Origin of the sequence: Nitrospirillum karajorum, from assembly GCF_036348415.1 — a bacterium.
In the GTDB taxonomy this organism is placed as follows: domain Bacteria; phylum Pseudomonadota; class Alphaproteobacteria; order Azospirillales; family Azospirillaceae; genus Nitrospirillum; species Nitrospirillum amazonense_B.
The window spans coordinates 762120-876568 of sequence record NZ_JAZBQB010000002.1 but is presented as its reverse complement, the minus strand read 5'-3'; the positions used below and the strand labels follow the sequence as shown (position 1 = coordinate 876568).

Genomic DNA, 114449 nt, shown 5'->3' with positions numbered 1-114449 from the left:
AGGCCGGCGCCGATGACGTGGACGGTCGGCCCGGGAGAAGAAACGGGGATGGTCATCAGAACAGGAAAGCCTTCAGCACGATCCACAGCAGATGCGGCTTGGCGATGCGCACCTTGGGGCGTTCACCGGCCCAACCGCGCACGAGCAGGCGGTCCAGATACACCTTGTACACGTCACGCATCAGGCGCGGGGCCCGGGCGGCCCGGCGGGGGGCGGCCGCCAGCAGGCGGTCGGCCTCGCGGAAATGCTCGGCGGCGCGCACCGCCAGGTCGCGGGCCACACCGTCGATGCGTGGGTCGGCCACCACTGTGGCGGGGTCGGTGGCGGTGATGCCGTGCTGGCGCAGCAACTCGGCCGGCAGGTACAGCCGGTTGATGCTCGCGTCCTCATCCACGTCGCGCAGCACGTTGGTCAACTGCAGGGCGCGGCCCAGGTGGTGGGACAGGGCGACGCCGCTGTCCTCCGGCATGCCGAAGACGCGCACGGACAGGCGCCCGACGGCGCTGGCCACCCGGTCGCAGTACAGGTCCAGGGTCGCCATGTCCGGCGCCTGGATGTCGGCGTCCAGGTCCATCTGCATGCCGTCGATGACCGCGATGAAATCCTCGTGCCGCAGGCCGAAGCGCAGCGTCGCGGCCTGCAGGCCGGCCAGCTTGGCGGGGCCCTGGCCCTCGCACACGGCGGCGATGTCACGCCGCCACAGGTCCAGGGCCTCGCGCCGCGCCGCCTTGGTGGCGGCTATGGTCGGGTCGTCGCCATCGGCGATGTCGTCCACCGCCCGGCAGAAGGCGTAGATGTGGAACATGGCGTCGCGTTCCGCCGGCGGCAGGACGCGCATGGCGGTGTAGAACGAGCTGCCGCTGGCGGATTTGGCGGCGGTTTCGTTCTGGCCCGGAAGGTTGGGATTGGTTTCGGGCATCTCGGCGGCCACGCTCATGGCTTTTTCCCCACCGGCACCGCGCGGGTGCCGCCGCTCAGCCGCTGCCACAAGGTGGACAGGGTGGCGCGTGCGGCGATGCACAGCGTTTCCATCTTGCTCAGATGCACCCGGTCGGACAAGGGATCGCGGATCAGCAGCAGGCGCACCAGGCGGCGGGCCAGGCGCTGGATGATCGCCACCTCGATGGCCAGGCGCAGGTCGGCCACTTGGCTGGCCAGCGGTTCCGCCTGGTCCAGCAGGGCGTCGGTGCGCTTCGCCAGGTGGCGGATGATGTCCAGCAGGGCCGGCGGCGCCTGCGGTTCCAGCAGCACGTCGGGGGTCAGGTCACCGGCGATGAGCAGGGGCAAGGGGATGTAGACGCGGTCCAGCGCCTTCTTGTCCTTGCCGCAGTCCTGCAGGTGGTTGATGACCTGCAAGGCGGCGCAGAGCGCGTCCGACGCTGGCCAAGTGTCGCGGCTCTCGCCATGCACATCCAGGACATAGCGGCCCACCGGCATGGCGGAATACCGGCAATAATCCATCAAATCGTCCCAGTCGGTATAGCGCAGCTGGGTGACGTCGCGGCGGAAGGCGATCAGCAGATCCTGGGCATGCTGGTCGGACAGGCCGCGCTGCCGCAGCACCTCGCGCAGGGCCACGGCCTCGGGCTCGTTCTCTCGCTCGCCACGCAGGCTGGCGCCCATGGCGTCCAGCAGCTTCAGCTTCATGTCCGGCGCCAGCACGGGGCTGTCCGACACATCGTCGGCCACCCGGGCGAAGGCGTAATAGGCCATGACGGGCGCGCGCGCGTCCCGGCGGATGATCAGCGAGGCGACGGGGAAGTTCTCGTCCTTGTGGCCCTTGCCGGTGCGGTGGTTGGCTGCCGTCATGGGGCGGGGTTTCCGTTCTGTCCTGCGCTCTGCCCGCCCGTACCGGGCTGGGCCGCCGCTACCGGGGCGGACTGTACATGTTGGGCTTGGGCGCGCCCCTTCCACATGCCGCCACGGCCCATCCAGTGCTGAACCGCGCTGTCCACGGTCCACACGGTATAGACGATGCCGATCAGCGGCAAGGTGACGGCCCGCATAGGCGACAGGCGATAGAACGCCTGGATGGGGGCGAAGCTGGCCAGCATCAGACCCACCGCGAGCGCGCCGAAGATGCCCGCCGCCTCGCGGTCGAACAAGGCCAACAGCACCGGCGCCACATAGGTCAGCAGCATGCCCAGCACGGTGCCCGCCAGCAGCACCGGGGAATAGTTCAACTGCGCGTAGGCGCTGCGGATGACCATGCGGCGGATGTCGTCCACCTTGTCATAGGCCCGCAGGCTGACGGCCCGGTCGCTGAGGCCCAGCCAGATGGACCCCTGGGTCTTCAGGCGACGGCCCAGGGCGCAATCGTCGATCAGGGCGTCGCGGATGCTGTCGATGCCGCCGGCGCGCGCCAACGCCTGGCGGTCCACCAGCATGCAGCCGCCGGCGGCGGCCGCGACGGTGGAGCCGCTGTCGTTCACCCGGCCAAAGGGGTACAGCATCTGGAAGAAATAGATGAAGGCCGGGATGAAGGCCCTCTCCGCCCAGCTTTGGCAGCGCAGCTTGGCCATCAGGCTGACCAGCACGCGGTTTTCCGTCTGGGCGCGCGTGACCAGGCGGGTCAGCGTGTCGGGGGCGTAGGCGATGTCGGCGTCGGTCAGCCACAGATAGTCGGGCGGGAAGTCGCCTTCCTGGGCATGGGCGATTCCTTGGCGCACCGCCCACAGCTTGCCCGTCCAGCCGGGCGCCAGCTCCGCCCCCGTCAGGACGGTGAGCGTGGCGGTGGAACCGGACGTTTCCGCCGCATGGCGGGCCAACTCCGCGGTGCCGTCGTCGCTGCCGTCATCGACCAGGATGATGCTCAGGTGACCCGGATAGTCCTGGGCTCCCAGGGAGGCGATGACCTGGGCGATGCCGTCGGCCTCGTTACGGGCCGGGATGACGGCGGTGACGGAGGGCCAGCCGCCCTCCAGCCCGCCATGGCTTGTCGTGGGGCCGCTGGGCAGCTGCCCCGGCTTGTTGGCTGGCGCCAGCGCCATGTCGTCGCGCTCCAGCCCCAGCCAGAACAGGCCCCGGGCGAAGACCAGGACCACCCAAACCGCCAGGCTGATGACGCCGATGAGGAAGATCAGGCTCATGCAAGATACCCCGCGGTCTTGAACCAGGTGAGGGCGTCGGCCAGGGCCTCGCCATAGGGACGGGCGGTATAGCCCAGCTCGGCCTCGGCCTTGGCCGAGGAAAAGAACATGCGGTACTTGGACATGCGCAGGCCGTCCACGGTCACGAACGGTTCCCGCTTGGTGATCTTGGCCACGGCCTCCGCCACCACGGCGATGGGCAGGATCAGGCCACGCGGCACCGCCACGGTGGGCGGCTTGCGGCCCACCAGGCGTGCGATGTCCGCCAGCATTTGCTGCAGGGAGACGTCCTGTCCGCCCAGGATGTAGCGCTCGCCCACCCGGCCCTTCTCAAAGGCCAGCAAATGGCCTTCCGCCACGTCGTCCACATGCACCAGGTTCAGGCCGGTGTCGACGAAGGCCGGCATCTTGCCGGTCGCGGCCTCCACGATGATGCGGCCGGTGGGGGTGGGGCGCAGGTCGCGGGGGCCGATGGGGGTGGACGGGTTGACGATGACGGCGGGCAGGCCATCCTTCGCCACCATGTCCAGCACGGCCTGTTCCGCCAGGATCTTGCTGCGCTTGTAGGCGCCGATGGCGGCGTCCGGCGCCATCACCGCGCGCTCGTCCACCGCCACGCCATCGGTGCGCGGGGCCAACACGGCGACGCTGCTGGTGTAGACGACCCGTCGCAAACGATGTTCCAGCGCAAGTTCCATGATGGCGCGGGTGCCGCGCAGGTTGTTCTGAACGATCTCTTCCGGGTTGGGGGCCCACAGGCGGTAATCGGCCGCCACATGCAGCAGCGCATCCGCCCCCGCCATCCCACGCGCCAGGCTGGCGCGGTCGTTCAGGTCGCCTTCCACCACCCGCACATCCAGCCCGGCCAGGTTGGTGGGCGGGGTGGCCGGCCGCTTAAGGACCGTGACGTCATGGCCCCGGGCCAGGGCCACACGGGCCACGGCCGCGCCGACGAATCCCGTCGCCCCGGTGATGAACAGTCGCTGCTTGTCGGCCATTGGCCTTCCGGTCCCCTATCACGCCCCGATCGGCGCCCATCGAACGGCGCGGACCATATCACTTCCGCGGTGCGGAGTGAAAAGGGTTGGGCGCAGGCGCCCTGCGGATGGCTGGCCTGCTGCGGCGCGTATGCCACAGGGGTGCCCCGCTTCCGCAAGGCCCGCCCCCGGTCAGTCTTGCAAGTATTTAATGGTATATTAACGATTGGAGAGGCCGGAGTTTGGGTCGTATTTTATGTATATGTTGCGCCGCACACAGGTTGTTGACCGTACTCTGGCCGATGATCCCGCTAAAAGGTCATCTGACCGTAGGGTTATACGGGTTCAATACTGATTGACCTCCCGATCAGGATGCTCTCTGCTCATGAGTGTAGGAGAGGCTGGCGGTGTCACTCGGATGCCGTTGGTTGAATTTCCAGCAAGCGAGGTGGGTTGTCCCGGGGCGTTAGGCCCTGCGGGGCGTGAACGATCCGGGGGATTTGAGAAATGCGCCTGAAGGTCCAGTTGTTGTTGCCCGTCATTGGTATCGCCGCGCTGGGCGGTGTCCTTGTGTCCGCCGGCCAGATGAGTCAAGACCGGACAGCGCGGGTAGCCCTTTCCTTGGACCAGGCGCGCACCGCGCTGGTACAGGCCGCCGACGTGCGGGCCCTCAGCCGCGCGGTTCAGCGCGACGCCCTGAACACCCTGCTGGAGCCGGGGGCGGATCGCGGCGCCTTTGTGCAGCGCGCCTCGTCGCGGCTGACGGAAATGGCCGGCTTGCTCACCGCCCTGCGCGACCACGCCGCCGACGCGCCGTTCCTGGTGCCCCAGGCCCAGGCGCTGACCGAGATGACCGGCCTGGTGACGGCGGTGCGGACGGGTGATGAGACCGACGCCCTGGCGCGGCTGCGTATCCGGGTGGGCCCGGCGGACGCCCAGGCCGACACCTTGGCCCAATCCTTCATCACCGCGCGCGGCCAGGAAATGGACGGCTTGGCGGCGGACGCCGGTCGCCTGCGGGCGCAGGCTGACCGTCTGGCGGCCTGGGACGCGGTGCTGGGCATGACGGGCGCCTTGATGGCGGGCGCCCTGTTCCTGCTGCTGTTGCTGCGCCGCCCGCTGGCGCGCTGGATCGGGGCCGGCAATGACGATTTGCGCGCGGTCCTGGCCGCGGCGGATCGGGGTGATGAACTGGGCGATTGGGCCCGCGCCCTGGTGGCATTGCGCAACCAGGCGGCGGAGCGGGGGCGGCGTCCCGCCCGCGATGCCGTGGCCCCTGCCCACAAGGCGCTGGCGGCCTGATAGCCCTTTACATGGCACGATAAAGGGGCGCGGATGTCCGTCGAGTCCGCGCCCCTTTATTTTTTCACGCCTTGCGGTCGCACAGCGGTCGGGGCAGGGCCCCCTCCAGCAACTGGGTGATGTGCCGGTCCATCCAGCCCGCTTCGTCCAGCGGGCTGAAGCGAATCAGCAGGCGGGTATAGAGCGCGCCGTACATGGCCTCGACCAGCGTTTCGACATGTAGGTCGCCGCGGAACTCGCCATTGCTTTTGCCCCGCTCGATGATGTCGCGCAGGCGCTGGCGCCGCGGCTCCACCACCTTTTCATGATAGACTTTCAGGGTCGCGGGGTCGTTTTGCCCGGCCAGCACGATGCTGGCCACCACCCGGCCGGTGGCGCCGGCGAAGCTGCGGGCGATGCCTTGCAGCATGGTGCGCAGGTCGGCCACCGCCGACGATGTGCTGGGGGTGGGCACCGTCAGCTCCGCATGGGCCAGCAGCGCTTCCATGGCCAGGGCCCCCTTGCCTGGCCACCAGCGGTAAATTGTCGTCTTCGCCGTGCCGGAACGGGCGGCCACCCCCTCGATGGTGAACCGTTCCAGACCGTTTTCCTCCAGCAATTGGAAGGCGGCGTCCAGGATGGCGTCCCGCGCCTGGTCTGATCGGGGCCGCCCTGGCCCCCGCATGGCTTTATCCGTCACCCTCTCTCCTCGCTCTCACTATGAAGCCCCGGTTATTAAGCCGACCCCTTGTTGGCCGGGGCCGGTCTGTGACGCTCATCGCACCGTTTGGGACAAGAAACGCTACACAGCGTTTCGTTTGTCGCAGTGCTCCTGGCGCCGGTTCCACACTACCTTACACTTACGAAACGGACCATAGCGAAATGGTCCTTCCCGCCGACCCCCGGTTCGTCATCCGGCCACCGCTCGTGGCTCGGAACACCCCCGGTCGTCCCTGCGGGTTCCAGAATCAAGGAGAGTAATCGTGAGCGGGGTTGTAAAGAAGTCTTCCGTTAAAGTATTGGCCGGCGCGGTCGCCGCCGTGGCGCTTTTGGGCGGGGCGGCGGTGGGCGGTAATTACTATTGGAAGACCGGGCGCTTTCTCGAATCCACCGATGATGCCTATGTCCAGGCGGATTACACCACGGTCGCGCCCAAAGTTTCCGGTTACATCTCCGAGGTGCTTGTGGAGGATAACCAGCCGGTGAAGGCCGGCCAAGTGCTGGCCCGCATCGACGACCGTGATTTCCGCACGGCGCTGGACCAGGCCAAGGCCGACGTGGCCACGGCCGAGGCGGACATCCGCAACATCCAGGCCCAGCGGGTGCAGCAGCAGGCGGTGGTGGCCCAGGCCCAGGCGGCGCTGGCCGCCGACCAGGCCAACCTGACCTTCGCCCGCCAGGACCGCGACCGCTATCGCGACCTGATGAAGACCGGCTTTGGCACGGTGCAGCGCGCCCAGCAGACCGAGGCGGCGGTGACCGACAAGGCCGCCGGCCTGCAGCGCGACCAGGCGGCGTTGGTGGCGGCGCAGAAGCAGGTGGACGTGCTGGCCACGGCGGAGGCCAAGGCGGCCACGGTGCTGGACCGCGCCCAGGCTGTGGCCCGCCAGGCCGAACTGAACCTGTCCTACACCACCATCGCCGCGCCCATCGACGGCACGGTGGGCGCACGCAGCCTGCGCGTGGGCCAATTGGTCCAGGCCGGCACCCAGCTCATGGCGGTGGTGCCCCTGTCCCAGGTCTACGTTCTTGCCAATTTCAAGGAAACCCAGCTGACCGAGGTGCGTCCCGGGCAGCCGGTGCAGGTGACGGTCGACAGCTTCCCCGGCACCACCCTGAAGGGCCGGGTCGACAGCCTGTCGCCCGCCAGCGGCACCAGCTTTGCCCTGCTGCCGCCGGACAACGCCACCGGCAACTTCACCAAGATCGTGCAGCGTATCCCGGTGAAGATCGTGCTGGATGAGGGGCAGCCGCTGGCGGGCCTGCTGCGGCCCGGCATGTCGGCCGAACCGGTCATCGATACCCGGACACAGCCCGCCGGGGCGCCCCAGACGCCGCAATTGGCCAAGTCCACCTCCGGTCTTTATCCCATGGCCCGCTGAGGGCCGCTTCCGATCGCTAAAGGCGCTTCACGCCATGGCCCCCTTCGACAACGCCCACACCCACGGTACCCCGGCCGCCGGCGGCAACCTCCCCCGCACCCTGTCGCCGGCCCGCGGCCCGGCGCCGTCCCACGACGGCAGCCGGGCCGCCCCTTCCTCGACGCCCGCCGCCGACACCGTGTCGTTCAAGACATGGCTGGCGGTGCTGGGCTCAGTGCTGGGCGCCTTCATGGCGGTGCTGAACATCCAGATCGTCAACGCCTCGCTGGCCGACATTCAGGGCGGCATCGGTGCCGGCGTGGATGATGGTGGCTGGATCGCCACCGCCTACCTGATCGGCGAAATCATCGTCATCCCGCTGTCGGGATTCCTCAGCCAGGTGTTCAGCGTGCGCCGCTACCTGATCACCAACACGGTGCTGTTCCTGGTTTTCTCCGTCGCCTGCGCCTTTGCCCAGAACCTGCAGCAGATGATCGTGCTGCGCGCCATCCAGGGCTTCTGCGGCGGCGTGCTGATTCCCATGGCCTTCACCCTGATCATTACCCTGCTGCCCAAGTCGCGGCATCCGCTGGGCCTGGCCCTGTTCGCGCTGACCGCCACCTTCGCCCCGGCCATCGGCCCCACCATCGGCGGCTACCTGACCGAGACCTATGGCTGGAAATATATCTTCTACATCAACCTGGTGCCGGGCGTGTTCATGGTCGCGGCCCTGTGGGCCTCGCTAGAGCGCGCGCCCCTGCGCCTCGGCCTGCTGCGCCAGGGCGATTGGTGGGGAATCGCCACCATGGCCGTGGGCCTGGCCTGCCTGCAGACGGTGCTGGAGGAGGGCAACAAGGATGACTGGTTCGGCTCCGCCTACATCGTGCGGCTGGCCGTCATCGCTGCCGTCGCTCTGGGCGCCTTCCTGGTCATCGAGCTGAAGGTCGACAAGCCCTTGCTGAACCTGCGCCTGCTGGCGCGGCGCAATTTCGGCCTGGGCATCGTCGCCAACGCCTTGCTGGGGGTGGTGCTCTACGCCTCCTCCTACCTGCTGCCGCGCTATCTGGGGCAGATCCAGGGCTACAACGCGCAGCAGATCGGGTCCGTCATGGCCTGGGTGGGACTGCCGCAGCTGGTGCTGATCCCGCTGGTGCCCATGCTCATGAAGCGCTTCGACGCCCGCTGGCTGGCGCTGGTGGGCGCGGCCATCTTCGCCGGCAGTAATTTCATGAACATCCACCTGTGGCTGGGCAGCGCCGCCGACCAGCTGTTCTGGCCCAACATCGTGCGCGCCTTCGGCCAGGCCCTGGTCATGACGCCCCTGTCGGTGGTGGCCACCGGCGGCATCGAGAAGGAGAACGCAGGCTCCGCCTCCGGCCTGTTCAACATGATGCGCAACCTGGGTGGCGCCGTGGGCATCGCCCTGACCCAGACTTGGCTGACCAAGCGTGAACAGTTCCATTCCAATGTCATGACCGGCCAGGTCAGCCTGTTTGGCGAAAGCACCCGCCAGCATCTGGCGATGCTGCAGCGGAAGTTCATGGATCACGGCGTGCCCGATGCCCTCACCGCCTGGCGCCAAGCGGTGGCGGAGGTGGATGCGGGCATCCGCGCCCAGGCCTGGCTGATGGCCTACAGCGACGCCTTTTTCTTCCTGGGCAGCGCCATGGCCCTGTCGGCCGTCGCCATCCTGTTCCTGAAAAAGGCCGCCGCCGGGGCGGACGCCGGCGGCGCGCACTGAGGCGGGGGTGCGGCAATTCGACAGCATCGCCGCCGACAGGAAGGCTTCTAGGCCGCAGTGATAGGTCCTAACAAGGCTCTCTATCCAAAGGCTAAGTCCGGCCATGTCGAAAGGCATACTTGTCAGGGGTCGCGCGCCGGCGATCCCCCCATCCCATCCCTTGGCGGCTCAGCCATGAGCCCCGTTTCCTTCAACGCCAGGACGTCGCCCGACGCGACGCTGATCACCCCCCAGGGGCCGGGCCTGTTGCCCTGGCTGGCGGAGGCCTGGCGCACCCGGCGCATCGCCCTGATGCTGGCGCGGCGCAGCCTGAAGGCCCGCTATCGTCAGACCTGGCTAGGGGCGGGCTGGGCCATCCTGCAGCCCCTGCTGCTCATGCTGGTCTATTGGGGGATTTTCGGCCATCTGCTGGGCGTGCCTACGGGGGGCGACGTGCCCTATCCCGTGTTCGCCTTCACCGGTCTGGTGCTGTGGCAGTTCTTCTCGCGCGCGCTGATGGACGCCAGTGCCAGCATCCTGCACCAGGCCCATTTCGTCACCAAGGTTTACTTTCCCCGGCTGCATATGCCCCTGGCCTCATTGATGGTGGCCGCGGTTGACATGGCGGCGGGCCTGACCTGTCTGGTGGTGCTGCTCGCCGCCTTCCAAGTCTGGCCGCAGCCGCGCTGGCTGTTGCTGCTCGGGCCGTTGGCGCTGCTGCTGGTCACCGGTGCCGGCGCCGCGCTGTTGTTGTCCGCCCTGGTACTGCGCTTCCGCGACGTGGGCCACCTGCTGCCCCTGACGACCCAGGTGCTGATGGTGGCGGCCCCGGTCATCTATCCCGCCCATCTGGTGCCCGGGGTGATGGGGGCGGTCTACCGCCTGAACCCCATGGTGACGGTGATCGAGGGGACGCGGGCCGCCCTGTTGGGCAGTCCGGCGCCGGATCTGGTGCCCGCCCTGTTGTCCGTGCTGTTGGCCATCGGCCTGCTGATGCTGGGCCTCCGCGCTGTCCGGCGTACCGAGCCCGCCATGGCCGATCTGATCTGAAGGGTTTCCCAAATGGCCTTGTATACGTTCAACGGGGCGCTGGGCGCCAGGATCCGCGAGTCCCACCGGTTGGCCGACGCCCTGCCGCCGCCGGCGGTGGAGGTGCGCCACCTGTCCAAGCGCTACGGCGGCGCCGGCCGGGGCGGCATGATTTACGACCTGCTGGCCGGACGCCGATCGAAGCAAGCCGAACCAGCCGGCTTCTGGGCGCTGGACGACCTCAGTTTCACCGTGCCCCAGGGGGGTGTGCTGGGCATCATCGGCCGCAACGGGTCAGGCAAGACGACCCTGATGCGCATCCTGTCGCGCATCACTGCGCCCACGAAGGGGGAGGCCCTGGTGCGCGGCCGCGTGGGCGCCTTGCTGGAGATCGGCTCCGGCTTCCACCCTGAACTGACGGGGCGGGAGAACATCGATTTCAGCGGCGCCATCCTGGGCATGACCGAGAGCGAGGCGCGTGAGGCGGTGGATGCCATCATTGACTTCGCCGAGATCACGGATTTCCTTCACACCCCGGTGAAGCACTATTCCATCGGCATGTACATGCGCCTGGCCTTCGCCGTCTCTTCCCATATCCGCAACGAGGTGCTGTTGCTGGATGAGATCCTGGCGGTGGGCGACGAGCGCTTCCAGGACAAGTGCCGCAGCCGCATCAAGCAACTGTGCGGCGAGGGCCGCACCGTGCTGATCATCAGCCACACCAGCGCCCTGCTGGAGGAGGCGTGCGACAACCTGCTGGTGCTGGAAAAGGGCCGCAAGGTCTTCCTGGGCGATCCCTATGCCGGTATCGACTTCTACCACCGCGACATCCTGCGCCTGCCACCGGGTGCACGCCTGGGCGCCAACGGCCGCCCCTATCGCGCCGCCATCGATGTCGGGCGCATCCGGCGGTGGCGGCAGGGGTGAGGGTCCTGGCCAGGCGCTGACCCGCGCGCCGGGCATGCCGGGGCATCGCCGCCACCAACACCGGAAAGGTTGCCTCTCCGGCCAGATAGTTTTAGAAATTGGCCCCAGTCAGGTAACAATCTTTCAGGATCTGGTTCCGTGCCCCAGCTTCGCTCCCGCACCACCACCCATGGCCGTAACATGGCCGGCGCCCGCGGCCTTTGGCGCGCCACCGGCATGACGGATGCCGATTTCGGCAAGCCCATCGTGGCCATCGCCAATTCCTTCACCCAGTTCGTGCCCGGTCACGTGCATCTTAAGGACCTGGGCCAGCTGGTGGCGGGCGAGGTGGTGGCGGCCGGCGGTGTGGCCAAGGAATTCAACACCATCGCGGTGGATGACGGCATCGCCATGGGCCACGCCGGCATGCTGTACAGCCTGCCCTCGCGCGAGGTCATCGCCGACGCCGTGGAATACATGGTCAACGCGCATTGCGCCGACGCCCTGGTCTGCATCTCCAACTGCGATAAGATCACGCCCGGCATGCTGATGGCCGCCCTGCGCCTCAACATCCCCACCGTGTTCGTCTCCGGCGGGCCCATGGAGGCCGGCAAGGCCCCCGTGCATGGCGAGATCCGCTCCGTCGACCTGATCGACGCCATGGTGGCGGCGGCGGACGACAGCGTCAGCGATGCCGAGGTCCAGGCGCTGGAACAGAACGCCTGCCCCACCTGCGGCTCCTGCTCCGGCATGTTCACCGCCAATTCCATGAATTGCCTGGTGGAGGCTCTGGGCCTGGGCCTGCCCGGCAACGGCACGGTGCTGGCCACCCACGCCGACCGGAAGGCTCTGTTCTTGCGGGCCGGCCGCACGGCGGTGGAAATCGCCAAGCGTTGGTACGAACAGGACGACGCCAGCGTCCTGCCCCGTTCCATCGCCACGTTCGAGGGGTTTGAGAACGCCATCGCCCTGGATATCGCCATGGGCGGGTCCACCAACACCGTGCTGCACCTGCTGGCCGCGGCTTATGAAGGTGGCGTTGATTTCACCATGGCCGACATCGACCGCATGTCGCGCCGGGTGCCCCACCTGTGCAAGGTGGCGCCGTCCTCCGCCACCGTGCATATCGAGGACGTGCACCGCGCCGGCGGCATCATGGGCATCCTGGGTGAACTGGACCGCGCCGGCCTGCTGCACCGCGACGTGCCCACCGTGCACGCCCCCACCATCGGCGCGGCCGTGGACCGCTGGGACATCACCCGCGCCAACGATGCCGACATCAGCGAATTCTACGCCGCCGCCCCCGGTGGCGTGCGCACCACCCAGGCCTTCAGCCAGGCGTCACGCTACACCAGCCTGGACCGTGACCGCGTGAACGGCATCATCCGCAGCAAGGAGAACGCCTTCAGCCAGGACGGCGGCCTGGCCGTGCTGTACGGCAACCTGGCGGTCGACGGCTGCATCGTGAAGACGGCGGGCGTGGACCCGGCGGCCCTGACCTTCACCGGCAAGGCCCGCGTGTTCGAAAGCCAGGACGACGCCGTTTCCGCCATCCTGGGCAACCGGGTTCAGGCGGGCGACGTGGTTCTTATCCGCTATGAGGGCCCGCGTGGCGGTCCCGGCATGCAGGAGATGCTGTATCCCACCAGCTATCTGAAGTCCAAGGGCCTGGGCAAGGTCTGCGCCCTGGTGACCGATGGCCGCTTCTCCGGCGGTAGCTCCGGCCTGTCCATCGGCCACGTCTCGCCCGAGGCGGCGGAGGGCGGAACCATCGGTTTGGTGGAGGAGGGCGACCGCATCGTCATCGACATCCCCAACCGCAGCATCCACCTGGATGTTGAGGATGCGGAGCTGGAGCGCCGCCGCGACGCCATGAAGGCCAAGGGCGCCAAGGCCTGGAAGCCCGCCACCCGCGACCGCAAGGTCTCCGGCGCGCTCAAGGCCTACGCCCACTTCGCCACCTCCGCCTCGCGCGGGGCGGTGCGGGACACGTCGGGGATTTGACCGGGTGCATGTCGGCGGCATGAGATTTCCCCCATGCCGCCGCAGGAGGGGGCGCTTACCCCTCCGCCTCGCCCCACACCAGGAACAGGCCGACATCGCCCGGGAAGCCGTTGGGGAAGTCCAGGACGCGGGCGATCAGGCTGAAGCCCGCTGGTTGCAGCTCGTGGTGCCAGCGCTGGTAAATCTCGGCCGCCTCACCGCGCAGGGTGCGGGGCCAGTCCGGCTCCGGGGCGTTGATGGCGCGGGCGCCGTCGCTGCATAGGTCGGCCGGGAAGCGCAGCAGCAGGAATTCCTTCTCGCCCCGGGCGGCGGCGTCATGCGCGCCCTCCAGCAGCTTATGCCAGGCATGGTCGGCCACATGATGGTCGATCAGTTCCTGCACCTTCTCCTGCCGGCGGGTCAGCGCCTCCTTGCGCTGCTCGGCCAGATGGCGGGCGGCCTCATCATGGAAATTGCCCACCAGGTGGCGGAAGTCGGCGGCGCGGAACAGGGGCTCATGCGCCGGTTCCCGCACGGGCGCAGGCGCGGGGGGGCCTTCCGCTCCCACCGCTGGAACAGGCCGGAGCGGTGCGCCGGCTCCGTCTTCTCGGCCGGTTCTGCCGCCAGCACCTTCAGCAGGTCGGCCCGCGATACGATGCCCACCAGCGATCCGTCCAGCACCACCGGCACCCGCTTGATGCCGTGGGTGATCAGCAGGCGGGCGATGTCGGTGGTGTCGGTGTTGATGTCCACGGTGATGACCGGGGCGGCCATGACATCGCGGGCGGTGCGTTCCCGCTTCTGCACCTCCGCCCAATAGGCGGGCAATTGCTCACCCTCCGCCACCAGGGCCAGCCACCAGTCGCGCCGCGCCTCATGGGCGGCACCCGCTTCCTCCCGGTCGATCAGGTCACCTTCGCTGACCATGCCGATGACCCCGCCGTGGCTGTCCACCACCGGCGCGGCGCTGACGCCCCGTTCCAGCAGCAAGGCGGCGATGCGGCTGACCGGCGTGTCGGGCGTCACGGTCAGCACATTTTCGGTCATTACGTCATGGGCGCGCATGGGGCGGCTTTCCTGTCACGGTGGGCTGGTCACGATGGGTCCGTGCCGAAAAAGATAACCCAATGAAAGGACGGCCGTCTTTGCGCTGCATCATAGCCAGGGGAGCACTTCCCCCAATGCGCCGGACGCCTGTCCTTTGGTAAGACCGCGCCCGCGCGCCACCCCCGTCAGGGTTGGGCCGTGGCCGTCAGATCCACCGTCACCGCCACGGCCAGGTCCACCGACCGGCCCTTGCTGAACAGGCCATGGCCGCCGACGTCATAGTCGGTGCGCACCAGATCCAGCCGGCCCACGGCGTGGGCCTTGCCGTCGGTGAGGTCCAGGGTGAAGGGTAGGGTCACGTCCTTCTTGATGCCGCGGATGGTCAGGGAGCCCACGGCCTCATACTGGTTGCCGCCCATGGCGCGGAAGGTCGTGGCCTCGAACACCGCGTCGGGAAAGGCGTGGACGTTGAACCAGTCTTCGCCCGGCAGGGCCTCGTCCTTTTCCGCATCCCCGATGACGGCGCTGCCCATGGCGATGGTCACCTTGGCGTGTCCGGCGGCCGGGGTGGCGGGGTCGAAGTCGATGGCGGCATCCCAGGTGCCGAAGCGGCCGGTGAATTCCTTGCCGCTCTGGTGGCCGATGAAGCCCAGCTGGCTCTGGGTCTTGTCCACGGTCCAGGGCGCGGCGCCCGCCGGGGTGGACATCAGGGGCGACAGCAACAGGGCGGCCAGGGCGGGGATCAGAGAAGACGGGCGCAGGGTCACGGGCGACAACCTCCAGGACATGCCGATTTGGCGGTGGTTGTCCGATAATAATCGAGGCGTCGGCGGTGCCGTCTGCGACCTTGCGTAGCATACAGCGTAAGCAAAAACCCCGAACGCGATGGCGTCCGGGGTTCCCTTATCTTACCGTTTACTGTGTTACGGCTTACTTGGTGGTCGCGTTCAGGTCCACGGTGACGCTGACGGCCAGGGCCACCATCTTGCCGTCGGACCAGGCGCCCTGGCCCACGCCGTAATCGGTACGCACCAGGTCCAGCTTGCCCACCGCGTGGGCCTTGCCGCCCGCCACGTCCAGGGTGAAGGGCAGGGTCACGTCCTTCTTGATGCCGCGGATGGTCAGGGTGCCCACCGCCTCATACTGGTTGCCGCCCCCCTTGGCGGAACTGACCGATTTGAAGCTGGTGGCCTCGAACACCGCCTTGGGGAAGGCCTTGGTGCTGAACCAGTCGGCCTCGGGCAGGGACTGGTCCTTCTGCACGTCGCCGGTCTTGGCGCTGGCCATGTCGATGGTGACGGTGGCGTGGCCCGCCGCCGGGTTGGCGGGGTCGAAGTCGATGGTGGCGTCCCAGCGGGTGAACTGGCCGCTGAAGGCGGCACCGCTCTGGCTGCCGGTGAAGCCCAGCTTGCTGTGGGCGGTATCCACGGTCCAACTGGCCGCGGCGGCCGGACCGGCCGCCAGCAGGGCGCCCAGGGCGGCGGCCCAGGCTGTGGTGGTGAGGAACTTCATGATGGGCATCCTCAGTCTTGGGAAAGGGCGGCCGGGGGACTTAGGCCCGGCGGCCGAAACGGGGAACCATGCGCAGCAGCACGTCATCCTTGACCAGGAAGTGATGGCGCAGCGCCGCCAGGGCGTGGACCACAACCAGGGCCACCAGGATCCAGGCGGCTAACTCATGCGCCTCCGACACCACGTCGTTGATCGGCGCCTTGTTCTCCAGGTCCGCCAGGACGGGCATGTGCGGGAAGGGGATGACGCCGTACAGCACGGTCGGAATGTTGAATTTCGAGGTGGAGACGACGGCCCATCCGGTCAGCGGCATGCCCAGCAGCAGGGCGTACAGGCCGGCATGACCCAGATGGGCGGCGGCCTTTTCCCACAGCGGCATGTGGGCCGGCAGGGGGGGCGGACGGTGGGCCAGGCGCCAGGCCGCCCGGAACAGGGTCAGGGCCAGGACGGTGATGCCCACCGACTTGTGCAGCTGGAACAGCTTGAACTGGTCGGGGGAGCCGGGCGGCAGCGACGTCATCGTCCAGCCCATGATCAACAGGCCCAGGATGGCGAGGACGGTCAGCCAATGGACCAGAATGGCCACGCTGTTGTAACGCGCCGCGACGGTCATGGTCCGGCTCCCCCTTCAGTCAGTTAAACGTCGCCCAGCATAACCCATTACTGGGCATAACCAAATTACTGGGCGCGATCGAACTCGCCGCTGATCAGCAGCTCGACCTCGTCGCTGACGTAGGGCACGTACTTGTCGACACCGAATTCGGACCGCTTCACCTGCGCCTTGGCGTCGAAGCCGACGACATAGGCCTTGGTCATCGGGTTGGTGCCGCCGCCGTGGAAGCTGGCGTCCAGGGTCACCGGCTTGGTCACGCCGTGCAGGGTCAACTCACCGATGATCTTGCCGGTGGTGGCGCCGGTCACCTCGATCTTGGTGGCCTTGAAGGTGGCGGTGGGGAACTTGGCGGTGTCGAAGAAGTCCGGGCTGTTCAGGTGCTCATCCAGCTTCGGGTTGGCGGTGGACAGGCCCTTCACGTTGATGGTCACGTCCAGCTTGCTCTTGGCCGGGGCCTTGGGGTCGAAGTCCAGCGTGCCCTCCAGGTCCGGGAAGGCGCCGTAATAGGTGGAGAAGCCGAAGTGGGTGATGGCGAACACCACCTTGGCGTGGCTCTTGTCCAGGGTGAAGTGGCCGCCCTCGACCTTGGTCAGGTCGGTCGTGGCCTGGGCCAAGGCGGTCGCGGGGGCGGCGGCCAGCAGGGCGGCGGCCAGCATCAGGGCGGGAATGCGCTTCATGGGATGGTTCCTTGAGAAAAAGCTGGCCGGATGGCCGGGGAAGGGGGACCGGCCATCACCCGCAAGAAGGGCGATGGCCGGCGTTACGGGCTTAATCTAGGTCGCCCCGCATCCGCCCACAATCAAGGAAGCCTGGAATTCATTGTTCCATTCGTCGCACCAATCCCGCCGTCCTTGCGGCGATTTCACACGCCATGCGGGGTTTTATGGCGCCGCCAAAGGGCGTAGGGTCTGGCTGCCCGCCCGCCTGGGGCGGCCTCCCAGGGCGCGCGATGGAGCCCGTCTTGCCGAAGGATGGCCTGATGACCGAACGAACCACCGCCTTGAAAGCCGCCCTGGCGTTGGCTGGCGCCCTGACCGCCCTCAGTACTGGCGCGCAGGCGCACGTCGGCCCCGCGCCGGAGGGCATGGAGAAGTGCTACGGCATCGCCAAGGCGGGCGAGAATTCCTGCGCGTCGGCCGCCGGCACCCATGATTGCGGCGCCCTGTCCAAGGTGGATTATGACGGCCAGGAATTCCTGGACGTGGACAAGGGCACCTGCCGCGCCATGGGCGGCAAGCTGAAGCCGTTCAAGGGCATCGGCAAGGCGCCGCGTGCGGTGGCCCCCAAGGCCGACGCGGCCAAGACCGTTCCGCCCAAGCCCCCGCAGGACTGAGATGCCCGAGGGCACCGCCTCCCTGGTCGCGTTGCCGCGCCGCGCCGGTATCGGCCTGCGCCACCCGCACGTGCCGGCCTTCCTGGAAGGGGAACGGCCGGACGTCGCCTGGGTCGAGGTACACAGCGAAACCTACCTGGTCGCGGGCGGCCCCCGCCTGGCGGCGCTGGAGGCCATCCGGCGCGACCATGCCCTGTCCTGCCATGGCGTCGGCCTGTCGCTGGGCAGCGCCCATGGGTTGGACGCCACCCACCTGGCCAACCTGCGGCGCCTGTATGATCGCCTGCAGCCGGAGCAGATCTCCGACCATCTGGCCTGGACCGGCACGGACGGCGCCTATCTCAACGACCTGCTGCCCTTGCCCCTGACGGCGCACACGCTGGATGTCGTGGCGGCCAATGTCGCCCATGCCCAGGACGTGCTGGGCCGCCGGCTGCTGGTGGAGAACCCCTCCCTCTACATGCCCCTGACCCTGCCGCCGGGGGTGGAGGCGATGCCCGAGCCGCAGTTCCTGGCGGAACTGGCGGCGCGCACCGGCTGCGGCCTGTTGCTGGACGTGAACAATGTCGCGGTCTGCGCCCATAATCTGGGCTTCGACGCCGCGCGTTACCTGGCGGATTTTCCCCTGGCGGCGGTGGGCGAAATCCATGTGGCCGGCCACCGGCGCGAAGCCTTCGCCCCCTGGGTGGGGCCAGATGCCCGTGCCGGCGGCGTCGTGCTGATCGACGATCATGCCAGCCGGGTGTCCGACGGCGTGTGGGATCTGCTGGCCGGGGTGCTGGCCCGCACCGGTCCCCTGCCCGTGCTGGTGGAATGGGACATGGACCTGCCGCCGCTGGACGTGCTGCTGGGCGAGGCCGCGCGGGCCCAGTCCCTCTTGGATGCCGTCCACCAATTCCCCCACCGCGGGCAGGTGGCGCATGCTTGAGGCCTTTCAGGCGCAGATGCAGCGGGCCCTGCTGGCACCTAGCGGAATTGCCGTGGACCTCGCCACCGGCCCGCTGGCCGAGGCGCGGCTGAAGATCTACCGCGCCAATGTGCAGCAATCCCTGGCAGAGGCGTTGGCCGCCGCCTTTCCCATCACCCTGCGGCTCATGGGCGTGCCCGCCTTTCGCGCGGCGGCGCTGGATTTCGTGCGCGCCCATCCGCCCGGGCGACCGCAACTGGCGGCTTATGGAGGGGATTTTCCGGCGGCGCTGGTGCCCCTGGATGCCGCCGCCGCCGATATGGCCCGTTTGGAATGGGCGGTGATGGAGGCCTATTTCGCCGCCGACGCGTCATCGCTGACGGCGGAACAGCTCGCGGCCTTCCCGCCTGGCGATTATGCCCAGCTGCGCTTCACCGCCCATCCCGCTGCCCGCGTGGTCTGGCTGGGCCACGACGTGCTGCCGCTGTGGCGGCAGGCGCAGGCGGATGAGGATTTGGCGCTGTCGGCGCCTGAGGCGGCGGCGGTTGAGATCCTGGTGCTGCGCCCCGCTGATGGCATCGTCTGCGTGGCGCTGCCACCGGGGGCCGCGGCGGCCATCCAGTCCCTGCTGGATGGCGAGACGCTGGAACAGGCGGCGGCGGCCGGCCTGGCGGTGGAGCCGGCGCTGGACCTGCAGGCCATGCTGCACATGCTGCTGGCCCAGGGGGCCCTGGCCGGGGCGAGCCTTTGATCAGCCCTGGCGGCGCGCCAGCGCCAGCCACAGCCCGCCACCCAGGGCGGAGAGTAGGGACCCGCCGAAGACGCCCAGCTTGGCCTCCCCCGCCAAGCCCGCGTCGGGGAAGGCCAGGCCGGCGATGAACAGGCTCATGGTGAAGCCGATGCCGCACAGCATGGCGATGCCGTAGAGGCCGCCCCACGAAACCTGCGCCGGCAGCTTGGCGATGCCCAGGCGCACGGCGGCGGCGGTGAAGGCGAAGACACCCAGTTGCTTGCCCAGGAACAGGCCCAGCGCGATGCCCAGCGGCACGGGGTCCAACAGGCTGGACCAGTCCAGGCCCTGGAAGCTGACGCCGGCGTTGGCGAAGCCGAACAGGGGCAGGACGCCGAAATAGACGAGGGGGTGCAACGCCTCTTCCAGGCGGTGCAGCGGCGACGGCCCGGCGTCCTCTTCTTCCTCGCTGTCATCGGAGGAAGCGCCGAGGGGGATGGTCAGCGCCAGCAGCACCCCCGCCATGGTGGCATGGATGCCGGAGCGCAGCACCGCCACCCACAGGACCAGCCCCACCACCAGATAGGGCGCCAGCCGGCGCACCCCCAGGCGGTTCATGCCCACCAGCACGGCCAGCGCCAGGGCGGCCAGGCCCAGGTCCGGCCACGACAGGCCGCCGCTGTAGAACAGGGCGATGATCACGATGGCGGCCAGATCGTCGAAAATGGCCAGGGAGGACAGGAACAGGAAGGCGGGGCGCGGCATGCCCCGGCCAAAGGCCGACAGGGCCGCCAGGGCGAAGGCGATGTCGGTGGCCGCCGGCGTGGCCCAGCCGGCCAGCGCGTCGGCATGGCCCCAGTTCAGGCCGACGTAGATCAGCACCGGAACCAGCACGCCGCCCAGGGCCGCGATGCCGGGCAGGGCGATTTGCGACGGGCTGGACAGGTCGCCGCCCACCATCTCGCGCTTGATCTCCAATCCCACCAGCAGGAAGAACAGCGCCATCAGCAGGTCGTTCACCCACTGCTCCACCGACAGGGTGGCGGGCCCGACGCCCAGCGGCGCGTGCAGCGCGTGGAAATAGGTGGGCGCCAGGCTGGAGTTGGCCACCGCCAACCCCGCGACCGACAGGACCAGCAGCAGAATCTCGCCCCAGTTGTCCAGGGCCAGGAAGCGTTCCACGCGATTATGGAGTCGGCGGACCAGTGACTTGATCATTGGTCCCCTCTCGGCGGCAGCATCAGCATCAGGCGGAGACTATCACGCCTCCGCCGATGCGCAACCCAATGGGGGCCCCGAGCCGGGGGCCTATACCACGGTTTGCTCAGTGATGCCGCGCGCTCATCACGGCGAAGCGCCAGGATTTGAAGGCGCAGTCCACGTCGCGCAATCCGGCCTCCGCCATCCACATCAGATGTTCCCCCAGGGTGGCGCAATGGTCCTGGCGCAGGCGGTCGCGGGCCCGCGACAGCTCCACCGCCGGCACGCCCAGGTCGGCGGCCTCCGTCTGCCACAGCCGGTCGTACTGGCTTTCCACCTCCGCCGTCGGGCCCAGCACCTGCTCGGCACTGATGAACAGGCCGCCGGGGGCCAGCACCTGGTTGATGCGGCCGTACAGGTCGCGCTTGGCGCCATGGGCCAGATGGTGGATGGCGAGGGAGGTGACAACCAGATCCCAGGGGCCGGCCAGGTCGGCCTGGTCCAGCTCGGCCAGGGCGAAGCTGACCCGGGCGTCGCCGGCGAAGCGGCGGCGGCTTTGCTCCAGGGCCTGGGGCGTCTCTTCCACCAGGTGCAAATGGGCGTGGGGCAGGCGGGCGCGCACCAGCGAGGCGAACAGTCCGCCGCCGGCGCCCAGATCCAGGACGCGGGGCCGGGTGGGGGCTGTCCAGTCGTCGATCAGGGTCAGCGCCGCGCCGTAAAAGGCGTCGAAACAGGGGATCAGGTTCCGCTGCAGCGCATCATTACGCCCGGTTTCCAATAGGCTTGCACGGGCTGACACGGGTGCCGCCATCCTGCCGTCCTCCTGCTGTTGAAGCGCCCGTGGGCGCGCGTAAACCCAACCTGCGTCTTTTGTTTCCTTGGTCTCGATGAGGCCTGTCATGAAAGCGTAGCGCATTTTACGATCCCCACCATAGGCCATCATTCGTTAATGAATGGTTCGCCGGGCGTCGGTTTGCGCCGCAACATTCCACTTTGGGAAAAAGGGCGGGAAACCAGGGGTTTGAGATATCGAGAAAACGCGATATACCGAACCCCTCCCGTTGCCAACCCGTGCAGGCAGACCCATGGATACCGTCACCCCGTCCTCCGGCCCCGCTTCGGCCACCGCTTCCGCCCCGACTCCGCCAGCCCCTCCGGCAACTGGGGCAACGGCCCAGTCGGTGAACCCGGCCGTGGCCCCCTTGTTCCAGCCCTTCCCCTTTGGCCGGCATGTGCTGGCCAATCGCCTGGTGATGGCGCCGATGACCCGGAACAAGTCGCCGGGCGGCGTGCCCACGGATGAGGTCGTGGCCTATTACCGCCGCCGCGTGCAGGGCGGCGTGGGCCTGCTGATCACCGAGGGCACGACCATCAACCACCCGGCCGCCAACGGCTATCCCCAGGTGCCCGCCTTCCATGGCGAGGCCGCGCTGGCCGGATGGCGCCGGGTGGTGGAGGCCGTGCATGCCGAAGGCGGGCGCATCATCCCGCAGCTGTGGCACGTGGGCATCGCCCGCCGCCCGGGCGTGGAGCCGGACCCCAGCGTCCCGGGCTACGGCCCCTCCGCCATCGTCACCGATGGGGTCGAGGTGGTGCGGGCCATGACCCAGGCCGATATCGACGCCGTGGTCGCCGCCTTCGCCCAGGCCGCCGCGGATGCGGAGCGTATCGGCTTTGACGGGGCGGAGCTGCACGGCGCCCACGGTTATCTCATCGACGACTTCCTGTGGGAAAAGACCAACCAGCGCACCGACGCCTATGGCGGCAGCCTGGAGAACCGTACGCGCTTCGCGGTGGAGATCGTGCGGGCCGTGCGCGCCGCCGTCAGCCCGGACTTCCCCATCGTCTTCCGCTTCTCCCAATGGAAGGGCGGCGACTACGGCGCCAAGATCGCCCAAACGCCGGAAGAGCTGGGCCGCATCCTGACGCCCCTGGCCGAGGCCGGCGTGGACATCTTCCACGTCAGCACCCGGCGCTATTGGGAACCCGCCTTTGACGGGTCCCCCGACACCCTGGCCGCCTGGACCAAGCGCCTGACGGGCAAGCCCGTCATCGCCGTGGGCAGCGTGGGCCTGGCCGATGCCTTCAAGGTCGGCATGTTCGCCAACCGCGACGCTTTCGAGGTCAAGCCCACCGACGTGGATCAGGCCGCCCAGGCCCTGGCGCGGGGGGATTTCGACCTGCTGGGCGTGGGCCGGGTCTTGCTCAGCGATCCCGATTGGGCCATCAAGGTCCGTGAGGGCCGCGTGGACGAGGTGATCCCCTTCGACCGCGGGTCGCTGGACCGGCTGGTGATGTGATCGTTGGACCGGGGAGGGCGCCGCCGCCTTCCCCGGTTTCATAGGGTGTGGATGTCGACGCGATGGATGTGGAAGCGATCCTGAAGGCCCTGGCCAACCCGGTCCGGCGCGACATCCTGCTGTGGCTGAAGGACCCCGCCACCCACTTCGCCCCCCAGCCCGAGGGCTACCCCCTGGAAAAGGGCGTGTGCGTCACCCGCATCCTGGAGAAGACGGACCTGTCGCAGTCCACCGTCTCCACCTACCTGGCCATGCTGCAACGCGCCGGCCTGCTGACCTCCCACCGCGTGGGGCAGTGGACCTTCTATCGGCGCGACGAGGCGCTGATCAACGAGTTCATGAGCACGTTCGGCAAGCAGTTGTGCCAGATGCTGAAGCGGGGCGATTACGAGGGTAGTGCGGGGTAAGTCCTATCGCATCGCCTCAGCGATGCAGCCAGAACCGGTCCAGCAGATACAGCGCCCCCACCCAGGCCAGCACCATGGCCAGGGCGTGATGCTTGACGTGGGCCGGGAACTTCCGTGCCGACAGCAGGATCAGCACCGGCACGCCGGCGATCCCCAGGGGCATCAACAGCCACACCATGCCCGGTGCTGCCCCGCCCTGCGCGCCGTCGTTGGCCGCCACCACCGTCAGGAACAGGGCGGGGAAGATGGCCATGCACCCGCCCACGATCAGCAGGAAGCCCAGCACCCACAGGGCGACTTTGCAGAATTTGTCGAGACGGGTCATGGGGTGGGCCGGGAGGTTGAGCAGGACCTGCCCTCTATGGCATCCAATTTCCCGCTGGGGAAGAGGAGCTTGGCGTCCAGGTCAGTCCGTTTCGATGAATGGCCCCTCTCGGCGCAGCAGGCTGTGACGGTAAAGTACATATCCGATGGCGGACATGGCACAGGTCAGGCCCAGAGCAATAAGGCTGGGTATTGCGAACTCGGGTGTATTGAAGGCGGCGAAAACTGCGGCTCCCGCCGCTCCTAACGGCGCAATCCAGAACATTAGGCGCATGACTTGGACGGACCATGGGGTGAAGTGCATGAGCGATCCTCCCCACCATGCGAAAGGTAGCATGAAAATCCAATAAATCGGACTGGCGCGTCCGTGCGCCTGATTGCCTGGAACCAGTATTCCAATCCAGCAGACGACTGCGAATAAGCAAGATAATGCCATCGCGCCGGCGGAAAAGTTCGAGGCTTTATCCCGCCGAAGGCGTTGCCAATATTCGGAGCGCCCTCTTGCGGTCTTGACTTGCTTCATTGCGCGTTATCCAGAGAGACAACCCAAACAATGATGTCTTTAATTATGCCGTTGATTGAGCTACTACTGATCCCGATGGCGGCGATCAAGGCATCCATCAGCTTGCGCCGGACTACCGCATCGATTTGTGCGGCTGCAACCCTTTTGGCGCCATGCAATCCCAACTCTTCAGTGATAGCGAGGCGCTGTTGCCGTGAAATTACTTTGGCGGCGGCGGATTCGAAACTCACGCCCGCCTTTCCAAGGGCCCGGTTCGCCGCCCATGCTTCCTGAAGCACACCTTTCGCTGTTAACAGGCCAAAACCATCAAGCACATAGAGGCCCCATACGTATTTCCAGTCCTTGTCCAATGCGGTGTTGATGTCCGATCGCCCTCGTATCAAATTGACCGCACGATATCCCGAGGCGACACACTGAGCGCTGGTGGCAACCGCGCCGCCCCATAGGGCAACGGTCGCAAAACCCGATGTGCCGCCTGTGACGGGGGCCAAGGCGCCTGTCCCCACTACTCCCACCCAGGCTAAAACAGCGCCGCCACAGTTCAGCCCCAGGCTTATCCATTCCACTGCCGGGGAGGTACTTCCGTCACGGGGCACGCTTTGGGGGTGAGGTGAGGCAGGCAGTGGACCTGGAAAGGTGGCGAGTGGGCTATCCCTATACTCAAACACCGCTATGGAGCCATCACCGCGCGGGTCGCGAAAGCGGCAAACCCGATCATGGTGGATGGTCACCACGCCCATTCCCTGAGTTTCGGGAACGCTGTCCACCACGCTAATTAGGGCGTGCGCGTCAGGGAAATGCGTTTGACGGAAGCCTGATTTCGCGGTGGCGGGGTCCATCTTAGCACTTCTCCTCTTCAAGGTAGGGCCGTGCGACGCGAGATAGAGCCGGTTTGGCTTAAAGCAATGGTGTAACCCGAAAGGACAGTAAGGGGCTTGTTACACCCGCTCCACCGCCACCTCCCGCACCCCCGCCGGCAGCGCCACCGTCACCCAGGCCGCCTCGGCGGCCACCTCGACCGTGCCGCCCCCCGTCACCCGGTAGCGCCCCTTGGGCAGGCCGCGCAGGCGCAGGGTGGGGGGCTGGCGTTGCGCTTCGCTGTCCAGGGTCAGGCGCAGGCGGGCGGCGGTGGGGTGCCAGGCGATGCTGTCGCTGGGGGCGAAGCGGGCGCCCTGCACCTCCAGGTCCAGGCGCTGGCGGGCCAAGCGGGCGTGTTGCAGCCGGGCGTGCAGGCGGCGGCGGACGCCGTCGCGCGGGGTGATGGTCAGCCAGCCGTCGGCCTCCGCCAGCGTGCCGCCGAAGCAGAAGCGGCCGAACACGGGGTCGTCGCTGACCAGGGTGGCGGCCATGCGCAGGGCGCCGCAGAAGCCCAGGTCGCTTTCGCTGGAATAATACCAGCTGCCCCGGTGGTGGGGCTGGCCCAGCCAGGTGGTGCCGTGGGACGCCGGCTCGAACCCGCCGCCGGAGGCGCCGTCGTTGGCTTGGCCCGGATACCAATAGCCATAACCGCTTTCCGCCGTGCCGCTGTTGACCAGGGCCCAGGCGCTCATGAACGAGGTCCAGGCCAGGCGCAACTGGGCCGACGCGGCGCCGGCGTCCTCGGTGTCGTTCAGGGCGGTGTCGTTCAGGGCGTGGTCGGCCAGGGCCCAGCCGGCCATCTGCGCCATATAGGTCAGGGTGAAGGCGTCGCCGCCGGCGGCGCGGTAGTCGCTGCCCAGGTAATAATAGGCGGGCTCGATGACGCCGCGGCAGAACAGGTTGGCGGCGATCTGGGCGTCGGCGAAGCGCCGGGCGGCGGCGCGGGTGACGGGGAAGCCCGGCTGCCCGGCATGGTCCAGGGCATAGCGCGCCAGGGCCTGGGTGGATTCGAAACCGGTGGAATCGAAGGGGTATTCCGATCCGAACAGGTCGGGCTTGCCATTGATGAAGAAGGCGACCTTGCGCACCCAATGGCCGCGCAGCTCCGCCGCCTGGGCGGTCCGCCCGGCGGCGTCCAGCGCCTCGATCAACTCGGGGATCACCACCTCATTGTAAAAGCCGGTCTCATACGCGCTCCACTCCGCGATCTTCATCGGGATGGTGAATAGCGCCCGGGTGGTGCCGTAGGCCCGCTCCAGATATGTTGCCGCATCCAGCCGGGTGGTGATCGTGGGATAGCGGGTGGCGACGCGATAGAGGCCCAGATACATCGTGATGATGTGCGGGTAGTCATAGGGCCGCCAGTAATGCTGGCGCCCCTTGGGGCCGGGGTCGGCGCTCTCCCGGTTCTTCTTCCAGTCGGGAATGCCATAGAGGGCGTAGCTGTCGTCCTCTTCCGTCGTGCGTTGGAGCCCGCCCCAGACGAAGTGCTGCACATAATCGTCCAGGGCCGTCACCTCCGCCTGCACCGGATGCTCGGCGTTCTTGCTGGCGAGATAGGCCGGCTTGGATAACCCCGGGTCGTCGCAGGTCACCTCATAGATGCGCCAGCCGGTGATGCGGTCGTAATTGTCGGGGCCCAACAGGGTCTGGGTCTCCATGTTCCATTCGGCCAGCAGGCCATTGTACCACTTGGCCGGGTCGCGGTGCTGGTGGGCGGCGATGAAGGCGGCGCGCTTGTTGATCAGGGTTTCCACCGGCTCGGTGGCGAAGAACTCCAGGTGGGTGGCGCGCCCGTTCCCGTGGCGAATGGTGAGCCGATTCTCCCCCAGGCGGCGGAAGCGCAGCTCATAGACGCGGCGGCCGTTGCGGGTGCCCAGGTCCAGGATGGTGGTCTGATCGGGATATTCCGCCTCGATGGCGTCAATGCTGTCCAGGGTGCGCAATGCGATGCGGCCGGGCAGGTCGGTGGGCAGGGTCATGCCCTGCGCCACCTCCACATCCATCCCGCCCTGGGTCACCAGCGTGTCGCGCACGCCGGCGTAGCTGTCGGCCCAGGTGAAGCGGGCGCCGAAGCGGCGGGCCTCCCCCGGCGCCAGCGTCAGGGTGGTCAGCGGCTGGCGCCAGCGGCCCCCCGCCGCCCGCATCGCCTCCCCTGTGGCGGCGGCGTGGATGAAGACGCGGTAGGGGCGATAGCCGGTGATGGGGCTGTCGGAATCCTGCCGGGCGCCGGCGCGCGGCTCCCAATACTCGAAATGCGTCTCCCGCTCGGGCGTCATGACCAGATACGGGCCTACGCTGTTGGACCGCATCCAGAACAGGAAGGAGCCATGGCCGGAGATGAAGCTGTGCTTCAGCACCGCGGCCGTGGCCGGCTGCTTGGCCTTGAATTCGGTATGGAAGGGCAGGGGCAGGGCCAGGTCGCCGATCTCCAGCGGCCCACCCGCGCGGTTGGTGAGCGTGACTTGCCAGGCCAGTTGCCCGTCCTCAATCCCCAAGCGCAGGCCCAGGCCCAGCGCCGGCCCGGCCTCATCGGCGATGTCGTAGGCCATCCGGCGGTCCTGGGGGCTGGCCCGCCCCAGGTGGGTGGGCGTCAGGTCAGCGGTGGTGACGGTGCGCCAGGGGGCCGCGGCGTCGCGGCGATAGGCCAGGGTGACGGCGCCCAACGTTTGGCCGGGCTGCAGATAGTCGGTGTCGAAGGCATCCCCGGCGGCGCGCAGGCTGGTGAGGTTAGGGCCCTTGAACGTCAGGGCGAAGGCGTGTGCGCGGGCCGCCTTCGTTCCCTGCGCCGCTTGTACCCGCCCGGCCATCAGGGCGCCCGCCGCCGCCCCGCCGGCGGCCACCATGACATCGCGGCGGCGCGGCCCGGATGCCGTCGCCCGCTTGTCCCCGTCCTTCGTCGACCCCATGACCCTCACCCCTTCCGCCAATCCCCTGGCCCTCTTGCTGGGGCCGATGATTGGATACAATATACAGAACGGGCGGGGTGGTGGAAGGGGTTATGGGGCGGCGTCCTCCAGCGCCGGGCCCCACTCATACCGGCGGGCCAGCGCCATGAATTCCCGCAGGGCGGGGGAGTGGCGGCGGCCGGCCACGCTGGTCAGGCTGATGGTGCGGGAGATTTCCGGCTCGATCAGGGGACGGGTGGCGATGCCCGGCAGCATGGGCAGGAACTCCGGCATGACGGCGCAGCCCAAGCCGGCCAGGATCATGGCCTGGATCCAATCCTCCCGCTCGCTTTCATAGCAGACGCGGGTGTCGGCGGGGTCGGGAATGCCCAGGGTGTCGAAATGCTGGGGGTATTCGCAGTTCACCCGGTTCAGGTAGTCCTCCTGGTCCAGTTCCTTCAGCGGCACCACTGCCATGGCCTCGAACCGGTGGCCGGGGGCGAAGGCGACGGTGTAGCGCTCGCGGTACAGCGGCCGGGCCTCCACCCGCTCCGGCAGGTTGGGGATGCCCAACAGGGCGCAGTCCACCTCCCCCTCCATCAGCTTGGCCAGGACCTCGCGCCCCGGCGCGTCGCGCAACTCCACCTCCACCGAGGGCAGGGCGGCGCGGAAGCGTTTCAGGAAACCCACCAGGCGGGTGGGGCCGATGGTGCACATGACGCCCAGGCGCACGCGGCCGCGTTCCAGCTTGCCGAAGCTGCGCGCCTCCAGCTTCGCGGACTCGCTGGCGTGGAACACGGCCTCCAGGTGCGGGCGCATCAGGCGGCCCAGGTCGGACAGGTGGGTAAGGGTGCGTTCGCGCACGAACAGCGGCCCGCCCAACTCCTCCTCCAGCTTCTGGATGGCCTTGGTCAGCGACGGTTGGGCCACGCCGCAGGCCTCCGCCGCCTTGGTGAAGTTCAGGGTTTCGCACAGCGCCACGAAGTAGCGCACCTGGTTCATTTCCATGAGGGGGTCCCTGAGAGCGACATTTCCGTGGAGGCGGCGTCCAACCTTGTTGAACCATGCCGGACGCCGCCTGTCGCGGGGAAACGTCACCGCACGGGGGTCAGGACCGGGGGCGCAGGCCCAGCCGGTCATTGGCGGCGTCGACGACATAGTCATAGGCGGCCAGCAGATGGACGCCGGTGTTGATGAAGCTGCCGCCCTGCGGGCTGGGACCACCGTTCAGGATGCGGCTGGGTGAGGCCGGCTGGTTCGGGTCGCAATTGACGTTGGGGCCCGGCCCGTCCGCCGGGTTGGTGTTGACGAAGCTGTAGTCCAGCGCCGTTTCGCCGTCGCCGTCCTGCGCCTGGATGGCGATGGCGGCGTTCAGCCAGTCGATTGGGGTGTCGGGCTTCGGGATGATGCCGATGAACATGTTGGTGATGCCGGCATCCATCAGCAACTGGGCCCGGGTGTCGATGGGGATGCCGCCCGCCGGCGTCACCGACAGCTGTACCCAGGGCAGTTGCAGGCCGCTGGGGCTGTCCGCGTCCGGGGTCAGCGGCAGGAAGCGATAGCCCTGCAGGCTGTCGGCCGTCTGCCCTAGGGTGATCAGGCCGTACCGCCCATCCTCCTGCAAGGCCGCCGTCAGGGCATAGGCCGGCAGCAGGGTGGGGCTGTCGCCCAGCATGTCGCGCAGGTTCAGGAAAGGGTTGTCCAGGGCGGTGGCGGCATTGCCGGAGGGCGCCAGGGTCGCCTTGGCCTCCAGCCCGATGCCCACCCCAAGCATGTGGACGTCGTCGACGTTGGTGCAGGCCATGACCCGCACGGGTCCCAGGACCACCGTATGCTCAGGCGTGCCGTCGCCCACCTGCAGGCCGGTCACCGTCACCACGGGACCCGTGCGGGTGTTGCCGCTGGGCTCATAGATGAAGGTCAGCGTTTCATCCGTGGGCACGGCCCAGGGCAGGAAATTACCTTGGCCGTCCTGCAGGGCGGCGATGGGCACGACAATGCCGACGGAACCGGTGTCGATGTTCACGCCATGGCTGGTCTGGTTGGGGAAGAACAGGGTGGTGGAAAACAGGCCGGGCAGGGTGCCCGCCATGTCGATGCTGGGTTGGAAGGTGATGGTGCGGGTGCCGTACTGGATGCTCATGATGTCGCTCCCCAGGCTGAAGATGGCCTGAGAATGCCCGCGAGGCGGGTTTGTTCCAATATCTATGGTCTTACAAGTTGTGACGAAGACTGGTGTCCAGCCGGCGGCGGATCAAATGGTCCAGGGACAGGGCGCCGGGGCCGCGCAGCAGGATGGGGACCAGCGCCGCCGACCACAGCAAATGGTCGGGCCAGCTTTCCGGATAGACGAAGATCTCGATCACCAGGGTCATGCCGAACAGGGCGCCGGCCGACACGCGCGAGGCCAGGCCGATGACCAGCAGCACGGCGCACAAATTCTCAGTGATGCTGGCCAGCACGGCCGCCACCTCCGGCGGGATCAGGGGCACCTTGTACTCATCCCGGAACAGGTCGAAGGTGGTGTCGTTGATGTGGAAGCCGGTCACCTTGGTCTGGCCCGACCGCCAGAAGACCGTGGCGGCGGCCAGGCGCCACAGCAGCGCGTCCAACCCACGGGGAAACCGCTCCAACCGGTGGATAAGGGCCAGCGCCAGGGCGATGGGGGCCGGTTTCTCGTGGGCGGTGGTGGTCACGGGCAAGGTCATGGCAGGTCCACTCCGATGAAGACCTGCGCCGCGAGCAGGCCGGTTAATTCGTGTTCCAGATCGAAGGCCGCGTCCAGGGCCAGCGCGTTGTTCCAGGCGGCGCTCAAGGATAGGCCGGCGCCCAGCGCCATCAGCAGGGCGAAGGCGCCGGGGCTAAGGCGGATCAGCAGCACCTCGGCCGCCGGCCGCACCACCAGCAAGTGGGTGTCGCCGTCGGTGCCCAGGTCCACCGCCCCGTCGCCGGCATCCGGCTGGTTGGCCCGCCAGATGCGGTCCACCGGCCAGGGGCTGGTGATGAAACGATGGCTGGGGTGCAGGCGCCAGGCGGCGTCCTCCACCGCGTCCCCCAGGGCGGCCAGGGCGGCCGGGTCCAACGGGTCGGCCTCGGGCGCGTGGTAGGCGTGGGTCCATGCCGCCTCCAGCCGGGCGACATCGGGCAGGTAGGGCAGTTGCCGCGCCACCTCTTGCCCCGCCAGCCAGGCGGGGAAACCCGCGCCGTAGCGCGACAGCGGCGCCTCCCGGGGCGGCTGGTGGCGGACATAGGCCTGGGCCAGGCCGGTGAAGCACGTCTCGCCCACCAGGCGGTGAAGCACGGGGAAGCTGGCGGCCAGCACCGTGGCCAGGCCGCCCAGGGTATTGTCGCGGTGCAGGCCGGCATTGGCCAAGGGCGGCGCCCCGCCGGCGGCCAGCACCCAGTCCCGCAAGCCGCGTTGACGCTCAAGCAGCGTGGGCATCGGGCACCTCCCCGCCAAACAGGGTCGCGGCGATGCCGTCGGCGGTGGCGGCCTCGGCCAGCAACTCGGCCAGGGGCGGAATGTTGGCGTCGCGCTCCACCAGGCTGGGGACGGGGCCGAAGCGGGTCAGGGCTTGGCGGTAGAGATCCCATACGGCAGCGGTGACGGGGGCGCCGTGGGTGTCCAGCAGCACGGCTCGGCCCTCGTGGACGACGGGCTCATGCCCCGCCACATGGATTTCACCCACCGTGTCGGCGGGCAGGGCGGCCAGGTAGGCGCCCGCGTCCAGCCCGACATTGTGGGCGCTGACATGGATGTTGTTCACGTCCAGCAGGATACCGCAGCCGGTGCGGCGGGCCAGTTCCGCCAGGAAGGCGGCCTCCGGCCAGTCGCTTTCCGGGAACGCCATGTAGCTGGATGGGTTCTCGACCAGGATACGGCGGCGCAGGGTTGTCTGCGTTTGGTCGATGTGATCGGCCACCAGGGACAGGCTGGCGTCGGTGTAGGGGATGGGCAGCAGGTCGTTGAGGTAGGTGCCGTCGATGCGGCACCACGCCAGATGTTCCGACACCCATTCCGGCTGATAGCGATCCACCAGGGTCGCCAGGTCGGCCAAATGGTCGGTGTCCAGCGGTTCCGCCCCGCCCAGGGACAGGCCGACGCCGTGGATGGACAGGGGGTAGAGGGCGCGCAGGGCGGTGAGCCAGCGATGGGCCGGGCCCCCGCTTCCCATGGCGGAGCCCATATAATTCTCGGCATGCACTTCCAGAAAACGCAGCCCAGGGCGGCCAGCCAGCAGTTCGGCGGTGTGGCGGGCCTTGAGGCCGATACCGGTGATGCCCATGACGGCGCCCCTTGTTTCAAGTTTGCCCTCGGGCGGCCCCCTCGGGCGTCCAGCGGCGGGGTGGGGCAGCGACGTGGGCCGAAGACCCACGCCGCTGCGGTGACGCCTTACTTCTTGGCGGGCTCGGTGCTGCCGCCGGCGATCTTGGCGCAGGTGCCGGCCGGCACGGCGATGAAGGCGCCGGGGTCGCGGTCCTTGGTGGCATGGCCGGCGCAGGAGTTGCTGTCGGTCTTGCAGTCGTTGTGGCCGGCCTTCACGACGCCGTAGCACTTCTCCATGTCCGCCGCCTTGGCCGGGGCGGCGGCCAGGGTGGCGCCGGCGACGGCGGTGGCGACGATCAGGCCCAGGCCCAAGTGGGAGGCGGTACGGCGGGTGGTGATGGTGGTCTGCATTTTCAAAATCCCTCAGGTTTGATGGGTGGTTGCGATGGGCTGACGCTAACCCCGTACCCCCCACCCTGTGAAATGCAGGGGGGATATGAATTCGATAGCGGCCGGATATGGCGTCCGGCTGTCGCCCCTCTTGCCGGGTTGCCGGCAGGGGGCCGCCCATGCCAGGGTTCCGCCGGCTGGAATAAACGCCCCTCTTGCGCAGGCGCCCCCATGGATCTCAGCACCGCCCTCGCCGCCCTGAAGGACGGCACCCTGACCGCCCGTGACCTGGCGGAGGCCTGCATCGCCGCCCGGGCGGAGCGGCCTGACGCCCGCGACAATCCCTATGCCGCCTTCAGTGCCGGCCTGTTGCGCGCCCAGGCGGACGCCGCCGTTGCCCGTCGCCAGGCCGGGCAACCACTCAGCGACTTTGACGGCATCCCGTTGTCGCTGAAGGATAATTACGGAACCGGAACGGTTTGCGGCGGCACCTGGCCGGTGTTCGCCGGCTCCCCCCGTCGCTTGCCGCCGATGTGGAACCAAGCGGGCGGGCTGGTCGGCCGCCTGTTGGCCCAGGGCGCCGTCATCACCGGCAAGACGCGCATGGTGGAATTCGCCTTCAGTGGCCTGGGCGCCAACGGCCATTGGGGTACGCCGCGCAATCCCCGGGACCGCGACCATCATCGCGTGCCCGGCGGATCCAGCACCGGCGCGCCGCTCAGCCTGACGGAGGGCTCCGCCCTGCTGGCGCTGGGCACCGACACGGCGGGCTCCGTGCGCATTCCGGCCGCCTGGAACGGCCTCTACGGCTATAAAAGCGCGCGCGGGCATCTGGCGACGGACGGTATCGTGCCCCTGTCGCCGCGCCTGGACACCGTGGGCCTCCTGGCGCTGACGGCGGACGATCTGGTCCAGGGGTACCGGCTGCTGACCGGCACCGCCATCGATCCGCTGGCCGATGCCGGTGCCATTCGCATCGGCCGGGCGCCGGACGTGCTGTGGCAGGACTGCAGCCCCGGCGTGGTCGCGGCGGTGGAGGCCGCGCTGGATCGCCTCAACGCGCTGTTCCGCCCCGTGGGCACCGTAACGGTGCCGGAGTTGGACGAGGCCCTGGCCCTGTTCCGCCGGGGGGGCCTGGCGGGGGCGGAGATATATGGCTTCCTCAGCCAGGAACTGCCGGCCTGGCTATCCAGCCTGGACGCCTATGTCGGCCCCCGCATCCGCGCCTCGGCCGACGTGCTGGACTATGAGGCGCGCGTGGCCTTCCTCGACCGCTTCGCCAACGGCGTGCAGGCGCTGTTCCACGACGTGGATATTCTGGCGCTGCCCACGGTGGCCATCACCCCCCCGCTGCTGGACGACCTGGCGGAGCCATCGGCCTATGGCCGTGCCAACCTGATGGCGCTGCGCAATTGCTGCGTCGCCAACCTGGGTGACATGGCGGCCGTCACCCTGCCGGTGGGCACGGACGCCGCCGGGTGCCCCGTGGGCCTGCAGTTGCTGGCCCCGCGTGGCGCCGACGCCCGCCTGCTGGCTATCGCGCGGGCGGCCGTGTGGCACTTGGCGGGGGGATGATTAAGCGCTCTGCCCGCTGGTCCGTACCCGTCGGATAAGGGGGGCGACGAAGTCGTCGACCAGCACATACAGGCCGAAGGCCAGCAAGAAGCCGCCCATGAAAAAGCCACGCCAGAAAATGGCGTGATGGGACAGAAGCTGCCGGTCGATGATGTATCCCCCACCCCCGATCATCGCCACCATGACGATGAACAGGGCGGCTTTCCGTATCCATACGCCCATCGCTGCATTGCCCCCGCAACGTTACCCCACGGTACGGTAGCACAAGTCAGCCGGGTACGGCATGGCAGGACTGCCGCTTGTGGCGACGTGACATATGTACCAGCCCTTGCCTGGGGCGGGACGCTCCCGCATCGTGGCGCCATAAGATTTTGGCAGTTCATCATCGAACACAGGGAAGCCCCATGCCCCAGCGCCCCCGGTCCGCGCATCCGCTCTCCGCGCCTCTGCTGGCCGCCCTCCTGCTGGCCGTTCACGGCCACGACGCGCAGGCCAAGCCGCAGGCGCCGATGCCGGAGGCGTCGCCCGTTGGGCCTGTGGATGACCACCCGGTGCTGCGGGAGATCGCCGGCCAGGTGGACCCGGCGCAATTGCACGCCACCATCGAAAAGCTGGTGTCCTTCGGTACCCGCCACACCCTGTCCGACACGACCTCAGCTGACCGGGGCATCGGTGCCGCCCGCGCCTGGGTCAAAAGCCGGTTCGAGGCCATCTCCAAGGACTGCGGCGGTTGCCTGACCGTGGTGACACCGGCGCAGACCGTGACCGGCAAGCGCGTGCCCACCCCGACGGAGGTGATGGACGTGGTGGCCGTGCTGAAGGGCACGGAGGAACCACAACGGGTGATCGTCATCGCCGGGCACCTGGACAGCCGTGTGACGGATGTCATGAACGCGACCGCTGATGCGCCCGGGGCCAACGACGATGCCTCCGGCGTGGCGGCGGCCATCGAGGCGGCCCGTGTGCTGTCCCACCACAAGTTCCGCGCCACCCTGGTGTTCGCCGCCCTGTCGGGCGAGGAACAGGGCCTGCTGGGCGGCAAGGTGCTGGCCGACTATGCCAAGGAACAGGGCTGGCAGGTGGAGGCGGACCTCAACAACGACATCGTCGGCAATACCCAGGGTGAGGACGGTGTGGTGGACAACACCCATGTCCGCGTCTTCTCCGAAGGGACCAAGGCGGTGGAGACGGCGAAGCAGGCGAACCAGCGCCGCTATTCCGGGGGCGAGGTCGACAGCCCCTCGCGCAACTTGGCGCGCTACATGGACGGCATCGCCACCCGCTATCTGGATAATTTCAGCGTGCGCATGGTCTACCGCACCGACCGCTTCGGCCGGGGCGGCGACCAGGTGCCGTTCCTGGAGGCGGGTTTCCCCGCCGTGCGCGTGACCGAGGCGCATGAGAACTACACCCGCCAGCACCAGGATCTGCGCACCGAGGGCGGGGTGCGCTACGGCGACACCATCGACGGTGTGGACTTCCCCTACCTGGCGCAGGTGACGCGCCTGAACGCCTTGACCATGGCCAGCCTGGCCTGGGCGCCGGCCCCGCCCAGTGATGTGAAGGTCGAGGGGGCCGTAAAGCATGACACCACGCTCAGTTGGGCCAAGGTGCCTGGGGCCGTGGGCTATCGCGTCTGGTGGCGCGATACGCTGGCGCCCACCTGGCAGCATGATCGCTGGGCCGGCGACGGCAGCACCATGACCCTGGCCAACGTCGTCATCGACGACTGGTTCTTCGGCGTCTCCGCCGTTTCCAAGGATGGCTATGCCAGCCCGGTGGTCTATCCCGGCCCCGCCGGGTCCTTCATCGCCGTGCCCGATCCCGCCGGCCCTTGACCGATAGGCAATGATGAGCAGCAATTCCTCCAACGCCGCCGCCCCTGATCCATCGCCCGAGGCGGCGACGTCCCGCAGGGGCTGGGGCGGGGCCCTGCGCCATCCGGCCTTCCTGCGCTATTGGCTGGCGCGCATCCTGTCCATGGGCGCCCTGCAAATCCAGGCGGTAGCGGCGGGCTGGGCCATTTACGACCGCACCGGCAGCACCATGAACCTGGGCCTGATCGGGCTGGCGCAATTCCTGCCCTCGGTGGGCTTGGTACTGGTCACCGGGCATGTCGCCGACCGGCTGGACCGCCGCATCATCATCACCACCTGCGTGATGGTGGAGGCGGCGGCCATGGCCCTGACCGGGGTGGTGCTGGCCTCGCCCGGCTTGCCGGTGGGGCTGGTCTATGCCGCCGTCATGCTGTTCGGCGCCGCCCGCGCGTTCGAGGCGCCGGCCTCTTCCGCCCTGCTGCCCAACCTGGTGCCCAAGGCCGACTTTCCCAACGCGGTGGCCATCAGTTCATCGGCCATGCAGGTGGCAGGGGTGCTGGGGCCGGCGCTGGGCGGCGTGCTCTACGCCGCCTTTCATAACGGCGTGTTCGGGGTGGGCGCCGGCTTCCTGGTGCTGGCGGGCCTGGTGGTGGCGGGCATTTCCGCGCCGTCCCGGGCGGTGACCCGTGCGCCCGTCAGCTGGGACGGCATCCTGGGCGGCATCCGCTATATCCGTCAGCAGTCCATCGTGCTGGGCGCCATTTCCCTGGACCTGTTCGCCGTGCTGCTGGGCGGCGCCACCGCCTTGCTGCCCGCGCTGGCGCGCGACCAGTTCTCCGCCGATGCCGGCCTGCTGGGCCTGACCGGGCCCATGCTGCTGGGCGTCATGCGCGGCGCGCCGGGGGCGGGAGCCATCCTGGTGGGCTTGGCCCTGGCCGCCTGGCCGCTGAAGCGCCGGGTGGGCCCCATCATGCTGTCCTGCGTTGGTGTCTTCGGCCTAGCCACCATCGTCTTCGGCCTGACCCACTCGCCCGCCATCGCCGTGCTCAGCCTGTTGGTGATGGGGGCGGTGGACATGGTCAGCGTCTTCGTGCGCCAGACCCTGGTGCAACTGGGCACGCCCGATGAGATGCGCGGCCGCGTCAGCGCCGTCAGCGGCCTGTTCATCGGCGCGTCCAACCAATTGGGGGAGTTCGAGTCCGGCCTCACAGCATCCTGGCTGGGCACGGAGCTGGCCGTGGTGGTGGGCGGTATCGGTACCGTGGCCGTCGTGGCCCTGTGGTGCGTGCTGTTCCCGGCGCTGCGCCGTGCCGACCGGCTGGACTGGAACGCCCCGGCTTGAGGGATCGACCCTGCACAGGGACAATAAAAAAGGAAGGATGGGGCGGCCCATCCTTCCTTTTCGGGACTTCAGCGCTGATGCGCCGACAATCAGCCCTTGGCCTTGAAGGCGCGCAGCTGCTTGTTGAACTCGTTGGCGATGCTCTGCATCTGGTCGACGGCGGCATTGTACTTGGCGGAACCGCCGGCCTTGTCGTTCTCCAGGCACTTCAGGAAGTCCTGCATGTCGGCCATGTAGCCCTTCACCGAGGCGCTGGCGCTGGTCATCTGCTCGGTGGTGGCGCCGGTGCCATCGGGGATGGCGGGCGGGTTGGCGTGCGTGCTGCACTCGGCCAGCGCGGGGCCGGCGACAAAAAGGGAAACGGTGGCCAGAATGCCCAGGAACTTGGTGTTCATCGTAATCTCTCTTCTCTGCTGCCCCGGTGGTCCGCCATTCTGTGCGGCGCAGCACGAGGGGGTGTGGAACCAACGGCCTCAAGCTGCCCTTGTGACGGCGGCTAATTGTTTACGGGCGGTTTATTAGCAAAACCTTGCCAAGATGAAAACAAGGTGCGCGTGCATTGTTGGGCTGCGTCGCGCGCGGGGTTCTGAGGGGGACGTGCCATATATTTGATCCACGCCTCACGTCCTTGCCCCGCATCGAAACAATTGCGAAATACACTTGCCGTTTGTTCTGGGAGATTGCCGTGCATTTTAGGAAAATTGCCCTGGCGACGATTTATTTTTGCCTGGCAAGCGCTTATGGCCAGGCGGCGGCGCAGACCTGTGCTGCGTTGCAGCATAGTGTGCGCTCTGCGGCGCCGGGAACCGGGCCGCGTTTCGTGGTCAGCTATCCCGGTGACTCCCACCCGGCCCTGGCCCACAGCGCTTTCACCTATGACAATGCCCTGGCGGTGATCGCGCTGGTGGCATGCGGCCATGTCGAAGACGCGCGGCTGGTCGGTGATGCCTTGGCGGGGGCGGCCGGCGGTGACCGCACCTTCAAGGATGGGCGCGTGCGCAACGCCTACCGCGCCGGGGCCGCCGCCACGCCACCCTTGCCCCCGGGATGGTGGGATGACGCGACAGGCCAATGGGCGGAGGACACCTATCAGGACGGCAGCGCCACGGGCAATGTCATCTGGGCCGCGCTGGCGATGCTGACCTTGCATGAGGCGACGGGTCAGGCGATCTATCGTGACCGGGCCATCAGCCTGATGCGCTGGGTGGCGGACTTGATGGCCGACCCGGCCCAGCCGGGCGGGTTCATCGGCGGGCTGGATGGTTTCGATCCCGCCCAACGGCGCCTGAATTACAAGGCCACCGAGCACAACATCGATGCGGCGGCGGCCTTCGCTTGGCTGGCGCGCTTGACGGGTGACGCCGCCTGGACCCGCCACGCCGCCCTGGCGCGCGGCTTCGTGGCGGCGGCCTGGGATGGGACAGAGGGGCGCTTTCGCATCGGCACCAAGCCCGATGGACGGAACTGGGCGCCGGGCGCCGCGCTGGACATCCAGTTATGGTCCCACCTGGGAATCGCCGACGCGCCGGTGGAATGGCGGCGATCCTTAACCTGGGTCGAAACCAACCACGCTGTGGCCGGCGGCTTCGATTTCAATGACGACCGCGACGGCGTCTGGATCGAGGGCACGGCCCAGGCGGCGCTGACCTATAAGATGGTGGGGCAGGACCAGAAGGCTGCGGCCGCCTTGGCCGTCGTCCAGGCTGCCCGGGCGGCCGACGGCCTTTTGTATGCCACCGCGGCCGGCACGGTCAGCACCGGATTGGCGGTGGGGCCATCCTCCACCACCGATGATTTCCGCTATTACCACCAGCCCCACCTGGGTGCCACGGCCTGGGCCGCCCTGGCGGAAACCGGCTGGAATCCATTCACCGGCCGCCGTGTCGGTGCGAAATGAACGCGGGGGGAAGTGACTCTGTCGGCGGCGGGACCTTCCCTGGTTCAGCGGCGCACCAGCGCCGCGCCCATCAGCACCACGCCCAGGATCAGGGCGGCGGGACCGACGAAGGGGGGAATGACGTGGGTGTTCTCCTCCTTCGCCGTCACCTTCAGGTCGCCGATTTTGGCCAGCTCCTTGGTGTCCTTGGTGGTGAACATCGGCACGGCCAGCGCCAGCACACCCAGGCCCACGATAACAGCGCCGGTGATCAATAATCCACTTTTCCCAGCCATGTCGTTCTCCGCTTCCGTGTTGGTCGTGGTATCCGCTGCCCTATATTCGCGGGCTAATTTGCCGCTACCATCATTGACGGGTTACGTCTTCTCGTCACGGATGCTTTTGTCGTACGTCAATATAAAGGGTGAAAATGCTGTGATTTATAACGTCTGCCCATTGGTCTAGGTCTGTGGGCCATTTTTATTTTCTATCCGCCAGGATGGGTGCCGGACGGGCTAAGGCCTGTGTTGGGGTGGCCGTCCCTCCCGGTCGACGTGTCGGCCGCACTGTCGCGACGCTCCCGGGATAGGATGCCGGGGATGCGCTTCGCCGGATTTGCATTTGCCTGGGACTGAGTTGTATTTTCGGCCGCAATGTAGAGATCTGCCGCCCCGGGATGGCAGGACGTGGTCTTTAAGGAGTTTGGCGCGTGAAGATAATGGTGACGGGTGCGGCCGGTTTTATTGGGTCCGCGGTGTGCCGCCTGCTGGCGTCCGAAGGTCAGGACGACCTGGTGTGCGTGGACAAGCTGACCTATGCGGCCAGCCTTGAGTCCATCGGCGAGGTGTTGGCCGGTGGCCGCGCCGTGCTGGAGAAGGTGGACGTTGCCGATGTCGATGCCATGCGCGACGTCTTCAAGCGCCATCAGCCCGACGCCGTCATGCACCTGGCGGCGGAAAGCCATGTCGATCGCTCGATCGAGGGCTCCGGCGTCTTCATCCGCACCAACATCAACGGCACCCATGTGATGCTGGAAACGGCGCGCGAATACTGGCAGGCCCTGCCGGAAGAGCGCAAGGCCGCCTTCCGCTTCCACCACATCTCCACCGATGAGGTCTATGGCTCCCTGGGTGAAGAGGGGCTGTTCCGCGAGGATACCGCCTACTCCCCCAACTCGCCCTATTCCGCCAGCAAGGCCGCGTCCGACCACCTGGTCAACGCCTGGTATCACACCTATGGCCTGCCGACGCTGCTCAGCAACTGCTCCAACAACTACGGGCCCTTCCACTTCCCGGAAAAGCTCATCCCCCTGATGATCCTGAACGGGATGGAGGGCAAGAAGCTGCCGGTCTATGGCAAGGGTGACAACATCCGCGATTGGCTGTTCGTGGAAGACCACGCGCGCGCCTTGGTCCTGATCGTGCGCAAGGGGGTGCCGGGTGAGCGCTACAACGTCGGTGGCAATGCCGAGCAGCGCAACCTGCACGTGGTGGAAACCATCTGCGATCTGCTGGACGAGCGCTTGCCCAGCAGCACCAAGCGCCGCGACCTGATCACGTTCGTGACCGACCGCCCTGGCCACGACCAGCGCTATGCCATCGATGCGTCCAAGATCAAGCGGGAACTCGGATGGGAACCGTCGGTGACCTTCGAGGAAGGCATCCGGCGCACGGTCGACTGGTATCTGGCGAATCGCTGGTGGTGGGAACCCATCCGTGAGGGCAAGTATTCCGGCCAGCGTCTGGGCGTATCCGCCCCCACCGCCGCCGCCGTCGGCTGAGGGGCGGGGCCATGACGGGTGCGGGGAAGAACGTTCGCGTCTTGTTGCTGGGCGGTGCCGGCCAGGTGGGCCTTGCCTTTCAGCGGGTAGCGCCGGCCGACTGGCAGGTGACGGCGCCAGGCCGTGAGGCCCTGGACATCGCTGATGCCGCCGCCGTCCAGGCCGCGGTATCGGCGGCCGACCTGGTGGTCAATTGCGCGGCCTACACGGCGGTAGACAAAGCCGAGAGCGAGGTTGACGCGGCTTTCGCCGCCAACCGTGATGGCCCGGCGGCGCTGGCCCGCGCCTGTGCCGTACGCGACACGCCCTTGCTGCACCTGTCGACCGATTACGTTTTCGACGGCACCAAGGTTGGTCCCTACGTGGAAACCGATCCGGTCGGCCCCGTCAGCGTCTACGGCGCCTCGAAAGAGGCGGGGGAGCAGGCGGTGCGGGCGGCGCTGCCCGCCCACGTCATCCTGCGGACGGCCTGGGTTTATGGTCCCGACCGCGCCAACTTCCTCAAGACCATGCTGCGCCTGGGTGCGGAGCGGGAAGAGTTGCGTGTGGTGGCGGACCAGCACGGCTGCCCCACCGCGGCGGCGGACATCGCCGACGCTTTGGTGGCGGTCGGCACCCGCATCCTGGATGGTCAGCGCGACGGCTTCGGCACCTATCACCTGTGTGGCACCGGTGCCACCACCTGGCATGGCTTCGCCGCGGAAATCTTCGCCCAGGCGCAGTCGCGGGGCGCCAAGGTGCCACGCCTGGTGGCGATCGGCACGGCGGACTACCCGACCCCGGCCAAGCGGCCGGCCAATTCGGTTCTGGACTGCGCGCTGCTGGAACAGGTCTTTGGCTGGCGCGCGCCGGCCTGGGTCGACAGCTTGGCCCGCAGCCTGGACGTGTTGCTGCCAGCCTGATTTGACGCTGGACCTTAAGATTTTCCCTTAACCATATAAGATATAAGGCTATTGATATGAAGGGCATCATCCTTGCCGGCGGCTCCGGCACCCGGCTGCATCCCCTGACCAAAAGCGTCAGCAAGCAGTTGCTGCCCATCTATGACAAGCCGATGGTCTACTATCCGCTGTCCGTGCTGATGCTGGCCGGTATCCGCGACATCCTGGTGATCAGCACGCCGCACCACCTGCCGCTGTTCCAGGATCTGCTGGGTGACGGCGCGCCGTGGGGCATCAACCTGTCTTACGCCGAACAGGCGGCCCCCAACGGCTTGGCCGAAGCCTTCATCATCGGCAAGGACTTCATCGGCAACGACCCCTGCGCCCTCGTCCTGGGCGACAACATCTTCTATGGTCACGGGCTCAGCGCCCAGGCGCAGCAGGCCACCCGCGTGGAAAAGGGCGCAACCGTCTTCGCCTACTGGGTGGAGGATCCGCACCGCTATGGCGTGGTGGAGTTCGATGAGCGGGGCCGTGCCATCAGCATCGTCGAGAAGCCCAAGGACCCCAAGTCCAACTGGGCGGTGACGGGCCTGTACTTCTATGACAACCAGGTCGTGGATATCGCCCGGGAGATCAAGCCCTCCCCCGGGGCGAACTGGAAATCACCGACGTCAACAATGTCTACCTGCAGCGGGGCGACCTGCTCGTGGAACGCCTGGGCCGGGGCACGGCCTGGCTGGACACCGGCACCCACGATTCGCTGCTGGAGGCGGCGGAATTCGTGCGGACCATTGAGCACCGTCAGGGCCTGAAGATCGGTTGCCCCGAGGAAATCGCCTTGGAATTGGGCTTCGTGGATGAAGAGGCTGTGCTGGCTCAGGCCAAGGCCTACAAGAACAGCCCCTATGGCCAGTATCTGCAACGCTTGGTCAGCCGCCGTCGCGCGGCCCAGGTCTGACGGAGCGTCCTACCCGGGCCCTTTTCGCGGGGGCATGCCCACAACCAAATGAAAAGGGCCCCCGAGTCCCGGGGGCCCTTTGCCGTTCACGGCCGGATTGGTGCGGCCAGGACCGCGCGAGGCGGGGTTCAGGGATGGATCAGGCCCATCTGGATGGCCTTGGCCACCGCGTGGATCTTGGAATAGCAGCCCAGTTTCTCCAGCACGTTTTGCAGGTGGAAGGTCACGGTGCGGCCGGAAACGCCAATGATCTCACCGGTTTCCTCCACCGTCTTGCCTCGGCTTGCCCACACCAGGGCCTCCTGCTCGCGCTGGGTCAGCGTCGGTAGTTGGGTTACCGGTGTCAGTCGCATGCTGACCACACGCTCATGCATGTAAAGGGCGCTGAGGCGTAGCCAGGAAGGGGCCGAGTCCGAGGTGGCCAGGCCCTCCGGCTTTTGCGTCCAGAACAGGCTGACCACCGCTGAGGCCAGCCGGCCCAGCGGATCCACGGTGTGCGTCGGGATGACGTACCCTTGCGTGTAGCCATGATCGGCCGCCGCCGTCATGACGGCGATGGCGCGTTGCGCGTCCTGCTTGCTTCGCCCCCGGGCGGTCGACTCAAGTTTTGACACCGCCTGTCGGGTCGCCAACTGGCTGGCATGGTATTCCGGGACGTCGGCCCAGGTCAGGGGGGCTGCCTGGCGTTTCGCCATCGCGATCAGCGGGTCATGGTTGATATACCCTTCGGACAGATAGGTGTTGAGGAAGTCCTCACGCACCGTCGTGCGCACGAAAAGCTCCGGTTCCCCCGGGGCCGGCCCGGGCCGGCCGTCAATATAACTGACGGCTGCATACCCGAGGTCACTGGCCAAGGCGCTGAAAGTATCGAATAAATCGTCCGGATTATCGGGCTGGCTCAACCGGTGGAGGGCTTCGTCCAGGATCATGAGGAACGTCCGAGGGGCGCAGGGGCTGCATAGGTTGGCGGGTCGCGGCGCCAGGTTTTTCTGAAAGGCGTCCAACCCTGTATGAGTCTACAGGTTATGTAACTACGTTTTGCCCGCTTTGATAAGGATTGCCATCACATTTCCCCAACGACGTGCGTGGGCGCGACCGGGGGACTTGTCACGGAGTACGGACATGACCGTTCTGACCAGCCATCGCCTTCCGTTTCCGGTTATGGCTGCCGTCCATCAGGCGACGGCGCCGCGGTCCCTGGTGCCGCGCAGTGTCCGCGTGGGCACCCGCCGCACCTCCATGCGGCTGGAGCCCCAGTTTTGGACCGGTCTTGACCTGCTGGCGCGCCAGGAGGGATGCCAGAATCTCGGAATTGCTGGACGTGATCGATCGCTCCCGCGATGCCGAGACCAGCCTGTCCAGCGCCGTGCGCGTGGTGGTCGTCAGCTATTTCCAGTGGCTGGCGTCCGTTGAAACCTTGGCGACCCCCGTCCAGGCACCGCAGCCGAACCTGAGCCAGGCGTTTTTCTGAGCGGCCCCGGCCTCTTTCCACCCCTTGGTTTCCGGGGCGCCCGGGTGCGTGAATTCGCGAACCTATTCATTGTGCATTAGTGATCCAGGTCAAGGCAGGGCGTACCTTGGAACGATTATCTGGGAAAACTTTTTCCGGGAGATTGGCCCAATGCCTGCCGCATCCATCGCCTCCACCCCTCAAATCGATGTCCAACAGTCCCCGTTGGAGCGCGTGCGCCGTACCACTACCCTATTGGTCCTGACGCTGCTGGTGGCGCAGGTTTTCGTCCTGGTCGCCGCCCAACTGGTGGTTCTGGGCGGGTTCGATTGGCGGCAGCCGGTGGCGACGCTGCTGGTCGTGATCGTTGCGGCGGGCGCCTGGGTGATGTTGCCGGCCACCGCCAGTCGCCTGGTGCTGGCGGCCTGCCTGCCTTTGGCGGGCGCCTTGTCCATCTGGGCGTTCGCCGGCAACCCCTGGCAGACCGGCATGCAGATCTACGTTTATATCCTGGTCGCCGTCTCCGCCGGCTTCTGTGACGCGCGTACGCTGGCGGCGTCGGCCGCCGCCGTGGCCCTGTTCTTCGTCGTCGGTGGCTTGGCGGTGCCCGAAGCGGCGGGCGTGCACGGCGGGGAATACCTGCGCATCCTCATGTATGTGTGGCTGGTGGTGTTCGAGGGCGCTCTGCTCGCGTGGCTGGCCCAGACCATGGCCCGGTCCTTCCAGCGGTCGGACGAGGCCCTGGCCGACGCCCGCCTGGCCCATGAGGAGTTGGCCCAGGCCACCGCCGCCCGCGAATCCGTCGCCGCCCAGGCGCGGGAGGAACGCAGCCGTCTCATGATCGCCCTGGCTCAGCGCCTGGAAAGCGATGTCGGGGGCCTGGCGGGTGAGGTGGCGGGGGCCGCCACCGATGCCCGTGGCTGCGCCGACGACCTGCGGGCGCTGGTCCGCCGCGGTTCCGATAATGCCGGCGCTATCGCGGCCTCCGGCGGCGATGCCCTGGACAGCGCCTCGCAGGTGGCCGACGCCGCCTCGCAACTGTCCGAGGCCATCGCCGAGATCAGCAGCCAGGTCACGCGTTCCTCGGGTGTGACACGTCAGGCGGCGGAACGGGCGCGGTCCGCCCAGGCCATCATCAGCGGCCTGTCGGATGCCGCGTCCAGCATCGGCAGCGTGCTGGCCACCATCAGCGAGATCGCGGAGCGCACGAACCTGCTGGCGCTGAACGCCACCATCGAGGCCGCGCGCGCCGGTGTGGCGGGCAAGGGCTTCGCCGTGGTGGCGTCGGAGGTGAAGAACCTGGCCGGCCAGACGGGCCTGGCGACGTCCGAGGTGGCGCAGAAGGTGGCGGCCATCCGGGACAGCACGCACGAGGCGGCGGAGGCCATCGAGTCCATCGCCACCGTCATCTTCGACGTCGATGCCGCCACCTCCGCCATCGCGGCGGCGGTGGAGGAGCAGGACGCCGCCACCAAGGAAATCGCCCGCAGCGCGGCCGAGGCGGTGCAGAGCGCCGGTGCCGCCGCCCGGGGGTGTGAGGAGACGCTGTCGGCCTGGACCGACACCAACGGCTCCGCCGACGGCATCGCCGACCTGTCCAAGCTGCTGTCTGGCCGGGTGCAGAAGCTGCAGACTGTGGTTGATGGCGTGGTGAAGCAGATCCGCACCGACGCGGCTTGATCCGGCACTGTTCGGGTGGCCGACCAGCACTCTCAGCAGCGGCAGGACGAATCTCCTGCCGCTGCGGCTGGCGATACGGTCACCCGGCGTAGACGGCGGCGGGCAGCCAGGTGGCCAGGCCGGGCACGAAGCACAGCGCCAGGATGGACACCAGCATCAGGGCCACGAAGGGCAACACCCCCATCACCACGTCGCGCAGGGGGATGTCCGGTGCGATGTTCTTGATGACGAAAATGTTCAGGCCGACCGGCGGATGGATCAGGCCCATCTCCATGACGATGGACATGATGATGCCGAACCAAATCAGGTCGAAGCCGGCGGCCTTCAGCGGCGGCAGGATGATGGGGGCGGTCATCAGGATGATGCTGACAGGCGGCAGGAAAAAGCCCAGCACCACCACCAGCAGCAGGATGGCGGTCAGCAGCACCCATTTCGACAGGTGCATGCCCACGATCCACTCGGCCGCGCCCTGGCTGATGTGCAGGTAGCTCATCACGTAGGAATACAGCAGCGACATGCCGATGATCATCATCAGCATGGTGGATTCGCGCAGGGTGGACATCAGGATCGGACCCATCTGTGCCGGCCGCCAGACGCGATAGATGCCGGCCACCATCAGCAGGGCCAGCACGGCGCCCAAACCGGCTGTTTCCGACGGGGTGGCGATGCCACCATAGAGGGCGAACATGACGCCGATCAGCAGGATGACGAAGGGCAGCACACGCGGGATGGCGGCGAACCGTTCCCGCGCCGTGAAGGTGTCGGTGCGCAGTATTTCCGACCAGGTCCCGCCTTGCGCATAGGCCGCCGTCGCCGCCGCCTTTTCCTGGCGATAGCGGACGACGGCATAGATCGCGAACAGGCCGACCATCAGCACGCCCGGGCCGATGCCGGCCAGGAACAGGCGGCCCAGCGACTGTTCCGCCGCCACGGCATAGAGGATCAAGGTGATGGAAGGCGGCAGCAGGATGCCCAGCGTGCCGCCGGCCGCGATAATACCGGCGGCGAAACCGGGGGAATAGCCGCGGCGGCGCATCTCGGGAATACCAGCGCTGCCGATGGCGGAACAGGTGGCGGGGCTGCTGCCGGCCATGGCGGCGAACAGGGCGCAGGCGAAGACGTTGGCCACGCCCAGGCCGCCCGGCACCCGGCCCATCCACACATGCAACGCGGAATAAAGGTCGGAACCGGCGCGCGACCGGCCGATGGCGGCCCCCTTCAGGATGAACAGGGGAATTGTCAGCATGGTGATGCTGGCCATTTCCTCATAGACATTCTGGGTAACGGTATCCAGCGAGGCCGCCGGCATGAAGAAGTACATGAAGACCACGGCAACGGCGCCCAGCGCGAAAGCGATGGGCAGGCCGGCGAACAGGGCCACCAGGGTGGCACCGCCGTACAGCAGGCCGATCTCAACCGTGCCCATGGGCGCGTCCTTCCATAGCGGCGTCCGCCAGCTGGGGGGCCAGCAGTTGCAGGGCGATCTGCAGGGTCAGCAGGGTCATGCCCACCGACATGGCGAGGTAGGGAATCCATAAGGGCGGCGCCCAGGAGGAGAAGGTGGCATAGCCCTCCACCCAGGCCTCGTGGCACAGCACCCAGGACTTCCAGGAAAAGAAGCCGCAGAACAGGAAGGAGATCAGGTCCGCCACCCAGCGCCGTACCCGCTCCACCCCCGGCGGCAACAGGCCGCCGACGGCTTCGATGGCGACATGACCCCTGCGGGACTGGACATAGGCGGCCGACAGGAAGGTGGCCCCCACCAGCAGGAAGATGGCGGTCTCATCCTGCCAGTCGGCGGCCTGGCGCAGGAAATAGCGCACCATGGCCTCCTCCGTCATGACGATGCCGGCGGCGACCACGGCCACCGCCGCCACGGTGGCGATGACGCGGTTGGTCCAGTCCAAGGTTGTGCCCACCCAGCGCAGGGGGGCGGGCAATGCCGGTTCCGCAGCCCTCATGCCACGTCCTCGGCCAACTTCAGCAGGTTGGCCCCCTCGGGGAAGCGCTCGGCGAAGTCCTTCCAGGCGGTATCACGGGCGATGGCGCGCCATTCGTCCATCACCTTGTCGTCCATGTCCACGACCTTCACGCCGGCCTTGGCGTAGATTTCGGCCACGCGCTGGTCATCCTTCTTGGCTTCCTCCAGCCCGAACGGTTCCAGCGATTCACCCACCGTCAGCAGCGCCTTCTGCTGCGCGGCGGGCAGGGCGTCGAACACGATCTTGGACATCATCAGGGGTTCCAGCATGTACCAGAAGCTCTTCTGCCGGGCGGCGGTCAGGCTCTTGCTTTGCTCCTCCAGCTTGAAGGAGATCAGGCTGGTGGAACTGGTGACGGCGGCGTCCAGCGCGCCGGTCTGCATGCCGGCATAAATCTCGTTGGACGGGATGGACGAGACGGCGGCACCGGCGGCCTTGAACATCATGTCCATCTCCCGCGATCCGCCGCGGATCTTGATGCCCTTTACGTCGGCGGGGTGCAGCACCGGGGTGCCACGGGCCGCGACGCCGCCCGCCTGCCACACCCAGGTCAGGATTTTTATGCCCTTGGCCTCCAGCGCCTTGGTCAGCGCCTCGCCAATCGGCTTCTTCTTCCAGGCCAGGCCCTGCTCATACGTCGTCACCAGGCAGGGCATAAGGCCCAGGTTCATTTCCGGGACCTCGCCCCCGCCATAGGGCATGGGGTAGAGCGTGAGATCCAGGGCGCCCTTCCGCAGGGCCTGCAACTGCGCGACCGTTTTCATGAGGGACGAGGCGGGATAAATCTCGAACTTCAGGGCGCCCTTGGTTTCCGCCTCCACCTGGGCCGCGAACTTGCGACACAGCCGGTCGCGGAAGTCGCCCTCCGTCAGCGTGCCGCCCGGGAACTGATGGGAGATCTTCAGCGTGCCCTGGGCCCGGGCCAGGGTGGGGAGCAGGCTACCCGAAGCCAGCACCGTGCCGCCCAATGTCAGGGCGACGGGGCTGGCCGCCATGCCCCCCAGCAGGGTGCGGCGCGACAAGGCGATGGTGGACGTCTGATCGGTCGACATGGGGGCGTGTTCCTCACCGTGGGCAAGCGCCGGTCTTCTTCGGGTCCGGCGTTGGGGTTGGCCTGAAGTGTCGGTTTCAATAAGGAAACATTAAAGAAGGAGCCGGGCGCGGCGGGCCCATCAAGCACAAGGCCGCTTAAGATCAGGCGCGCTCATCCTCCCGCTTCCGCAATTGCTCAATGAATGCTGCAATTGCGAAAAAGTTTTTATTTGCAGATGCTTGGATGCCCGAAGCATGTCAGAGCAACCTATGGGCGTCAATCTTTGAAACGCAAGATGGCGCTTCTTGCATGCATGGAGTTCACTGGTGTATGCGTAACCAGTAGGGAGATTGCGTGGGACCCCGCCGGCCCGTGAGATGCCGGCCCGTCCCGGATAAGGATGATCATGGCCCTGCCCGAAACCCGATCCGAGCAACTGGCCCGCGCGCTTGAGGACGATATCTGCGCCGGCCGCGCCCTGCCGGGCATGCGCCTGGACGAGCAGGTGTTGGCCCAACGCTTCGGCACATCCCGCACCCCGGTGCGCGAGGCGCTTAAGATGCTGGCGGCACAGGGATTCGTGGAGATCCGGCCGCGCCAGGGCGCGGTGGTGGTGGGCCTGGACGTGCGCCAGGTGCTGGAGTTGTTCGAGATCATGGCCGTGCTGGAAGGCCTGTGCGCCCGGCTGGCCGCCCGCCGCATGACGCCGGCGGAACGGGCCGACCTTCACGCGGTTCATGCCGAATGCCAGCGCTTGGCCGTCGCGGGCGATCCCGATGTCTACTACGCCATGAACACCCGGTTCCACGAGGTCATCTACGCCGGCAGCCACAACCGCCAGTTGGAGGAGGAGACGCGGCGCGTGCGCAACCGCCTGTCACCCTATCGCCGCAACCAGTTGCATCAGCTGGGCCGCGTCGCCAAATCAGTGCAGGAGCATGACGATGTCGTGCGTGCCCTGCTGGAAGGCGATCCGGACCGGGCGGAAACCCTGATGCGGCGTCATATCGGCATCCAGGGCGACAGCCTGTCCGACTTCGTGTCCAATATGTCGACGCCGCAGGCCGCCCCCCAGACCCCCCCTCAGGCGGCCTTGGCGGGCGCGCTGGGCCGGCCTACCATCGTCCGCTGACGGTACCGCGCAATTCCGTTCCCCTGGCCCGTCCCCTGGTTCGCAATCCGCGAGGCCCAGCCCATGAGCAGCAGCACCTTCTTCCGGTCCATGTTGACCACCATCGCCGACCGTGGCCGCGCCCTGCTGCGCCGCCATGGCCCGACGGTGGAGGATTTGCTGGAGGACGCGGCCAAGCTGATGCCGCTGTCGGGCAAGGCGCCGCCGCGCCGCGACCTGCCCAGCCTGTGCGACACCTTGCTGTCCGGCCGGGGCGAGGCCTCGGGCGTGGCGTTGGCGGGACAGATCCTGGACCAGTGGGCGGTCCTGGACGCCGCCGGCCAACGGGCCTTCCTCTTGGACTTGGCTTATCGTTTCGGTCCCGATCCGATCAAGCTGGACAAGGCCATCGACGCCTACCGCGCCGCGCCGGGGGCCGGCACGGCGCTGGTCCTGCACAACGCCGCCGAGGCCCGGCGTCAGGAGCTGTTCCGGCGCCTGAACCTGGCGCCGGGCGGGACCGAGGCCGTGGTGCGCATGCGCGAGGTGCTGTTCCGGGTCATGGCCGACGCCCAGGGGGTGGAGAAGACGGCGCTGGAGGCGGTGGACGCGGACTTCAGCCATCTGCTGGCGTCGTGGTTCAACCGCGGCTTTCTGGTGCTGCGCCACATCGACTGGACGACGCCGGCCAACATCCTGGAAAAGATCATCCGGTACGAGGCGGTGCACACCATCCGCGATTGGGATGACCTGCGCCGCCGCTTGGCCCCTGCGGACCGCCGCTGCTTCGCCTTCTTCCATCCCCAGTTGCTGGACGATCCGCTGATCTTCGTGGAGGTGGCGCTGGCGCCCGACATCCCGGCCAGCATCGACGCCTTGCTGGCCGAAGGGCGCGCGCCCATGGCGGCGGAGGCGGCGACCACCGCCGTCTTCTACTCCATCTCCAATTGCCAGGAGGGGTTGCGCGGCGTTTCATTTGGCAACTTCCTGATCAAGCAGGTGGTGGAGGATTTGCGGGCCGAGTTGCCCAACCTGCGCACCTTCGTCACCCTGTCGCCCGTGCCGGCCTTCGCCAAGTGGCTGGGGCAGCAGCGCGCCGACCCGGCGTCCACGCTGCTGGCGCCGGCCGACAAGGATATCCTGGCGGCGCTGGACCGCCCGGGCTGGCACCAGGAACCCGCTGTTGCCGCCACCGTCTCGCCCGTTCTCATGCAGGCGGCGGCGCACTATTTCCTGAAGGCCAAGGCCCGGGGCAACAAGCCGGTGGACCCGGTCGCCCGTTTCCACCTGGGCAATGGCGCCCGGTTGGAGCGCATGAACTTCCTGGGTGACCTGTCGTCCAAGGGCCTGGCCCAATCCCATGGCCTGATGGTCAATTATCTCTATAAGCTGGACGATATCGAAACCAACCACGAGCGGTATGCCGACAAGGGGGAGGTGGTGGCCGCCGCCGCAGTCCGCCGTCATCTGAAGGCCGACGCCGCCCCCGACGACCCCAAGCCGCCCAAGGGCGATGGGTCCAAGCCCGGCCGGCTGGACGCTGGGCCCAAGCGGTCCAGCCCCGCCGCGGCCGACGCCTCAAGCCCCGTTTGGCCAACAGCCGTTTGATTGCCACCGTTCACCAGCAACGATAAAAAACGCCCAAGAAGAATCCGGAGTGTGACTGTCATGGCCAACCATCTCTTTTCCCTGATCCTGGGCCGCATGCCGGCGCGGGAGAAGCCGTTCATCATCCTTCCGGAAACCAAGGGCCAGCCTGAGCGGACCCTGAGCTATGGCGACATGGTGGACCTGTCGGCGCGCATGGCGAACCTGCTGGTGGCCCGGGGGGTGAAGCCCGGCGACCGGGTGGCGGTCCAGGTGGAAAAGAGCGCCGAGGCCATCGTGCTTTACCTCGCCTGCGTGCGGGCGGGCGCCATCTACCTGCCGCTGAACACCGGCTATACACTGGCGGAGCTGGATTATTTTATCGGGGACGCCACGCCCCACCTGGTGGTGTGCGATCCCGCCAAGGCGGCCGCCATGACGGAGCTGGCCCGGGCCAAGGGTGTCGCCGCCGTGGAAACGCTGGGCGGGCAGGGTGCGGCGGATGCCGGAACCCTGTTGGCGGCGGCGCTGGACCAGTCCAGCACCTTCGCCGATGTCGCCCGGGGCGCTGACGACCTGGCCGCCATCCTCTACACCTCCGGCACCACGGGCCGGTCCAAGGGCGCGATGCTGAGCCATGACAACCTGGCCTCCAACGCCCTGACCCTGGTGGATTACTGGCGCTTCACCGGCGATGACGTGCTGCTGCACGCGCTGCCCATCTTCCATACCCATGGGCTGTTCGTGGCCACCAACACCCTGCTGCTGGCCGGCGGTACCATGATTTTCCTGGCCCGCTTCGACGCGGATGAGGTGCTGCGGCTGCTGCCCCGCGCCACCACCATGATGGGCGTGCCCACCTTCTATGTCCGCCTGCTGCAGCATCCCGGCCTGGCGCGCGAGGCGACGGCCCATATGCGGCTGTTCATCTCCGGCTCCGCCCCCTTGCTGGCCGAAACCCATGACAGCTGGCGGGCCCGCACCGGTCTCGCCATCCTGGAACGGTACGGCATGACCGAAACCAATATGAACACCTCCAACCCCTATGACGGCGACCGCGTGGCCGGCACCGTGGGCTTCCCGCTGCCGGGCGTGGCCCTGCGGGTCGTGGATCCGGAAACGGGGGCCGCCATACCCCAGGGCGAGATCGGCATGATCGAGGTGCGAGGCCCCAACGTCTTCAAGGGCTATTGGCAGATGCCGGAGAAGACGGCGGCCGAATTCCGGCCCGATGGTTTCTTCATCACCGGCGATCTGGGCAAGATTGATGATCGCGGCTATGTCCACATCGTCGGCCGGGGCAAGGATCTGGTCATTTCCGGCGGCTACAACGTCTATCCCAAGGAGATCGAGACGGAGATCGACGGTCTGCCCGGCGTGGTGGAAAGCGCCGTGATCGGCGTTCCCCACCCGGATTTCGGTGAGGGCGTGACCGCCGTGGTGGTGCGCAAGAAGGATGCGGCGGTGGATGAGGCCGCCGTGCTGGCCGCCCTGGACGGCCGTCTGGCCAAGTTCAAGCAGCCCAAGCGCGTGCTGTTCGTGGACGACCTGCCGCGCAACACCATGGGCAAGGTGCAGAAGAACCTGCTGCGGCAGGAATACCAGGACCTGTACCGCAAGTAGATCGGGGCAAAAAAAGACCGGATGGGATTTCCCATCCGGTCGGCTCCTTTTACTGTCCAGGGCCGGCGCCCGTCTTCGACGGGACACTGCCTGGGGGGTGATGGCCCGCGGCGCTTAGTGCCGCGTGTGTTCGTCGATCTTTTCCTTCAGCCTGAGCTTTTCAAACTTCATGCGCTGCACCAGGGCGCTGTCATGATAGGGGCGTGCCAGTTCGCTGTGGATGCGGTCTTCCAGACTGGCATGCTTTTGGCGCAGGCTTTCGACGAAATTGTCAGTGGCCATAGTTCCCTCCAGCTATCTGTTCAAGGGATAAAGGCGACGGTGCCTTGAGTGCCTTAGACGATGGTCCGGTTCTGGCAGTGGTTCCATCCCGCTTGTTGTCAGCGCAACAAAGTTGACGCGGACATATATTTGCTTTTATTGACGCATCCGTCACTGGGCGACGATCGTCGCCTTGAAGCGGTCATGCCGCGTTTCAAAAGCTTACGCCCCTCATAGGCCGAAGTCTTCAACAAAATTGGATAGTGCTAGACGAACGGCAGGGACACACTAAGCCATTGTTCGGCCGGCTATGACGGGTCGATGACAGCCATATGACACGCCGAAAGGCGCTATGTTTCAAGGGTCCTTGAATTAAGGGTAATTGCCCGTATTATGGAATCCTCTGGTACCTCCATTGGATAAGTGCGCCATGATCGACGCGAGCGCGCCCAGACGTTTCCATGGTTCCGCCCCGGCCCTGGCGCGGCGTCTGTCCCGTCGGGTGGAGGGGCGCCTGCATTACGGCTGGGTGGCGGCGGTCTTGGCCTTCACTACGCTGCTGGTGGGGGCGGGGGTACGGGCGGCGCCGGGCGTGCTGTTCGTGCCCTTGGAACAGGCGCTGGGCTGGGACCGCGCCACCATCGCGGCCGCGGTGTCGCTGAACATCTTCCTCTATGGCTTCATGGGCCCGTTCGCGGCCGCCTTGATGCAGGCGATCGGTGTCCGGCGCACCATCCTGACAGGGTTGGGCCTGCTGGCCGTGACGACCATCACCAGCACCCTGATGACCCAACCCTGGCAAATGATGCTGTCCTGGGGTCTGCTGGTGGGCCTGGGCACCGGCCTTACCTCCATGACCTTGGCGGCCACGGTGGTGAACCGGTGGTTCATCAAGCAGCGCGGCTTGGTCATGGGCCTGCTGACCGCCAGCTCGGCCACCGGCCAGCTGGTGTTCCTGCCGGGCATGGCCGCCCTGGCCACCCATTTCGGCTGGCAGGCGGTGGGCCTGACCGTGGGCGCCGCCGCCCTTGTGCTGGCGCCCCTGGTGGCCCTGCTGCTGCCCGACAGCCCACGGGCTGTGGGCCTGGCGCCCCTGGGCGGTACGCTGGAGGATGAACTGCCACAAAAGAGCGGCAACCCCATCGTCATCGCCTTCACCACGCTTGCCCGGGCGTCGAAGTCGGTGGATTTCTGGCTGCTGTTCGGCAGTTTCTTCGTCTGCGGCCTGTCGACCAACGGCCTGATCGGCACCCATCTCATCTCCGCCTGTTTCGACCAGGGCATTCCCGAGGTGATGGCCGCCAGCCTGCTGGCGCTCATGGGCCTGTTCGATCTGGTGGGCACCACCGGGTCCGGCTGGCTGTCCGACCGGGTGGACAGCCGCAAGCTGTTGTTCTGGTACTATGGCTTGCGCGGCCTGTCCCTGTTCTATCTGCCCCTGTCGGGCTTCAGCCTTTACGGCCTGTCCGTCTTCGCCGCGTTCTACGGCCTGGACTGGATCGCCACCGTGCCGCCCACCCTGCGCCTGGTGACTGACCGCTTTGGCCGGCGTGACGCGCCCGTGGTCTTCGGCTGGATAGGGGCGGGGCACCAGATGGGGGCGGCGCTGGCGGCCTATGGCACCGGTCTCATTCGCACCGAATGGGGCAGCTACTTCCCGGCGTTCCAGGTTGCCGGCGTGGCCTGTGTGGTCACGGCCGTCATGGTGCTGTTCATCAACCGGCGCCGTGCCGGGGGCTGGGCGCCGGCGGGCTGAGGCGTCGTCACAGGGGGGCGCGGAGGATGGCCACCAGCCCCAGCAGGCCGCCCGCCACCAGCAGGGCGAAGGGGTTGTGGTGCAGCATCATGACGGTGGCGGCCATCCAGCCATAGCCCATCAGCATTTCCAGCAGGGTGCGCCCCACCACCTTGCCCCGCGCGCCCTTGGCCGGCTTCACCACGTCATTGATCATCGTGGCCCCGGTCACCGGCTGCACCCACAGGCTGGCCACCACGGCGCAGAAAATGGCCGCGACGCCGCAGCTGAACAGGGTCAAGCCGCCCCACGGACTGACGCCGGCGACGGCACCGGCCGCCAGGATCACCACCGCCAGGGGCGGTATGCTGGCGGCCTCCACCTTGGCCTGGCGCAGGCGTTTGGCCGGCACGGGGGCGGCGTTGATCAGGTCGGCGACCCCGTCGGCCAGCGCCAGCTTGGCCAACATGCCGGCGGCGAACGCCGCCATGGGCACCACCAGGGTGGCCAGCAGCAAGGGCTCCTCCCGCCATTGCGCCTGCATGGAGATGGTCAGGATGATGGCGCCGCTCATCTGCTGGAACAGCAGCAGGGGTAGTTGCGGGTGGCGGCGCATCAGGCGCCATTCCTTGCGCCGCAGCGCCGGCCCCAGCGTGTCGTGGAAGCGGTGGGCCTTCACCGGGGCCTTGGCGCGCGACGTGGTGGCGCCCGCCGCCGCCGTGGCCGCGGCGATGAAGGTGGCACCCCAGCGCGTCGTGACCACGGCGAAGACAGCGGCGCACACGGTGACCAGGATCAGCAAGGGCAGGGGTTCGCCCACCATGGCGCGGCCCGGCAGCAGCAGGACGGACGCGAGGGCCCCGTGCGCCAGGTTCTGGCCTTGCGCCATCCAGTCCATGTGCTGGCCCAGCAGGCGGGGGATTTGCCCCGCCAGGCCCATGAGCATGCCGGTGAACGCGGCAACCACCTGGCCAACGGTACGGGCGCGGCGCACCCCGATCCAGCGCACCAGCACCAGCGCCACCAGCAGCGCGAGGCTCGTCACCAGCAGGGCCAGGGCGGGCAGGGCCAGATAGGCCGCCAGCCAGTTGGGGTGGCCGAACACGGCGCCCATGTTGGCGATGGGCAGGATCATGGCGGCCGGGAACACCAGCGCGCTGGCCACCACCGCCAGGGCGCGCGCCGGCAGGATGACCGAGGGCGACAGGGGCGACGACAGCAGCAGGTCGTAATCGCCCCGAGCGTAGATGGTGTCCATGGCGCGATAGATGGCCGTGCCGGCCATGAAGCAGCAGGCCAGCGCCGCCACCATGGCGCCGATCGCCGGCAGCGTCATGGCGCCCCCCTTGCCGGCGGCCTCACTCTGTTCGGCGCCCAGGGCCAGGAAGGCGCCCAGGACGTGGAACAGGATGACCATCAGCAGCAGCGACACCCAGACACCGGTCGACGACAGCTTGATGGTGCGCACGGCCAGGCGCAGCTCATGCCGCAGCAGCCAGGCCAAGGTGCCGGGGCGCAGGAGGGCTGCGCGTGCGGCGACGGGACGCAGGGTGCCGGCGGTCATGCCGGCGCCTGTTCGGCTGCGGTCTGGCCAGGAGGCGCGGCGACCAGGTCCAGGAACACCTCTTCCAGGGTGCTGTCGCTGCGGCCCACGCGGCCGCGCAGTTCCGCCAGGGTGCCCTCCGCCAACAGCCGACCGCCCTGGATGATGCCGATGCGGCTGACCAGCCGTTCCGCCACGTCCAGGATGTGGGTGGTCAGGATGATGGTGGCGCCCGCCCGCACCCGTTCCGCCAGGATATCCTTCACTGCGCGGGCGATGGCGGCGTCCAGGCCGGTCAGCGGCTCGTCCAGGATCAGCAGTTGGGGATCGTGGATCAGGGCGCCGGCCAGCGCCGCCTTCTGCTTCATCCCGCGGGAAAAGCCCTCGCACCGCTCGGCCCTGTGGTCCCACAATTCCAGGCGGTGCAGCAGTTCCTCCGCCCGCGCGCTGGCGGCGGCGGCGGGCACGCCCCAGAGGCCGGCCACGAATTCCAGGAACTCCAGCGGCGTCAGCTTGTCATAGATCAGCGGTTCGTCCGGCAGCCAGGCCACTTGCCGCTTGGCGGCGATGGGATCGGCCAGGGCGTCGACGCCGAACACGCGCACACTGCCGGCATCGGGTTTCAGCAGGCCGACGATCATGCGCAGTGTGGTGGTCTTTCCCGCACCGTTGGGCCCCAGAAGGCCATAGAATTCCCCCGGCGCGATGGTCAGGTCCAGGTTTCGCACTGCCGGCCGGTCGAACGCCTTGGCCAGCCCGCGCACTTCCAACGCCGTCATTCAGCCCCCCGCCGCCAGTCCCGCGCTGGCCTCGTTTTCCCCGATCCTCACCTTAAGTCAGGGGCCGGGTGGCGGCAAGCGATGCGCTGTCGCAGAAGATCCATATGACATTTCAATGGCATCGCTAAACACATCTTGCGATTGCGCAAGAGATGGCAAACAACGGCCCTGCCGCTGGCGGGCGCATCCGCCAAGGCGGAAGAGCAGGAGGAAAACTGTGACGCGTTGGTATTCCAAGATGACGGCCCTGTGTGCCGCCGCCGCCCTGTTCGGCGCCCTGCCGGGTGGCGCGATCGCTGCCGACGCCGGCCCGTCGACGCCCGCGCCCAAGCTGGTGGTGCTGGTGTCGGTCGACCAGTTTTCCACCGACCTGTTCCAGCAGTACCGCAGCCATTTCACCGGCGGCCTGCGCCGCTTGACGGAGGGGGTGGTGTTCCCCAACGGCTATCAGAGCCACGCGGCGACGGAAACCTGCCCCGGCCATTCCACGCTGATGACCGGCGACCGTCCCGCCCGCACCGGCATCATCGCCAACGATTGGTACAGCTTCCGCGGGCCCCGGCCGGGCAAGATCTACTGCGCCGAGGATGAGAGCAAGGGCAGCTACAAGGGCTATGTCCCCTCCGACGTCCACCTGAAGGTGCCGACCCTGGGTGAACGGCTGAAGGCCGCCGACCCGGACGTGCGCACCGTCTCCGTCGCCGGCAAGGACCGGGCGGCCATCATGATGGGCGGCCACGCGGTGGATGAGCTGTGGTTCTGGAAGGATGGCCAGGGCTTCATCTCCTATGAAGGCCGGACCGCGCCGGCGGCCGTGAAGGCGGTGAACGAGGCCGCCCTGGCCGAGATCGCCAAGCCCGCCAAGGAATATGCCGAGCCGGAGTGGTGCAAGGCCATCGACATGCCGGTCGCGGTGGAGCGGAAGGACGACGTCCTGACGGTGGGCGACGGCCGCTTCGCCCGCCAGCCCGGGCCCAAGGCGGAAGCGCAGTGGCGGGCATCCCCCGCCTTCGACGCCGCCATCGTCGATCTCGCCGTCCGCCTGATCAAGGATATGAAGCTGGGCCACGGCAAGTCCGTCGACGTCCTGACGGTCGGCGCCTCCGCGACCGATTACATCGGCCACAGCTATGGCACCGAAGGGTCCGAAATGTGCATCCAGGTGGCCAACCTGGACCGCACGCTGGGCAAGCTGGTCGCCGCCCTGGACGCCACCGGCGTGGACTATGTCCTGGCTCTGTCGGCCGACCACGGCGGCAACGACATTCCGGAGCGTGAGCGCCTGCGCGGCATGCCGATGGCGGCGCGCGTGGACGATGGCCTGGTGTCCGAGAACCTGGGCAAGAAGGTGGCGCCCCTGGGTGTCGATGGGGCGGAACTGCTGTTCGGCGGCGGCAACGGCGACGTCTGGGTGGGCCCCACCGTCGCGGGCTCCTGGCGGACCAAGGTCGTGAACGAGGCGCTGGCCCTGTACCGTGCCGATCCGCAGGTCGCCGCCGTCTACACCGCCGCCGAGGTGGCGGCGGCGCCGGTGCCCACCGGCGCGCCGGACGCCTGGAGCCTGCTGGACCGCGCGCGGGCGTCGTTCGATCCCGACCGCTCTGGTGACATGGTCGTCTTCCTGAAGCCGCGCATCACCGCCATCCCGTCCAAGCCGGCGACCTATATCGCCACCCACGGCAGCCCCTGGGATTATGACCGCCGCGTGCCCATCCTGTTCTGGCGCAAGGGCTTGACGGGCTTTGAGCAGCCGCTGTCCGTCGAGACGGTGGACATCATGCCCACCCTGGCGTCCCTGCTGGGGTTCAAGCTGGCCCCCGGCGAGGTTGATGGCCGGTGCCTGGACCTGAATGGCGGGGCCGGCGACACCTGCGCCGCCACGGCCCAGTGACGGTATGAGTATGGCCGCGCCGCCGGTTCAGGCCGTCGGCGCGGCTCCATCGGGCCTGGGCTCCGACTTGTCGGCCAGGGTGGTGTCAGCCGGGGGCTTCGCGGGCAGGCGCTGCGGTTCCGTCTCATGGAAGCGGTCGAAGTCCAGCAGGCGATAGCCATCGTCGCGCGTGTTGATGATGTCGACGAAGCGGCGGCCCCACAGGGCATCGTCCATGTCGTAGATCTTGCGGCCATAGACCGTTTGCGAATAGCTGTCGTCCGTCCCGCTCAGCAGCACGATGAAGTTGGCCTGGGCCTGCCGCAGCGTCCATTCCGTCTGGCCATACAGCGGGCTGGTTTCGTCGATGCGGTGGACGATGGTCCAGGACAGCGCGAACAGCGGCGACTTGGCGCGCATCAGCGTCAGTTCCTCGAACCCGCGCATCAGCGCCCCTTCCTCCGTGATCCGCATGGTGCTCACCGACACGCTGGCCCGGGCCTCCAGGATCTGGTTGCCGCGGGTGTTGCCCGCCCGAAGCATCAGCACGGGATGGCCGTCATGCTGGGTGAACAGGATGTTGCGGCTGAACAGGATCATGGCGCGGGGGCGGGAGAAGCGGGCGAAGATCAGGCCCGTGATCTGGGCCACGCCCAGCATGCCGGTGAAGGATTCGGCCGCCGCCACGCTGTTGGCGTAGACGGTCTTGGGCGCCATGACGCCATAGCCCATGGTGCCCAAGGTCTGCACGCTGAAGAAAAAGGCGTCGGCGAAGGACCCGACGCGGGCGTTGGTCACGCCCGCGGGATCGGCCAGATACAGCCCGGCGAAGACCAGGTTGGCGACAAGGTACACCGCCAGCGCCAAACCGAAGAATCCCCCCATGAGATGCTGAGCAAAAAGTGGTAGGGGTCCTGCCAGCGCAAGGCCGGAACCCCCTTCAGCGTGGCGAAGGGGCGGCCGTCGACGGTGATGCGGCGTTGGTGCAGGCGGGCCAGTCGTTTATGGGGCGGCACGGGCGAAAAACCGTTGGTTCAGTTGGCGTTGGCAGTGGTTCGGCACCATAGCCGAAGCCAGGCGAAATGTCGTTTTTTCCGGTCCCTTCCCGACCCGGGGAAGGGACCCGCATGTTGCACCTGCGATGACGTTGTTGACTGACGCCGCAATCCGTCCCAGGGTGGAGGCGTGGTCGATCCGGCCGCTTTGCCACCGATGTCGTGTTTCAACCGTCGTTTCGTTGCTATTGGACCTCTATCTCTTTTAGCCATACCGCCCGACCGAATCCCGAACACGCCATCCTAACGCAGTCCACGCCGATCCCCTCCGCACAGATGCAATCCAGCCACTCTAGCGACCAGCACAACGCTGGGCGCCGCCACTGGGCCCTGACCCTCGGGGCTTTGGGCGTCGTCTACGGCGACATCGGCACCAGCCCGCTGTACACCATGCACACGGCATTCGACCCGGCCATCACGGGCATGCCGTTGAACGAGGCCAACATCTTCGGCTTCCTGTCGATGGTGGTGTGGTCGCTGGTGCTGGTGGTGACGCTGAAATACGTCGTCCTCATCCTGCGCGCCGACAACAAGGGCGAGGGCGGCATCCTGTCCCTCTCCACCCTGGCGCTCAGCGGCAAGGACCGTTCCCGCTCGCAACGCCGGCTCATGACCGTGCTGGCCATGTTGGGCCTGGCGCTGTTCTACGGCGACGGCATGATCACCCCCGCCGTGTCGGTGCTGTCGGCGGTGGAGGGGCTGGAGATTTCCGCCCCCGACGTGCAGCACTGGGTGGTGCCCATCACCGTGGTCATCCTGGTGGGCCTGTTCCTGATCCAGAGCGGCGGCACCAACACCGTCGGCCGCCTGTTCGGGCCGGTCATGTGCTTCTGGTTCGCCTGCCTGGGCGCCATGGGCCTTGTCCACATCCTTCAGGTCCCCCACGTCCTGAAGGCGCTGGACCCCCGCTACGCCCTGGATCTGGCGTTCAATCACGGCTGGTCGGTGTTCTACATCCTGGGCGCCGCCGTCCTATCCTTCACGGGCGGCGAGGCGCTGTACGCCGACATGGGCCATTTCGGCCGCAAGCCCATCCGCCACGCCTGGGTGGCCGTGGTCTTCCCGGCGCTGGTGCTGAACTATTTCGGCCAGGGCGCCTTGCTGCTCAGCAAGCCCGAGGCCATCGACAACCCGTTCTTCCTGCTGGTGCCGGAATTCCTGCTGCTGCCCCTGGTGGTGCTGTCCACGGCGGCGACCATCATCGCCAGCCAAGCCGTCATCTCGGGCGTGTTCTCCCTGACCCGACAGGCGGTGCAACTGGGCTACATGCCCCGCATGGAAATCCGCCACACCTCCGAAAGCGAGATCGGCCAGGTCTATGTGCCGCGCATCAACTGGGCCCTGCTGGTGGCCGTGGTGGCGCTGGTCATCATGTTCGGCAGTTCGGCCAAGCTGACCGACGCCTACGGCCTGGCGGTGACGGGCAGCATGGCCATCACCACCATCATGGCGCTGTTCACCGCCCGCGACGTGTGGGGGTGGAGCCGGCCGCGCGCCGCTGTGGTCTTCGGCTTCTTCCTGTTCATCGACTTCAGCTTCCTGACCGCCAACTGCCTGAAGATCCCCAGGGCGGCTGGCTGCCCCTGACGGTGGGCCTGGCGGTGTTCGTGCTGGTCTCCACCTGGCGGTTGGGGCGCAAGGTGCTGTACGACCGCATCTATCGTGACGCCCTGCCCATGTCGCTGTTCCTGGAACGGGCGGACCGCACGCCCGTGCGCGTGGCCGGCACCGCCGTGTTCATGACCGGCAGCGTCGACAAGGTGCCCCACGCCCTGCTGCACAACCTGAAGCACAACAAGGTGCTGCATGAGCGCGTGGTGCTGATGCGGGTGCTGACGGAAGAGGTGCCGTGGGTGACGCGGGAGCGCCGCGTCTCGATGGAAAAGCTGGGCAAGGGCTTCTTCTCGGTCACCGCCCATTTCGGCTTCATGGAACAGCCCAACGTGCCCCGCGCGTTGGCCGAATGCCGGCCGCTGGGCCTGGCCATCGACCTGGCGGAAACCTCGTTCTTCCTGGGACGCGAGACTCTGGTGCCGTCCTCTCGCTCCGATCTCACCCGGTGGCAGGAGCAGGTGTTCATCGCCCTGTCGGCCACCGCCCTGTCCGCAACCACATTTTTCGACATTCCGCCCAATCGCGTGGTGGAATTGGGAACCCAAGTCGAAGTTTAATCGGTCGCGTGCACCCTCCGCCGCGCGCCTAAGGAGACAATATTATGAAGGGCGATCCGCAGGTCATCGTTCACCTGAACACGATCCTCACCAACGAACTGACCGCCATCAACCAGTACTTCCTGCATGCCCGCATGCTGAAGAACTGGGGCCTTCTGCGCCTGGCCAAGAAGGTCTATGAGGAATCGATCGGCGAGATGAAGCACGCCGACAAGCTGATCGAGCGCATCCTGTTCCTGGAGGGCCTGCCCAACCTGCAGGACCTGCTGAAGCTGAAGATCGGTGAGGACGTGCCGGAGATGTTCGAGGGCGACCTGTCCATCGAGCGGCATAACCGCACCAGCCTGCAGGACGCCATGACCTACGCCGAATCCGTGCGCGATTTCCAGAGCAGGGAGATTCTGCGGGAAATCCTGGAGGACACCGAGGAGCATATCGACTGGCTGGAAACCCAGCAGGATCTGATCCAGCGCGTGGGCCTGCAGAACTACCAGCAGGAGCAGATGGGCGCGGAGTCGTAAGCCCCCATTCCGTCCAGTTCCTGAAGGAAAGGCCGGCCGCCCGACGCGTCCGGCCTTTTTCTTTGCCGTGGGTGGCCGGCTTCGTTGCCATTTCATGACAATGGCAGGTTGTGGCGGCGTCCTGCCGCCGGCTCTGCTATGCATCGGCATGTCGGGGTTTCCGAGATGTCGTCATGGCCTGCCGCCCGCAATCCTTCCACCTGCCTTCCCGCCGGGGCCTGCTGCTCGGCGGGGCCGTGCTTGCGCTGGGCGTCGTGCCGGGATGGGCCGTTGAGGGGTGGGCACAGGACCGGGCGTTGGCCGTGACGGTCATTGGCGACCTGCCGGGCTTCCAGCCGCAGGCGGCGGCGCCCTTTCTGGCCATCGTCATGAACACTGCCGGCAAGAATACGCCGGGGGGCGGACAAACTTTCTTTGCCGCGGATGGCGCAGCGCCCGACCGCGTGGAATGGACCTTCCGGCCCAACCCATACGCCGGCGGCGCCTCCCGCACCGTGGGGCCGCCCCGCTCCGCCGCCAGCCGGCTGTTCGGTGTGCATCGCGTGCTGTCGGTGGAACTGCGGCTTTACCGCGACGGCCGCTATCAGACGGAGGTCTTCGGCCAGGCGGAGGTGCAGGGCGGCCGCCGGGATGCCGAGCTGCAGACCTTCGTCAGCGACATGACCCGTCGTCTGCTGGACGCGGCGGCGCAGTGAGGAGGGCCATGAAGACCATGCGCGCCAGGCTGCCGTCCACGCTCGTCCTCATGGCTTTGCTCACGGCCCTGGCCCGGTCGGCCATGGCGCAGGACGAAGCCGTCGCCGCCGACACCCCCGGCTTCTGGGACCGCGATTCCCTGACAGGTGACTGGGGAGGCGCGCGGACTCGCCTGCAGGATGATGGCCTGGCGCTGACCCTGGTCTATGTGGGGGAGGCGTTCGACCTGGCCCAGGGCGGCGTGAAGCGCGACACGGTGGGGGAGGGCCGGCTGGAGGCGACGGTGGAGCTGGACGCCCAGGCGGCGTTCGACTGGCACGGCCTGCTGTTCCATGCCACCGCCTACGGCATCCATGGCCATGGGCTCAGCCGCTGCTGCCTGCAGAACATCGCCACCGTCAGCAATATCGAGGCGTTGCCCGGCCCGCGCCTGTTCACCCTGTGGGCGCAGCAATCGCTGTGGGACGGCCGGGTGTCCATCCGCCTGGGCCAATTGGCGGCGGATGACGAGTTCGTCACCAGCCGGGGGGCGGCCCTGTTCGTCAACGGCACCTTCGGCTGGCAGGCCATCACCGGCGCCGACCTGCCCGGCGGCGGCCCCGCCTATCCCCTGGCCACGCCCGGCGCTCGCCTTCAGGTGTCCGCCACCCCGGAACTGTCCTTCCTGGGCGCGGTCTTCTCCGGCGATCCGGCCGGTGGCGCCGGGGGCGATGCCCAGGCGCAGGACACCAGCGGCACCACCTTCAGCTTTTCCGGCGGCGTCTTCACCATCCTGGAGGCTCAGTATCAGCCGATGGCCGACCGGGCCGGCCTGTGGGGTGGGGGTGGCATGGCGCCGGTGTTCAAGCTGGGCGCGTGGTTCCACGGCGGCACTTTCAATGATGAACACCACGCCAGCGATGGCTTGACCCTGGCCGACCCCCGGTCCAGCGGGGTGCCCGCCCGCCGGCGCAACGACTGGGGCCTGTACGGTGTGGCGGACGTGCCCCTGTGGCGCGGTGGGGACAGGCCGGACGCCGGCCCGTCCGCCTTCCTCCGTCTGGCCGGCGCGCCGGCGGACCGCAACCTCATCACCTTCTATGCCGATGGCGGCCTGACCTGGAAGGGCATCCTGCCCGGCCGGCCGGAGGATACCGCCGGCCTGGCCGGGGCCTACGCCCAGATCGGCTCCGCCGCTGCCGGCCTGGACCAGGACTATCGCGCCTATGGCCGGCCGTTTTACCCAGTGCGCGACCATGAGGTGCTGCTGGAACTCAGCTACCAGGCGGTGGTGGCGGGCTGGGCCACGGTGCAGCCCAACCTCCAGTACGTCATCCACCCCGGCGGCAACGTCCTGGCACCCGGCCGCACTGTGCCCGTGGGCGATGGCCTGGTGCTGGGCCTGCGCACCAGCGTGCGGCTGTAGGCCCATAGGCCCCTTTGACGCGATGCCGCTATACTTCCCCCCTGGATGATGGCGGCGGCGGGAGGCGAAGGGTGCGACGGGCAGCGATGGGCGCGGCGCTGGGGGTGCTGGGCGCGCTGGCGATGCCGCCGGCCAGGGCGGAGGAGGCACCCGTGGGGCAGGCCCCCGACTGGCTGGCCCCCCACATCGGCGAGGGGGCGGGCCAGATCGCCCCGCCGGTGCTGGCCCGCGCGCGGGCGCTGTACCGGCGCAAGGTGGCGGAGGGCGTGGCGCGCAATCCCTGCTACTTCGCCATGGACGCCACCCGCCCCAACACCGAGGAGGATGGGGAGCCCGGCCGCCGCTTCTACATGATTTGCGAGGCGGCGCGCACCTTCCAGGCCATGCCGGCCGGCCACGGCGCCGGGCGCCGGCTGGAAGGGCTGGCCGATTTCGCCAATGGGCGGGAGTGCGCGCGCCACTTCGGCAACGCCCAGGATTCGGAACTGACGACCGGCGGCGCTTACGTGACGGCGGAGACGAAAGCGTCCTTCAAGGGCTATTACCAGGCCGCCCCGGGGCGGGACGTCCCCCTGCTGCGCCCCTTCGTGCAGTTCGAGGGGGAGGGGGAGACGGCGAACGCCCGGCAGCGCGCCATCGGCGGCCACGCCGCCGTGACGCTCAAGGGCCTGTGCCGCCGCCCGGACCGGCGCAGCCCCTATGCCGACGCGGACGGCTATGTCGTCCAGGGTACGTTGGTGGACTATACCGGCGGGCGCAGCAACGGCTGCACCAGCTGGTCACCGGCCGACGCCGCCGTAATCGCCGGCACGGTGAAGGACGCGCCCACCACGCTCTACATCTATCCCGAGGCCGCCGACATCGCCGCCGTCGCCCATGGCGAGGCGGGCGCCTACTGGAACGCCGCCTGCCTGCGCACCATCGGCTCCCCCATCTACTGGCCCCAGGCGGCGCTGGCGCCCCTGATCGCCGAATACCGCCGCGACCATCCCCCACCGCCGCCCCGCCCCCTGCCGCTGTGCGCGGCGCGGTGAGGGGGGCCGGCTGTAAGGAGCCGCGAATGACCCTGACTACATCCGCGCCAGACGGCCGCCCGTATTCTCTGGTGCGTCACGGAGATGCAGTTGCATTCCCCTCCGAAGTGTCTAACTCCGACCCATTCTGAGGATGCTTTATATTGCTAAGGAGGCTCTATATTGGCAGAATCATTTGCTCCGCTAGCGGGGTAAGTGCCTTTCTCTTGAAAGAAATGTGTTTTATTTTTCCTATATCATTGACTACGCGGGTGATGTGGTGCGTTGTATTTATGGCTCTCCAATCAGTCGCGTTGCCAGGGCCAGCTAATCCTTTCGCGGTCAGATAAATGTAATTGTCGGCGGACGAGAAGGACCTCCCAGAGAAGAGGCCGCTGGCTAATATCTCACTACAAACACTTTCCATATTCGTTTTATGGGGTCCGGTATCTAATCCCCTTTGAACAAGCCAGGAATCTCCTGTCGTGTATCGGTAGTGTCGAATTGCAATGGCCTTATTCGTACCAAAATTTAAATTGGAGCAATCGGCAGCATAATCACCGAATATCATATGTTCTGCTGTGAGGGGGTCGAAATTAACCGCTTTTTGCCAAGCCAGCCACTCGTTTCGGGGCACAACATAATATGAACCTGGTTCCGCTGGGTTCTTCTCTGGATAATTTGTTCCTTGGAATGCAATTTTTTTCCAAGGAGCGAGCATCTGCAATGACTCTAAGACGGCACTAATAATTGGAGCTACAAGGTCTACTTGGGAAAAATCTGCATCGTGAAAATCTGCAATTATAAGGCTCTGGTCGGGTTGGATATTCTTCTTCTGAAGGAGGTCTACAGCCCTCTTAAGAGAATCATTGTCTGCAAGATCGGCAGAAGACGCAATGATTCCTATTTTTAACTGGCTGCTATGGTTGGCCGATGCGCTATAAGCGTCGACATTACCATTCAGAAAATCAGAAAGAGATACTAAAGGTATTGCTTGAACAGAGGCATCTCTCGCCCGCTCAAACATCTTCGGCAGCCAAAGGCCAATTTGATCGCGGCCAAACTCGTCAAGGATATGTGTTGTTTCAATAAGCACCTCCTTGTTAGCCCAATGGCTGGCGAGCGTACTGCTGATGTCTGGGAAACTGCCCTTCGTGAATAAGTCTCCCTGCGAGGGATCTCGCTCCATAGGTGGTGGAACAATCATACGAGGCACAATATGGGTCGCGATATCCGGTGCAAGGTCGCGAAGGCCTGCAAGTTCACCTTTCTTCAGACGTAACGCCGGAATGTATAGTAGGCTATTTGAGGCCATCGCTTTTCTTCCTTAAGCTGTTTCAAAAAGCTGCTTGCGAACTGTCCCTCTTCCAATTCTGTTGGTAAATATTTTGTAGTCATTTCTTTCCATCTGTATTCTTCCAAATATGATGGCGGGATGTATCCCAATTTGATTGGCTAGCTTCTCAATCGGCTCGGGAGTTTTTGCTATTCTAGCTGTCGATCTCGCCCATATTTGTTCTGGTAATAATATATTGCTTGCAAACTGGTTCGCCTCTTCTTCAAACTCATCAATTCCAGGTGAATCGGTGTCGTCAAAGAAGCCTGAGGAGAGGCCAGTTCGATAATGGAGCACAATATGGGCGACTTCATGTAGGAGTGTAAACCAAAAGTTGTCTATTGTGTCTCTCCGTAAGGTCATTCCGATTACGGGAACGTCTTCAATAAGGAATGCTGCACCATCTATTGTCATTCCAGGTATTTGAGGTTCCGTTATCAGAACAATTCCATGATCCAACAGGAAGTCTCGTGCGAGCTTTGGCCCATTCTCAAGACGGCTTAGGCGCACTAAATCCATCAACCAAGATACATTGATAACTCGGTAGATCGGGTGGAATTTATTTATCTTATCTTCCGCTTGGCGTGTGATCTGAGCCTTCCAGGAGAGCAGGGACCAGTCACCTGTGTGGTTAACGATATTTAAGCCGGTTCTTAGAAGAGAAGGAGTCCCGTATCGAATGACATGATCCCCTACATAGCGTATTAGTGTTGAGGATGCATTTTCATCACTTGCCTCTCCAATTTCAAACCAGCCTTTGTCTCGTGCGTGGCGCAATACTTTTGTCATTTCCTCTTTTGGGACATCGTAGGGCGCATCCCAAGCGTCGCCTATGACGCTGATATCATCGAGCCTCAGTCGAACGCCTAAAGTCCTTGCAACTTTAAGGTAGTTTGCTAGGCTAATAGAGCGATACCTTTCAGTTTCCCAGCGTTGAATCGCTTGTTCACGCAAGCCTAGCTTTCTGGCTAACTCCTTTTGCGAGAAGCCGCGCATAATGCGAGCAGCAATTAAAAAGGCTCCGGGATCATTACCTGTCTGTTCTTTTAAAGCTGTGAAGTCCCCAGTTTTGGCATCTTGGTATGCCTTCAGTAAATTTTTTAACTCGTTCCGCTCTGTAGTCAGAGTTCGCTGAACTCCTGCGATGATCTCCTGGGGGAGTCCTTCTACAATTGATTTCAGAATTTGCTCGGAAGAAAGAGCGCGATCTAAGTCTGTGACAATGGACTCCACGTCACGAGCTTGACGTTCATTCGATATGAGGTTTCTAGCAGTCATAAGCCAATAAGTGACACAACATATATGTTGTGTCAATGGGCCTTAAACGCCATCCCTCATCCGCGAATGCCTCGCAGAATCAGCCTTGCCAATGCGAACGCCTCTCACTATCTTAGGCCCTAGATCAGCCTCTGGGTGGGTGCCCGCGCCATGTATGTCTGCGTCTGTAACGCCATCAACTGCCGTACCGTCCGCACTCATATCGGGGCGGGGGCGCAGAGTGTTGGGGCGGTGTTCAAGGCCCAGGGATGTTCGCCCCGCTGCGGCAAGTGCTTCGACACGATGCGTGAGATGATCCAGGAGGGGCAGGCGGCCAACTCCTCCGAGCCGGTGCTGCGCGCGGCGGAATAAGCGGGTCCGGCCCTCCGCGTCTCCCTTCCGCGCCTTTATCCGACATCAGCCCATAAGAAAAGCCACCGACCCGGCGGGATCGGTGGCTTTGTCATGTCGGGGGTCGTTTCCGGGCGGGGGGTGCCCGCCCGGATGGGGGGCCCTTACGGCGTCCCGGCCTGCGGGGCGCCGCCCGCCGTGACCGCGCTGGCGCTGCCGGCCGGCCGCAGGGTGCGGTCGAAGAAGTCCAGCATGGTGTTGTAGCGGTGGATGTTGGCGTAGGTGTCGTAGAAGCCGTGGCGCTGGCCCGGATAGGTCATCAGGTCGAACCGCGTCCCTTGCTGCTGCAGGGCGCGCAGCAGCTTGGTGGTGTTGTCGAAGAAGACGTTGTCGTCGGCCATGCCGTGGATCACCAGCAGGCGACCCTGGATGTTCTTCAAATCCTTGAACACGCTGGAATCCTCATAGGCCGTGCCGTCCTTGGGGTCGCCCAGATAGCGTTCGGTGTAGGCGGTGTCGTACAGGCGCCAGTCGGTCACCGGGGCGCCGGCGGCCCCGGCGGCGAAGACGCCCGGCGCGCGGGTCAGCATGATGATGGTCATGAAGCCGCCGTGGCTGTGGCCGTAGAAGCCCAGGTGCTGGCCATCCACGAAGGGCAGGGACTTCAGGAAATTGGCGCCCTTCACTTGGTCCGCCACCTCCACCGAGCCGAAATGGTGGTAGGTGGCCGACAGGAAGGCCTGGCCCCGGTGCGGCGTGCCCCGGTTGTCCAGCACCATGACGACATAGCCGTTGCGGGCCAGCACCTGGGCGAAGCCGGACTGGGCGTCGCCCCAGGCGTGGCTGACCAGCGCCGCCGCCGGGCCGCCATAGGCGTTGACGATGGCGGGATACTTCTTGCCGCTGGTCTTGGCCGCCTCCCGCGCGCCCGGCGGCACCAGCATCATGTAATGCAGGTCGCTGCCGTCATCGGCCTTCAGCACGCCGAATTCCGGTTCGATTTCCCCGGCCAGATAGGGCGCGAAGGGGTGGGCCTCATCCAGCTTGTTCTCGATCAGCCAGGTCACGCGGTTGCCCTTGGCGTCCTCCACCGACAATTGCGGCGGCTGGTGCGGGCCGGAGTAGCTGTGCAGCCAGTTGCCGCCCTTGGCCGCCATGACGGCGCCGTGCCAGCCGTCTTCGGTGGTCAGGGCCTTCACGTCGCCCTTGGCCAGGCCCACGGAATAGACATGGTGGTCCAGCGGCCCCTCGCGGAAGCCGGTGAAGAACACGCGGCCGCCGGCCTCGTCCACGCCGACCACGGCGTCCACCATCCAGTCGCCCTTGGTCAGGGCGCGGCAGTTGGCGGCCTCATGGTCGCACAGGTACAGGTGCTTGAACCCGGTGCGCTCCGAGGCCCACAGGATCTTGCCGTTGGCCAGGACGCGCAAATCCTCATGCAGGTTCAGGAAGGTCTTGCTCTGTTCGGTCAACAGGGTGCGCACCGACCCCGTGGCCGGGTTGACCGCCAGCAGGTCCAGGCGCTTCTGGTCCCGGCTCAGGCGCTGGACCAGCACCTCCGAGCTGTCGCGGCGCCAGTCCACGCGCGCCAGGTAATAGCCGGCGGGGTCGCCCAGGTTGACCTTGGTCACAGCGCCACTGGCCATGTCCATGATCTGCAGGGTCACCTTGGCGTTGGGGCCGCCGGCGAAGGGATAGCGCTGCGGCACCACCGTCACACCCTCCGCCCCGTAGTCATAGCGGCTGACCAGCGGCACGTCGGACTCGTCCACGCGGGTATAGGCGATGTAGCGGGCGCCGGGCGACCACCAATAGCCGGTGTTGCGCTTCAGCTCCTCCTGCGCCACGAACTCCGCCGTGCCATAGGACAGGGTGCCGGCGCCGTCGTGGGTCAGGGCGCGTTCCTGCCCCTGGGCCAGGTCATAGGCATACAGGTTGTTGCCGCGCACGTAGCTGACCAGCGCGCCGCCCGGGGCGAAGCGGGCGTCGATGGCGGCGTCCTTGGTGGCGGCGCTGTTGGTGATGCGCGTCGGGCTGCCGCCCAGGGGCATGACGAAGACATCGCCCGCCATGGGGAACAGCAGGGTGCGCCCCTCATCGTCCCAGCCATAGTCGACGATGCCGGTGTCGCGGATGCGCTGGCGTTCGCGGCGGCCGCGCTCCTCCTCGCTTTCCTTGGCGCTGAACTGGTTGCTGTCGACCAGCAGGCGGTCGGTGCCGGCCTTGAGGTCATAGGCCCACAGGTCGGTCTTGTTGGCGTCGTCTGCCTTGGCCTTCAGGTAGGTGACCAGGGTGCCGTCGGGGGAGAACTTGACGCCGCGCGCGCGGGGGCCGGTCAATGACGGGCTGCCCAGCATGCGCTCCACCGTCAGGGCCGGGCCCGCCGGACCCTGGGTGGCGCCCGCGCCGTCGGCGGCCAGCGCCGGCATCGTCATCAAGCTGCCCGCCAGGATCGTGCCGGCCAATGCCCGGCGCCAAAGCCCCATACCCGCGCCGCCACGGCTGGCGCGCCCCACCATTCCCATATCGACCTCCCAAGGCGGCGCGCCGTTGAGGCCGGCGCCGCTGGTTTAGACCCAAGCTGCGCCGCACCGTATCCGATGCGGCCGAGGGCTGTAAACGGCGGCGCCATGGCTTGGACACGGCGGCCGCCGCGGCAGGGCACCCTATGCCAACGTACTGTTTTGAAACTGTTGTCTTGATGGGACCATCGGCGGATGATGGCGGCCAAGAAGGGCGCCGGCCAACGGACGCCACCGGTTGGTGTGTGGGGCTGACGGGGGGATGCCGTGGAACATGCCGCGAAAAGACCGCTGCGGGTGCTGGTCGCCGATGACCATCCCATGTACCGCGACGCGCTGGAGCTGTACCTCATGCGCGACTGGCCGGAGGTCAGCCTGACCTCCGTCGGCTCGCTGGAGGAATTGGACGCCCTGGCGCAACGGCCGGAGGACCAGGATTTCGACCTGGTGGTCATGGATTGGCAGTTGCCGGGGGGCGAGGGCGGCGCGGGGCTGGACCGGCTGGACGTCGCCGGCATCGACGCGCCCGTCGCCGTGGTGACCGGCCATGACGATGCCGCCGTGGCGCGGGAGGCGCTGACCCGGGGCGCCTGCGCCTTCCTGCCCAAGACGTTGCCCAGCGCCGCCCTGGTGCAGATGCTGAAGGTGGTGGCCGCCGGGGGCAGCGTGGTGCCGGTGGACGTGGCCCTGCGCATGGCGGGCGCCCTTACGCCGGTGCCCCACGGCGCACCTGCCCATGGTGCCGGGTCCGATGGCGGCCTGCTGACGGAACGGGAGTGCCAGGTGCTGGCCCACCTGGCCAGCGGCGCAACCAACAAGGAGATCGGCCGCATCCTGGATTTGCAGGAGGTGACGATCAAGCTGCACACCCGCCGCATCCTGCGCAAGCTGGGCGCCAAGAACCGGGTGGAGGCGGTGACGCGGGCCCGCGATCTTGGCCTCATAGGGGGCGCGTGACCCCGGCCCCGCATGGCGCCCATGCCGGATCGTGGGATAGCGGCGCGCTATCCCCCCACTATCCCAAATCCCCAGACCGATAGCCTTAACGACAGATGCCGCCGGCGAACGGTTGCGGTTTTATGCGGGCCGCGACCCCGCGCCGCCCGTTCCAGTTCATCGCCCGAAAGCCTATCCCAATGAGCGCCATCCTGATCGTCGACGACAACCCCTATTTCCGCGACTATCTGTGCGAGGCGGTGCGGCGTTTGGGTGAAACCCCCATCATGGCCGCCTCGGCCCGGGAGGGGCTTCTTCTGCTGGCGACCCAGCCGGTGCGTGCCGTCGTTTCGGATCTGCTGATGCCGGAGATGGATGGATTGGAAATGGCCCGTGAGGTTCGCGTGATGCACCCCGCCATGCCGCTGCTGATCCTCAGCGACGGGCCGGAGGTCATCACCGGGCCCTGCCTGCGCGCCGCGCAGCTGATCTATGGCGCCGCCATCGCGGAAAAGAGCGGCGGTGGTTTGGGCGACGCGCTGGCTCAGTTCCTGGCCCAGCCAGGGAAGGAGGCATGTGAGCCTGCCGCCTGACGCCCCCGCACGGGTTTCCCTGATCCGGGGCAGCATCACCACCCGCCTGCTGTTCATCCTGGTGCCGTTGGTCCTGCTGGCGGCGGCCGGCACCGCCTTCGTCGCGGTGCGCAGCAGCCGCGCCGTGGTGCAGCGGTTCGCGCTCGATTACGGCCAGGATTTGGCCAACAAGCAGGCGGGCGAGATCGCCGCCATCACCCGGGAAAAGATCGCGTTCGTCGAGGGCCTCGCCCGCCAGGTGGAAAGCATGGTCGCCACCGGGGCCAGCGACCGGCGCGTGGTGGCCACCTATATCGCGCGCACCGCCCTGGCCCACCCCAACATGGTCGGCTTCTGGTTCCTGGCGGAACCGGACTTCATGGGGCCGGATCAGGCCTTCAGGAACGGCGACCCGGCCCTGGGCCTGCCCGAGAGCGGACGCTTCGCCGTCTATTATGTGCCCGACGGCCCATCCGACGTTAAGCTGAGCGAGGTCCGGCCGGATTTCTACCGCGACGACTATTACGCCCTTCCCGCCCAAAGCCGGAAGCGCCAGGCGGTCCCCCCCTATCTCTATCCGGTGCTGGGCCAGCCCACCTGGATGATTTCCTACACCATCCCCGTCATCGTGGACGGCCGGCTGATCGGCGTGGCCGGGACGGACCTGTCGCTGGAACAGCGGGCGCGGGAGTTGGACGCCCGCCGTCCCTTGGGCGGCAGCATCTATATGATCAACCGCGAGGGCAATTGGACCTACCATCCCGACCACGCCCTGCTGGCCACCAAGGCCACGGTGGGGGATGGGCCGCAATTCCAACTGAGCCCGGATGAACTGGACCGGGTGCTGAAGGTCCAGCCCTATGAGGTGGAGCGGGTGGACACCGCCGGCCATCGTGTGCGCCGCTATGCCGTGCCCATGACCTTCTTCCAGGGCGACAACCGCCGTCTGCTGCTGCTGGACGTGCCGGTGGAAGGCTTGAGCGCGCCCTTCGCCGGCATCGGCACCGCCATCATGGTGGCGGCCCTGGTGTCGGGCCTGCTGGTCAGCCTGGTGCTGGTGGCGGCCGTACGGGCCATCATCGGCGTGCCGCTGGCGCGCATGGCGCGGGCCATCGACACGCTGGAGCGGGATGAGACGGCGTCCATGCCGGATACCGACCGGCAGGACCAGATCGGCGGTATCGCCCGCGCGCTGGTCCGCTTTCGCGGAACGCTGGCCGAACGCGACCGCCTGCGCGCCCAGGTGGAGGAGCGGACAACGGCGCTGGAACGCATGCTGGCCGGGGTCGGCGCCGCCAAGGACGCCATCGTGCTGTTCGACCCGGATTACACCGTGATCTATGCCAACCCCGCTGCGATATCCCTGCTGGGCGCGCCCGACGAGGCGGCGGTGGTGGGGCACCGCTGGGCCGCGTTGCTGACGCCGGAAACCCGGGGCGCGGTGGAGGAGGACCAGCGGCGCCAGCGTGACGGCCTGATGTCCACCGGCTACGCCCATTGGATCGGCGAAAGCTGGCAAAGCGTCTGGGGTCGCGCCATGGAGGCGTATGAGACGACGCTGAGCCTGCGGCCCAATGGCGACATCGTCATGGTGCTGCGCGACGTCACCGCCACCCGCCGGGCGGCCCGGGAGCGGGAGGAGTTGCAGCGCCAGGTCCTGCAGCAGGACAAGATGGAGGCCATCGGCCGGCTGGCCGGCGGTGTCGCGCACGATTTCAACAACCTGTTGGGTGCCATGCTGGGCTATGTCGAATTCCTGCTGGACGACCTGGACCCCAACGACAAGGCCCACAGCTACGTCGCCCGCATCAGCGCCGTGGGCAAGCGGGCCAAGGAGCTGGTGGGCCAAATCCTGACCTTCGCTCGCTCCGACAAGGGGGAGTTGCAGGCGGTGTCGCCGGTGGCGGTGCTGGAAGACGCGCGGGGCATCCTGCGCTCCGCCGTGCCGGCGACCACGGAGATGATCTTCCAGATCGCCGGGACCGTACCCAATGTGCGCGCCAATCCCGCGCAGTTGGTCCAGGTGCTGATGAACCTGGTGCTGAACGCCCACGATGCCCGGCGGGGGGAAGGGGGGCGCATCCGCATCCGCCTGTTCCCTGGCCCGGCGCCGGTGGACGTCCGCGTACGGGAGGGGCGGTGGGCCGAGCATGAGGCGCTGCCCTTCGACAAGGGCCGCCCGCATGTCGTGCTGGAGGTGGAGGACGAGGGCCATGGCATGACCATGGAGGTCATGACCCGCCTGTTCGAGCCCTTCTTCACCACCAAGGGCAAGGGGCGCGGCACCGGCCTGGGCATGCCCGTGGTCTACGGCATCGTCCGCGCCCATGGCGGCGGCATGACGGTGATGTCGGCGGAGGGCGAGGGCGCCCTGCTGCGCATCCTGCTGCCGATCGGCGGGCCGGGTACCGTCGCGACCCCCCTGGCGGCGGCACCCATCGTCAAGGTGGCGCCCCCCCGCCGGCTGCGCATCCTGGTGGTGGACGATGCGGCGGAGATGGGCGACATGCTGCTGGAGGGATTGTCGCGGCGGGGGCACGAGGTCGCCATCTGCGAAACCCCGGCCGAGGCGCTGGAGGTGTTCGAGGAAAACCCGCACGCCTTCGACGCGGTGGTCAGCGACCAGACCATGCCCGGCATGACCGGCCTTGCCCTCATCGCGCTGTTGAAGACCCGGCGGCCCGATCTGCCCTGCGTGCTCTACACCGGTTACAGCGAACGGTCGGATGAGAAGGCGGTGCTGGCCGCTGGCGCCGACGCCTTTTTCCTGAAGCCGGTGGTGGTGGAGCGCCTGGCCGGGAAGGTGGAGGCGCTGTGCGCCGCCGCCGCGTCAGGGGCTTAGGGCCGGCTGCGTCGGCAGGTACAGGGTGGCGACGGTACCGTTCAGCAGCGAACTGGTCAGGTCCAGATGGCCGCCCAGCATCGCCGCGATGCTTTGCACAATGGGCAAGCCCAGGCCCAAGCCCTGCTGGCGCGAGCGCGCCTGCAGGATGACGCTGCCGAAGGGGACGGCGGCGGCCTGCAATTCCTCCGCCGACATGCCGCGGCCCTGGTCGATGACGCGCAAGGTCACGCCCTCCCGCCGCTGACCGATTTCCACCACCACCACCTGCTCGGGCGGGGAATAGGCCAGGGCGTTGGTCAGCAGTTCTGTCAGGGCCCGGTTCAGCAGATTGCCGTCGACCTCCAGCACGCAGGGCGCCGTCGTTTCCGCCTCGTGCTGGATGCGCACGCGCTTCTCCCGCCCACCACCCATCTGCCCGCTGCCCATCTGCCCACCGCCCAACTGACGGATCAGGCGGGCGATGAAGGGCTCCAGTTCGATCAGCTGCAACTCGCTGGCCGCGGCGCCGGAGGCCAGGCGGGTGTAGTCCAGCAGGCGGTTGATGGTGCGCAGCAGCCGGTTGCCCGCGCCGGTGATCTCCCGCAGGTAATCGTCCCGCTCCGCCACCTCGTCCTGGTCCAGTTGGGCGATCAGGTCGCCGAAGCCCAGGATGGCGTGCAGGGGGGTGCGCAACTCATGGGTCACCAGGGCCAGGAAGCGCTCCTTGGCCTCATTGGCGCGCTGCGCCTTCTCATTCGCGGCGCGCAGGGCCTGCTCCGCCTCCTTGCGGATGGTGATCTCCTCGACGGTGCCCTCGTAATACAGGGGCTGGCCGTTGGCGTCGCGCACCTCCCGGCAGGTTTCGGCGATCCAGATGATGGTGCCGTCGCGCCGCCGGATGCGGGATTCGAAGCCCTGGATGACGCCTCGCGCCCGCATTTCCGTCACGAAGGCCTCGCGGCGGCCGGGGTCGACGTACAACTGCGCTCCGATGTCAGTCAGCGCGCCCAGCATGTCCTCGCGGCTGTCATAGCCATACAGCCGGGCCAGGGCGGGATTGGCATCCAGGTAGCGGCCGTCGATCGTGGTCTGGAACAGGCCCCAGGGCGCCTGCTCGAACAGGCGGCGGTACCGGTCGCCGGAATGGGTCTCGTCACCCGCGGCGAACGCGGGCTCGGCCGGCGGCCGCGCGGGCGGCGTGTCCAAGGGAACCGGGCTGGGAACGGTCATGGCCGATGGGGGCTCGATGCGCGAGGAAACCGGCGAACCTGTCAACAAACCACGCCTCCGCAAGGGCTCTCGCCGCCATGGGAAAGAATAGGACCCCGACTGCCTGGCTCCGGTCGCGAAGGGGCATCCGCGGGCAAGTCCAAACGCACCAAATGAAACCGGCGCCGGCCCAGGCCCGCGCCGCATCCTGTTCATCCTTGAATTATAAGGGCGGGCGGCTCCAGGAACCGCCCGCCCAAGCCATGGTAACGGATCAGCCGCCAAAAGGCAGGATCAAATCAACACCGAACGTGAACTGGTCATCCTTGGTCAGGTTGTCGTAGGCGTTGTGGTTGGCCTTGTCGTAGCGCACCTCTGGCCGCAGGGTCAGGCCATCCAGCACGCCCAGGTCCGCCGGCTTCCAGGTCAGGCCCACGGTCAGCTCGCCATAGCTGGTGCCCACGCCGGTGCCGATGGCGCCCTTTTCCAGCGGCTCGCCCTTCTCCAGGTAGACGAAGTCGCGGTTGCCGGGAAAGGCGGCCACGAAGAAGCCATGGCCATCCCGCCAGTATTCCAGGCGCAGATTGGCCGTCAGCTCCGGCGTCAGGGTGTAGCTGACATATTGGGCGATGCCGCCGCCGTCGACGTTGAACAGATCATCCTTGATGTAGTTCAGCTCGGTGATCAGCGTCAGTTCATCCGTCGCCTTGAAGGTGGCGGTGATGTCGCTGATCCAGCGGTTCTCATTATTGGCGTCGGCATAACCCAGCGGCGCCTTCAGGCTGGGGTTCTCCGGGCCGACGTGCGTCAGGGCGAGGACGGTCAGCTTGCCGTCCAGCAGGTTGTTGAGGCCGATGCCGAAGATGCCGGCGGCGGCGCCGTTGTTGTCGCCGTCGCTCAGGGTCGTGTTCACGCCGCTGTCAACGCCGCCATACAGGTCGATGTCCGGCGTCAGGTGCAGGGTGGCCAAGGCGCCCGTGTGCTTCAGCGGCAGGCCGAAGTTGAAGATGTAGCTGTGGCTGTAGAACAGGTTCGACGGGGCGGCGATGACTTCCGCGCCCAAGGGGGTGGAGAAGGCGCCGACCTTCAGGTCCAGGCCGCCAGCGCCGGGGCTGGGGAAGTGCAGCAGGACGTTGGCTTCCACCAGGTCGAGCTGGGTGCGTTCCTTGATGCCCGTGTCGAGGATGCCCAGGAAATGGGTGTAGCGCGCGTCGGTGCCGTAGAAGGCCTGGACTTTGAAGCCCCAATCAAAACCTTCGGCCTTCGGATCCAGATCCTTGGAAATGGTGCCGGACAGCTGGTTCAGGACCAGTTGGTTGGTCTTGTCGGTGAACAGGTGGCCATAGTTGGTGCCGCCCGTGGGGCCGTTGCTGTTGAAGGTGGCGCCGACTTCGGCATAGGCGGACCATTTGATGCCCGGCGGCTCGGTGGGGGCCGCCTCGTCCGCCAGGGCCGGCGTGGCGATGGCGGACAGGCCCACCATCAGGCCGACCGCGGCGGCGGCCGTGGCCGACAGCAGGAAAGCCTTGGTGGTGCGTCCGCGCGGGGCCGGCGCGCGGTTGGCAATCGGACAGCCGACTTCAATCTCCCGAACTGAGGCCATTGGTTATTCTCCGTGAGGCTTGTTGTTATGTAGCGATGACTGCGTATTGCGACGCAGCAAGATCGATGCCAGTTCCAGGCTAATGCCCATAAACCGGGCAACGCCTCGGCGTGTTCGGGCCGGGGCGTTTGGCCGCAGGGTGGCCAGGGTGGCCACAAAAGGTTGATTTGCCGGGGGCGGGCTGGAAGAAGCCCTTTTTACGCCACTGGGTTGTAAGATGCCGCCGGCGGCGTGAAACTGGTTTCCATAAGTTGTGGATCGACTGCCGATTTTGAAAAATATGCACATCTTTTGTGCTTTCGACGAAATCCTTCGTTCGTTGTCGGCCGCAGATGATCAACCTTCACGACCAGCCGCTTGAAACAGCTTCAAAAATAAGCTGAAACCGCAGCGTGTGGAAGGAGGGGCTGTGCACAAAAAGTGGGCAATCGCCACTCTGGTCGCCTCATCAGCCCCGAATCGCTGCGATTTTTTTAACCTTTTGGCAACAAATCCGCCCGGCGGGGAGCCAGTATTCCCGCCGTTCGTATGCCTGTCGCGGCTGCGGCACGGACTTTGAAAGGAGGAACAGGTTGGCTGATGGCCGGACCGGTTCCTGGGGGCAGACCCGGGGGTGCCGGAACCGGCTTAAACGAACGGGAATGGGGAGCCAGATGAACCGTTTGCTTGGGAACCGTTTACTAGGATTGGCGGTGATGGTGCTGGCCGGCATGGCGCCGGCGCTGGCCTTCGCTCAGGACGCCGCGGCGCCGGCCGCGGCGGCGGCCGCACCCGCCGCACCCACCATCAGCGGTGGTGATACGGCGTGGATGCTGACGTCCACGGCCTTGGTGCTGATGATGACCATCCCCGGCCTGGCGCTGTTCTACGGCGGCATGGTTCGGAAGTTCAACGTGCTGGCCATGGTGATGCAGAGCTTCGCCATCACCTGCCTCGTCACCGTGCTGTGGGCGCTGGTTGAATACAGCCTAGCCTTCTCCGCGGCCAGCGACGCCGCCGACGCCAAGGAATTCATCGGCGGCTTCAGCCGCGTGCTGCTGGCGGGCATGGACCCGACCGGCACCCACGCCCTGGCCCCGACGATCCCGGAGCCGGTGTTCATGATGTACCAGATGACCTTCGCGATCATCACGCCGGCGCTGATCACCGGCGCCTTCGCCGATCGCATGAAGTTCTCGGCCATGCTGGTGTTCATCACCCTGTGGTCGCTGGTCGTCTACGCGCCCATCGCCCATACGGTTTGGCACCCGAACGGCTACTTGGCCAAGCTGGGCGTGCTGGACTTCGCCGGCGGCACGGTGGTGCACATCAACGCCGGCATCGCCGGCCTGGTGGCCTGCCTGGTCATCGGCAAGCGCAAAGGCTACCCCAACGCCGACTTCAGCCCGCATAACCTGGTGCTGAGCCTCATCGGCGCCTCCCTGCTTTGGGTGGGCTGGTTCGGCTTCAACGCCGGCTCCGCCCTGACCGCCGGCCCCCGCGCCGGCATGGCCATGACGGTCACGCAGGTGGCCACCGCCGCCGCCGCCTTGGCCTGGGTGTTCGTGGAATGGGCCGTGAAGGGCAAGCCCTCGGTCCTGGGCATCATCTCGGGCGCCGTGGCCGGCCTGGTGGCCATCACCCCGGCCGCCGGTTTCGTCGACACCGTTGGCGCCTTCGCCATCGGCATCGCCGTCGGCATCATCTGCTTCTTCTCCGCCACCTCGCTGAAGAAGGCTCTGGGTTATGACGACAGCCTGGACGCCTTCGGCGTGCACGGCATCGGCGGCATCGTCGGCGCCATCCTGACGGGTGTGTTCGCCAAGATGTCCATCGGCAACAGCGAGGGCGCCTTCGCCGCCGCCCTGAAGGACGCGCCGGACACCAAGCTGGGCCTGATCGAGGGCAATGCCGCCCAGGTCGTCACCCAGTTGGAAGGCGTCGCCTTCACCATTGTGTGGTGCGGCGTCATCACCTTCGTGCTGCTGAAGATCATCGACCTGGTGATCGGCCTGCGCGTCGATGAGGAAGTCGAGCGTGACGGCCTGGACATCGCCCTGCACGGCGAGTCCATCCACTGAGCCCTTGGCCACCGAGCCCTGGCCACTAAGCGTTGGGCGCGTGCCCCGGGGATGCCGTAAGCTATCCCCAAGGGACTGAAGTCTAACCGGAACCGTGGGGTCCACGGCCGGCCGGCAAGGGAAAAACCCGATCCGGCCGGCCCGCCTCACGGCGATCACGAATATCCAATCAGGGAGTGGTCTGATGAAGTTCATTATCGCGGTGATCAAACCCTTCAAGCTGGATGAGGTGCGCGATGCCCTGACCGGCCTGGGGGTGCAGGGCCTGACCGTCACCGAGGTCAAGGGCTATGGCCGGCAAAAGGGCCAGACCGAGATTTACCGGGGCGCCGAATACGCCGTCAGCTTCCTGCCCAAGATGAAGATCGAAGTGGCGGTGCCCGATGATCTCGCCGACAAGGTGGTGGAGGCCATCCAGGCCGCCGCCAACACCGGCAAGATCGGCGATGGCAAGATCTTCGTGCTGGAACTGGCGCAAGCCGTCCGCATCCGTACGGGCGAGACCGACGCCGACGCGCTGTAAGGCCGCGGCCAAACGGGTACCCTTCAACCGGGTTCCCAATCGGCGCCCGATGTCCCTTTCCCCGCGATCAGACCCCGGGGAAAGGGATCGGATGCTGTTGTCCAGACGGTACTTTGGTTTTGTGAATGATGGGGGAAGGGCGGCAGCCGGGGGGCTCGCCGCCCTTTTTCTCGCTCAACTTGCTGCCAGCAGGACCAGGGCGAAGGGTTGCGGCCCTTGCGGCACATTGGCGCCGATCACCTGGATGGTCCAGGTGCCGGTCACCGCCGCCGGGACGGTGATGGCCTCGACGTTGTTGGCGCTGTCCATGGTCTTGCCATCCGGTGTCTGGCCATCTGGACCGGTGTTCCCGGTGCGGGCGGCCCCGTCGGGTCCGCGCACCACCAGGTTCAGGTTGTTGACCAGGTTGGCGCCGGGATAGTCGCTGTAGGCCAGCACCGCCCGTAGGGGCAGCCCGTCGGTGGTGATGTCCAGGCGGTACTCGTAAAGATCGCCCGTCCCAACGCTGTTCCCGTCCAGGAAGGTGGCGCGCACCGGGGCGACCGGGGCCAGCAGGGTATCCAGGTGGACACGGCCGAAGCCCTGGTTGATGTCCGGCAGCGGGCCTTCCGTGCCGCTCAGTGGCACCGCACCGGCGACCAGCGCCGCCTTCAGCAGGGCGGCCGAGGGTGAGGGCAGGCCGACGCGGGTCCGCAGGTATTCGCGGATCAAGGTGACCGCCCCGGCCACCAAGGGGGCCGCCGTGCTGGTGCCGCTTTCATACATGTAGAATTGCGTGGCGGGGTCGTAATAAGGCGTTTGGCCGTTGTAGTTGGTCAGCCGCTGGGAGCGTGTCGACAGGATGAAGGTACCGGGCGCCACCACGTCGGGTTTCACCCGTCCGTCCTGGGTGGGGCCCCGGCTGCTGAACGGGGCCATCTGGTCCGGGCCGCCGGCCACCAGGGCGTCGACGGGGGCCGCCTTTGCGCCCCATTTCTTGCCGTTGGTGATGGCGATGTCCTGGCGGCTGTTGGCGCAGGCGCCGACGGTGATGCAGTTCTTGGCGGTGCCCGGCGGGGTGACGCTGCCGGGATCGATCTTGCCGTCCCCGTCATTGTCGGCCCCGTCGTTGCCGGCGGAAAAGACGATGCAGAAGTCGGGGTTGTTCCAGACGAAGGTGTCGATGTCGGTGCAGTAGGAATTATAGGCCTGCTTCGTGCCGCCACCCCAGGAATTGGAATGGATGCGCGCACCCTGCTCATAGGCCCAACTGTACAGCACCTTGAGGTCGCTGGGCAGGCCGGCCAAGCCATAGGCGGGGCTGGTCGGCGTCTTCTGGTCGGGCTTCCAGTCCAGGAACTGCTCCACCGCCTGCATGATCACCTGTGCTCGATGAGCCAGCCCGCGCACCGGCCCCCCCCGGTTGGGCAGCTCGGCGCTGGCGCTTCCGTCCCCCAGCAGCGCCCCGGCCGTGTGGGTGCCGTGCCCCCGGTTGACGTCGGCGGGGCCGTCGTCGGCGCCGGGATTGTTGACGCGGGCGGCATAGCTGGGGCTGATGGGATAACTTTTCAGCGCCAGGACGCGGCCCGCGAAATCGGGGTGGATGGTGGACGGGTCGCCCGTGTCCAGCCCGGTATCGCATAGGGCCACCACCTCCCCCGCGCCGGACAGGTCCAGCCCCGGCACCCCGCCCAGCGCGCTGGCGGGCGCGATGATGCGGGTGGCTTGGTCCGTCGACAGCAGGGGCAGCACCTGGCGACCGATGCGCTTCACCCCGTGCACCTGCGCCAGCGCCCGCAGCTTGTCGCGCAGGTCGCCTTCGCCGGGCGCCGTCGTCTGCACCACCATCAGGGCGCTGCCCGGCGCCTCCTCCACCACGGTAAAGCCGGCCGAGGTGATGTCCCCCGCGCCCTGGCTTGCCTGGGTGGCCTGGAAGAACTCAACGGTGTAGGCGTCCGCCAGGGCATGGCCATGATGGTCGCCCGGTGCCGGGGGGGCCGCCAATTCATCGATTTCATGGGCCAGGCGGGCCGCATAGGGCAGGTGGCCGACCCAGCGGACGGCATCCAACCCGCTGACGGCGCCGGCCTGGTCAGCGGTGGCGCGGACGATGACGGCGAAATGCTGGAAGGGCTCCACCACCGCCGCCCCGGTCGTGGCCACGGCCGCCAGCCAAGCATCCTGGATGGGCCCCACGAACTGGACGATATAATGGTGGGTGCCCGGTGGCAGGGCATCCTGGCTGTCATAAGCGGGATGGGGCCCATGGCTGCCATCGGCGGTGACGCGCGGGATATGGGTGTGGATGGTCCCCGCGCCGCCATGCGGCATGGCCAGGGTATAGAGCGCGCTGATGTCCTCCGTCAGGCCGGTGGCCAGCACGGCGGCCGCGGCCGTGTCGTCATCGGCCTCGACGATGCGGAAGGCGGGATAGCTTTGCAGCAGGCGGACGCCGGGCAGGGCCGCGAGAGCCTGCGCCGTCGCATCGAAAACCTTGATCACGCGTGGCATGCCAGTATCCCCCCAACCCGGGCGGCGGCCCCTGCCGCCTGCCGTCATGGCTGTATTTCCCGTGGCGGCGCCATCTTAAGGTGGATGGACGGCGCCGCCAACGGGGTTGGAGGTCGGCACGGGCGGTGGCTTTCAGAAGCGGTAGGCGATGCTCAAGTTCAGGGTGAGCTGGGAATGGGCGCGGGTGATGGGGCTGTCGGCGGCGTCTCCCAGCAGGCGTTGATAGGCGCCGTCCGCCGTCATGAACCAATGCTCCGTCCAGAACCAGACGGCGCTGGAGCCGAAGCCGGCGCTGCTGAAGCCGCTGCCGGGCGTGAATTGCCGGTATCCGCTGCGGATGGATTGGTTGGGATTGATGCCGAAATAGCGCCGCATGTAGGAGGCGTCGGCATAGGTCGCGGTCGGCCCGACGAAGACGAAGAACCGCTCCGACCCGGCGACGGGCAGATAGGCGCTGATATCTCCGACCCAGCCGTTGTTGCCGCCGAAGCCACGCCGCACGGCGGTGCGCAGCACCACGGGGAAGAGGGTGTACTCCGCGAACACCTTGGCCTCCGGCGCGGGGGAGATGTCACCCAGGCCGTGCAGCTGGGAACTGTCGTCCTGGTCGCGGCCGACATCGAAGCCCAGGGCGACGCCGGCGCGGAAATTCTCCCCGCGCAGCAGGTTGACGCCGATTCCTTCCCCCATGGAGAAGAAGGCGATGTCCTTGTAGCGCACGTCCAGGTTGATGCCGGGCTGTACATGGTACTCGGAAGAGCCGACATAGCGCGGCTGCAACGACGTCGCGGCGCCGACACTGACATCCCAGGTGGGCAGCGGGTTCTCGAACTTGGACCGCAGCAGGACGCCGGCGGAATATTGCCATTCACTGAGGGGGGACGGTGTTTGCGCCCGGGCCTTGCCAGGCAGTAGGCAGAACAGGCAAAGCGCCAGGCTGAGGAGCAGACCGGTCAGCGCGGGGCGGCGGAGGGGCCGCCGCAAGGTTGGGGCGCCGGGATTATCCATGATTTGTTTTTGCCTCCAGGGGAGAGGGTGTTTTGCTACCAGGGAAAAGCGCGCGGGGCGCCACCGCCGGAAACGCTTGAGGGGCCCAAAGGTTCCCCTGGTGGGAAATCGCCGCGGGTGATGCACGCGGGACGATGGACGCTGGGCGACGCACGCGGGCCCATCGCGGCAGGCCGGCTATGCTCTCGCTTAAAACTTTTATCCGGGCCCCCTTTTGCCGCGGCTTTTGTTACGCTGGCCGCCATAATGAAGAATGGGGGTTCCAGTGAAGAACAGGCGTTGGGGACTGCTGGTGGCGGCCGTGTTGGCCGTGACGGTGCCGGCGGTCATGGCTCCTGCCGTGATCGGTGTCGCGCAGGAGAAGAAGGACGACAAGCAGGACCACAAGGACGGCGCCCCGAAGGCGGGCCCCGATGCCGCCAAGCCGGAGGCGCCCAGGCGCGTGACGGTCGACCGCACGGGCACCTTCAACGGCAAGCGCATCGACTATACCGTCTCCGCCGGTGAGACCTACTTGCGCGATGACAAGGGCGAACCCGTCGCCAGCATCTTCGCCGTCGCCTACACCAAGAAGGGCGCCAACCCCGCCACGCGGCCGGTGACCTTCCTCTATAACGGCGGCCCCGGCTCCGCCAGCCTATGGCTGCACATGGGGGTGTTCGGGCCCAAGCGCGTGCAGATCCCGGCGGATGCCGAGAACCCCGGACCGCCGCCCTTCCCATTGGTGGACAATGCCTATTCCATCCTGGATGTGACCGACCTGGTATTCATTGACCCGGTCGCCACCGGTTACAGCCGAGCCATCGGCAAGGGGGAGGAGAAGGACTTCCTGGGCGTGCGGGAGGACGCGAAATCCATCGCCCAGTTCGTGCGCGTCTGGCTGGGCGACAACAAGCGCTGGAACAGCCCCAAGTTCCTAGGCGGCGAAAGCTATGGCGGCATCCGCACCGGCGCCATGCTGCCGGAACTGAGCGGCACCACCTCCACTGTGTCCCTGAACGGCATCATCCTGATCTCGCCGGCCATGGACTACACCTCGCTGACCTTCGCGCGGGGCAACCTGGTGCCGTACTGGTCCTTCCTGCCCAGCTATGCCGCCACGGCCTGGTACCACAAGAAGGTGGCCGACACCTCCATGGGCTTCGACAGGTTCCTGGCTGACGCCCGCCAGTTCGCGGCGACGGAGTATGCCTCCGCCCTCATCCTGGGCAATCGGTTGCCGCCGGACCAGCACAAGGCGGTGGTGGCCAAGCTGGCCCACTTCACAGGGCTGTCCCCGGCCTTCATCGAGCAATCGCACCTGAAGATTCAGGACCACCGCTTCATGAAGGAACTGCTGCGCGACCAGGGCAAGAGCATCGGCCGCATCGATGGTCGTTACCTGGGCGACGACTATGACGCCTCCGGCGACCGGCCGGACAACGACCCCTCCCTGAACGGCATGAGCGGGGCGTTCAGCGCCGTGGTGAATACCTACTTCCGCAACGATTTGGGCCTGGACATGGGCGGGCGGGAGTACAAGGTGCTGGGCTCCCTCTACCGCCGCTGGAACTACGCCCAGGTGGATGGCGGCGGCAGCGAGCCCTATCGCGGCACCGACGTCGGCCCCTTTGTCGGCGACGCCATGCGCCAGAACAAGGGCATGCGGGCCTTCGTCGCCATGGGCTATTACGACTTGGCGACACCGTTCTTCCATACGGAGAACAGCTTCAACGACGCGGGCGTGCCCACCAACCGGGTGTCGTTCAACTACTACCCCGGCGGCCACATGATGTACGTGCAACCCCAGGCCATCGAGAAGATGACCCAGGACATCCGCAAGTTCATCGTCGCCGGCAGCCCGGCGCAGAACTGAGCCGCGAAATCGGAAAAAGCGTGGGCGGGGATGGCTTCCCCGCCCATTTTTCAAGCCGCCGCCATTTTCACCGGTCGCGCACCACGCTCAGGCTATAGGACATGTCGCTCACCTGCAGCTCATAGCCCATGCCCAGCATGGAATGGGACACGGTGGCGATCTCATCGCCCTTCAGATGAAGGCGGGCGCTTTCCTGGGACCGCCAGACCTGGCCGTTCTCCAGGACGAAGATGGGGCGGCCGGCGGGGTCGGGGCGCACCGACACGATGCGTGACTTGATGTTGTCCAGTTCCGCCGCCACGGGGGGCGGGGGCGGCTCATGCTTGCCGAACGTGGCCTCGGTCTGGTCGGACTTGCCGGCGGCCGATCCGCCGAAGGTGGCTTCCACCGCCTTCTTCAATTCCGTCTCCAGTCCGTCGCTGCTCTTGTCGAAGCAGGCCAGGCGCTGGTCCCGGTCGGCGATCTTCTTGCAGGCCACCACGTCGCCGGCGGCACTCGGTACGGCGGCATGCGCCGGTCCGGCCAAGGTCAGCAGGGCCACCGTGAAGGGGGCCGCAATGTGGGCGTGCCTCATCCATCTTCTCCCAAGGGCTCGGCGGCCGTGATCGGGCGCAGGGCTTAACGCGAAAAAGGGCCGGACCGGTTTCCCGATCGCGGCCCGGACGCTTTGAGAACGGGGGCCCGGCGTTGCCGCCTGGCCCCCCAACCTCATCAGAACTTCACCGTCGTGCCGACGAAGAAGGTACGACCGACGATGTCGTACGAACCGCCGACGCCGGAGACAACCGGGTAGGTCGCATAAGAACCACTCTGGGATGAGCCCAGGTACAGGAAGGGCACAGCCGGGGGCATCTTGTCCGCCAGGTTGTTGATACCGCCGAACACCGTGATGTTCTTCCAGCGGTAGCGGGCGGAGATGTCGTGGTACCAGTAGGTCGGGATCTTGTTGAAATCCGCGACATCTGGCGCCGAGTTCGGGAAGGTCTCGGACTCGCCGATGAAGCGGCTGGACCAGGTGACCGTCAGGTTGTTCCAATCCCAGGTGCCGGTGAAGCGGCCCTTCAGGCGCGGATAACCAACGGCGCCGGCATAGTACAGCTTGTTCTCGGCATGGGCCGGGTCCTGGATCACGATGTGTTCCGGAACCCAGCTACCGGTGAAGCCCAGGTTCAGGCCGCCCATGTTCTGCAGGCCGACCTTATCCAGCTCGAACGCGTAGTCGACCTGGAAGTCCAGACCGCGCACCACTTCCTTACCGATGTTGACGGTGTTGCCATAGATGGTGGCGATGGAACCGTCCGTACGGCGGGTGATCAGGTTGCACTGGGCGGCGGCGCTCAGATCATAGCAGTTGGTCAGGATGGAGTTGGAGGTCAGCGCCGCCTGGCCCTGGGTGATCTTCACCAGCCAATAGTCGGCGGTGATGTTCAGGCCCGGCACGAAGGTCGGCGTGAACACGGCGCCGGCCGTCAGGGTGCGGCCGATTTCCGGCTTCAGGTTGATGTTGCCGCCCGTGCGGGTGGACGGGTTGCTGAAGTCGTTGGAGTTGTAGCCCGCCGGCACGACCTTGGCGCAGTTGGCGGCGCGGGTGGCGTTGGCGTTGATGTTCTGGATGCTGCAGGGATCGCTGACGCTCAGGAAGTTGTCGCCGGCCGGGGTGAAGAGGTCGTCGATGTTGGGCGCGCGCACCGCGCGGGCGATGCCGCCGCGCAGCTTCACATCGTCGTTGACGGCCCAACCGGCCTGGATGTTCCAAGTGCTGGCGGGACCGGCCAGGCTGTAGTCGGAATAGCGGTAGGCCAGGTCCAGGTCCACGGCCTTGGCGAACGGGATGTCGCGCAGGACGGGGACGCTCAGCTCACCATACCATTCCTTGGTATCGTAGCTGCCGGCCACGGAACCGTTTTGGTTGCCGTAGATGGTGCCGGTGGGCTGGTTCTGCAGGAAGTCGGTCTTGTCCACCGACTCTTCCTTCCGGTACTCGAAGCCGGCGGCGAAGCTGACCGGGGCCACGGTGCCGCTGAACAGCGCCGGGAACTTGAACAGGTCGCCGTTCAGGTTGAAGGCGGCGTCGTGCTGCTGCAGCGTCGCCATTTCCTTGGTGTAGGTGTAGGCGTAGGCCTTCTGCGCGGCGGTCAGCGGACCGACGACGAACGGGTTGATGGGCACGCAGCCGTTGGTCCGGGCGGTGGTGTCGCGGCAGACGATCTGGCCGCCCACGTTCACAGCGTCCAGCTGCTGGTTGAACAGGCTGGTGACCCGGTCCGTGTTCACGAAGGTGGTGCGGTTGCGGCCGTAGTCGTAAAAGGCCTCGTAGTGCCACCCGTTGGTCAGGTCGCCGTTCAGGCCGAACACGCCGCGCATCACCTCGTATTCATAGGAATACTCGCGCGGGCCGTACCAGTCGTCGTTCAGACGGGTCATGGTGAAGCTGGAGATCTTGTCGGTCGCCAGCAGGCTCTTCAGGTCGGACGGCAGATAGGCGTTGTCGGCTTGGATGGTGATGGCGCCGGTGGCGGAAACGCCGTTCGACCCCGTGGAGGGCGTGCCCGTGCCATTGGCCATCGGCGTGGACCGGCTGGTGCCACGGCTGTTGGAATACTTGAGGTCGCTGAAGAAGTTCAGCGTGTCGATGGGGCCCAGGTCCTGGCCCAGGCGATAGTTGACGAGGGTGTCGGCCACCTGGCGGATGTTGGGCGTGCGCAGCGTCAGGTACTTGGACGAGTTGTAGCCGTCGCCGCCGATGGAGGCCGTGTCACCGGCGCTGGTCTTGTTGCCGGCCGGAATGCCGTTGATCAGCGTGCCACGGTTGAACGGGATCAGGCCCGAGCCATCGGGCTTGAAGGTGTAGCTGTACTGCGGGTGTGCCGCGTCCAGCCAGGTGCGGATAACGGGCGCGCCGCTGGCCGCCAGCACCGACGACAGCGTCGGGGAGATAGTGATGCGATCAGGGTAGCCATCATTGGCCAAGTTGGGCTTGCCGTCGGGCCGGGGGTAGGCCACCGCAGAGTAGTTGTACAGCGCTTCCGGCCGGTCGCGGCCGTACAGGCCCAGGTCATGGTTGTAGTCGAAGGCGAAGGTGATGTTGCCCTTACCGCCGTCGAAGTTGTGGCCGATGATGGCGCTGACGTCGGTGGACTGGAAGCCGTCACCCTGCGACCAGTTGTGCTGGATGGTCGCTTCGGCGCCTTCGTAATTCTTCTTCAGGATGACGTTGACCACACCGGCCACGGCGTCGGCGCCGTACACGGCCGAGGTGCCGCCGGTGACGATCTCCATGCGCTCGATCAGCGCCGGCGGAAGGCTGTTCAGGTCGACCAGCGAGGTGCCGCCGGAACCGTTACGGCCGGACAGCGACCCGACGTGGCGCTTGCCGTCCACCAGGGTCAGGGTACGGTATTCGCCCAGGCCGCGCAGGTTGGCGAAGTTGACGCCGGCACCATTGATGAAGCGGGCGTTGGTCGACGGACCCATGTCGTTCTGGGTCTGCGGCAGCTGGCTCAGCACGTCGACGGTCGAGGTCAGGCCGGACGCCTGGATGGCCTCGGCGTTGATGACCTGGACGGGGGTGGGCTGCGTCAGGTTGGGACGCGCGATGCGCGATCCGGTGACGACGATCTCCTCCAGGGAATCATCGGCGGCGGCCTGCTGCTGGGCCTGGGCGGTGGTCGCGGCCAGCGCCATCAGGGCGCCCGCTGCGATGCCATGGCGCCACACCTTGCGGCGGGCGGCGACGGAAATCTCCCTCATGCCTCTCCTCAATCTCTCTTCTATCTTGATCGTTGGCCGGTCCCGTCATTGGGGCTCCCGGCCAGCCCCGCGCCCATATCGGGGCAGGATTGCGACCAATTTCTTTTGCAGAAGAGCGACTGAGTAAACGGCCGATTTTGTAACGATCTGTATCAACCGGATAGTGTGCGAATTTTGTCACATTTTTGCTAACGGCAGAAACGTAAAGCCGTCAAAATTTGAAATCTTATTGCCTAAGGCATATTCCGTGACGTGTTGTCGCATCTGGCCAGGGCATTAAGGTTAACGCCCGACGGCGTGGCGTGAGACTCATTTGTTATCTGGATATTGCATAAACCAACCAACTTATTGCGGTGATTTGTCGAAACCGGCCATGAAGTTATAAACCTAACAAGCCGTTAGTAACGCATCTGTAAGTTATCCCTTAGTATCAACGTTCGGCGGGCTTGCCATATGCCTTTTGGCTGGGGTGGGGCGGTGCGAAAGGCGGTGGGGCCGCAGCCGCATTCGATGCTGGATCGACGGCGGGTGGCAGCCGGGTTCGGCGATGTTGTGAAACCGTCGGTTGCTCCGCCGTCGCTGCCGGGCGTCTCCCCTCATGCCCCCGGCGTCGGGTCGCTGTCGTCGATCGACACTCCCGGCGTTCCGCCTAACGGGTGTTCGGCCAGCAGGTGATCAGCCAGCAGCTTGGCGAAGCGGGGCAGGCGCGAGCGGCCACGGGTGCAAACCTTCAGGTCCCGCACCGCCCAGGCGTCGCTCAGCGCGATGCAGCGGATGTCGGCCGTGCGGGCGGCGCGGCGGGCCGTCGTTTCCGGCACGATGCCGATGCCGACGTTTCCTTCCACCAGGCGGCAGATGGCGTCGAAGCTGCGCAACTGCACGCGCAGGCGCAAGCGGCGCCCTGCGCGCGCGGCCCGATCGGACAGGAAGCGCTGCAGGGCCGCCGCCCGGTCCAGACCCACCAAATCGTGATCCAGCACCTCGGCGAAGGTCACGCTGTCGCGCCCGCCCAAGGGATGGGTGGGGGATGCCACCAGCACGAAGCGGTCCTGGCGAAAGGGGAAGGTTTCCAGGTCGCCCGTTTCAACGGTGCCGGCGACGATGCCGATGTCGCCGGTGCCATCGGCGATGGCCGCTACGATCTCATCGCTTAAGCGCTCCTCCACATCCACGGTCACCAAGGGGTGGGCGGTGAGGAAGCTGCCCAGCAGCTCGGGCAGGAATTCGGTCAGCGCGTTGGTGTTGGACAGGACGCGGACATTGCCCGCCGCTCCGCCGGCATAAACGCTCAAATCCTCCCGCAGCCGATCCGCTTGGCCCAGGATGGCGCGGGCATGCGCCAGCAGGGCGCGGCCGGCCGCTGTCGGGGTCACACCGTGCCGGCCCCGGTCCAGCAGGGTGGCGCCTAGCGACACTTCCATATTGCGGATGCGCGTGCTGGCCGCGGCCAATGCCAAGTGGGCCCGTTCGGCGCCCCAGGTGATGCTGCCCGCCTCCACCACGTCGCGGAATAGGGCCAGGTCGGTCAGGTCGAATTGCATTATGGTTCGCTCCCAGAACTGCCTTCGCCGTTAGCGAAGGCAGACTGCGCGTAATACGCATTGTTGCCAAGGGTTCGGCGACCGATACTTCGCTGGTGACGGAGCGATCCCGCCAAACGGGCGCTTCTCCGCCAGGCCCGCACCCTGGTACCCGACCCACAATCAAGGACTGTCGTCATGACCGGCCGCCTTCACGGCGGCGTCGGCGCCGTGCTTTCCCGCGCGCTGCTGGCGTTGCTGATGCTTGCCCTCATCGTCCTGGTGATGCGCCGTCCGCCGCCGTTGCTGGCGGCCGACGCCCAAGGCCACCCCTGCACCCTGGTCCGGGTGGTGCCTGACACGGACCAGATGCCGCCGACCGTGGTGGCCAAACCGGGACCGCCTTCATTCGGGCCGGATGCCTATGGGGATTGACGCCCAGTACCCCTTGTTCATTGTACTGCGACTTTGGCGGATAAAGGACGTGGCCGCCAGCCGCGTGGCTGGAGCCTGATCCATGGGAGAGGGGTTGGCAATGAGCCTACGGACAATATCGCCGGTGTCGGTCTTGCGATACCGCCGTATATCGTCTGTCGCCGCGCTCGTCGCCTGTCTGACCACCGTGAACTGTGCGGTGACGCCATTGCCCGGTGTCATGCCATCCTCGCACAGCCGGATCCCATCGATGCCGGTATTGGCAGACACCACCTGGCCGTCCGCGTCGGCGCAAAGCTGGCGGGAGGTCATCGACAAGGCGCGGGACGACGGGTTCAACGGCGTCGCGCTGATCGGTCACGGCGGGACCATCGATGGCATCGCTGCGATCGGTATCGCCGATGCTGCCAATGGCGTCCCTGTAACCACCCGCACGCGGTTCGAGATCGGCTCCATGTCAAAATGGGTTGCGTCCGTGGTCGTGCTGAAGCTGGTAGATCAGGGCAGGCTCGATCTTGATGCGCCGATCGGGCGGTACTTGCCCGACTATCGCGCCGATAATGGCGCGCGGCTGACGCTGCGGCGGCTGATGTGCCATTCCAGCGGTCTGCCCAACGACGTGCTGAAAGCGCGTCAGGCGGATCCCGCGAGCCGCGGCGTCGAACTGCCGATGCCTGAGGCGGTGCGTCGCTACGCGAGCGGGGACCTGGCGTTCGCACCGGGGACGCAGTGGGATTATTCGCAATCCAACTGGATTCTTGTCCAGGCTATCGTCGAGCGTATCGGCGGCATGCCTTACCCGGCACTTGTCGACCGGCTGCTGGTGCGCCCTCTGGGGCTCAAGGACAGTGGCATCTATTCCGGCAATTCCGCAAAGACGGACGGCATGGCGGTCGGCTATGCGACGCTGACTCCCTCGCCGCAGCCGAAACCCAATCCCATCCCCGGCTATATGGCCATGACGGGCGGCTTCTATACCAGCGCCCCCGATCTGCTGACCCTGATGAACGCGGTGCTGAGCGGAGACCTTCTCACCGCGCGAAGTCGCAGGGAACTGACGACCATTCAAATGCCTGAGCAGCATTATGCTTTGGGCGGTCGGATCCGGTCCGCCCAAGTCGGTGGCGCGATGCGCGAACTCGCCTGGGAGGATGGCAGCAATGGCGGCTTTCGGATGGTCGCGCGCCGGGTGCTGGCGGATGAGCATACGGTCTTAACACTCAACAACGCCAGTTGGGACTATCAGAAACTTGGCGATCTGGCCGATGCGTTGCTCGAGACGACGTATGTGAAAAGCAGATGATCCGGGCTGGAGACAAAGGCGACACGCTCTGAGCGGTCACGGCGGTGACCAAAGCGGCTTTGGGCTTGTGATGCACACAGCAGGTGTCCGGCAACGGGGACGCTCCAGGTGTCCGCCTGCGGACACTGTTCGTGGGCGGACAGCGCCGGCCCAGCACACTTTGTAATAAAAACAATGATTTGACTGCCATTTCCCCCTGGGCACGCCTTTTGCTTTGGCGATAGGCTTCATTCTGCCACGGGGGAAATGCTGAATGACCGTCTTGCCACCCTTCTTCCGCCGTCATGCGCTGGTCACCCTGCTCAATCTTTTCGGCCTGGCGGTGGGGATCGCCGGCTTCCTGGTGGTCAGCCTGTATGTGGCCGGGGAATTGACGGTGGATCGGGGGTTTACAGGGGCCGACCGGCTGTACCGGGTGGCCAGCACCCTGTCGCTGGGGGGCAATACGGTGGTGCTGGGGGCGTCCACCCCGCTGTTGGCGGAACCGCTGGCCCAGGACTTTCCGGAGGTGGAGGCGGTCACCCGCGCCTCGGAGGAGGATGTCGACCTGCGCCAGGGGGACCGGACGCTGACCGTCCCCCTGCTGTGGGCGGACGCCAACCTGCTTCAGGTGCTGGACTATCCCTTGGCGCGGGGGGATGCCACGACGGCGCTGTCCCGTCCCGATGGGCTGGTGGTGACGCCGGAACTGGCCCGCACCCTGTTCGGTGACGCCGATCCCATGGGGCGCACCGTACAGGTGGCGGGCGGCCAGATCCTGGCGATCACCGGCGTATTGAAGCCGCTGGCCGAAACCCATCTGAAATTCACCGGCATCGCGGCGGACAGCGGCCGGGGGAGAAGAACTGGGCCCACATGGTGGGGGAACAATGGTCCCATGTGGGTGAAACCGCCGTGTATGCCCGCTTGCGTCCTGGCGCTTCGGCATCGGCGGTGGAGACGCGGCTGGCGGATTTCGTGCGCCGTCGCGCCGTCCTGACACAGCTGCCGGAGGATGTGCGGGCCGGCTTCCTGACCTTGCGCCTGGACCCGGTGCCGGCCATCCACCTGCAAGTCAAGACCTTCAACCAGCGCAAGATGGGTGGCGACGTGGGCACCCTGGGCATCCTGTCGGTGGCTGCCCTACTGATCCTGGGCGTCGCCATCGCCAACTACACCAACCTGGCGACGGCGCAGGCCATCAATCGCGCCCGTGAGGTCGGCATCCGCAAGCTGGCGGGGGCGCGGCGCTGGCAACTGGTGGCGTTGTTCACAGGGGAGTCCGTGGGGCTGGCCATGGCCGCGACGCTGGCCGCCCTGGCGATGGTGGAGGTGTCGCTGCCCGCCTTTCAGGCGCTGGTGGACCGGTCCTTCGGCATCGCCCCCTTGCTTCATGGCGGCCTGTTGGCCGTGGTGCTGGGCACGCCTCTGGCGGTTGGCGGGTTGGGCGGGCTTTATCCCGCCCTGGTGCTGTCGGGCTATCGCCCGGCGGAGGTGCTGAAGGGAAGCGTGGCACCCGCGGCCGGCCGGCTGCGCGGCGTGCTGGTGGTGGCGCAGTTCGCCATCTCCATCGCCCTCATCATCGCCACGGCGACGGTGCTGCGCCAGGTGGAGCACGCCCGCACCGCCAAGCTGGGATTCCTGCCCGAGAACCTCTACATGGTCAGCGATCTGCCGTTTGACGCCCACCGCGCGGCCACGATGAAGGCGGAGTTGGCCAAGCTGCCCGGCATCCTGGGCGCCACTTTCAGCGGCCTGGCCCCCGGGTCCATCGACCAGAGCATGTCCCTGATGACCGTGCCCGCCGATGCCCATGGGGCCACGCCGGGCCAGACCTATATAGCCGAATTTTCCGCTGACCCGGATTTCATCGCCACCTATGGGGTGGAGCTGAAGGCCGGTGTCGCCCTGCCGCCCGGTTGGCGCCCCCCGGCGGAGGGGGGCGGCGCTATGTCTGGCTGACGGAGGCGGCGGCCCGCCGCCTGGGCTATGGCCATCCCGCCGACGCGGTGGGCGACCGCTACACCGATGAGGAAAACAGGACGGTGGAGGTCGCTGGCATCTTGGGCGATGTCCGCTTCCGCACCGCCCGCGACGTGGATGAGGCGCTGATGTTCGGCATCGGCGCCACCGGCGGCACGCTGACCGTGCGCCTGGCGGCGGGCGATCCCCGGCCCGCCGTGGCGGCCGTCAACGCCCTGGTGGACACCCTGTATCCCGAGGCGCGCCGCGCGCCGCGCGGCTTCGCCGATGAAAAGCTGGAGGCCCAGTACCGGACGGAGGAACGGCAGGCCAAGGTCTTCGCCTTGTTCAGCGCGTTGGCCATCGTGCTGGCCAACCTGGGCCTGTTTGGTCTGACGGCGCTGGCGGCGGCCCGCCGCACCAAGGAGATCGGCTTGCGCCGGGTGGTGGGCGCCCGGGTGGTTGATATCGCCTGGCTGCTCGCCTGGCAGTTCGCGCGGCCAGTGCTGGCCGCCAACCTGCTGGCTTGGCCCCTGGCCTGGTGGGGCCTGCACCGATGGCTGGCCCAGTTCACCGTGCGGGTGGACCAGGGACCGGGAACCTTCCTGGTCGCGGGCGCCATCGCGCTGGCTGTGGCGCTGGCCACCATCACCCTGCACGTCGTCCGCGTGACCCAAACGCCGCCCGCCGGCGCGCTGCGGTATGAGTAAGGAGGCCGCCATGTATCACCTGCTGCCGGCCTTCCTGCGCCGCCATGCGCTGATCACCCTGCTCAATATCGCCGGCCTGGCCGTGGGCATCGCCGCCGTCCTCCTGATGCTGGCGTATGTGGTCGCTGAACTGCGGGTCGATCGGGGGTTCACCGCCGCCGACCGGCTATACCGCGTCGCCACCACGCTGACCGTGCCGGGGCAAGGCGCCATGCTGGCGGCGGGCTCCGCCCCGCAGATGGCGGCCCCCCTGATGGCCGAGTTCCCGGAGGTGGGGGCCGCGACCCGCGTCCACCAGGACCAAGTGGTGTTGAAGGTGGGGGACAGGCCGTTCGAGGTGCCGCTGCTGTGGGCCGACGCCAACCTGCTTCAGGTGCTGGACTATCCCCTGGCGCGGGGTGACGCCGCCACGGCGCTGTCCCGGCCCGACGGCCTGGTCGTCAGTCCGGAGCTTGCCCGGCGCCTGTTCGGCGATGCCGATCCCATGGGGCGCGTCGTGCAGACCCGCGATGGCACCCCGCTCACGGTGACGGGGGTGCTGGCGCCTATGGCGGAAACCCACCTGGATTTCACCGCCATCGCCGCGGAAGCCGCGCGGGGGCCGAAATCCTGGGCGCGCCAGACGGTGGAGGATTGGAGCCAGCCAACGATCAACACCTACGTCCGGCTGCGCCCGGGCGTGTCGGTCGATGCCGTGCGGGCGCGCCTGCCGGACTTCCTCGACCGTCACAACACCTTGTCACCCCGGTTGGTCAAGCTGGCCCTGCGCCTGGACCCGGTGGGTGACATTCATCTGCACGTGTCGGCGCTGGGCGACCACAAGCCGGGCGGTGACATGGCCATGCTGCGCATCCTGGCCGGCGTCGCCCTGATGATCCTGGGCGTCGCCGTCGCCAATTACACCAACTTGGCCACGGCCCAGGCCATCAACCGGGCGCGCGAGGTGGGCGTGCGCAAGCTGGTGGGGGCGCGCCGCCGCCAGTTGGTGGCGCTGTTCCTGGGCGAGGCGATGCTGCTGTCCTTGGTGGCGACGCTCTTGGCGTTGGCCTTGGTGGAGCTGGCATTGCCCTTCTTTCAGGATCTGCTGGGCCGGCCCTTGCCCCCAGATGTACTGCGCCAGGCACCACTGCCCCTCTTGGTCGCGCTGACCCCTGTGGTCGTGGGCGGCCTGGGGGGCTTCTATCCCGCCCTGGTGCTCTCAGGTTACCGCCCGGGGGAGGTGCTGAAGGGGAGGGCCCAGCCACCCCGCGCCAGCCGCGTGCGCGCCGTGCTGGTGGTGACCCAGTTCGCCGTGTCCATCGCCCTGATGATCGTCACCCTGACGGTGCATCGCCAGGTGGAGCACGCCCGGGCGGCGGACTTGGGATACCGCGCCGATGACCTCTACACCCTGGGCCGCCTGCCCTTGGGGGATGCGCGGGCGGCGACGCTGAAGGCGGAGGTGGCGCGCATCCCCGGCGTCCGGTCCGTCAGCCTGACCAGCCTGCTCCCGGCCAACCAATCGCGCGCCACCCTTTCCATCCGGCCGCCGGAAGGAGCAGCCGGGGCGGGCGGGGACCAGCGGGTGTCGTTGGCCTGGTTCGTCGTGGATGAGGATTTCATCGCCACCTATGGCGCCACCCTGGTGGCGGGGTCGGGCACGCCAGCGGGGTGGAAACCAGGGGCGGCCCGTCCCGATGGTGCCACCGAGTACGCCCTGGCGACGGTGGAGGCCACCCGGCGCATGGGCTACGCGCATCCACAGGACGCGGTGGGCCGCAGCATCCGCTTCCTGGATGACGATCCACCGACACGCATCATCGGCGTGCTGGCGGACATGCGCTTCCGCTCTGCCCGCGAACGGCCGGAAGCGCTGCTGTTCACCGTGGGTGGGGAGGCGTCGTTCCTGAGCGCCCGGCTGGCACCCGGCGACCAAGCCGCCACCGTGGCCGCCATCGATGCCCTGGTGCGGCGCCTGTATCCGGAGGTCGAGCATTGGCGGCGCGGCTATGCCCAGGACCAGATCGCGGCGCTTTATGCGGGGGAGGAACGGCAAGCGAAGGTCTTCGCCCTGTTCAGCGCGCTGGCCATCGCGTTGGCCAACCTGGGCCTGTTCGGCCTGACGGCGCTGGCGGCGGCCCGGCGCACCAAGGAAATCGGCATCCGCCGGGTGGCGGGTGCCCGGGCCCGGGATATCGTCTGGCTGATGACCTGGCAGTTCGCGCGGCCGGTCCTGATCGCCAACCTGCTGGCGTGGCCTTTGGCCTGGTGGGCGCTGCACCGCTGGCTGGCACAATTCGCCGTGCGGGTGGACCAGGGGCCAGGGACTTTCCTGGCCGCCGGCGCCCTGGCGCTGGCCATCGCTGTGGCCACCGTCGCCGTCCATGTCCTCCGCCTGACCTTGGCGCCCCCCGCCGGTGCGCTGCGGTACGAATAAGGGGGTAATCGATGCCCATGTTCGCCTTCTTCCACGTCCTGCGCCGCCAGGCCCTGACCACCCTGCTGAATGGGGTGGGTCTGGCCTTGGGCATCGCCGCCTTCCTGCTGGTCGGGCTCTATGTCGCGGAGGAGGTGTCGGTGGACCGGGGGTTCACCCATGCGGATCGGCTTTATCGCCTGGGGAGCGCCTTCGACATTGGCGGTCAGTCGATCATCATGGATTCCGGCCCCACGGATTTGGCGTTGACGGTCAGGCAGGAACTGCCGGAGGTCGAGGCCGTCACCCGGGAGGAACCCGACCGGGTGATGCTGGGGGAGGGCAGCCGTTTTTTTGAACAGCACCTGTTGTGGGCCGATCCCAATTTTCTGCAAGTGCTGGATTATCCGCTGGAACAGGGCGATGCCGCGACGGCGCTGGCGCGGCCGGACGCGGTGGTGGTGACGCGGTCCTTGGCCCGCACCCTGTTTGGCGACGCTGATCCTATCGGGCGCACCATACAGGTACGCCATGGGCCGGTACTGACCGTCACCGGCGTGCTGGCGCCCATCGAGCGCAGCCACCTGGTGTTCGCGGCCATCGCCGCTGACGCCGCGCGGGGCGAGCAATCCTGGTCAAAGGCCAAGGCGCGGCCTTGGAACGATGTAGAGGGCGTTCTCACCTATGTTCGCCTAGCCCGGGGGTATCCGCCGCCACGGTCGCCGCTGGCCTGCCCGCCTACGTGAAGCGCCACACCGCGCCAAAAGCCAACGAAGGCGGCGGCAACGAAATTGTCCTCAGCCTGAGGCTGGATGCGGTGAGGGACATTTATATGGGTATCAAGGCGATTGGCAGTAACGGACCCGGTGGCGATGTGGACACGTTGCGGATTCTGGCCGGCGTCGCGCTGCTGATCCTGGGCGTCGCCATCGCCAACTACACCAACATGGCCACGGCCCAGGCCATCAGCCGGGCGCGGGAGGTCGGCATCCGCAAGCTGGTGGGCGCCCGGCGCCGGCAACTGGTCCTGCTGTTCCTGGGTGAGGCGGTGCTGTTGGCCGCCCTCGCCACCGTGGCGGCGGTGGCCCTCATGGAATTGGCCTTGCCGGCGTTTCAGATCCTAGTGGGGCGGGAATTGTCGCTCGCGCCCCTTACCCATGGAAACCTGCTGCCCCTGCTGTTGGCCACGCCGCTGGTCGTGGGCGTCCTGGGCGGTTTTTATCCCGCGCTGGTGCTATCAGGCTACCGCCCGGGAGAGATCCTGAAGGGCAGGGCGCAGGCGCCGGGCGCCGGATGGGTGCGGGCGGTGCTGGTGGTGGCGCAGTTCGCCGTGTCCATCGCGCTGATGGTGGCGACCCTGACCGTGCAGCGTCAGGTGGCGCATGTGCAGGCGGTCGGCCTGGGCTATCAGCCCGCCAATCTTTATCTGTTCAGCAACCTGCCGACCGACACCGCCCGGGCCGCCACCTTGAAGGCGGAGGTGGCGCGCCTGCCCGGGGTCGTCGCCGCCAGCCTGTCCACCCTGGTGCCGGCCGACCCCTCAGGCAGCATTTCCGTCTTTGATTTGCCGGCGGACACCCGCAGCACCTTGCGCCGGGCGGAAGGCATCCACCCCTTCGCCGCGGATGAGGATTTTTTCGCCACCTATGGCGCCCATCTGGTGGCGGGCAAGGGCCTACCCCACGATTGGAAGCCGGCCGAGGGCGACCAGAAGGCACCGCGTTATGCCATCCTGACGGAAACGGCGGCGCGGCGCATGGGCTACAAAAGGCCCGAGGATGCCGTGGGCGAACGCCTGCTGGTGAATGGGGAGACCCCTACCGAGGTGGCGGGCGTGGTGGCGGACATGCGCTTCAGCTCCGCCCGCGAGTCCGACCGACCCCTGATGTTCCTGATCAAGCCCAACGGTCAGCACCTGACCGTTCGCCTGGCCGCCGGCGACCAGCGCGCCACGGTCAAGGCGCTGAACGCCGTGGTCGACCGGCTCTACCCCGATGCCGAGTATCTGCGCCGCGCCTTCGTGGATGAGCGGATCGAGAGCCTCTACCAATCGGAAGAGCGCCAGGCCTGGGTGTTCGCGGCCTTCGGCGGCCTGGCCATCGTGTTGGCCAACCTGGGCCTGTTCGGCCTGACCGCCTTGACCGCGGCGCGGCGCACCAAGGAAATCGGTATGCGCCGCGTCGTCGGCGCCCGTGTGGGGGACATCCTGCGCCTGCTGGCCTGGCAGTTCACCCGGCCTGTCCTGCTCGCCAACCTGGTGGCCTGGCCGGTGACATGGTGGGGCCTGCACCAGTGGCTGATGCAGTTCACGGTGCGGGTGGACCAGGCGCCGCTGACCTTCATGGCGGCCGGTGCCCTGGCATTGGCTGTGGCGCTGGCCACCGTGGCCGTCCACGTCATCCGCGTGGCCAGCGCTCCGCCGGTGGGCGCGCTGCGGTATGAGTGACCGCGCGCCCGTCAGCCCCTTACCAGGTCCAGCAGCAGGGCGTTGGTCTCGGCCGGCCGCTCCAGCATGATCTGGTGGCCGCAGCGCTCCAGCTCGACATAGGTGGCGGTGGGCAGGCGGCGGGCCAAGTCTCGGGCACCGGCCGGGGGCGTCAGGCCGTCATTGGCCCCGGCCACCACGGTGATGGGCAGGGTCAGGGCGGACAACGCCGCCGGGTCGGGGTGGGCCGCCTGGCTCATCAGCGCCTTCATCATGAACAGGCTGTTGCCCTTGGTCGCCTGCTCCTCGAACGCGATCAGGGCGGCGTCGGTGTCCGGGTGCCAGGCGAGCGAGCGGAACTTGGCGGAGATGAGGGGGCGGATCCATTCCAGGATGAAGGGCGGCAGCCAGCCCAGCGGGTTGGCCCCCAGTTGGGCGACGGGGCTGGGCGGGCCCAGCAGCAGGGCCGCCGCCACCCGGTCCAGCTGTCCTTCCGCCGCCAGGCCCTGTAGCAGGCTCAAGCTCAGGCGACAGCCGTAGGAATGGCCCGCCAGGATGATGCGGCCCTGGCCGGGCGGCGGGCCGTATGTGTCCAGGATTTGGCGATAATCGGCCACCAGGTGGCTGCCCTGATAGGCGTCCCAGTCGCGCGGCTGCGGGCTCTGCCCATGGCCGACGAAATCCCAGGCAACGATGCGCACGCCCTCTGCCACCAGGGCGGCCCATTGGTGGCGCCACTGGTTCTTGTTGCCGCCGCTGCCGTGGCAGAGGAAGACGGTGGTGTCGGGACGCGCCCCACCCTCATGCACCAGCAGGCTCAGGGGCGGGCGGCCATCGCGCACCGCCACCGTGTCGGGCGTGACCACCAGGCGGGTGGTGGCGAGCGGCAGATCAGGGGCGTCGGGCATGGCGTTTTCCTTTGGGGCGTTCCCCTTGTGGCGTTTCCCGTTGAAGGCTCAGGGGCGAAGGGGGACTATCCGCGACCGCATTAACGATGTGCTGGAAAACCGTACCATGCCTAGCCCTGGACCCCGCAACGCCATCACCGACGTTCCCGGCCTGACGGTGGGACACGCCACCGATGAACGGGTGCGCAGCGGCGTCACCGTCCTGCTGTGCGGCGGGGCCAAGGGGGCCGCTGGCTGGGCCGGCGGCGTGGACGTGCGCGGCGGCGGCCCCGGCACCCGCGAGACCGAGATGTTGGCGGCGGAGAACCTGGTGGCGCGCGCCCATGCCGTTGTGCTGACCGGCGGGTCCGTCTTCGGCTTGGCGGCGGCGGACGGGGTGGCGGCCGTGCTGTCGCGGCGCGGGATGGGCCTGACCTTGCGGCCCGGCACGCCCGCGGTGCCCCTGGTGCCGGCCGCCGTGCTCTATGACCTGGCCAATGGCGGCGACAAGGACTGGGGCCTGACCCCACCCTACCGCGACCTGGGGATGCACGCGGTGGCGGCCGCGGGTCTGGACGTGGCCCAGGGGTCGGTCGGTGCTGGGCGGGGCGCCATGGCGGGGCTGATCCCCGGCGGCATCGGCACCGCCTCCATCGACCTGGGCGATGGTTTGGTGGTGGGGGCGCTGGTGGCGGCCAACCCCCTGGGCTCGGTCTTCATGCCCGATGGCCGCACCTACTGGGCCTGGCCTTTCGAGATCGATGGCGAGTTCGGCGGGCGGACGCCCCAGGCCCCGATGGACGCCAGCGATCCGGTGCCGGATCTGTCGCGCCTGGGGGTGCATCGCCATCCCACGGCCGGCGCCAACACCACCATCGCCGTGGTGGCCGCCTCCGCCGACCTCGGCACGGCGGAGTGCAAGCGGGTGGCGATGATGGCGCAGGACGGCATCGCCCGTGCCGCGCGTCCTGCCCATACCCCCTTCGACGGCGATACCGTGTTCGCCGTGGCGCGGGGGCCAGCCTTGTCGACCGACGCGGGCAGCCGCTGGGCCCAGGTGGCCCGCATCGGCTCCGCCGCCGCCGACTGCCTGGCCCGCGCCATCGCCCGCGCGGTGTTCCATGCCGGGGATGGTAACAGGGCCGGGGATGGTCAAACGGGTGAGGACGGCCATCAGACGACCTGAACCGGCAGGGTGGGCGTGGCCGCCACCAGGCTGGCGGTATAGGGGTGGCGCGGCTGGCTCAGGACTTGGACGGTGGGCCCTTCCTCGACGACGCGGCCGTCCTGCATGACCAACAGGCGGTCGGTCAGGGCCCCCACCACCGCCAGGTCGTGGGAAACCACCAGATAGGCCAGGCCCAGACGCCGCGACAGGTCGGCCAGCAGGTCCAGGATCTGGGCCCGGGTCAGCATGTCCAGGGCCGACGTCGCCTCATCCAGGGCGATCAGGTCCGGTTGCGCCGCCAGGGCGCGGGCGATGGCGATGCGCTGGCGCTGGCCCCCGGAGAATTCATGGGGGTAGCGGTCGGCGTCTTCCGACGCCAGCCCCACTTGGCCCAACAGTTCCTCCACGCGCCGTCGCCGCTGGGCCGGCGTCAACGGGTCGTCCAGCAGTGCCAGGGGCTCGGCCACCAGCCGTTCCACCCGCCAGCGCGGGTCGAAGCTGCCCACCGGGTCCTGGAAAACCATCTGCACATGGCGGCGCAGGGGGCGGCGATCTCTCTCGCTGGCCGCTGACCAGTCCCGGTCCAGCAGACGCACCGTACCGGCCTGGGGCTGGTCCGCGGCCAGCAAGGTGCGCAGCAGGGTGGACTTGCCGGAGCCGGATTCACCCACGATGCCGACGCTTTCGCTCCGGTGAACGGCCAGGCTGACGCGATCGACCGCGCGCAGCGTGCCCGGCTTGGCCCACAGGGTGGGGCGGGGCAGGGCGTAGTCGCGGACGATCCCCTCCGCGGCGAGCACGGGCGGCTGAACCGGGGCGGGAGGGGTATCCGGCCGTTGCCGGGGGGGCACCGCCGCCGCCAGCAGGCGGCGGGTGTAGGCATGCTCCGGCGACTGCAGGACGATGGCGGGTGGGCCCGATTCCACCACCGCGCCCTCTTGCAGGACCACCACCCGGTCCGCCACGCCGGCCACCAGGGCCAGGTCGTGGCTGATCAGCAGCAGGCCCAGGCCATCCTGACGGACCAGATCGACCAGCAGATCCAGGATGCGGGCCTGGGTGGTCACGTCCAGGGCGGTGGTGGGTTCATCGGCGATCAGCAGCTTGGGCTTGGCTGCCAGGGCGGCGGCGATGGCGACGCGCTGACGCTGCCCGCCGGACAGTTCATGCGGGCGACGGCTGCGGGGAAAGCGGTCGGCGGGCAGGCCCACGCGGGCCAGCATGGCGTCGGCGACGCGCGCGGCCTCCGCCCGGCTGGCCATGCCGTGCACCCGCACCGTTTCCGCCACCTGGGCGCCGATGGACAAGACGGGGTTGAGCGCCGTCATGGGCTCCTGGAACACCAGGCCCACATCGCGGCCGCGCACGGCGTCCATCCGCCGGTCGGTCAGCGCCGTCAGTTCCTGCCCCTCCAGGCGGATGCTGCCCTGGGCGCGGGCGCCGGGTGGCGTCAGGCCCAGGACCGACAAGGCGGTCATGGACTTGCCGGAGCCCGACCCCCCCACCAGGGCCACGATCTGGCCCGGGTCCACCGTTAGCGACACGGCGTTCAGGACGGCGCGGCCATCGACGGACAGGCTGAAGTCGCGGATGTCCAGCAGGGTCATGGCTCAGGCCCCCCGCCTGGGGTTGAGGTGGGCGCGCAGGCCCTCGCCCAGCAGGTTGAAGCCCAGGACGGCGGCCACCACGCCCAGGCCGGGAAAAAGCACCAGCCAGGGGGCCAGGTCGGCCAGGGTCTGGCTGTCCGCCAGCATGCGCCCCCAACTGGGCCGGGGCGCCTGGGTGCCCAGCCCGACGAAGGACAGTCCGGCATCGGCGATGATGCCCAGCGACAACTGGATGGTCGCCTGCACCAGCAGCAGCCCGGCGATGTTGGGCAGCACATGATCCAGCGAGATGCGGCCGGCACCCTTCCCGGCCAGGCGCGCGGCCAGGGTGTAGTCGCGTGCCCAGACGCCCAGCGCCGCCGCCCGGGTGACCTTGGCGAAGACGGGTATGTTGAACAGGCCGATGGCGGCGATGGCGTCGATCGCCCCCGGGCCGCACAGGGCGGCGATCAGCACGGCGGTGATCAGGGCGGGGAAGGCGAAGACGATGTCGCTGCCGCGCATCGCCACCTCTTCCACCCATCCCCGGCGCCCGGCCGCCAGCAGGCCCAGCGGCACGCCGCACCCCAGGCCAACACCGACGGCGGCCAGGGCGACCGCCAGGGCGCTCTGCGCGCCGGCCAGCACCTGGGAGAAGACGTCGCGGCCATAGGCGTCGGTGCCGAACCAGTGCGCGCCCGATGGCGCGGCCAGCCGGCCGGCGACATTGATCGCCGTGGGATCGTAGGGCGTCCACGCCAGGGACAGCAGGGCGGCCCCCACCACCAGGCCGCTCAGCACCAGGCCGGCGACCAGCGCCGCGCTATGCCGGCGGCCGTCGGTCGCGGCCTCCACCGTGATCATGACGGTCATGGGCGGCGCCCCCCGGTCGGGCGCGGGTCCACCGCGGCGTTGGCGAGATCGACCAGGAAGGTGACGATGACGACGGCGAACACCAGGCTGACGGTGACGCCCTGCACCACGATCAGGTCGCGCTGGGCCACCGCCTGGAATACCAGGCGGCCCAGGCCCGGCAGGAAGAAGACGTTCTCGATGATCACGCCCCCCGCCAGCAGGAAGGAGAACTGCATGCCCAGGATGGTCAGTGCCGGTACGGCGGCGTTGGGCAGGGCATGGCGCAGCAGGGCCTGGCGTAGGCTCAGGCCCTTGGCGCGGGCGGTGCGGATATAATCCTGGCCCATCTGGTCCACCAGCTCGCCCCGCAGCACCCGGGCCAGGATGCCAGCCTGGGGCGCGGCCAGGGCCACCGCCGGCAGGGTCAGGGACTTCAGCGCCGGCCAGAACCCGGCATCCCAGCCGGGGAAGCCCCCGGCGGCGAACCAGTGCAGACCGGCGGCGAACACCAGGGCCAGCACCGTGCCGGCCCAGAAGTTGGGTACGGCGATCAGCAGTTGCGCGATGCCGTTCAGCAGGCTGTCCACCATGCGGCCCGTCCGCCCCCGCACGGCGCCCAAGGCCGCCGTCACACCCAGGACGACGGCCAGCCCGGTGGACAGCGCCACGGCGTACAGCGTCAGGGGCAGGGTCACGGCCAGTCGCTCCGCCATCAACGTGCCGACATCGACCCGGTAGGTGTAGCTGAGGCCGAAGTCGCCCCGCGCCAGGCCGGCCAGCCAGGCCAGGTAGCGTTGCGGCGCCGGCAGGTCCAATCCCATCTGATGGCGCAATGCTGCCAGGGCCGCGGGGTCGGCGCTCATGCCCATCATCACCCGGGCGGGATCGCCGGGGATGACCTGCAGCACCAGGAAGATGGCCAGGCTGGCGGCCAGCGCCGTCAGCAGCAGCACGGCCAGGCGACCGGCGACATAGCGCGGCCCCGCCTTGATTGCGGCCAGGATGGCCGCGCCCGCCGCCGCCAGGCCCAGCAGCCAGGCGACCCCGCCCGCGCCGGACAGGCCGCCGGTGGCGGCCCCCGGCCCGGTCTGGTCGAACCGCGCCGTGGCCAGGTCCACCAACTGCACCGGGGTGGGTAGCCAGATGTCCCGCAGGCGGGCGTCCCACACCCCGAAATAGGGGTATTCGAACAGGAAGACGTTCACCGCGTCCCGGGCCAGGGTGCGCTGGATGTCGCCCAGCACGGCCAGGCGCCGGTTCTCGTCCACCGTGGCGTCCAGCGTGGCCAGCAACGCCTTGTAGGCGGGATTGGAATAGCCGAAATAGTAATCGTCGCGGCCATAGATGTCGTAATCCATGGGCTCGACATGGGCGACGATGGTCATGTCATAGTCGTGGCGGCCATAGACTTGGGAAATCCAGGTGGCCCATTCCACATCCTCCAGTACCACCGTCACCCCCGCCTCCGCCAGTTGGGCGGCGATGATCTCCGCCGCGCGCCTGGCGTAGGGCAGGGGCAGGACGCGCAGGGTGGCGGTGAAGCCGTGGGGGTAGCCCGCCTCCGCCAGCAGGGCCTTGGCCTTGGCCACGTCGTGGGGGTAAAGGCCCGTCAGGTCGACATAGCCGGGGTTCTGCGGCGGGTAATGGCTGCCGATGGCGGCGCCATAGCCGAACATGGCGCCCTGGATGACGGCCTGGCGGTCGATGGCGTGCGACAGGGCGCGGCGCACCAGCACATTGTCGAAAGGCGGGCGCTTGTTGTTCAGCGCCAGCAGCGTCTCCCCCTCCGACGGGGCGACGTCGACGGTGAAGCGGGGATCGGCCTTCAGCGCGGTGATGGCCTCCGGCGCGGGGAAGGCGGGGAAGCCCTGGATGTCGCCGGCCTTCAGCGCCGCCGTGGCCGCCGCCGGGTCGGCGATGAAGCGGTAGGTGACACTGGCCAGGTGGGGGGCGGGGCCCCAGTAGGCGGGATTGCGCGCCAGGGTGACGGCATTGCCCCGCTGCCACGCCGCCACGGCATAGGGGCCGGTGCCCACCGGATGGGTGACGTTGCCGGCGGCGCTGGCGGGCGAGACCATGACGGCGGCCGGCCAGCCCAGCACCTGCAACAGGCTGCCGTACGGCGCCTTCAGGTGGATGGCGGCGGTCAGCGCATCGACCACCTCCACATGGTCGATGTGCGACAGCGCCACCTTCTGCGGGTTGGTGCTGGCGGGGGCGATGGCGCGCTCCAGCGAGAACTTGACCGTTTCGGCATCGAAATCAGCCCCGTCCTGGAAGCGTACGCCCGGCCGCAGATGGAAGGTGTAGGTCAGGCCGTCCGGCGCCACCGTCCAGTCGGTGGCCAGCAGCGGCGCCACCGTCCCGCCCACGCCCAGATGCACCAGGCCCTCGAACACCGTGGGGAAGACCACGGCAGGGATGGCGGCGGACGCCTCCGCCGTCGGGTCCAGGCCCGGCGGTTCCAGCTGCAGGCCCAGGGTCACGCTGTCGCGCGCGGCGGCCAGGGGCGCCCCGGCCAGGGCGGCCAGCAGCACCACGGACCTGATCAGATGCTTGAGGATGGTTGGCCAAGCCATTGTATTACACGGAAAACAGAGGGGTGTCATGGCGGTGCGCCTCGGCCGTTCCGCGCGCCCGTGCCGCCGCCTGCTGCGCCAGGCTGGGCAGGCCCAGCGCGTCGTAGACCTGGGCCAGGGCGCGGTTCACGGGCACGCCGTCGGGGTCATGGCCCCGGCGCAGTTCCAGCATCTGTTGCGCCGGCGTCCAGCGGCGGTCCTTGAGATAGGCGTCCAGCACCACCTGCTCGAACAGGTCGCGCTGGGCGTGGCTGCCGCCGATCTCCACCAGGCGGGGCAGCACGGGACCCAAGCGGCGCACCGCCGTGCGCCCATCGCCCCGGTAATAGGCCATCAGCCCTTCGGCGGCGGGAATGGCGACGTCCGTCCAGGTTTCGCGGCTGTGGTCCGGCGCTGTGTCGGCTTGGACGCGGATGGCGGCCAGCAGGGTGTCGGCCTGCGCCCGCCCGGCCCGCGCCAGGCCCATCAGGTACAACAGCGCCAGGAAGGGCTGGGCCGTGTCGGTGGCGCGGGCCGCCAGGTGATCGGCCAGGTCGATCCAGCGGTCGCCCACCTCCACGCCGGCCAGCTCCAGCCGGCTCAGCAGTTGCACCGCCCCCGCCTGGTCCTGGGAATAGCCCTTGTCGACGCCCCACACCCGGGCGTCATAGGTGGCCAGCGCCTCCGCTTCCCGCCCCTGGCTCAGCAGGAACAGGGCGTAGTGCCACCACAGGTGCGTGGACATGAAGGAGTTGAGGTCGGTCCAGCTGTCGTGAACGCCGCGCAGGAAGGCCGCCCCCTGGTCGATCTCACCCCGCGTCAGCATGACATGGGCCAGGGCGTGGTGGGCCCAGGGCTCCTTGCGCTTCAGGGTGATGGCCCGGCGGGCCGCCGCCTCCGCCTCATCCAGCAGGTGGCATTGCTCATAGCCGAAGGCCAGCATGCCATGCAGATAGGCGACGTCGCCGGCGCGGGGCAGGACCTTCAACCCGATGCGCACCATGTCCGGCGACTGGCCGCGGTTGAAGTTCAGGTATTGGTGGACCTTCACCGCCGCCAGGTCGCGGGGAAACTCCTCCGCGATCTGGTCGCCCAGCGCCAGGGCGCCGGGGATGTCGTCCCGCCACCAGGCCTCCAGCATGGCGGCGTTCAGCCGCTCCCGCCGCGTGCCATGGCGGGCGGCGGCCAGGGCGCGGCCGACATAGGGGGTGGCGCGGCCGGGGCCCTCGGTGGATTCCAGGAACATCCACAGCATGCCGGCATAGGTCTGCACCAGGGGCAGATCCACCGCCTCGTCCGCCACGGCCAGAAGGTTCACGGCCCGCGTCTCATAGGACAGCAGGCCGCCGACGAAATCGTCGATCAGGCCAGCGCTGTGCGCGCCGTCCGTCGTGATGGGGTTGCCCAGGAAATCTTCGTCCATGGCGGTCTCGGTCCCGGCTGGGGGGGCGGTTCAGTATTGGTAGCTCAGGCGGACGCCCCAGGTTGCCGGGCGGCCGGGAATGGCGATGTCGGCGTTGGTGAAGAAGTTGCGCAGCAGGTCATAGCGGCGGTCCAGGATGTTCTGGCCGTAAACGGTGGCCGTCCACGGCCCCCGCTCCGGCGCCAGGGTGACGGCGGCGTTCACCAGCCAATAGCCCGCGACGTTGTACCGGCTGCCCAGCAGCGAGCGTTCGCTGCTGCGATAGCTGTAATCCGCCTCGGCCTTCACTGTATAGCCCGACAGGGTCCAGTCATAGCTGGCGCCGCCGTTGTAGGTGATGCGGGGGAAGCCCAAATCCCCGCCCGCCTGGTCGGTGTAGATGGCGCGGCAGGGATAGCAGGTGGCCAGCGAGGCCGCCGTGTTCACCGCGTTGAATTCCGTGAACTCGCCATGCGACAGGCCCAGCGCCTGGGTGACGCGCAGGCCGGTATGGGCGGGGGCCCATTGCACCTCCAGCTCGGCGCCGTAAATCTCCGACCGGGGGGCGTTCACGATCTTGCCGATGGCGCCGAAGGTGGGGTCGATGATGACCGACTGCACCTGCTGGTTATGATAGTCGTAGTAATAGGCCGACGCGTTCAGACGCACGGTGTGGTCGGCCAGGTCGGACTTCACGCCCGCCTCATAGGCCCACAGCACCTCGGGCCGGAACGGGGTCAGGCCGCTGAGCGCCAGGGTGTTATAGGCGGTGAAGCCGCCGGACTTCACCCCCCGGCTGACATTGGCATAGAGCAGCGCCGCGTCGTCCAGCTTGAATTCCACCCCCGCCTTGCCCGTGGTCTGGGTGAAGCCGGTCGGCACCTTGTCCGCCGACACGCCGAGGCTGGTGTCCGGGATGGTGCTGGTGCTGAAGGTCCGCAAGGTGCGGTCCTCATGCTCCTCCCGCAGGCCCAGGACCAGCTTCAGCCGGTCGGTGACGGCATAGTCGGCCTGGCCGAAGCCGCTGATGGATTCCGCCGTCTGGGCATAGCGGGTGTTGGCGATGAAACCATAGACGTCCGTGAAGTCGGACAGGAAGGCTTCGCGCAGCGTCTCATGCGAGTAATAGAGGCCGCCCACCCATTGCAGCCGGCCCGGCCCGCTGGAGGCAAGTCGCAGCTCCTGCGACACGTCCTGGGCGCGGCTGTTGAAATACTCATCCGCGTCGCGGTAGGCGGTGGCGTCCCAATCGTTGAACTCCTTGCGGTTCAACGCCTCCCACGCCGTGATGCTGGTCAGCGTCACATCCTCGAAGCGATGCGTCACCGTCAGGTCGGCGCCGCCGCTGGTGTTGTTGCGGAAGGGCTTGGCGGTGGGGTCGGCGCCGATGAGCTTGGCGAAGGCGGGCGACAGGCTCCACCCCGTCTTCGACGGGTCGGTGTCGGCCGGCAGCGTGCCCACACCGGGCTGGACGACGGGGTTGAAGAGATAGCCGCCGCTGCCATCCGACAGGTCGCGGCCGTAATGCAGGTTCAGCGTCGCATCCGTGTCCGGCGTGGCCGCCCAGGCGATCTTGGCCCGCGCGGCGGTGCGGTTGGCATTGCCCAGGTCCTGGCCCGTCACGCGGTTGGTCTGCCAGGCGCCGCCCTGCTGTGTCATGGCCGACAGGCGCACCTTCACCGTGTCGCTGACGGGGCCGGAGACATAGGCCTCGACCTTGGCGGCGCCGTAGCTGCCATAGTCGCCGGTGATGCCGGCACTGGCCGTGTCCGTGGGGTTGGCGGTCAGGATGTTGATGGCGCCGCCCGTGGTGTTGCGGCCGTACAGCACGCCCTGCGGCCCGCGCAGCACCTCCACCCGGTCCACGTCATAGACCAGGCCCTGGGTCATGATGGGCAGGGGATAAGCGACCTCATCGACATAGACGCCCACGGTGGGGGTGTTGTTGGAGGCATAGTCGTTGAAGCCCACGCCCCGGATGCGGAATTGCGGCTGGCCGCCGCCGAAGGCGTTGGTGACCTCCAGACCCGGTGTCACATTCTGCAGGTCGTTGACCGAGGTGACATGGTGGGCGGCCAGGTCCGCCGCCGACAGCACGGACACGGACAGGCCCACGTCCTGCACCGACTGCTCGCGGCGCTGGGCGGTGACGATGATCTCGGGAATGCCGCCGGCGCCGCCCTCCTGCCCCTCGGCCAGGGCCATGCCCCCCGGCAGCGCGCCACCGATCATGATGCCGCCGGTCATGATGCGCCCGATGACGGCGCGGACCAACGAAGCCTTCATCCTTCGCAACTCCCCCATTTTCTCCGGCGCGGCCCCTGTGGGCTCTTTTTGGCATGCCGAATTGCACGTTATTTCGGTGTGTTATTTTATTAACAACACTGTAACAGCAGTAAACAAGGGGAATAACGCTCCGGTCAATCGCGTAAATTGCCGGGGGCCGCGCGACCGCCGCAATGGCGGCGCATGGCTGTCATGCTGCATGTGCTCACACCCCGACACCCTTAGGCGCGACGGCGCGTCAGCGCAAGCATCACCTTGGTTGTGGATGGGGGTGCGATGGACTTGCGCACACCTGTCAGGGCGACGCCGTTACGTCCCCAGTGGCAGTGCCCGTGGGGGCCCCCGCGGCGGCGCCCGTGGCCGGCCGGAAGGTGTAGCCGACGCCGTAGATGACGCTGACCGGCAACTCCTCCCCCAGGGATTGCACGACCTTGCGCCGCAGGCGGCTGATCAGCCCGTCCAGGTTGCGGTCGTTATAGCGCATGGACGGCCGGTCCAGGGCGGCGATCAGGTCGGCGCGGGACGTCACCGCGCCGCGGTTGCCCATCAGCTTGGCCACGCAGGCGTATTCCGTCGCGGTCAGCAGAGTCGTGGCACCCTGCGGGCTGGTCAGGCGCCAGGTCGTGGTGTCCAGGTGCCAGTCGGGGGCGGGCGGCGGGGACGGGGGAGCGGCGGCGGGCGCGCCGCCGGGGGCGGACTCATCGACGCGGCGCAGCAGGCTGCGAATGTTGGCCTCGATCTCGCGCAGGCTGGCATGCTTGACCAGATAGATGTCCGCGCCGCTGGCCAGCCCCTCCACCTTATCGTCCACGCTGCTGAATCCGGTCAGCATGATGATGCCGCAGGCCAGCCCGTGGCGCCGCCGCACCTCCCGCGCGAAGTCGAAGCCGTGGCCGTCCGGCAGGCTCAGGTCCAGCACGATGACCGCGGGCAGGGCGCCGTCCCGTTCGGCCTGGTCCAGCACGGCCCAGGCCGCAGCGGTGGTGCCGGCGCCCGTGACCTGGAAATCCTTCAGCGCCAGGTAATCGACCAGGTCGGTGCGCGGGCCCTCATCATCCTCGATGACCAGAACGCTATGCATGATGCTTCTCCCGCCCGTAATCCGGGTCTTCCCATTGGGCCGGCCGCAGGGGCAGCACGACCGTCGCCACGGTGCCGACGCCGTTGGGGCCGCCGCTGTGGCTCAAGGTTCCGCCCATCTCCGTCAGGAAGCGGCGGACGATGAACAACCCCAGGCCATTGCCGGGGTGGTTGTTGGCGTTGGACGCCCGGTAGAAGCGGCGGCCGATGGACTGGCGCTCCATTTCCGGAATGCCGATGCCCTGGTCGGTGACGCGGATGACCACGGTGGCCGTGTCCTCGCTGGCCGCCACCGTCACGGGCGCCCCCTCCGGTGAATATTTCAGGGCGTTTTCGATCAGGTTGCGCAGCACGGCGATCAGCATGCCGGGGTCGGCCATGAACAGGATGGGGCTGTCCGGCGCCACCACCGTCACCCGCCCGGCGTTCAGGTGGCTCAGGCCCTGGACCACGGTCCGCATGGTGTCCATCAGGTCCACGGGCTGCGGCTGGGCCGCCATGTGGCCCTCGCGCTCGCTGGCCATGATGCGTTCCACCAGGCCGGTCACGCGGCGCACGCCGTCGCGGATGGCGCCCAGCCGCCGGCGCGCCGGTTCCGGCACGCTGCCCGGCAGCACCTGCAGCATCTCCGCCGCGCGGTCGATGCCGGCCAGGGGGGTGCGGATCTCATGCACCACCACGTCCAGCAACTGCCGGTGCTCGGCATGAATCTGGCGCTCCGCCGCCAGCGTCGCCGCCAATTGCTGCTCCAGGTGGCGGCGGGTGTCGACCTCGTGCGCCAGTTCCCGGTTGCGCTGCGTCACGTTGCTCTGCAGCCGTGCGCCCAGCATGATCAGGAAGCAGACGAACCACAGATGGTGGGCGACGGCGGTCTCCACCACGGTCCAGGGATAGAACATGATGGGGTCGGCGGTGCCCGACAGCCATTGATCCAGGCGGTGGATGGACCAGCCCCCCTGGATCACCACATGCAGGACCAGCACGGGCAGCAGCGTCCAGCGCAGCCAGGCGCAATCCCCCCGCGCGCGCCACAGCGCCGGCATCACCGAGGCGAAGGCGATCAGGGTGGTGAAGGCGTTGATGGCGGACCGGGGGGCGCCCGAGTCCGGCCACAGGTACAGGGACAGCGGCCAGTACAGCAGGGGGAAGCCGAGGCAGAACCCCAACAGCCATTTGCGCGGCCGTTCCCCCAGGAAGATCATGACGCCGTTCAGGCACAGGCCCAGCGACGTGAACACCAGCGTGTTGGGGACATAGCCGGTCATGCCGTTCAGGAAGCCGGGCCCCGGATGATAGAACAGCCCCAGCACCGCCGCGCACCCGCCCATCATGAAGCTGGACGCGATGGTGCGCACCCCCGCCAGATGGCGATAGGCGTTCCAGATCAGGGCGGACGCGACCCCGTTCAGCATGGTCAGGATGAGAATGAGCGAGAGCAGGTCGGTCATCGTCGGGTCGTCGTTCCGCGGCACCGGTGGCGCCAGGATAAG

99 protein-coding genes and 2 pseudogenes (1 of these 101 only partly in view) are annotated in these 114449 nt (G+C 67.5%); 48 read left to right on the top strand and 53 right to left on the bottom strand.

The genetic code is table 11. The features are described 5' to 3' along the window. The 5 genes in view from hpnE to hpnA are tightly spaced (each overlapping or abutting the next) and all read right to left on the bottom strand, a layout consistent with a single transcriptional unit that may run on beyond the window. Positions 1 to 56, bottom strand: partial view of a hydroxysqualene dehydroxylase HpnE gene (gene hpnE, locus UCD39_RS11475; protein ID WP_330496155.1) — the beginning only. It extends 1219 nt beyond the left edge of the window; the window shows 56 of its 1275 coding nt (coding positions 1–56); the start codon lies at positions 54 to 56; its stop codon lies beyond the left edge, outside the window. Further along, complete coding sequence (gene hpnD, locus UCD39_RS11470) at positions 56 to 937, bottom strand: presqualene diphosphate synthase HpnD (protein ID WP_330496154.1); 882 nt, start codon at positions 935 to 937, stop codon at positions 56 to 58. Before hpnD ends, hpnE begins: the two co-directional genes overlap by 1 nt. Continuing rightward, on the bottom strand, positions 934 to 1809 hold the full coding sequence (gene hpnC, locus UCD39_RS11465) for a squalene synthase HpnC (protein WP_330496153.1): 876 nt from the start codon (positions 1807 to 1809) through the stop codon (positions 934 to 936). Before hpnC ends, hpnD begins: the two co-directional genes overlap by 4 nt. Continuing rightward, entirely contained in the window at positions 1806 to 3089 is a 1284-nt protein-coding gene (locus tag UCD39_RS11460; RefSeq protein WP_330496152.1) for a glycosyltransferase, read from the bottom strand. Before UCD39_RS11460 ends, hpnC begins: the two co-directional genes overlap by 4 nt. Continuing rightward, positions 3086 to 4087, bottom strand: a complete 1002-nt coding sequence (gene hpnA / locus UCD39_RS11455; RefSeq protein ID WP_322485873.1) for a hopanoid-associated sugar epimerase — start codon at positions 4085 to 4087, stop codon at positions 3086 to 3088. The genes UCD39_RS11460 and hpnA overlap by 4 nt, the downstream gene beginning before the upstream one ends. A gap of 486 nt (positions 4088 to 4573) precedes the next feature. On the opposite strand from hpnA, the gene UCD39_RS11450 reads away from it, so the two are divergent. After that, positions 4574 to 5368 carry a hypothetical protein gene (locus UCD39_RS11450; protein WP_330496151.1) on the top strand — a complete coding sequence of 265 codons (795 nt, stop codon included), beginning with the start codon at positions 4574 to 4576 and terminating at the stop codon, positions 5366 to 5368. Positions 5369 to 5432: 64 nt separating this feature from the next. Here UCD39_RS11450 and UCD39_RS11445 read toward each other — a convergent pair whose 3' ends face one another. Continuing rightward, the gene (locus UCD39_RS11445; RefSeq protein ID WP_330496150.1) at positions 5433 to 6047 is read right to left on the bottom strand and encodes a TetR/AcrR family transcriptional regulator; all 615 of its coding nucleotides are present in this window, start codon (positions 6045 to 6047) and stop codon (positions 5433 to 5435) included. 283 nt (positions 6048 to 6330) lie between these two features. Here UCD39_RS11445 and UCD39_RS11440 point away from each other — a divergent pair, with 283 nt between their 5' ends. The 5 genes from UCD39_RS11440 (at position 6331) to ilvD (ending at position 13087) form a co-directional block, all read left to right on the top strand. Next, positions 6331 to 7449 carry an HlyD family secretion protein gene (locus UCD39_RS11440; protein ID WP_330496149.1) on the top strand — a complete coding sequence of 373 codons (1119 nt, stop codon included), beginning with the start codon at positions 6331 to 6333 and terminating at the stop codon, positions 7447 to 7449. Positions 7450 to 7483: 34 nt separating this feature from the next. Next, on the top strand, positions 7484 to 9169 hold the full coding sequence (locus UCD39_RS11435) for an MDR family MFS transporter (protein ID WP_330496148.1): 1686 nt from the start codon (positions 7484 to 7486) through the stop codon (positions 9167 to 9169). Positions 9170 to 9343: 174 nt separating this feature from the next. Further along, positions 9344 to 10198, top strand: a complete 855-nt coding sequence (locus tag UCD39_RS11430) for an ABC transporter permease (protein ID WP_330496147.1) — start codon at positions 9344 to 9346, stop codon at positions 10196 to 10198. A 12-nt stretch (positions 10199 to 10210) separates the two neighbouring features. Beyond that, a complete protein-coding gene (locus UCD39_RS11425; protein WP_330496146.1) occupies positions 10211 to 11104 on the top strand; it encodes an ABC transporter ATP-binding protein in 894 nt (297 codons plus the stop codon). 138 nt (positions 11105 to 11242) lie between these two features. Continuing rightward, complete coding sequence (gene ilvD / locus UCD39_RS11420) at positions 11243 to 13087, top strand: dihydroxy-acid dehydratase (RefSeq protein ID WP_145731526.1); 1845 nt, start codon at positions 11243 to 11245, stop codon at positions 13085 to 13087. Positions 13088 to 13142: 55 nt separating this feature from the next. On the opposite strand, the gene UCD39_RS11415 is transcribed toward ilvD, so the two are convergent. From UCD39_RS11415 to UCD39_RS11390, 6 genes are all read right to left on the bottom strand, one after another. After that, positions 13143 to 13547: a hypothetical protein gene (locus UCD39_RS11415; protein WP_330496145.1), complete on the bottom strand. Its 405-nt coding sequence runs from the start codon at positions 13545 to 13547 to the stop codon at positions 13143 to 13145. After that, positions 13487 to 14131 (bottom strand): CBS domain-containing protein, encoded by a 645-nt coding sequence (locus UCD39_RS11410; protein ID WP_330496144.1) that lies wholly within the window; start codon positions 14129 to 14131, stop codon positions 13487 to 13489. The genes UCD39_RS11415 and UCD39_RS11410 overlap by 61 nt, the downstream gene beginning before the upstream one ends. A gap of 167 nt (positions 14132 to 14298) precedes the next feature. Then, positions 14299 to 14880 carry a YceI family protein gene (locus UCD39_RS11405; RefSeq protein WP_330496143.1) on the bottom strand — a complete coding sequence of 194 codons (582 nt, stop codon included), beginning with the start codon at positions 14878 to 14880 and terminating at the stop codon, positions 14299 to 14301. A gap of 163 nt (positions 14881 to 15043) precedes the next feature. Continuing rightward, complete coding sequence (locus UCD39_RS11400) at positions 15044 to 15625, bottom strand: YceI family protein (RefSeq protein ID WP_330496142.1); 582 nt, start codon at positions 15623 to 15625, stop codon at positions 15044 to 15046. A 40-nt stretch (positions 15626 to 15665) separates the two neighbouring features. Beyond that, a complete protein-coding gene (locus UCD39_RS11395) occupies positions 15666 to 16238 on the bottom strand; it encodes a cytochrome b (protein WP_330496141.1) in 573 nt (190 codons plus the stop codon). A 65-nt stretch (positions 16239 to 16303) separates the two neighbouring features. Further along, positions 16304 to 16915 (bottom strand): YceI family protein, encoded by a 612-nt coding sequence (locus tag UCD39_RS11390; protein WP_322485863.1) that lies wholly within the window; start codon positions 16913 to 16915, stop codon positions 16304 to 16306. A 302-nt stretch (positions 16916 to 17217) separates the two neighbouring features. Here UCD39_RS11390 and UCD39_RS11385 point away from each other — a divergent pair, with 302 nt between their 5' ends. The 3 genes from UCD39_RS11385 to UCD39_RS11375 are packed head-to-tail and all read left to right on the top strand — an operon-like array spanning position 17218 to position 19229. Further along, positions 17218 to 17571 (top strand): BufA1 family periplasmic bufferin-type metallophore, encoded by a 354-nt coding sequence (locus tag UCD39_RS11385; protein ID WP_330496140.1) that lies wholly within the window; start codon positions 17218 to 17220, stop codon positions 17569 to 17571. Position 17572: 1 nt separating this feature from the next. Then, positions 17573 to 18499, top strand: coding sequence for an MNIO family bufferin maturase (bufB, locus tag UCD39_RS11380; protein WP_330496139.1), 927 nt, complete (start codon positions 17573 to 17575; stop codon positions 18497 to 18499). Further along, positions 18492 to 19229: an HvfC/BufC family peptide modification chaperone gene (locus tag UCD39_RS11375; protein WP_330496138.1), complete on the top strand. Its 738-nt coding sequence runs from the start codon at positions 18492 to 18494 to the stop codon at positions 19227 to 19229. Before bufB (UCD39_RS11380) ends, UCD39_RS11375 begins: the two co-directional genes overlap by 8 nt. Here the strand turns inward: UCD39_RS11375 and nhaA are convergent, their stop codons facing one another. Further along, positions 19230 to 20426: a Na+/H+ antiporter NhaA gene (gene nhaA, locus UCD39_RS11370; protein ID WP_330496137.1), complete on the bottom strand. Its 1197-nt coding sequence runs from the start codon at positions 20424 to 20426 to the stop codon at positions 19230 to 19232. Positions 20427 to 20532: 106 nt separating this feature from the next. Next, complete coding sequence (locus UCD39_RS11365; protein ID WP_330496136.1) at positions 20533 to 21207, bottom strand: class I SAM-dependent methyltransferase; 675 nt, start codon at positions 21205 to 21207, stop codon at positions 20533 to 20535. A 286-nt stretch (positions 21208 to 21493) separates the two neighbouring features. Between UCD39_RS11365 and UCD39_RS11360 the strand changes: the two genes are divergently transcribed. Together UCD39_RS11360 and UCD39_RS11355 are read left to right on the top strand one after the other, a co-directional pair. Further along, positions 21494 to 22708, top strand: a complete 1215-nt coding sequence (locus UCD39_RS11360; protein ID WP_330496135.1) for an NADH:flavin oxidoreductase — start codon at positions 21494 to 21496, stop codon at positions 22706 to 22708. 62 nt (positions 22709 to 22770) lie between these two features. Then, positions 22771 to 23115 (top strand): ArsR/SmtB family transcription factor, encoded by a 345-nt coding sequence (locus tag UCD39_RS11355; RefSeq protein ID WP_330496134.1) that lies wholly within the window; start codon positions 22771 to 22773, stop codon positions 23113 to 23115. Positions 23116 to 23131: 16 nt separating this feature from the next. On the opposite strand, the gene UCD39_RS11350 is transcribed toward UCD39_RS11355, so the two are convergent. The 10 genes from UCD39_RS11350 to UCD39_RS11305 form a co-directional block, all read right to left on the bottom strand. Next, on the bottom strand, positions 23132 to 23440 hold the full coding sequence (locus UCD39_RS11350) for a hypothetical protein (RefSeq protein WP_330496133.1): 309 nt from the start codon (positions 23438 to 23440) through the stop codon (positions 23132 to 23134). Between the two features lie 81 nt (positions 23441 to 23521). Further along, on the bottom strand, positions 23522 to 23962 hold the full coding sequence (locus tag UCD39_RS11345) for a hypothetical protein (RefSeq protein WP_330496132.1): 441 nt from the start codon (positions 23960 to 23962) through the stop codon (positions 23522 to 23524). Then, positions 23959 to 24801, bottom strand: coding sequence for a histidine phosphatase family protein (locus tag UCD39_RS11340; protein ID WP_330496131.1), 843 nt, complete (start codon positions 24799 to 24801; stop codon positions 23959 to 23961). The genes UCD39_RS11345 and UCD39_RS11340 overlap by 4 nt, the downstream gene beginning before the upstream one ends. A gap of 99 nt (positions 24802 to 24900) precedes the next feature. After that, the gene (locus tag UCD39_RS11335) at positions 24901 to 27729 is read right to left on the bottom strand and encodes a DUF5695 domain-containing protein (protein ID WP_330496130.1); all 2829 of its coding nucleotides are present in this window, start codon (positions 27727 to 27729) and stop codon (positions 24901 to 24903) included. A 90-nt stretch (positions 27730 to 27819) separates the two neighbouring features. Next, positions 27820 to 28716, bottom strand: coding sequence for a LysR family transcriptional regulator (locus UCD39_RS11330; protein WP_186455701.1), 897 nt, complete (start codon positions 28714 to 28716; stop codon positions 27820 to 27822). Positions 28717 to 28816: 100 nt separating this feature from the next. Beyond that, positions 28817 to 29851 carry a hypothetical protein gene (locus tag UCD39_RS11325; protein ID WP_330496129.1) on the bottom strand — a complete coding sequence of 345 codons (1035 nt, stop codon included), beginning with the start codon at positions 29849 to 29851 and terminating at the stop codon, positions 28817 to 28819. A gap of 70 nt (positions 29852 to 29921) precedes the next feature. Further along, positions 29922 to 30416, bottom strand: coding sequence for a DoxX family protein (locus tag UCD39_RS11320; RefSeq protein ID WP_330496128.1), 495 nt, complete (start codon positions 30414 to 30416; stop codon positions 29922 to 29924). Beyond that, the gene (locus tag UCD39_RS11315) at positions 30413 to 31150 is read right to left on the bottom strand and encodes an HvfC/BufC family peptide modification chaperone (protein ID WP_330496127.1); all 738 of its coding nucleotides are present in this window, start codon (positions 31148 to 31150) and stop codon (positions 30413 to 30415) included. Before UCD39_RS11315 ends, UCD39_RS11320 begins: the two co-directional genes overlap by 4 nt. Beyond that, positions 31134 to 31994, bottom strand: a complete 861-nt coding sequence (bufB, locus tag UCD39_RS11310) for an MNIO family bufferin maturase (RefSeq protein ID WP_330496126.1) — start codon at positions 31992 to 31994, stop codon at positions 31134 to 31136. The genes UCD39_RS11315 and bufB (UCD39_RS11310) overlap by 17 nt, the downstream gene beginning before the upstream one ends. Before the next feature lie 107 nt (positions 31995 to 32101). Beyond that, positions 32102 to 32386, bottom strand: a complete 285-nt coding sequence (locus tag UCD39_RS11305; RefSeq protein ID WP_330496125.1) for a BufA1 family periplasmic bufferin-type metallophore — start codon at positions 32384 to 32386, stop codon at positions 32102 to 32104. Positions 32387 to 32596: 210 nt separating this feature from the next. On the opposite strand from UCD39_RS11305, the gene UCD39_RS11300 reads away from it, so the two are divergent. Further along, positions 32597 to 33940 carry an amidase gene (locus UCD39_RS11300; RefSeq protein ID WP_330496124.1) on the top strand — a complete coding sequence of 448 codons (1344 nt, stop codon included), beginning with the start codon at positions 32597 to 32599 and terminating at the stop codon, positions 33938 to 33940. Here UCD39_RS11300 and UCD39_RS11295 read toward each other — a convergent pair whose 3' ends face one another. Beyond that, positions 33941 to 34162, bottom strand: coding sequence for a hypothetical protein (locus UCD39_RS11295; protein ID WP_330496123.1), 222 nt, complete (start codon positions 34160 to 34162; stop codon positions 33941 to 33943). Between the two features lie 182 nt (positions 34163 to 34344). On the opposite strand from UCD39_RS11295, the gene UCD39_RS11290 reads away from it, so the two are divergent. Both UCD39_RS11290 and UCD39_RS11285 read left to right on the top strand, forming a co-directional pair. Continuing rightward, entirely contained in the window at positions 34345 to 35778 is a 1434-nt protein-coding gene (locus UCD39_RS11290) for a M20/M25/M40 family metallo-hydrolase (protein WP_330496122.1), read from the top strand. A gap of 13 nt (positions 35779 to 35791) precedes the next feature. Further along, the gene (locus UCD39_RS11285; RefSeq protein ID WP_330496121.1) at positions 35792 to 37099 is read left to right on the top strand and encodes an MFS transporter; all 1308 of its coding nucleotides are present in this window, start codon (positions 35792 to 35794) and stop codon (positions 37097 to 37099) included. Between the two features lie 89 nt (positions 37100 to 37188). Here UCD39_RS11285 and UCD39_RS11280 read toward each other — a convergent pair whose 3' ends face one another. After that, entirely contained in the window at positions 37189 to 37494 is a 306-nt protein-coding gene (locus tag UCD39_RS11280) for a hypothetical protein (protein WP_145731474.1), read from the bottom strand. A gap of 425 nt (positions 37495 to 37919) precedes the next feature. Here UCD39_RS11280 and UCD39_RS11275 point away from each other — a divergent pair, with 425 nt between their 5' ends. Continuing rightward, on the top strand, positions 37920 to 38996 hold the full coding sequence (locus tag UCD39_RS11275; protein ID WP_330496120.1) for a hypothetical protein: 1077 nt from the start codon (positions 37920 to 37922) through the stop codon (positions 38994 to 38996). A 44-nt stretch (positions 38997 to 39040) separates the two neighbouring features. Here the strand turns inward: UCD39_RS11275 and UCD39_RS11270 are convergent, their stop codons facing one another. Next, positions 39041 to 39271, bottom strand: a complete 231-nt coding sequence (locus UCD39_RS11270; protein ID WP_322485837.1) for a hypothetical protein — start codon at positions 39269 to 39271, stop codon at positions 39041 to 39043. A gap of 413 nt (positions 39272 to 39684) precedes the next feature. Here UCD39_RS11270 and rfbB point away from each other — a divergent pair, with 413 nt between their 5' ends. The 3 genes and pseudogenes from rfbB to rfbA all read left to right on the top strand — a co-directional run bounded on the left by rfbB (position 39685) and on the right by rfbA (position 42597). Next, positions 39685 to 40755: a dTDP-glucose 4,6-dehydratase gene (rfbB, locus tag UCD39_RS11265; protein WP_330496119.1), complete on the top strand. Its 1071-nt coding sequence runs from the start codon at positions 39685 to 39687 to the stop codon at positions 40753 to 40755. An 11-nt stretch (positions 40756 to 40766) separates the two neighbouring features. After that, positions 40767 to 41657: a dTDP-4-dehydrorhamnose reductase gene (gene rfbD / locus UCD39_RS11260; protein ID WP_330496118.1), complete on the top strand. Its 891-nt coding sequence runs from the start codon at positions 40767 to 40769 to the stop codon at positions 41655 to 41657. A 56-nt stretch (positions 41658 to 41713) separates the two neighbouring features. After that, positions 41714 to 42597 (top strand): annotated as a pseudogene (gene rfbA / locus UCD39_RS11255) (glucose-1-phosphate thymidylyltransferase RfbA). Positions 42598 to 42725: 128 nt separating this feature from the next. Here rfbA and UCD39_RS11250 read toward each other — a convergent pair. Next, on the bottom strand, positions 42726 to 43526 hold the full coding sequence (locus tag UCD39_RS11250) for a helix-turn-helix transcriptional regulator (protein WP_330496117.1): 801 nt from the start codon (positions 43524 to 43526) through the stop codon (positions 42726 to 42728). Between the two features lie 193 nt (positions 43527 to 43719). Between UCD39_RS11250 and UCD39_RS28500 the strand changes: the two are divergent. From UCD39_RS28500 to UCD39_RS11240, 3 genes and pseudogenes are all read left to right on the top strand, one after another. After that, positions 43720 to 43887 (top strand): annotated as a pseudogene (locus UCD39_RS28500) (ribbon-helix-helix domain-containing protein); the annotation flags it as partial. Positions 43888 to 43918: 31 nt separating this feature from the next. Beyond that, positions 43919 to 44068, top strand: a complete 150-nt coding sequence (locus UCD39_RS11245) for a hypothetical protein (RefSeq protein WP_330496116.1) — start codon at positions 43919 to 43921, stop codon at positions 44066 to 44068. Between the two features lie 213 nt (positions 44069 to 44281). Beyond that, on the top strand, positions 44282 to 45727 hold the full coding sequence (locus UCD39_RS11240; RefSeq protein ID WP_330496115.1) for a methyl-accepting chemotaxis protein: 1446 nt from the start codon (positions 44282 to 44284) through the stop codon (positions 45725 to 45727). 79 nt (positions 45728 to 45806) lie between these two features. Here the strand turns inward: UCD39_RS11240 and UCD39_RS11235 are convergent, their stop codons facing one another. The 3 genes from UCD39_RS11235 to dctP are packed head-to-tail and all read right to left on the bottom strand — an operon-like array spanning position 45807 to position 48761. Further along, positions 45807 to 47153: a TRAP transporter large permease gene (locus tag UCD39_RS11235; protein WP_330496114.1), complete on the bottom strand. Its 1347-nt coding sequence runs from the start codon at positions 47151 to 47153 to the stop codon at positions 45807 to 45809. Beyond that, positions 47140 to 47688, bottom strand: a complete 549-nt coding sequence (locus UCD39_RS11230; RefSeq protein WP_330496113.1) for a TRAP transporter small permease — start codon at positions 47686 to 47688, stop codon at positions 47140 to 47142. Before UCD39_RS11230 ends, UCD39_RS11235 begins: the two co-directional genes overlap by 14 nt. Continuing rightward, positions 47685 to 48761: a TRAP transporter substrate-binding protein DctP gene (dctP, locus tag UCD39_RS11225; protein ID WP_330496112.1), complete on the bottom strand. Its 1077-nt coding sequence runs from the start codon at positions 48759 to 48761 to the stop codon at positions 47685 to 47687. The genes UCD39_RS11230 and dctP overlap by 4 nt, the downstream gene beginning before the upstream one ends. Before the next feature lie 387 nt (positions 48762 to 49148). On the opposite strand from dctP, the gene UCD39_RS11220 reads away from it, so the two are divergent. The 3 genes from UCD39_RS11220 (at position 49149) to UCD39_RS11210 (ending at position 53063) form a co-directional block, all read left to right on the top strand. Beyond that, entirely contained in the window at positions 49149 to 49874 is a 726-nt protein-coding gene (locus tag UCD39_RS11220) for a GntR family transcriptional regulator (RefSeq protein WP_330496111.1), read from the top strand. A gap of 63 nt (positions 49875 to 49937) precedes the next feature. Then, positions 49938 to 51461, top strand: a complete 1524-nt coding sequence (locus UCD39_RS11215) for a malonyl-CoA decarboxylase (RefSeq protein ID WP_330496110.1) — start codon at positions 49938 to 49940, stop codon at positions 51459 to 51461. Between the two features lie 60 nt (positions 51462 to 51521). After that, a complete protein-coding gene (locus UCD39_RS11210) occupies positions 51522 to 53063 on the top strand; it encodes a malonate--CoA ligase (RefSeq protein ID WP_330496109.1) in 1542 nt (513 codons plus the stop codon). 114 nt (positions 53064 to 53177) lie between these two features. Here the strand turns inward: UCD39_RS11210 and UCD39_RS11205 are convergent, their stop codons facing one another. Further along, positions 53178 to 53345 carry a YdcH family protein gene (locus tag UCD39_RS11205; protein ID WP_081486311.1) on the bottom strand — a complete coding sequence of 56 codons (168 nt, stop codon included), beginning with the start codon at positions 53343 to 53345 and terminating at the stop codon, positions 53178 to 53180. A gap of 409 nt (positions 53346 to 53754) precedes the next feature. Between UCD39_RS11205 and UCD39_RS11200 the strand changes: the two genes are divergently transcribed. After that, positions 53755 to 55080 carry an MFS transporter gene (locus UCD39_RS11200; RefSeq protein ID WP_330496108.1) on the top strand — a complete coding sequence of 442 codons (1326 nt, stop codon included), beginning with the start codon at positions 53755 to 53757 and terminating at the stop codon, positions 55078 to 55080. A gap of 7 nt (positions 55081 to 55087) precedes the next feature. Here the strand turns inward: UCD39_RS11200 and UCD39_RS11195 are convergent, their stop codons facing one another. Both UCD39_RS11195 and UCD39_RS11190 read right to left on the bottom strand, forming a co-directional pair. After that, a complete protein-coding gene (locus UCD39_RS11195; protein ID WP_330496107.1) occupies positions 55088 to 56623 on the bottom strand; it encodes a hypothetical protein in 1536 nt (511 codons plus the stop codon). Further along, positions 56620 to 57381, bottom strand: a complete 762-nt coding sequence (locus UCD39_RS11190; protein WP_330496106.1) for an ABC transporter ATP-binding protein — start codon at positions 57379 to 57381, stop codon at positions 56620 to 56622. Before UCD39_RS11190 ends, UCD39_RS11195 begins: the two co-directional genes overlap by 4 nt. 217 nt (positions 57382 to 57598) lie before the next feature. On the opposite strand from UCD39_RS11190, the gene UCD39_RS11185 reads away from it, so the two are divergent. Next, entirely contained in the window at positions 57599 to 59272 is a 1674-nt protein-coding gene (locus tag UCD39_RS11185) for an alkaline phosphatase family protein (RefSeq protein ID WP_330496105.1), read from the top strand. A 27-nt stretch (positions 59273 to 59299) separates the two neighbouring features. Here UCD39_RS11185 and UCD39_RS11180 read toward each other — a convergent pair whose 3' ends face one another. Continuing rightward, on the bottom strand, positions 59300 to 60118 hold the full coding sequence (locus UCD39_RS11180; RefSeq protein ID WP_330496104.1) for an ion channel: 819 nt from the start codon (positions 60116 to 60118) through the stop codon (positions 59300 to 59302). Positions 60119 to 60582: 464 nt separating this feature from the next. Here UCD39_RS11180 and UCD39_RS11175 point away from each other — a divergent pair, with 464 nt between their 5' ends. The 6 genes from UCD39_RS11175 to UCD39_RS11150 all read left to right on the top strand — a co-directional run bounded on the left by UCD39_RS11175 (position 60583) and on the right by UCD39_RS11150 (position 66133). Next, positions 60583 to 61893: a potassium transporter Kup gene (locus UCD39_RS11175; protein WP_330496103.1), complete on the top strand. Its 1311-nt coding sequence runs from the start codon at positions 60583 to 60585 to the stop codon at positions 61891 to 61893. Positions 61894 to 61895: 2 nt separating this feature from the next. After that, positions 61896 to 62477, top strand: a complete 582-nt coding sequence (locus tag UCD39_RS11170; protein WP_330496102.1) for a KUP/HAK/KT family potassium transporter — start codon at positions 61896 to 61898, stop codon at positions 62475 to 62477. 44 nt (positions 62478 to 62521) lie between these two features. Then, entirely contained in the window at positions 62522 to 62998 is a 477-nt protein-coding gene (gene bfr / locus UCD39_RS11165) for a bacterioferritin (RefSeq protein WP_145731436.1), read from the top strand. A 173-nt stretch (positions 62999 to 63171) separates the two neighbouring features. Next, entirely contained in the window at positions 63172 to 63693 is a 522-nt protein-coding gene (locus UCD39_RS11160; RefSeq protein WP_330496101.1) for a hypothetical protein, read from the top strand. A gap of 8 nt (positions 63694 to 63701) precedes the next feature. Further along, positions 63702 to 65099, top strand: coding sequence for a carbohydrate porin (locus tag UCD39_RS11155; RefSeq protein WP_330496100.1), 1398 nt, complete (start codon positions 63702 to 63704; stop codon positions 65097 to 65099). 71 nt (positions 65100 to 65170) lie between these two features. Continuing rightward, on the top strand, positions 65171 to 66133 hold the full coding sequence (locus tag UCD39_RS11150; RefSeq protein ID WP_330496099.1) for a hypothetical protein: 963 nt from the start codon (positions 65171 to 65173) through the stop codon (positions 66131 to 66133). Positions 66134 to 66290: 157 nt separating this feature from the next. On the opposite strand, the gene UCD39_RS11145 is transcribed toward UCD39_RS11150, so the two are convergent. Next, complete coding sequence (locus UCD39_RS11145; protein ID WP_330496097.1) at positions 66291 to 67427, bottom strand: beta family protein; 1137 nt, start codon at positions 67425 to 67427, stop codon at positions 66291 to 66293. A gap of 12 nt (positions 67428 to 67439) precedes the next feature. Continuing rightward, a complete protein-coding gene (locus UCD39_RS11140) occupies positions 67440 to 68681 on the bottom strand; it encodes a helix-turn-helix domain-containing protein (protein ID WP_330496096.1) in 1242 nt (413 codons plus the stop codon). Positions 68682 to 68861: 180 nt separating this feature from the next. Between UCD39_RS11140 and UCD39_RS11135 the strand changes: the two genes are divergently transcribed. Beyond that, a complete protein-coding gene (locus UCD39_RS11135; RefSeq protein ID WP_330496095.1) occupies positions 68862 to 69077 on the top strand; it encodes a (2Fe-2S)-binding protein in 216 nt (71 codons plus the stop codon). Positions 69078 to 69220: 143 nt separating this feature from the next. On the opposite strand, the gene UCD39_RS11130 is transcribed toward UCD39_RS11135, so the two are convergent. After that, positions 69221 to 71542 (bottom strand): S9 family peptidase, encoded by a 2322-nt coding sequence (locus UCD39_RS11130; RefSeq protein WP_330496094.1) that lies wholly within the window; start codon positions 71540 to 71542, stop codon positions 69221 to 69223. Positions 71543 to 71845: 303 nt separating this feature from the next. On the opposite strand from UCD39_RS11130, the gene UCD39_RS11125 reads away from it, so the two are divergent. The 3 genes from UCD39_RS11125 to UCD39_RS11115 all read left to right on the top strand — a co-directional run bounded on the left by UCD39_RS11125 (position 71846) and on the right by UCD39_RS11115 (position 75928). Continuing rightward, on the top strand, positions 71846 to 72535 hold the full coding sequence (locus tag UCD39_RS11125; protein WP_330496093.1) for a LuxR C-terminal-related transcriptional regulator: 690 nt from the start codon (positions 71846 to 71848) through the stop codon (positions 72533 to 72535). Between the two features lie 179 nt (positions 72536 to 72714). After that, complete coding sequence (locus UCD39_RS11120) at positions 72715 to 73107, top strand: response regulator (protein WP_330496092.1); 393 nt, start codon at positions 72715 to 72717, stop codon at positions 73105 to 73107. Next, on the top strand, positions 73091 to 75928 hold the full coding sequence (locus UCD39_RS11115; RefSeq protein ID WP_330496091.1) for an ATP-binding protein: 2838 nt from the start codon (positions 73091 to 73093) through the stop codon (positions 75926 to 75928). The genes UCD39_RS11120 and UCD39_RS11115 overlap by 17 nt, the downstream gene beginning before the upstream one ends. Here the strand turns inward: UCD39_RS11115 and UCD39_RS11110 are convergent. Beyond that, on the bottom strand, positions 75917 to 77140 hold the full coding sequence (locus UCD39_RS11110) for a PAS domain-containing sensor histidine kinase (RefSeq protein WP_330496090.1): 1224 nt from the start codon (positions 77138 to 77140) through the stop codon (positions 75917 to 75919). The genes UCD39_RS11115 and UCD39_RS11110 overlap by 12 nt on opposite strands. Before the next feature lie 253 nt (positions 77141 to 77393). Then, the gene (locus UCD39_RS11105) at positions 77394 to 78722 is read right to left on the bottom strand and encodes a porin (RefSeq protein ID WP_330496089.1); all 1329 of its coding nucleotides are present in this window, start codon (positions 78720 to 78722) and stop codon (positions 77394 to 77396) included. 653 nt (positions 78723 to 79375) lie between these two features. Between UCD39_RS11105 and UCD39_RS11100 the strand changes: the two genes are divergently transcribed. Both UCD39_RS11100 and UCD39_RS11095 read left to right on the top strand, forming a co-directional pair. Next, positions 79376 to 80782: an ammonium transporter gene (locus UCD39_RS11100; protein ID WP_330496088.1), complete on the top strand. Its 1407-nt coding sequence runs from the start codon at positions 79376 to 79378 to the stop codon at positions 80780 to 80782. A 184-nt stretch (positions 80783 to 80966) separates the two neighbouring features. After that, on the top strand, positions 80967 to 81305 hold the full coding sequence (locus UCD39_RS11095) for a P-II family nitrogen regulator (RefSeq protein ID WP_145731416.1): 339 nt from the start codon (positions 80967 to 80969) through the stop codon (positions 81303 to 81305). 174 nt (positions 81306 to 81479) lie between these two features. Here the strand turns inward: UCD39_RS11095 and UCD39_RS11090 are convergent, their stop codons facing one another. Beyond that, positions 81480 to 83795: a S8 family serine peptidase gene (locus UCD39_RS11090; protein WP_330496087.1), complete on the bottom strand. Its 2316-nt coding sequence runs from the start codon at positions 83793 to 83795 to the stop codon at positions 81480 to 81482. A 132-nt stretch (positions 83796 to 83927) separates the two neighbouring features. Further along, on the bottom strand, positions 83928 to 84803 hold the full coding sequence (locus UCD39_RS11085; protein ID WP_330496086.1) for a MipA/OmpV family protein: 876 nt from the start codon (positions 84801 to 84803) through the stop codon (positions 83928 to 83930). A gap of 265 nt (positions 84804 to 85068) precedes the next feature. Here UCD39_RS11085 and UCD39_RS11080 point away from each other — a divergent pair, with 265 nt between their 5' ends. Beyond that, positions 85069 to 86658 carry a S10 family peptidase gene (locus UCD39_RS11080; RefSeq protein WP_330496085.1) on the top strand — a complete coding sequence of 530 codons (1590 nt, stop codon included), beginning with the start codon at positions 85069 to 85071 and terminating at the stop codon, positions 86656 to 86658. A gap of 67 nt (positions 86659 to 86725) precedes the next feature. Here UCD39_RS11080 and UCD39_RS11075 read toward each other — a convergent pair whose 3' ends face one another. The 3 genes from UCD39_RS11075 to UCD39_RS11065 form a co-directional block, all read right to left on the bottom strand. Continuing rightward, positions 86726 to 87232, bottom strand: a complete 507-nt coding sequence (locus tag UCD39_RS11075) for a hypothetical protein (protein ID WP_330496084.1) — start codon at positions 87230 to 87232, stop codon at positions 86726 to 86728. Between the two features lie 137 nt (positions 87233 to 87369). After that, positions 87370 to 90408, bottom strand: coding sequence for a TonB-dependent receptor domain-containing protein (locus UCD39_RS11070; RefSeq protein ID WP_330496083.1), 3039 nt, complete (start codon positions 90406 to 90408; stop codon positions 87370 to 87372). Between the two features lie 596 nt (positions 90409 to 91004). Beyond that, positions 91005 to 91949, bottom strand: coding sequence for a LysR family transcriptional regulator (locus tag UCD39_RS11065; protein ID WP_330496082.1), 945 nt, complete (start codon positions 91947 to 91949; stop codon positions 91005 to 91007). A 177-nt stretch (positions 91950 to 92126) separates the two neighbouring features. On the opposite strand from UCD39_RS11065, the gene UCD39_RS11060 reads away from it, so the two are divergent. The 8 genes from UCD39_RS11060 (at position 92127) to UCD39_RS11025 (ending at position 101158) form a co-directional block, all read left to right on the top strand. Then, on the top strand, positions 92127 to 92363 hold the full coding sequence (locus UCD39_RS11060) for a hypothetical protein (RefSeq protein WP_330496081.1): 237 nt from the start codon (positions 92127 to 92129) through the stop codon (positions 92361 to 92363). 250 nt (positions 92364 to 92613) lie between these two features. Continuing rightward, positions 92614 to 93666, top strand: a complete 1053-nt coding sequence (locus UCD39_RS11055; RefSeq protein ID WP_330496080.1) for a serine hydrolase domain-containing protein — start codon at positions 92614 to 92616, stop codon at positions 93664 to 93666. Positions 93667 to 93919: 253 nt separating this feature from the next. Continuing rightward, positions 93920 to 94645 (top strand): ABC transporter permease, encoded by a 726-nt coding sequence (locus tag UCD39_RS11050; RefSeq protein WP_330496079.1) that lies wholly within the window; start codon positions 93920 to 93922, stop codon positions 94643 to 94645. Continuing rightward, positions 94546 to 95607, top strand: a complete 1062-nt coding sequence (locus tag UCD39_RS11045) for an FtsX-like permease family protein (RefSeq protein ID WP_330496078.1) — start codon at positions 94546 to 94548, stop codon at positions 95605 to 95607. The genes UCD39_RS11050 and UCD39_RS11045 overlap by 100 nt, the downstream gene beginning before the upstream one ends. Continuing rightward, positions 95565 to 96317, top strand: coding sequence for an ABC transporter permease (locus UCD39_RS11040; protein WP_330496077.1), 753 nt, complete (start codon positions 95565 to 95567; stop codon positions 96315 to 96317). The genes UCD39_RS11045 and UCD39_RS11040 overlap by 43 nt, the downstream gene beginning before the upstream one ends. Positions 96318 to 96327: 10 nt before the next feature. Then, positions 96328 to 98733 carry an ABC transporter permease gene (locus UCD39_RS11035; protein WP_330496076.1) on the top strand — a complete coding sequence of 802 codons (2406 nt, stop codon included), beginning with the start codon at positions 96328 to 96330 and terminating at the stop codon, positions 98731 to 98733. Between the two features lie 11 nt (positions 98734 to 98744). Continuing rightward, positions 98745 to 99458, top strand: coding sequence for an ABC transporter permease (locus tag UCD39_RS11030; RefSeq protein WP_330496075.1), 714 nt, complete (start codon positions 98745 to 98747; stop codon positions 99456 to 99458). Positions 99459 to 99544: 86 nt separating this feature from the next. Beyond that, positions 99545 to 101158: an FtsX-like permease family protein gene (locus UCD39_RS11025; protein WP_330496074.1), complete on the top strand. Its 1614-nt coding sequence runs from the start codon at positions 99545 to 99547 to the stop codon at positions 101156 to 101158. Positions 101159 to 101169: 11 nt separating this feature from the next. Here the strand turns inward: UCD39_RS11025 and UCD39_RS11020 are convergent, their stop codons facing one another. After that, positions 101170 to 102045: an alpha/beta fold hydrolase gene (locus UCD39_RS11020; RefSeq protein ID WP_330496073.1), complete on the bottom strand. Its 876-nt coding sequence runs from the start codon at positions 102043 to 102045 to the stop codon at positions 101170 to 101172. Between the two features lie 106 nt (positions 102046 to 102151). Between UCD39_RS11020 and UCD39_RS11015 the strand changes: the two genes are divergently transcribed. Next, complete coding sequence (locus tag UCD39_RS11015; RefSeq protein WP_330496072.1) at positions 102152 to 103210, top strand: P1 family peptidase; 1059 nt, start codon at positions 102152 to 102154, stop codon at positions 103208 to 103210. Here the strand turns inward: UCD39_RS11015 and UCD39_RS11010 are convergent. From UCD39_RS11010 to UCD39_RS10980, 7 genes are all read right to left on the bottom strand, one after another. Beyond that, a complete protein-coding gene (locus UCD39_RS11010; protein WP_330496071.1) occupies positions 103198 to 104799 on the bottom strand; it encodes a dipeptide ABC transporter ATP-binding protein in 1602 nt (533 codons plus the stop codon). The two genes, UCD39_RS11015 and UCD39_RS11010, sit on opposite strands and share 13 nt — an antisense overlap. A gap of 3 nt (positions 104800 to 104802) precedes the next feature. After that, positions 104803 to 105651 (bottom strand): ABC transporter permease, encoded by an 849-nt coding sequence (locus tag UCD39_RS11005; protein ID WP_330496070.1) that lies wholly within the window; start codon positions 105649 to 105651, stop codon positions 104803 to 104805. Beyond that, positions 105648 to 108212, bottom strand: a complete 2565-nt coding sequence (locus tag UCD39_RS11000) for an ABC transporter substrate-binding protein (protein ID WP_330496069.1) — start codon at positions 108210 to 108212, stop codon at positions 105648 to 105650. The genes UCD39_RS11005 and UCD39_RS11000 overlap by 4 nt, the downstream gene beginning before the upstream one ends. 4 nt (positions 108213 to 108216) lie before the next feature. Then, complete coding sequence (locus UCD39_RS10995; protein ID WP_330496068.1) at positions 108217 to 109614, bottom strand: tetratricopeptide repeat protein; 1398 nt, start codon at positions 109612 to 109614, stop codon at positions 108217 to 108219. 30 nt (positions 109615 to 109644) lie between these two features. After that, positions 109645 to 111879 carry a TonB-dependent receptor gene (locus tag UCD39_RS10990; RefSeq protein ID WP_330496067.1) on the bottom strand — a complete coding sequence of 745 codons (2235 nt, stop codon included), beginning with the start codon at positions 111877 to 111879 and terminating at the stop codon, positions 109645 to 109647. Between the two features lie 295 nt (positions 111880 to 112174). After that, entirely contained in the window at positions 112175 to 112960 is a 786-nt protein-coding gene (locus UCD39_RS10985) for a response regulator transcription factor (RefSeq protein WP_330496066.1), read from the bottom strand. After that, complete coding sequence (locus tag UCD39_RS10980) at positions 112953 to 114407, bottom strand: sensor histidine kinase (RefSeq protein ID WP_330496065.1); 1455 nt, start codon at positions 114405 to 114407, stop codon at positions 112953 to 112955. Before UCD39_RS10980 ends, UCD39_RS10985 begins: the two co-directional genes overlap by 8 nt. Positions 114408 to 114449: the final 42 nt, after the last annotated feature.

What these genes read in the sequence shown, in the direction of transcription:
- UCD39_RS11105 (WP_330496089.1), bottom strand. Translation starts at nt 78,722, where the DNA reads ATGGCCTCAGTTCGGGAGATTGAAGTCGGCTGTCCGATTGCCAACCGC.
- UCD39_RS10980 (WP_330496065.1), bottom strand. Translation starts at nt 114,407, where the DNA reads ATGACCGACCTGCTCTCGCTCATTCTCATCCTGACCATGCTGAACGGG.
- UCD39_RS11055 (WP_330496080.1), top strand. Translation starts at nt 92,614, where the DNA reads ATGCCGGTATTGGCAGACACCACCTGGCCGTCCGCGTCGGCGCAAAGC.
- UCD39_RS11335 (WP_330496130.1), bottom strand. Translation starts at nt 27,729, where the DNA reads ATGGGGTCGACGAAGGACGGGGACAAGCGGGCGACGGCATCCGGGCCG.
- UCD39_RS11160 (WP_330496101.1), top strand. Translation starts at nt 63,172, where the DNA reads ATGGCCTGCCGCCCGCAATCCTTCCACCTGCCTTCCCGCCGGGGCCTG.
- UCD39_RS11220 (WP_330496111.1), top strand. Translation starts at nt 49,149, where the DNA reads ATGGCCCTGCCCGAAACCCGATCCGAGCAACTGGCCCGCGCGCTTGAG.
- UCD39_RS11330 (WP_186455701.1), bottom strand. Translation starts at nt 28,716, where the DNA reads ATGGAAATGAACCAGGTGCGCTACTTCGTGGCGCTGTGCGAAACCCTG.
- UCD39_RS11410 (WP_330496144.1), bottom strand. Translation starts at nt 14,131, where the DNA reads ATGCGCGCCCATGACGTAATGACCGAAAATGTGCTGACCGTGACGCCC.
- UCD39_RS10995 (WP_330496068.1), bottom strand. Translation starts at nt 109,614, where the DNA reads ATGGACGAAGATTTCCTGGGCAACCCCATCACGACGGACGGCGCGCAC.
- UCD39_RS11385 (WP_330496140.1), top strand. Translation starts at nt 17,218, where the DNA reads ATGACCGAACGAACCACCGCCTTGAAAGCCGCCCTGGCGTTGGCTGGC.
- UCD39_RS11300 (WP_330496124.1), top strand. Translation starts at nt 32,597, where the DNA reads ATGGATCTCAGCACCGCCCTCGCCGCCCTGAAGGACGGCACCCTGACC.
- rfbD (WP_330496118.1), top strand. Translation starts at nt 40,767, where the DNA reads ATGACGGGTGCGGGGAAGAACGTTCGCGTCTTGTTGCTGGGCGGTGCC.
- UCD39_RS11090 (WP_330496087.1), bottom strand. Translation starts at nt 83,795, where the DNA reads ATGCCACGCGTGATCAAGGTTTTCGATGCGACGGCGCAGGCTCTCGCG.
- UCD39_RS11205 (WP_081486311.1), bottom strand. Translation starts at nt 53,345, where the DNA reads ATGGCCACTGACAATTTCGTCGAAAGCCTGCGCCAAAAGCATGCCAGT.
- UCD39_RS11425 (WP_330496146.1), top strand. Translation starts at nt 10,211, where the DNA reads ATGGCCTTGTATACGTTCAACGGGGCGCTGGGCGCCAGGATCCGCGAG.
- UCD39_RS11050 (WP_330496079.1), top strand. Translation starts at nt 93,920, where the DNA reads ATGACCGTCTTGCCACCCTTCTTCCGCCGTCATGCGCTGGTCACCCTG.
- UCD39_RS11285 (WP_330496121.1), top strand. Translation starts at nt 35,792, where the DNA reads ATGAGCAGCAATTCCTCCAACGCCGCCGCCCCTGATCCATCGCCCGAG.
- UCD39_RS11320 (WP_330496128.1), bottom strand. Translation starts at nt 30,416, where the DNA reads ATGACCTTGCCCGTGACCACCACCGCCCACGAGAAACCGGCCCCCATC.
- UCD39_RS11210 (WP_330496109.1), top strand. Translation starts at nt 51,522, where the DNA reads ATGGCCAACCATCTCTTTTCCCTGATCCTGGGCCGCATGCCGGCGCGG.
- nhaA (WP_330496137.1), bottom strand. Translation starts at nt 20,426, where the DNA reads ATGATCAAGTCACTGGTCCGCCGACTCCATAATCGCGTGGAACGCTTC.
- UCD39_RS11075 (WP_330496084.1), bottom strand. Translation starts at nt 87,232, where the DNA reads ATGAGGCACGCCCACATTGCGGCCCCCTTCACGGTGGCCCTGCTGACC.
- UCD39_RS11195 (WP_330496107.1), bottom strand. Translation starts at nt 56,623, where the DNA reads ATGACCGCCGGCACCCTGCGTCCCGTCGCCGCACGCGCAGCCCTCCTG.
- UCD39_RS11395 (WP_330496141.1), bottom strand. Translation starts at nt 16,238, where the DNA reads ATGACCGTCGCGGCGCGTTACAACAGCGTGGCCATTCTGGTCCATTGG.
- UCD39_RS11250 (WP_330496117.1), bottom strand. Translation starts at nt 43,526, where the DNA reads ATGATCCTGGACGAAGCCCTCCACCGGTTGAGCCAGCCCGATAATCCG.
- bufB (WP_330496126.1), bottom strand. Translation starts at nt 31,994, where the DNA reads ATGGGCATCACCGGTATCGGCCTCAAGGCCCGCCACACCGCCGAACTG.
- UCD39_RS11230 (WP_330496113.1), bottom strand. Translation starts at nt 47,688, where the DNA reads ATGAGGGCTGCGGAACCGGCATTGCCCGCCCCCCTGCGCTGGGTGGGC.
- UCD39_RS11435 (WP_330496148.1), top strand. Translation starts at nt 7,484, where the DNA reads ATGGCCCCCTTCGACAACGCCCACACCCACGGTACCCCGGCCGCCGGC.
- UCD39_RS11315 (WP_330496127.1), bottom strand. Translation starts at nt 31,150, where the DNA reads ATGCCCACGCTGCTTGAGCGTCAACGCGGCTTGCGGGACTGGGTGCTG.
- UCD39_RS11035 (WP_330496076.1), top strand. Translation starts at nt 96,328, where the DNA reads ATGTATCACCTGCTGCCGGCCTTCCTGCGCCGCCATGCGCTGATCACC.
- UCD39_RS11120 (WP_330496092.1), top strand. Translation starts at nt 72,715, where the DNA reads ATGAGCGCCATCCTGATCGTCGACGACAACCCCTATTTCCGCGACTAT.
- UCD39_RS11130 (WP_330496094.1), bottom strand. Translation starts at nt 71,542, where the DNA reads ATGGGGCTTTGGCGCCGGGCATTGGCCGGCACGATCCTGGCGGGCAGC.
- UCD39_RS11085 (WP_330496086.1), bottom strand. Translation starts at nt 84,803, where the DNA reads ATGGATAATCCCGGCGCCCCAACCTTGCGGCGGCCCCTCCGCCGCCCC.
- UCD39_RS11325 (WP_330496129.1), bottom strand. Translation starts at nt 29,851, where the DNA reads ATGAGCATCCAGTACGGCACCCGCACCATCACCTTCCAACCCAGCATC.
- UCD39_RS11065 (WP_330496082.1), bottom strand. Translation starts at nt 91,949, where the DNA reads ATGCAATTCGACCTGACCGACCTGGCCCTATTCCGCGACGTGGTGGAG.
- UCD39_RS11025 (WP_330496074.1), top strand. Translation starts at nt 99,545, where the DNA reads ATGGGTATCAAGGCGATTGGCAGTAACGGACCCGGTGGCGATGTGGAC.
- hpnA (WP_322485873.1), bottom strand. Translation starts at nt 4,087, where the DNA reads ATGGCCGACAAGCAGCGACTGTTCATCACCGGGGCGACGGGATTCGTC.
- UCD39_RS11350 (WP_330496133.1), bottom strand. Translation starts at nt 23,440, where the DNA reads ATGACCCGTCTCGACAAATTCTGCAAAGTCGCCCTGTGGGTGCTGGGC.
- UCD39_RS11095 (WP_145731416.1), top strand. Translation starts at nt 80,967, where the DNA reads ATGAAGTTCATTATCGCGGTGATCAAACCCTTCAAGCTGGATGAGGTG.
- UCD39_RS11235 (WP_330496114.1), bottom strand. Translation starts at nt 47,153, where the DNA reads ATGGGCACGGTTGAGATCGGCCTGCTGTACGGCGGTGCCACCCTGGTG.
- UCD39_RS11015 (WP_330496072.1), top strand. Translation starts at nt 102,152, where the DNA reads ATGCCTAGCCCTGGACCCCGCAACGCCATCACCGACGTTCCCGGCCTG.
- UCD39_RS11030 (WP_330496075.1), top strand. Translation starts at nt 98,745, where the DNA reads ATGCCCATGTTCGCCTTCTTCCACGTCCTGCGCCGCCAGGCCCTGACC.
- UCD39_RS11100 (WP_330496088.1), top strand. Translation starts at nt 79,376, where the DNA reads ATGAACCGTTTGCTTGGGAACCGTTTACTAGGATTGGCGGTGATGGTG.
- UCD39_RS11020 (WP_330496073.1), bottom strand. Translation starts at nt 102,045, where the DNA reads ATGCCCGACGCCCCTGATCTGCCGCTCGCCACCACCCGCCTGGTGGTC.
- UCD39_RS11290 (WP_330496122.1), top strand. Translation starts at nt 34,345, where the DNA reads ATGCCCCAGCGCCCCCGGTCCGCGCATCCGCTCTCCGCGCCTCTGCTG.
- bufB (WP_330496139.1), top strand. Translation starts at nt 17,573, where the DNA reads ATGCCCGAGGGCACCGCCTCCCTGGTCGCGTTGCCGCGCCGCGCCGGT.
- UCD39_RS11175 (WP_330496103.1), top strand. Translation starts at nt 60,583, where the DNA reads ATGCAATCCAGCCACTCTAGCGACCAGCACAACGCTGGGCGCCGCCAC.
- UCD39_RS11145 (WP_330496097.1), bottom strand. Translation starts at nt 67,427, where the DNA reads ATGGCCTCAAATAGCCTACTATACATTCCGGCGTTACGTCTGAAGAAA.
- UCD39_RS11400 (WP_330496142.1), bottom strand. Translation starts at nt 15,625, where the DNA reads ATGAAGTTCCTCACCACCACAGCCTGGGCCGCCGCCCTGGGCGCCCTG.
- UCD39_RS11460 (WP_330496152.1), bottom strand. Translation starts at nt 3,089, where the DNA reads ATGAGCCTGATCTTCCTCATCGGCGTCATCAGCCTGGCGGTTTGGGTG.
- hpnC (WP_330496153.1), bottom strand. Translation starts at nt 1,809, where the DNA reads ATGACGGCAGCCAACCACCGCACCGGCAAGGGCCACAAGGACGAGAAC.
- UCD39_RS11070 (WP_330496083.1), bottom strand. Translation starts at nt 90,408, where the DNA reads ATGAGGGAGATTTCCGTCGCCGCCCGCCGCAAGGTGTGGCGCCATGGC.
- UCD39_RS11005 (WP_330496070.1), bottom strand. Translation starts at nt 105,651, where the DNA reads ATGACCGTCATGATCACGGTGGAGGCCGCGACCGACGGCCGCCGGCAT.
- UCD39_RS11450 (WP_330496151.1), top strand. Translation starts at nt 4,574, where the DNA reads ATGCGCCTGAAGGTCCAGTTGTTGTTGCCCGTCATTGGTATCGCCGCG.
- UCD39_RS11010 (WP_330496071.1), bottom strand. Translation starts at nt 104,799, where the DNA reads ATGACCCTGCTGGACATCCGCGACTTCAGCCTGTCCGTCGATGGCCGC.
- UCD39_RS11000 (WP_330496069.1), bottom strand. Translation starts at nt 108,212, where the DNA reads ATGGCTTGGCCAACCATCCTCAAGCATCTGATCAGGTCCGTGGTGCTG.
- UCD39_RS11110 (WP_330496090.1), bottom strand. Translation starts at nt 77,140, where the DNA reads ATGACCGTTCCCAGCCCGGTTCCCTTGGACACGCCGCCCGCGCGGCCG.
- hpnD (WP_330496154.1), bottom strand. Translation starts at nt 937, where the DNA reads ATGAGCGTGGCCGCCGAGATGCCCGAAACCAATCCCAACCTTCCGGGC.
- UCD39_RS11345 (WP_330496132.1), bottom strand. Translation starts at nt 23,962, where the DNA reads ATGAAGCAAGTCAAGACCGCAAGAGGGCGCTCCGAATATTGGCAACGC.
- UCD39_RS11375 (WP_330496138.1), top strand. Translation starts at nt 18,492, where the DNA reads ATGCTTGAGGCCTTTCAGGCGCAGATGCAGCGGGCCCTGCTGGCACCT.
- UCD39_RS11360 (WP_330496135.1), top strand. Translation starts at nt 21,494, where the DNA reads ATGGATACCGTCACCCCGTCCTCCGGCCCCGCTTCGGCCACCGCTTCC.
- UCD39_RS11190 (WP_330496106.1), bottom strand. Translation starts at nt 57,381, where the DNA reads ATGACGGCGTTGGAAGTGCGCGGGCTGGCCAAGGCGTTCGACCGGCCG.
- UCD39_RS11355 (WP_330496134.1), top strand. Translation starts at nt 22,771, where the DNA reads ATGGATGTGGAAGCGATCCTGAAGGCCCTGGCCAACCCGGTCCGGCGC.
- dctP (WP_330496112.1), bottom strand. Translation starts at nt 48,761, where the DNA reads ATGTCGACCGATCAGACGTCCACCATCGCCTTGTCGCGCCGCACCCTG.
- UCD39_RS11270 (WP_322485837.1), bottom strand. Translation starts at nt 39,271, where the DNA reads ATGGCTGGGAAAAGTGGATTATTGATCACCGGCGCTGTTATCGTGGGC.
- UCD39_RS11200 (WP_330496108.1), top strand. Translation starts at nt 53,755, where the DNA reads ATGATCGACGCGAGCGCGCCCAGACGTTTCCATGGTTCCGCCCCGGCC.
- UCD39_RS10990 (WP_330496067.1), bottom strand. Translation starts at nt 111,879, where the DNA reads ATGAAGGCTTCGTTGGTCCGCGCCGTCATCGGGCGCATCATGACCGGC.
- UCD39_RS11340 (WP_330496131.1), bottom strand. Translation starts at nt 24,801, where the DNA reads ATGGACCCCGCCACCGCGAAATCAGGCTTCCGTCAAACGCATTTCCCT.
- UCD39_RS11305 (WP_330496125.1), bottom strand. Translation starts at nt 32,386, where the DNA reads ATGCAGACCACCATCACCACCCGCCGTACCGCCTCCCACTTGGGCCTG.
- UCD39_RS10985 (WP_330496066.1), bottom strand. Translation starts at nt 112,960, where the DNA reads ATGCATAGCGTTCTGGTCATCGAGGATGATGAGGGCCCGCGCACCGAC.
- UCD39_RS11430 (WP_330496147.1), top strand. Translation starts at nt 9,344, where the DNA reads ATGAGCCCCGTTTCCTTCAACGCCAGGACGTCGCCCGACGCGACGCTG.
- UCD39_RS11155 (WP_330496100.1), top strand. Translation starts at nt 63,702, where the DNA reads ATGAAGACCATGCGCGCCAGGCTGCCGTCCACGCTCGTCCTCATGGCT.
- UCD39_RS11060 (WP_330496081.1), top strand. Translation starts at nt 92,127, where the DNA reads ATGACCGGCCGCCTTCACGGCGGCGTCGGCGCCGTGCTTTCCCGCGCG.
- UCD39_RS11295 (WP_330496123.1), bottom strand. Translation starts at nt 34,162, where the DNA reads ATGGGCGTATGGATACGGAAAGCCGCCCTGTTCATCGTCATGGTGGCG.
- UCD39_RS11280 (WP_145731474.1), bottom strand. Translation starts at nt 37,494, where the DNA reads ATGAACACCAAGTTCCTGGGCATTCTGGCCACCGTTTCCCTTTTTGTC.
- UCD39_RS11390 (WP_322485863.1), bottom strand. Translation starts at nt 16,915, where the DNA reads ATGAAGCGCATTCCCGCCCTGATGCTGGCCGCCGCCCTGCTGGCCGCC.
- UCD39_RS11215 (WP_330496110.1), top strand. Translation starts at nt 49,938, where the DNA reads ATGAGCAGCAGCACCTTCTTCCGGTCCATGTTGACCACCATCGCCGAC.
- bfr (WP_145731436.1), top strand. Translation starts at nt 62,522, where the DNA reads ATGAAGGGCGATCCGCAGGTCATCGTTCACCTGAACACGATCCTCACC.